Consider the following 110,220-nt stretch of genomic DNA (forward strand, 5'->3'; position numbering starts at 1 on the left):
GCGTCGACCTCCTACATCCAACGGCGCCTGCAGATCGGCTACAACCGCGCCGCCTCCCTGATGGAGCGCATGGAGCAGGAGGGCATCGTCGGACCCGCCAACCATGCCGGCAAGCGCGAGATCCTGCGCGGCCTGGGAGAGGATTAGAGCTGTTTCCGTCAGCGTGGAAACATCTCCCCTCTTTGGTTCACCGCATTCCGGAGCCCCGCTGAAGATCGCCCGAGAGGTCATCGCGCTCTCAATGATTTCGAGAGGAGACCCGCAGACGGGGTCTCCTCCCGCCACATCGGTCCCGGCGTCGCCCCGATCACCGGAGGCTCTTATCACTCCGCGGCCTCACCGGCTTGCAGATGGCTCTCCGCCATTCCGGCCTGTGAGGAAAAGTGCCTTCGCAGGTAACGGGCGGGACTGCCTTGAATGACACGGCATCCCCAGTGTTCAAGCCACGTTCATCTAAATGAATAGGCGCTTAACCTAAGACGTTTCTTCCCCGTTCTCTGAAACTACTGCTCATGCAGCACGTTTGACTTCGGACGGGCGGCACGCCCGAACGTTCATTTCAGGAGTGAAACCATGTCGAAGAAAATTCTTCTCGCGGGCGCCATTCTTGCCTCTCTCGCCCCTGCGGCCGCCTTGGCCCAGTCCGGCGGCGCGGCCGCCGGTGCAGCGACGGGCGCTGTCGGCGGAGCGATCGTGGGCGGCCCGGTTGGAGCGGCCGTGGGCGGCGTGACCGGCGCCATCGTCGGCGGCATCGCCGACCAGCAGCAGCCTGAATTCCGCCAGTATGTGACGACACAGAAGGTGCCTTCCTACACCTACAAGGAAGAGGTGCGCGTGGGTGCGGTTCTGCCCGAGTCCGGTGTGACCCTCTACGAGGTGCCGGCCCAGTACAAGGTGAAGGGCTACCGGTACACGGTCGTGAACGACACGCCGGTTCTCGTTGAGCCGAGCACACGCAAGATCGTGCAGGTCATCAACTGAGCGGCGGCTTCGGACTGCAAAGGAGGCGGCCGACAGGGCCGCCTCTTCTCCCATCGAGGGTCGGTGTGTGCCCTCATGCCAATCGAGCGGTTTCGATCCCGCTAAAGCGCTTTTCGGCCCTCGATGAAGGAGAATGAAGCCGTTGTCCTTGGCGGCCACGATCGCATCACGCGGGCACGCATAGACCTACGCATCCTTCGTCAGGAATGCCGGAACCGGTCTGTCCTCCGGAACGGCGCAGTACGGATCCGCCTTGCTCCTGTGCCGGAACAGATTGTCCGTGAGCGTCGTGCGCCTCGCGACTCTCGTGCTGTGAACCGTGAAGCAAGGCCCGCGAAGCCGGTGACCCCCTGATCCCGATCAGCGCTTATCGTGCACGGTTTCGGCCGGCATGTGACATGCTGCCCAGATCGCCGCCTGCGCCCGGTTGACGACCCCGATCTTCCTGAGAATTGCTTTCACGTGAACCTTCACGGTCGTCTCGGCCAAGTTGAGCTTGCGGGCGATGGTTTTATTCGGGGCGCCTTCTTTCAGCCAGGCCAGAACCTCGATTTCCCGGGCGGACAGGGACTTTTTCGGAGCAGGGCCGTCGAGCATCTCACCGAGAACCCCTTGCGGATGCTCGATGTCCCGAACACGATCTTCCATCAGTGTAAGGAGGTGCTCTGAGGGGACGACGATTTCCCCGAGAAGCACTAATTCGATGGAATGGACCAGAACATCGCGATCGCTGGTCGTGAGGCAAAATCCGTCGACGCCGGCATGCCGGGCCGACACGACGGCGCCGAGTTCGAATCGGTCCGCGAGAAGAACCACGCGCGCGGCCGAATTGCGGGCTTTCAGTTCGGCAGCAAACACGGGAATTGCAATCGGGCAGTACTTCTCATCCACGATGAAGAGTTCCGGCGCCGCATGATCGAGACCCGCCGGGGATGGAAGATCTCGAGTTGCAGAATCCGACAAGACAAAGCGCGGGCCACGGAAGATCTGCTCCATCCCCGTGCGAAACAGCGGGCTGGCGTAAATGTGAACCCTGATCGCGGGCGGTCCTTCCACGCTCACGGCAGGCTCTCGTTTCTGATAAGCATCATTCGGCGACATGGGCGTCTTTCAGTTCACAGGATGGGGATTGTTGCGTGCGTGATGCCACACGGGCCTCACCGGATGATGTAGACGATCTGGCGCGAGGCCGCGTCCACGATGAGCCGATGTCCTTGAACGATCGCATAGCGGTAGGATTCGTGCTGTGGAACCGGGTAAAGCTCGGCTCCTTCGGGGAGCACCTCGCCGACACCGAGCCGCGACATGTCCCGATCTTCCGGTGAAGGTTCCGACCAGGTCCGCGTGCTCTGGTCGGCAGACAAGTGCAACCGGATTTTTCGAACCGCTGCGACAGCACCGGTGAGGGTTCCGGCCTGTGCATAGGCCATGCGGGCGCTGGAGGTCTGCGGAGCCGTACCGGCTCCTTCAAAGGCCGCCACAGCGCCCAACAACGGCACGACAACGATCAGGACGAGTCGCATCCGCATCGTGGAACTCCTTCGGCTGTCTGAAAGCAGAACGGACGGCGTTCCGGATTATTCCGGCGGATCGGAAAAATTCCGCATCAGGAGCGTTCGCAGCTCTTCATCTCCGGCGCCGCGCTTCGTTCAGCGCCCGGGTTTCGGCATCGTCCACGAGCGGTTCACCGGCGCCCGAGTTCTGGAGGTAGCTTGCCATGAGATCCGATTCGCCGCTTGGGACATAGGCCGCGTCTGCCGCTGCCGATGCGAGCGCAAAGGTGATCGTCCAGTCCCCGTCGTGGCAGGCGACCGCGTCCGAGGTGGCGGAGCGCGCTTCGATCTTGAACTCTCGGCACAGGTTCCCGTTTGCCATGCGGAATGTGGAGATCATCCGCATTCGCCCGAAGGAAAGGCTCCGCTCCTGTCCCGACGGGCTCTCGCTCAGGACGCGGCGGACCTCCGGATCCGCGAGGTGCGCGATGGGGTCGGACGAGGGGGACGAAAGGCCTTGCCGCCCGGCAAGATAGGCGGCTGCCGCAATCGCCAATGCCGCGAGGCTCGCCGCCAGAGCGATCCCGAAGCGCCACCTGCCGTCGGGAGGTGCTCTCCGCAAGGCCTGGAGAGGGGATTGGGAAGGAGAGGGGAGGGGGGATGGCGGCCGCTGTCGGCTGGGTCCCTCGAACCGTTCGATCTGTGCCTGAACCGCAGCCAGCAGCTCAGGCGGAACGTCGGATGCGGCCTCCTTCGGGAACGCCGACCGGATCAGCCGTCGGCTGCGCAGGAACCCCGCGACCCTTCCGGCGATGGCCGGGTCTTCCGCGATGGCCTGCTCCACGGCGGCGGCAGTCGGCTCGTCGAGCTCTCCGTCCGCGAATGCCATGAGAACCTCATCGCTGAAATGTACGTGGGCCATCGGCATTTCCCCGCAATCGCTTCCCCAACCGTCAGGCCGCAGCCGTCATCTCAACGAGCCGCTTTCGGGCTCGTGCAAGGCGGCTCATCACCGTTCCGACCGGAACGCCGAGAATCTCGGCCGCCTCCCGATAGGCGAGCTCTTCGACGCAGACGAGGAGCAGCACCTCCCGCTGCTCACGCGGCATCCCGCCGATGATCTGCTGGACCTCCGCCAGCAGAAGCCTGTTCAGAATCGGTTCTTCGCCGGCATCGCCGACGATTTCCGTCCGGGTAGTTATATCATGGCTCATGCCCTCGGTCCTTGACCGCCTCAGGTGATCGATCCAGTTGTTGCGCATGATGCGGAAAACCCATGCGTCGAAGCGCGTCCCGGGCGTCCAACGATCCGCGTTGGCAAGCGCACGCTCGCAAGCGCTTTGCACGAGATCGTCTGCCTGGGATGACGAACGGCAAAGCACCAGGGCAAAGCGCCTCAGGCGCGGCAGAAGCGCCACGAGTTCCTGTCCGATGGCTGTTGGCATTGCTGCTCCGCACCGCCCTCCTGGTCACGAAAACGGATCCAAGCCCGATTTATTCCCAGATCATCCGCATAAACTGCGAATCGCCGCCTTTGATCAGACCTCCACCGGATACAAAGCCGGACTGCATCGTTATCGATCTGCCCTGGCACGACCTTACGACAAGTATATCGTTCTCTGCCGTCCGGGCGAGTGAACCATCCGACAGAGGCTGCAAACTTGGCCACAGAGTAACCCGACACTTCCGGTTCATGTGAATGCCTCAGCCGCGCATGCCGGAAAAGAGCCGTGAGGAGCCGTGATGGCGCGTTGGTGGCGATACCTGGCGATCCTGGCCGGAAGCATGGCCGTTGCAGCACCCGTTCAGGTGCACGTCGATTTCGGCTCACCGGCCGACCTCCAGCTTGCGCCATCCTCCGCCTCCGCCAAGGCCGGCGGCGGAGGCAATGGGAATGCTGGCGGCAACGGCAACTCCGGGAACGGGGGCGGGAACGGCAACGGCGACGGAGGCGCTAGCGGCAACGGAGGCGGCAACGGAGGCGGGAACGGCAACGGAAATGGCGGGAGCGGCAACGGAGGCGGGAACGGCAACGGAAATGGCGGGAGCGGCAACGGAGGCGGGAACAGCAACGGAAATGGCGGGAGCGGCACAGGCAATGCAGGAGGCAGTTCCGGCAATGGGAATTCCGGCGGCGGAAGTTCCGGTGCCAGCAATGGAGCCGGCGGCGCGAGTGGCGGTTCGGGTCCGTCTTCGGGCGGCGGTTCTGCCGGGCAGGGCGGCGGCGGAGGTCAGAATGCCGGCGGCCGTTCGGCAGGAAGCGCCTCCAGCAACGGCGCCAATGCCGCGCCGGGCAGGGCAGGACAAGCGCCCGGGCTGTCGGGCAGGGCGGCGTCGAAAGCCGGTGTCGTTCACGTTCGAGAGCGGACGCCCCGGAGCAAGTCGAAGGTGACGACAGCCCAGCCCGGAGCCGCCAAAGGCGCCAAGCCTGCGGTTCGCGGCAGGAGCGCGGCACCCGGCCAGAAGGGCAAGGCCCCTGCCGAGGCCCGCCGCAAATCGTCCAGCAAAGCCTCTGCGCCCCGCGGTGGCGGAGCGACAGTCTCCGGTGCGGCGGCCTCGGCGGCTCGGGGCAGGTCGGCTCCGGACAGGGGCCCCCGTGCGGCGCGAGCCGTTCAGTCGCCCTCTGAGGCCGCTGCCCTCCCGAAGGGCCCAGAGACCTCTCTGGAGCCGATTGGTTCGCCCTCGAAGCCGCGGCAGGCGGCCGGCTCGATCGTCGCGTCTGGCTTATCCGATCCGGATCTCGCCCGGCTAGCGGCATTGGGCCTGCAGGTCACGTCCCGAACGGGCGGAAGGATCGCTCCCCGTGTCGTTCGGCTGAGGCTACCCAAGGGCATGTCCGTCGTGGAAGCCCGACGCACCGTCCAGAGGCTCAACCGCAGGGCATCGGCCGATATGGATTCCTATTATTACACGGACGGAGAAACGTCCGAATGTGGTGATCCCGGCTGCAAAGCCTCGGTTATCGTCGGCTGGACCCCACCCGTCATCGATTCGTGCGGGGAACCGCCTCTGATCGGCCTCATCGATACCGGTATCGACCTCGATCACGAGGCGCTCAAAGGCCAATCGATCGAGCTGTTGAGCGTGTCCGGAGAGGCGGGGAGCACCTCTTCTCCCGACCACGGAACGGCCATCGCTGCGCTTCTCGTGGGGAAGCCCGGGAGCGTCGCCCCAGGATTGGTCCCGCAGGCGAAGCTCGTCGCCGTGGATGCCTTCTCCAGGAAAGACGGCATGGCGGACAGAGCGGATGTCGTCTCCCTTGTCGGCGCTCTCGAGACTCTTGCGGATCGCGGCGTGAGGATCGTCAATCTCAGCCTGTCAGGGCCGCCGAACGAGGTTCTCAGGATGGCGATCGAGGCCGCCCGCGCGCAGGGCATCGTTCTTGTCGCAGCCGTCGGGAACAATGGAGCCGGAGCGGAGCCCTCCTATCCGGCAGCCTATCCCGGCGTGGTGGCCGTGACCGCGGTGGATCGCCAGCTCAACATCTATCGACGTGCGAACCGTGGCTCGCATATTGCCTTTGCAGCCCCCGGCGTCGAGATCCGCACGGCTCGGGCCAAGGGAGGAACCGCGGCAAGGAGCGGCACCTCCTACGCCGTGCCCTTCGTGACAGCTGCCATGGCGATGATGCGGGCCACGGACCCTGAGACGAATGGCGAGGCGCTCCAGAAACGACTGCGAGACAGCGCTCAGGATCTAGGAGCTCCGGGGCGAGACACCACATTCGGGCATGGTCTCGTCAAGATGGCCGACCTGTGTCCAGCGCCCGAGACAATGCCCATTCCGATCGCCGGCGATGTCTCGTCCGTTGCCCCTCTCTCCCGCAAGGGCACTGAAGCGCCGTGATGCCACGCCCCTCCCTCACCAAGACGTTCGGCGGCATGCCCGTGCGATCGAACGGGAATGGCGAACCGGGTCGCTGGCGCATCGTACGGACCCGCAGGGCCGCGTCAGTGAAAAGTGGACTCGATTTTCCGCAAGGAGCGATGCGTTCTTCAAAGAGTGGAGCATCGGACCCGCTATTGGGTCCGATGCTCCGGGCTACCGGCCCGCGAGCAGCAGAGGATCGACGGAGGTGTCCCGTTTCAGCTCGCGGAGAGCGAATGTCGAGCGCGAATGGCGGATCCCCGGAATCCGGTAGAGGCTCTGGCGCAGAAATCGTTCGTAGTGCTCGGTATCGGCGACGGCCACCTTGACGAGGTAGTCGTAGTCTCCGGTCACGAGGTGCGCTTCGATCACTTCGGGAATTCTCGCCAAGGCCTCGCCGAACTGCTCCAGCATGTGCTCGTCGTGCTTGTCGAGCGTCACCTCCACGAAGACCACATTGGGCACCCCGATGACCTTGTGGTCGAGGACCGCCACATAGCCCTCGATAGCGCCGCTGGCCTCCAGGCGCCTGACACGCGTCCAGCAGGGCGACGGGGAGAGGCCCACCTTCTCGGCGAGTTCGGCCATTGTCAATCTGCCGTCGTCCCGGAGCGCCGAGAGGATCTTACGGTCCATCCGGTCGAGTGACGGCATGTTGCCGCCCATCCGCCTTTCAGAATTCCTGTTCCGTTCCATCCGCAAAACCATGCTTTTCATTCTGCAAACAGAGCATAGGCCAGCGACATCAGCAAGAATAACCCACCAGATCCGGATATGGTCTTCCCAGGTTGAACGAGCATTCGGGAGCGCAGGATGTCGGGAGAAGCGATGCGTGAGATCACCGTCGAGGCGGTGCTCGATGATGCCTTTGACGGGGCGGTCCGCCTTCTGGGCGATGCTCAGCGCTTCGGCTTCGAGCTCAAGAATCTGGAGCTCGCGGCCGGGGCGGAGGGCTTGGTTTCGGCCACCCTCATCCTCCGTGTTCCGATCTCCGTCGATGCGCGGCTCGTCGCGGCCCGCCTGGCGCGCCATCCCACGGTACGGCATGTCGATGCCGCCGCCAGCGCTCTTCTCGATCGCGAGCCGAGCATGGTAGCATGAATTCTTAAGGAATTGCGGAAGGTCATGTCTGAGCCCGAACCCCTTAGCCTTCATGTTCCCGAACCAGCCGTTCGCCCGGGCGGGAGTCCCGATTTCTCGAACGTGAAGATCCCGAGAGCGGGGGCAGTTCCCCGCCCGGAGGTGGACGTGGATCCCGAAGCGATCCGCGAACTCGCCTTTTCGATCATTCGCGTTCTCAACCGGAACGGCGAGGCGGTCGGCCCCTGGGCCGGCCTGCTCAGCGACGAGGAACTGATCGAGGGCATGCGGCACATGATGACGCTGCGCGCTTTCGACGCCCGCATGCTGATCGCCCAGCGCCAGGGCAAAACCTCCTTCTACATGCAGCATCTGGGCGAGGAAGCCATCAGCTGCGCCTTCCGCAGAGCGCTCTCGCCGGGCGACATGAACTTCCCGACCTACCGGCAGGCCGGACTGCTGATCGCAGGCGGCTATTCCATGGTCGACATGATGTGCCAGGTCTATTCGAACTCGCGCGATCCCCTCAAAGGCCGGCAGCTCCCAGTCATGTACGCGTCCAAGGAGCACGGCTTCTTCACGATCTCGGGCAATCTCGCGACGCAATACGTGCAGGCCGTCGGATGGGCGATGGCCTCGGCGATCAGCAAGGATACCAAGATCGCGGCAGCCTGGATCGGGGATGGCTCGACGGCGGAATCGGATTTTCACGCGGCCCTGGTCTTCGCCTCAACCTACAAGGCGCCGGTGGTTCTCAACATCGTTAACAACCAATGGGCGATCTCCACCTTTCAGGGCATCGCACGGGGAGGTTCGGGCACCTTCGCGGCTCGCGGTCTCGGCTTCGGCATTCCGTCCCTGCGGGTGGACGGCAATGATTATCTCGCCGTCTATGCGGTGGCGAAATGGGCTGTCGAGCGTGCCCGCCGCAATCTCGGCCCCACTCTGATCGAATACGTGACCTACCGGGTCGGTGCGCATTCGACCTCCGACGATCCGTCGGCCTACCGCCCGAAGGCGGAATCCGACGCCTGGCCCCTCGGCGATCCGGTCATACGCCTGAAGAACCACCTGATCGTGAAGGGGGTCTGGTCGGAGGAGCGCCACAAGCAGGCCGAGGCCGAGATCCTCGACACGGTGATCGCCGCCCAGAAGGAGGCGGAGAGCTACGGCACTCTTCATGCCGGCGGCAAGCCCTCCGCCCGGGACATGTTCGACGGCGTCTACGCCGAGATGCCGCCGCATCTGCGTCGCCAGCGTCAGCAGGCGGGGGTCTGAGCCATGGCGCGCATGACCATGATCGAGGCCATCCGCGATGCCATGGATGTGATGATGGCCCGTGACGAGAAGGTAGTCGTCTTCGGCGAGGATGTCGGCTATTTCGGCGGCGTCTTCCGCTGCACGGCAGGACTCCAGCAGAAATACGGCAGGACGCGCTGCTTCGATACGCCCATCAGCGAATCCGGCATCGTCGGAACCGCCATCGGAATGGCAACCTACGGCCTGCGGCCCTGTGTCGAGATCCAGTTCGCCGATTACATGTATCCGGCCTACGACCAGATCGTGTCCGAGGCTGCCCGCCTGCGATACCGCTCGAATGGCGAATTCACCTGTCCCCTCGTGATCCGCATGCCGACGGGCGGCGGCATCTTCGGCGGGCAGACCCACAGCCAGAGCCCCGAGGCGCTGTTCACGCACGTGGCGGGCCTGAAGACGGTGGTGCCGTCGAATCCTTACGACGCCAAGGGTCTCCTGATTGCCGCGATCGAGGACCCGGATCCCGTCATCTTCCTGGAGCCTAAGCGCCTCTATAACGGCCCCTTCGACGGCCATCACGATCGCCCCATCATCCCTTGGTCGAAGCACGAGCTGGGCGATGTCCCGAGCGGCCATTTCACGCTGCCGCTCGGAAAAGCCTCGGTCGTTCGCACGGGATCGGCCGTGACCGTGCTGGCCTACGGAACGATGGTCTATGTCGCGCAGGCGGCTGCAGCCGAGTCGGGCATCGACGCAGAGATCATCGATCTGCGCACGCTGATCCCCCTCGACCTGGAGACGATCGTCGCCTCGGTGAGGAAGACCGGCCGCTGCGTCGTCGTCCACGAGGCCACGCTCACCTCAGGGTACGGCGCCGAGCTCGCGGCCCTCGTCCAGGAATCCTGCTTCTTCCATCTGGAGGCTCCGATCACGAGAGTCACCGGATGGGACACGCCTTACCCGCATGCGCAGGAATGGGACTACTTCCCGGGCCCGGCCCGCGTCGGACGTGCTCTCGTCGAGGCTGTGGAGGCGTAATATGGCTGAGCACCTGATCAAGATGCCCGATGTGGGCGAAGGCATCGCCGAGGCCGAACTCGTCGAGTGGCACGTGAAGGTCGGCGACATCGTCCGCGAGGACACGGTGCTCGCAGCCGTCATGACCGACAAGGCGACGGTGGAGATTCCGTCTCCCGTCGACGGCGAGGTCGAATGGCTCGGCGCCGAGATCGGCGATGTGGTGGCCATCGGCTCGCCGCTGATCCGTCTGAAGGTGGCAGGCGACGGCAGCGTTTCCTCTGGAATCGACACGAAAGCGCAGGCGCCGGAACCGCCCGGGCGAGCCGGCCCGATCGAGGCGCAGGCGGACGGTGCCGTCAAGACCTCGGACGCGATCGTCGAGCAGCAGGCGAAGAGCGCTTCGCCGCCCTCGCCGGTCGAGGCGCCGCCGAGCGTCTCCATCAGGATGCACCGCCCGCCGGTTTCCCGCTCGGAAAGCGAGAAGCCCATCGCCTCGCCTGCCGTCCGGCTGAGGGCCCGGGAGGCCGGAATCGATCTGCGCCAGGTCCCGGGCACCGGCCCTGCCGGCCGGATCACTCACGAGGATCTGGACGCATTCCTCGCCCATGGTCCGCAGGTCGCGCGAGCACCAGGGCTTGTTCAGGATACCTCGGTGCAGCACGTCAAGGTCATCGGGCTGCGCCGCAGGATCGCCGAGAAGATGGCGCTTGCGAAATCGCGCATCCCGCACATCACCTATGTCGAGGAGATCGACGTGACGGCGCTCGAGGACCTGCGCGCCGCGCTCAACGCCAGCAGGCGGGCGGACCGGCCGAAGCTGACGCTTTTGCCGTTCCTGATGCGCGCCATGGTGAAGGCCATTGCCGAACAGCCGCACCTGAATGCGATCTATGACGACGAAGCCGGCGTTGTCCATCAGCATGGCGGGGTTCATATCGGCATCGCGACGCAGACCGAGGCAGGCCTCATGGTGCCGGTCGTCCGACACGCGGAGGCGCGCGACCTGTGGGGCTGCGCTGTGGAGCTGAATCGTGTTGCCGAAGCCGCCAAGGCCGGTCTTGCCGCGCGGGACGAACTGAGCGGCTCCACCATCACCATCACGTCCTTAGGCGCCATGGGCGGCATCGTCACGACACCAGTGATCAATCATCCAGAGGTCGCCATCGTCGGCGTCAACAAGATCATGGTGCGGCCAGTCTGGGACGGGTCGAACTTCATCCCCCGCAAGATGATGAACCTGTCGTCCAGCTTCGACCACCGCGTCATCGACGGCTGGGACGCGGCGGTGTTCGTGCAGCGCATCAAGACCCTGCTCGAAACACCTGCGATGATTTTCGTGGAGACCTGACCCGATGAAGGACATTTCCTGCAAGCTCCTCGTTATCGGGGCCGGGCCGGGCGGGTATGTCTGCGCCATCCGCGCAGGGCAGCTTGGCCTCGACACGGTCATCGTCGATGCGAAGAAAGCCGGCGGAACCTGCCTCAACGTCGGCTGCATCCCATCGAAGGCGCTCATCCACGCGGCGGAGGAATACGACAGGATCGCCCATCTCGCGTCCGGTCCGAATCCCTTCGGCATCACGGCAGCGAAGCCCGGAATCGATCTGTCTCAGACCGTCGCCTGGAAGGACACTATCGTCGGCCGTCTCAGCAACGGGGTCTCGCATCTGCTCAAGCGAGCCGGGGTCAAGATGGTCCAGGGGCAGGCGCGCTTCAAGGACGGCAAGACCGTCGAGGTGGAAACCGAAACGGGCCGCCAGATCATCCGCGCCGAGACGGTCGTGATCGCCACGGGATCGTCGACCGTCGAGCTTGTGGGCCTGCCCTTCGGCGGCATCGTCATCTCGTCCACGGAAGCCTTGTCCCTGACGGAGATTCCGGAACGGCTCGTCGTCGTCGGGGGCGGCTATATCGGCCTTGAGCTGGGCACGGCCTTCGCCAAGATGGGTGCGAAAGTCACCGTCGTGGAGGCGCAGGCCCGCATCCTGCCGCAATACGATGCGGAGCTGACCCGGCCGGTGTCCAGGAGGCTGCAGGCGCTCGGAATCGACGTCATGACACTTGCAAGGGCGAAAGGGCTGGCGAAAGCCGGCAGCACGCTGCTGGTCGAGACGGAGAGCGGAGCCGAGGTGCCACTCGCGGCCGACAGGATCCTCGTGACGGTCGGACGCAGACCTGTGACGCAGGGCTGGGGCATGGAGGAGCTCGTGCTCGACATGGACGGGCCCTTCATTCGTATCGACGAGACATGCCAGACCTCGATGCGCGGCATCTATGCCATCGGCGATGTGACGGGCGAGCCGATGCTGGCGCATCGCGCCATGGCACAGGGGGAGATGGTGGCCGAGATCGTCGCGGGACACAGGCGCGTCTGGGACAAGCGGGCCATTCCCGCAATCTGCTTCACCGATCCCGAGATCGTCGCGGTAGGCCTGACGCCGGAGGAGGCCAAGAAGTCCGGCGGCGATATCCGGATCGGCCATTTCCCTTTCTCGGCCAACGGCCGCGCCATGACGAAGTTCGGCGAGGAGGGCTTCGTGCGGATCGTCGCAAGGGCGGACAACCACCTGGTGCTCGGTATCCAGGCGGTCGGGCAGGGCGTGTCCGAACTCTCTACGGCCTTCGGCCTCGCCCTGGAGATGGGGGCGCGCCTGGAGGACATTGCCGGGACCATCCACGCGCATCCGACCCAGGGCGAAGCCTTCCAGGAGGCCGCTCTCGGCGCTCTCGGGCACACTCTTCACCTATAGGGCGATTGCCGAAGCCCCGGCCGAAGCCTGGGCAGGGGTCGCTCCGTCCCGCTCGGATCGAATGGGCGCCCGTCACGGTCTGCATCCCTAGGTTGATGTCGGATGCACTTGTGCAAACCGGCTCACCTGGTGGAAAAGGCGCATGGCGGTCCAAGGGGCCTTCCAGCGCATCGTGCCGAAACGTGGACCCGGTTTTCCGCGCCCCACGATGCGCGGTCTATAAGAGGCGGCATCGGATGAGTCCCAAACGTGCAAATGCACTTTTCACGTCCGATGCTCTTGCGGCAGGAGTAAATCAGACGTGCAGGACTACATCAGGAAGATCTTGACGGCCCGGGTCTACGACGTGGCGATCGAGAGCCCGCTCGATCCCATGCCGCGCCTGTCCCACAGGTTCGATACCCCGGTCCGCATCAAGCGCGAGGATCTCCAGCCGGTGTTCTCCTTCAAGCTGCGTGGCGCCTACAACAAGATGGCGGGCCTGCCGCGGGACGCCCTCGAGCGCGGGGTGATCTGCGCCTCGGCGGGCAACCACGCCCAAGGCGTCGCCCTGGCGGCCCGCAGGCTCGGCGCCAAGGCGACTATCGTGATGCCGCGCACCACGCCTGCCATCAAGACCCAGGCGGTCAGAGGGCAGGGCGGACGCGTGGTGCTCCATGGCGAGAGTTTCGACGAGGCCTATACTCATGCCCGGCAGCTGGAGGCGGAGAGGGGACTCACCTTCATTCATCCGTACGACGATCCCGATGTGATCGCCGGGCAGGGCACTGTCGGCATGGAGATCCTGCGCCAGCATCCCGATCCGCTCGAGGCGGTGTTCGTGCCGATCGGAGGAGGGGGCTTGGCTGCGGGAGTTGCCGTCTATACCAAGTTCCTCCGCCCCGAAGTGAAGATGATCGGCGTCGAACCGGAAGATGCCGCCAGCATGGCTGCGGCGCTGGCGGCCGGCGAGCGTGTCATCCTGAACCAGGTCGGTCTCTTTGCCGATGGCGTCGCCGTGCGGCAGGCGGGCGAAGAGACGTTCCGTCTCTGCCGCGAACTGCTCGACGAGGTGATCACCGTCAGCACCGATGAGATCTGCGCGGCGGTCAAGGACATCTTCGAGGATACCCGGGCCATCGCCGAACCATCCGGCGCCGTCAGCCTGGCCGGACTGAAGAAGTATGTGGAGCGAGAAGGGGCACGTCCATACGGGCTCGTCGCCGTCAACAGCGGCGCTAACATGAACTTCGACCGGCTCCGCCACATCACCGAGCGGGCCGAGATCGGCGAGCACCGCGAGGCCCTGCTGGCGGTGACCATCTCCGAACGGCCCGGCAGCTACCGGCGGTTCATCCAGCTTTTGGGGAAACGGTCGATCACCGAGTTCAACTACCGCTACTCCGATCCTCAGGAAGCCCAGATCTTCGTCGGCGTCCAGCTCGCCGAGGGCGAGCAGGAGAAACACCAGATCATCACGATGTTGCGGGAGCACGGCTATTCTGTGCTCGACATGAGCGACAACGAGATGGCCAAGCTCCACGTGCGCTACATGGTGGGCGGGAGAACGCCCAGTCTCGAGGACGAGCTGATCTTCCGGTTCCAGTTCCCGGAACGGCCCGGAGCCCTCCTCAAGTTCCTGAATGGTTTGTCCGGGCGCTGGAACATCTCGCTGTTCCATTACCGCAACCATGGCGCTGATTATGGGCGGGTGCTCGCGGGCATCCAGGTTCCGAGCGAGGAGCGACCGCAACTCAAACGCAGTCTGGATGAACTCGCCTATCCCTACTGGGACGAGAGCAACAACCCTGCCTACCAGCACTTCCTGGGCGGCCGCAGGCTTCCATAGAGCATCGGACCAAGCCCGATGCTCTATGGCTTTCCGACCTTGAAGCTGGCCGCAATGAAGAGCATTGCCCCCACCAGAAGAGCGAAGGCCATGCGCAGATCCGACAGGTGGGCAACGAAGCCGATCAATGCCGGTCCCGCCAGAATGCCGAGATAGCCGAGGGTGGTGACGGCGGTCACGGCCAAGCTCGGCGGCATCGCCCGGGTGCGTCCGGCTGCGGAGAACAGAACCGGCACGACATTGGATGCGCCGGCCCCGACGAGGAGGAACCCAATCAGGTTTGCGGTGGCAGACGGGATGAGGACGACCACGAGAAAGCCGGCAGCCGCCAGAACGCCGCCGGCGATCAGGATCCGCTGCTCGCCGAGAACGGTACGCAACCGGTCTCCTGTAAGACGCCCAAGCGTCATGGCGACCGCAAACGCAGCATATCCCAGACCTGCGAGACCGACGTCGCTGCCCCGCTCCGCGATGAGGAAGACGGCGCTCCAATCCAGCACGGCTCCCTCCACCAGGAAGCACAGGAAGCACAGCAGGCCGATGAACAGGACAATACCCTTGGGCCATACCAGGAGGGGGACGGTCGGACCGTCATCGCCATAGGGAAGAAGGCCCGGCACGGCGATCAGGAGCAGGACGAGGGATGCGGCACTGATCAGGCCCGCTGACAGGACAGGAACGATCACGCCGCTTCCGAGCATCAAGCTCACCAGGCCGGCGCCGGCGATCCCGCCGACGCTGAACAGGCCATGGAAGCCGGACATCATGGGTTTGCCGCTGCTGCGCTCGACGAGGATCGCCTGCAAATTCATGGCCACATCGACGGTTCCCAACGCCGCGCCGAATACCCCAATGGCCAGTGCCATGGCGACCCAGCCGTCGAGCACTGCGAGGAGCGGCAATGTCAGCAGGATGACCAAAACCGACGTACAGATGACGGCCCTGCAGCCGACCCGGGTCGTGAGAATCCCCGTCACTGGCATGGCCGTGATGGAGCCGAGCCCCAAGCACAGCAGGAGCAGGCCCAACGATCCTTCATCCAGTCCCAACCGCTCTCGCGCCAAAGGAACCAGCGGTGCCCATGCCGCCGTGGCGAAGCCGGCGATGAAGAACACGAGGCGGGTTGAGATCTGTTCGCGGACCCGCGCAGAATCGCGGGTCAGGGTCGGGGCAAGGGATGAAGGCATTCGGATAAAATACGGCCTAGGAAACAGGTTTGGGAGGATGGGCAGATGTACGACATATCGACTGGTGGCGCCATCGGTCATGTTCATGCGCTCGCCGTTCCGGCAAGAGGCGAAGACATGTTCCGGAAGCCCCGAATCTCGGGGCTTTGCCGGTGCGGGGCGGATGAAGGTTCGTTCTCATTCGGCTGCGAGGCGGGTGACGACGTCGAGCAGGACGTTGGCTCCCGCAACGAGGGCGGCATCCGGCGTGTGCTCGCGCGGGTTATGGCTGATGCCGCCCGTACTCGGCACGAAGATCATCGCAGAGGGCGCGATCCGGGCGATCATCTGGGCGTCATGTCCCGCCCCTGAGGTCATGCGCCTCGAGGCGAGCCCCCGATTCCGGGCGGCATCCTCCACCAGCTCCACGATCCTCCGGTCGAAGGTCACCGGCTCGAACCGTGCCAGCCGCTCGACCGAGATCGTCACATCCTCGGCGCCCGCCAGATGCCGCAGGTATGCGGCCAATGCCGCCTCCTCCGCCCGGAGACGTCCTTCGTCGGGATCGCGCAGGTCCACCGTGAAGGTGGCATGGGATGGAATGACGTTGATCGCATTCGGCTCGAAGCTCATGCACCCCACGGTCGCGACGGTGGGCGCGTTCGCGTTCTTGGCCCGGTCGCGCAGGAAGGTGACGACCCGCGCCGCCGCATGGCCGGCATCGCGGCGCATGGACATGGGCGTCGTGCCAGCGTGATTGGCGGCGCCGTCGATGACGACGCGTTGCCAGGAGATCCCCTGGAGGTTCTCCACCGCGCCGATAGAGACGCCCTCGCGCTCCAGCACAGGACCCTGCTCGATATGCAGCTCGACATAGACATGGGGCTTCAGGAAACCCGGCTCCTCGGGACCAGCATAGCCGATCCGTTCCAGCTCCGGTCCAAGAATGGTGCCGTCGGTGCCGATCGTCGCCAGCGCCTCCTCCACGGAGAGCCCGCCGGCATGGACGAGCGAGCCCATCATATCGGGGGCGTACCGCACCCCTTCCTCATTGGTGAAAGCGGCAACCGCGACGGGACGGGCAGGGGCGAACCCGGCCGCTTTCAGGGTCTCGATCACCTCGAGCCCGGAGAGCACGCCATAGCTGCCGTCATAGATGCCGGCATCGATGACGGTGTCGATGTGCGAGCCGAGCAGGACAGGTGCTTCGTCCGTGTTGACGCGGTCCCTCCAGATCCCGAAGATATTGCCGATGCGGTCCACGGCGACATCCAGACCGGCTTCGCGAAGCCATGCGACAAAGGCGTCGCGCCCGGCCCTATCCGCATCTGAGCCAGCGAGCCGGATCAGCCTGCCGTCCCCGGCTCGGCCGATCTGTCCGAGTTCCCGGAGCCGGCCAAGGAGGCGCTCCGCGTCGATGGAAAGCGTTGCCATGCATCTGCCCCTCTGGTGGCGTTTGTGACGGCGTCAGGCAGCATCCCGACCAGTTCTGAATAGCGCTCCGGATCGGTTGCACCTTCGGTGTTGATGACGAAGATTCGGGACGCTTCGTTGAGGTGAAGCGCTGTTCGGATCTTAGGATCCGCCGCGGCGCGAATGAGACCGGCAAGGCCTGCCCCGCCGCTCTCTCCCGCCACGATGGCCGGATCGTCCCCGGCGGGGCGGGCCAGGCGGTTCATCACCGCGACCGCATCCTCCTCGGCGACGGTCATGAAGGCATCGGCAACGCGGGACAGCACCCGCCAGGCGACCAGCGACGGCTCGTAGCATTCCAGCATCGCCATGACGGTGGGCTCGCCGTGCTCGATCTTAACCGGATGCCCCGCCCGTGCGGTCTCGAAGAGGCAGGCGGCGCGGGCGGGATCGACTACGACGAAGGTTGGCCGGTGGTCCCCAAGGGCAAGAGCGAGATGCCCTGCCACGGCAGCCGCGACGCCCCCGACCCCCGCCTGCACGAACACATGGGTTGGCGGCTCGGAAAGCTGGCGCAGGGCTTCACGCACCATGGCGGTGTAACCCTGCATGACCAGGCCGGGAATGCGCTCGTAGCCGGGCCACGAGGTGTCGGACACCACGATCCAGCCGTTCTCGGCTGCGACCCGTGCGGCCTCGGCGACCGAGTCGTCATAGGTGCCCTCGACCCGGATCATCCGGGCGCCGAAGCGGGCGATGGCCGCCACACGCTCGTCGCTGACACCGGAGTGCACGAAGATGGCAGCCCTGGCGCCGACGAGCTGCGCCCCCTGGGCCACCGAACGCCCGTGATTGCCATCGGTGGCACAAGCAACTGTCATCGCAACCGCTACGGCGTGAACCTCGGGTGTGTGCAGTTCGGCGATATCGATCGGGCGTCCGAGTTGGCGTTCCGCTTCCTCCAGCACAAGCCGGATGACGGCATAGGAGCCACCCAGGGCCTTGAAGCTGCCGAGGCCCAGCCGGAATCCCTCATCCTTGACATGAACCGCACCCACACCGAGTTCTGCGGCCAAGGCCGGCAGGGTGTGCAGGGGCGTCGGGGCATGGTTGTCCCGATAGGTAAGGTATCGCTCAACCTTTTCAGCCGCTGTCGCGCCCAGCGTCTCGGCATCAACCGGATCAAGTGGCTTGCGGTGGTCGGGGTGCTGATTGAGCAGGAACATCGCCATCCCTCATTGGTGAGATGGCGAGAGGATATTGCACCTGCCGCGAGAAGTGCGCTCTATTTAGGTCCGCTGAATGCAAGATTTTTTCGTGCTGATGGGTTCTCCGTGTCCAAGCCTTCGCCGTCAATCACCCTCGACAGCTTCGATCTCGGGATCCTGAATATTCTCCAGAGGGACAACACGACGCCGCAGCGGGTGATCGGTGAGGCCGTGGGTCTGTCAGCCCCGGCCGTGCAGCGCCGCATCCAGCGGATGAGGGATGCTGGGGTCATCCAGGCCAATGTCGCTATTATCGATCCGGCCCGGGTCGGGCAGCCGATCACCATCTTTGTGGAGGTCGAGGTGATCAGCGAGACGGCGGAGCTGATCGATGCCGCCAAGCGGGAATTCGCGTCCGCTCCGGAAGTGTAGCAATGCTACTACGTCACCGGAGAGGCTGATTTCGTTCTGATGGTCGTGGTGCCGACCATGACGGCCTACGAAGCGCTCACGCGACGGCTGTTCTTCGGGAACCACAACGTGAAGAGGTTCCGCACCTTCGTTGCCATGGACCGCGTCAAGGTCGGATTGATGGTTCCTCTGACAGGATGACTGGAGGCTGGACCGGGGGACATCCCCGGTGGGGGGCGGCGCGTCGAGGCTCGCCCTTCTCCCGCTCGATGATATCGATAGTGGAGTATGCGCCGGACGAATTTCTTCTTATAATGCTCTTCCGCCAGTTTTTCATAGCTCCAGGATGAATTCGAACGGAGACATGCCAAGCTCCCAGTTCTTTCGTTTCGATGGGTCCTCGGTCTCATCGGCGGAGGAGGCTTATTGGATCTGGCGTGACATCGTGTCGGTGCTGTTCGATGTCTCGTTGGCAGATGCGAAGGCCGTCGACAGTTTCCGTGTCGGGGTCGAAAGCTATCATCTCGGGCCGCTTCTCATTGGAAGCGCGGAATCGGCTGCTCAGCAGTTTCGCCGATCTCCCACGACGATCGCTCGAAGCGGAGTCGACCATTATGTCGTCCAGCTTTATCAGCAGGGCGGATACGTGGGAGAGGCAGAAGGGCGCACCGTGCGTGTCGAGCCGGGAGACATCAGCATTCTCGACCTCTCACGGACGCTGCAGACGCAGGCGGAGAGTTTTCGCAATCTGACCCTTGTGGTGCCACGGCCACTTCTGGAGCCGCTGCTGAAGAATCCAGATGGGCTGCATGGCATGGTGCTGCCGGGCCGCTCAGCCCTCGGCCATCTGCTCTCCAATTACCTGCGCACGGTTTACGAGACGGCTGGCTCCTTGAGCGCCGAGGACAGCGCCGCTCTGACGGCCGCGACCGCGAGCCTCATCGCAGGTTGCTTCGGCCCATCGGCAGATGCGCAAGAGCCCGTCATGGCTGCACGGCGAGGGGCGCTGCTCTTGGCCGTCAAGCGCTACATCGACGGCAACCTCGCAGACCCGGATCTTACGGTCGACCACCTTGCCCGCGAGTTCCGCCTGTCACGGGCCACGCTCGCGCGCCTGTTCGAAACGCTGGGGGGCGTAGCAGGCTACATCCGGGAACGCCGCCTGCTCCGCTGCCTTGCAGAGATTACGGCACCGGACCATGCTCATCGCTCCATCGGCGAACTGGCCTATGTCTGGGGCTTCGGTAACGAGGCCGCCTTCAGCCGTGCCTTCCGCCGGATGTTCGGCATATCCCCGCGAGAGGCGCGCGCGGAGGCGAGCCTGGCCCGGCGCGCGGCACAGCAGCGCCTGTCCGGCCTCCCTGACGACGGTGGACCCGTCCTGGCGCAATGGATCCGCAATCTCAAAGGCTAGAGCAATGACAGCCGAGCCTCCGGCCCCGCAGCATCGCGTCCCGTGGAAAGCAGATGACGGCGATTCTTCAACATTGGTGCACCGTTCTTGTCATACTCACCGCGGCGATTGCGCCAATCCGGGGCGCATTGGGGCAGGGCAGACATGATGACAGCCCGTTCGCCCCTGCCGAGATGATACCAGAGCGGCCCGCCCGCTGCCATGAGATCAAGGAGGCGGTCCGGGACGTTCCCACGCCGGCAGGGCTGGATCGCATCGATTTCAGCGCGGTCGGCGCTCTCAGCCTCGTGCACTTCGACGGTGTGCTCGCCTATATGGGCATCTGCAGCGAGCCGGACGCGAAGGTCCTCTGCGTGACGTACAGCACGAATGACCTGAAGGTGGGTGATGTTGTGATCGTAACCGGGAGCTACAGCAGGATGGCTCCGAACTATGTTGTTCTGGATCCGTGTCTTACGCGGCGCCTTGATCGCGGTGCAGAGTGAGTGACCGGGCATGCGTTCAGCGCGTGCATTTCGAGAGCCTATCTGATGCGGCTGCCGCATCGACTTTTGCAACCATTTTGAAACGTCTCATGTTTTAGCAAACTAGAACTGCGCTGATCTCGCGGCGTTTGCTCCCTCTTGGAGTGCGCGACGGCGTCATCCTCGCACGCGAGATGGGCGAGGATGATCCGGTTCTGGACCATGTTCGCGAGGCTCGGGCGGCGTCGAGGATTTGCTGGGCACGGGCTCTCCGGCCAAAACACCACCGTTCCGGCAACCCGGCAACCCGGCAACCCGGTGATCCAGGAGCTCGCACAGGAACTCCCAGGCCCACGGTTCGGTGGCATTGCCGATGCGGAGGCCCTCGACCTTGTCGATGAAAATGGCCCCGGTCTCGCGCTTGGCGACAAGCGCCTTCACCTGCTTGATGCCATCGAGAACGCTGCCAGGCCGCTGGCGCTTGGGCGGGTTGAGCGTCTTGATCACCGCAAGGGCCGGGTCGCGGCCACCCTTGAGGCCGACGAGTGGCGTCAGAGCTGCCGTCAAGGTGTTCCGCTGGGGCGACGAATTCTCAGCGAAGTGGCCGGCATATTGGTGCAGGAGCACGGTTCTGCCCATGCCGGCGGGTGCGGCGATGAGCATGCACTGGGTGCTGCCTTGTCCGATGGCGGGCTGCACGGAATGGTTCTTCTGATAGTAATGAGCCGCCTCGGACGGCCGTTCTTTTGGATCGCATACAATGAGGATCGCAGGATCGTTCTCAAACGCCTGAAGGCGTTCAGGCAGACCGAGATCGAAGTGTTGCTTGGGAATTTGTCATGAGCTATGGCAACGCTTCAGAGAGTGGCTGAAAGATCATCGTGGAGAGTGCATGGCCGGTCAGGATTCTCCGTCTGCCCGAATCGACGCAAGGATCGCGGGACTCGGCGATTGGCGCGGCGAAGTGTTGGCGCGGATGCGCAGCCTGATCCATGAGGCCGACCCTGAGGTGGTCGAGGCAGTGAAGTGGGTCAAGCCGACCAACCCCTCGGGCGTACCAACCTGGGAACATGCCGGGATCATCTGCACGGGGGAGGTCTATAAGGCCTACGTCAAGCTGAGTTTCGCGCAGGGCGCGGCGCTAGCGGATCCCGCAGGGTTGTTCAACGCCGGCTTCGGCGGCGGCACGCGCCGAGCGATTGACATCCGTGAGGGCGAGACGGTCGACGCCGCCGCGTTCAAGACGCTGATCAGATCGGCGGTGGCGTTCAACCTCACGAAGCCGAAGCCCAAACGGCCTTAGCCGCACTAGAATGCAGTGGTAGCTGAGCGCTTCGGCATATGGCCGCGGCGAGTAACCTCGGTTTAGGTGAGATCTGCGGCCATGCGCCTGCTGCCGCTACTTGAACCATTCCGTCCACGCCGCCTGACAGCTAAGCTCAGAGCTGATGTCAGCACTCATTAGACAAGTCACTGTTTGTGCTCGTTAGAGATGTCATTCCTGAGAAGCGGCTCTGAGAGTTCAGCCAACCTTGAACAAGCTCTTGGCCTGCCCGCGAGGGCGAGGAGCGCTTTTGCTGCGGCTCATGTCGAGATCCTTCTGCCGCTCGGCAATGTAGGTCAGCGCCGGCCCGAGCCGCTTGTTCTCCACAATCGGCCTTGGTTCACCTGCGGGCGGCGATCAAAGGTCCGGCAGGGCAACTCACGACCCTGGTGCTTGATGGCAAACCGGCCATCCGGATAGTCGTAGATCATCACCCGCTGACGAGCGAGAGAACGGGTGCGTGCATTCGGCTCCAGAAGGAACAGCATCTGGTCGTATTGCAGCGTCAGGTCTTTAATGACCGTGCACTCCTCCTGCCAGGCGAAGATGTCGCCGAGATCATCGTGCTTGTCCGAGTAGAACGCGACCGGCTTACCATAGCGCTCCAGAGGACCCGCGCCGCTGCAAAATAGTCGAAGGTGGCCTCCGTCTCGACAAACCGCAGGTGCATCAGCCGGCTGGTAGCGTCATCGATGACGATCAGCAGGGTGCACGTGGGACCACGCTCCTCGAACCACCAGCGCTGCGAGCCATCAATCTGGACGAGCTCGCCCGGGCCGATCCCGTGCCGCTCGGCCAGCTTCTCGCAGGCGAGCGTCGGACCGAAATCGGGGTCATCGCAGAATCTTCCCGGCATCCTACGCTAAGAGTTTGGGAGCGTCACAGACTGCATAGGACATTCAGCACGCATCCAGCAGTCTGAGCAGATGTGTGACTGGCGGAGTCCATTCCACACATCTGTAACTTTGGAACACATGACCCGTGTGAAAGCCTCTTGCCTGCTCTCGTCTTGTTGGAAGCGGTTTGGCAACAGGAATATGCAACACGGCGAGGCCTTGTCACCCGACTGGCCTGCCATGAAGAAGCACGAAATCCTCTCTCCGCAATCCCGCGCCACTCTGTTCGACCCACCGTCAGATGTCGCCTCAATCGTTCGCCATTACACGTTCTCAATGGAAGATCTGGCGCTGATCCGGCAAAGACGCCGGGATGCAAACAGGCTCGGCTTTGCCGTCCATCTCGCCTACCTGCGCTACCCTGGCCGCGTACTCAGTCCGTCGGAAGTGCCGCCCAAGGACATGCTGGCTTTCATTGCCCATCAACTCCAGGTTAACCCATCGGCCTTCCTGGATTACGGGCAGCGTGAAGCAACTCGCTGGGAACATCTCAACGAACTCTATACCTATCTCGGCTTGCGGCCCTTCCGGCACGATGACGAGCCGAGTATCGCGGATTGCCCGCGAAGAGGCTATCGGGACCGATCGCGGCGACGCCATTGTTGGCGCCATGGTCTCACACCTGCGCAAAAACCTTGTTGTCTTACCTGCTGCCACAGAACTCGAGCGGATTGCCCTCACAGCTCGCGCGCAAGTCCGTAAGCGAGCCTACCGATCATTGGTTGATGGTCTGACCTCCACTGTCAGAGTGCGACTGAGTGACCTGATCGAGGTGGCTGAGGACCAAAGGAGGACGCCTCTGGCCTGGCTCCGGGACTGGCCAGAGGCGCCAACTCAGAAGAATCTCGCCGCGATTGTGGAGCGACTCGGGGTCGTGCGCTCGTTGGGCGTCGAGCCGGATCGCGAGCGGCGCGTTCACCGGGCCCGCTACGCGGTGATCGCCCGGGAGACCGCCATCCTCAGTGCTCAGCATCTGTCTCGTCTGGAAAGTGAGCGGCGGCTTGCATCTCTGATTGTCTTCGCCCGCGAGATGGAGGCCGAACTGACCGATGCTGCAATCACGATGTTCGACAAGATGATTGGCAGCGTGTTCCGCAAGGCCGATCGCCAGCACAAGGAACAGGTGGTTAGCCGAGCGAAGACAATCGACAGTGCCGCCCGGGCGCTGATCGACATGGCCAAGGCCATGCTGGAGGCTCGGACGAGAGGAGCCGATCCGCTTATGGCAGTCGAGCAAACCATCGGCTGGCGCGGGCTTGAGACGTTGGTGGGTGAGATTGATCAGACGATAGGGGACACCCGACAGGATAGCCTGGCGGAGGTCATTGACCACTATCCCGGCATTCACCGGGTTGGCAAAATGATTCTTCGGACCTTCACGTTCCATTCATGGAGGGCATCCGATCCCCTGCTCACTGCAGTCGAACTCCTGCGGACCCTTTACGCCTCCGGCCAGCGCAAGCTCCCGGCTCTCGTCCCGACCGCCTTTATGACACCTGCTTGGCGAAAGCTCGTTGGGAAAGGCGCCTCTGTCGACCGCCGGACCTGGGAGATCGGGGTCATCGTCGCCCTTCGGGACCGGCTGCGGGCTGGCGACGTCTGGGTGGAGGGGAGCCGGTCCTACCGGGCATTCGACGACTTCCTGCTGCCCCTAACGGCATTCGCCACCCGTCGTCAGAGTGGTGAACTTGGTCTTGCGATCCCTGACAGCTTCCAGGCTTGGCGTGAGGGGCGCTGTGCCACGCTGGATCGGCGGCTTCGCGAGGTCGGGGCGCAGGCCGAGGCCGGCGAACTCTCCGAGGCGGTCATCTCATCGACCGGGCTTTCGATCAGCCCGATCCGCCAGCACGATAGTGGGGCTGATGATATCGCCCGGCGGCTCTACAGCATGCTTCCCCGCCTGCGGATCACAGACCTTCTCGCCGAGGTCCACGGCTGGACGAACTTTGCGGACCGGTTCAGCCATCTTCGATCCGGGGCGCCTCCGGAGAATCCAGTCGCGCTCATGACGGCCATTCTGGCGGATGCGACCAATCTGGGACTGGCGCGGATGGCGCGAAGCTCCGGCCTCTTCAGCCATTCTCATCTGCTCTGGACGGCGGAGTGGCATATCCGGGACGAGACGTATCAAGCCGGCCTGGCTGCCCTGGTCGATGCCATCCATGCTCAGCCCTTCACTGTGGTCTGGGGTGATGGTGCCACTTCATCCTCGGATGGGCAGTTCTTCCGGGCCGGTGGGCATGGGCAAGGCCGTGCCGATCACAACGCCCGCTACGGCTCGGAGCCGGGAGCGAAGTTCTACACGTTCATCTCTGATCGGTTTGCGCCGTTCCACACTCAGGTGATTGCCGCCAACGCCAGCGAAGCGCTCCATGTTCTGGACGGTCTGCTGCATCACGAAAGCACGCTCGCGATCCGGGAGCACTTACCGATACCGGAGGCGTTACCGAGCACGTGTTTGGCCTGTGCCATCTTCTCGGCTTCCGGTTTGCTCCACGGATCCGGGATCTTGCCGATCGCCGCCTCTATGTCGCCGGCGACCGGGCTGATTACGGCAGCCTCGGCGCGATGATTGGAGGTTCAATCAACCTCCACTGCATCAAGGAGAATTGGGACGAAGTCCTGCGAATGGCGGTCTCAATCCGGGCAGGCACGGTTGCACCCTCGACGCTGATGCGTCGGCTCGCCGCCTATCCACGCCAGAACGCTCTCGCGAAAGCTCTCCGCGAGAGCGGTCGTTTGGAACGCACACTGTTTACGTTGGACTGGATCTCGGACCCGGCCCTGCGCCGGCGCACCAATGCTGGTCTCAACAAGGGCGAGGCTCGTAACACTTTGGCTCGAGCTCTGTTCTTCCATCGCCATGGCGAACTCCGGGACCGAACCTTTGAGAACCAGCGCTACCGCGCCTCTGGGCTCAACCTGACGATCGCGGCCATCATCCTCTGGAACACGGTTTATCTCAGCCGAGCCGTTGACGAGCGCCGCGCCGGTGGCGCGCACCTGCCGGATGAGCTCCTGGCCCATATCGCACCGCTCGGCTGGGAGCACATCAGCTTCAATGGAGACTATGTCTGGCCGACCGAGCCTCTCACCGGGCACTTCCGTCCGCTGCGGAATCCACGCTCACCTTTCCTCGAAGCGGCTTAGCGTAGGATTCCGGGAAAATTCTGCGATGACCCCGTATTTCGCCTGTCCCTTTCTCATCATGTGCACCATCTCGATGCCGCCCAGCACAGCGCGAGCGCTATTCATGGATTTGAAACCCATCATCGGATGGATCCGCCGCTTGATGGCCCGATGATCCTGCTCGATACGATTATTGAGGTAGGCGCTTTGCCGAATGCGGATCGGCTTAAGCTGACATCTCGATCTGTCCTGCAGCCGGTCCGTTGTGTCACAGCACAGGATTGCTTCCCGGTTAGTCTGGCTGCCGTCGATTACAATCCGCTCTGGCCGACCATGCCGGGTGAGAGCCTTGCGCAGGAACCGTTTCGCGGCGGTCAGATTGCGCCGCTCGCTGAACCAGAATTTCACCGTGTCGCCGTTGCTGTCGATGGCCCGGTAGAGATACATCCATCGCCCGCGGACCTTGATATATGTCTCATCGACATGCCATTTCCGGCTGACGGGTCGCTTGTGGCGATTGAATCGCTCAAGCAGCTCGGGCGAGTAACGGACAACCCAGCGGCCGACCGTGGCGTGGTCAACGGAAATGCCTCGCTCGGCCATCATTTCCTCAAAATCGCGTAGGCTGAGGCTGTAAGCGAGATACCACCGGACGCAGAGCAGGATCATGGATCGATCAAATTGCCTGCCCTTGAACACGCCACCCTTCGCCACTGAGACCTCCACCCCAGTAGCTGAAACCCTGAAACAAATTCTTGCGACAGATCCGTCGATGATGGCGCGTCAGGTCGGATCTCCTTGAACTCGCTGCAGAATTCCCGGGGACGCCATCGCCGGGATCCTTGACGCCGTTCCAAGGCGAGCTCATGAACTCCGTCCAACTTGTGGAGGTCCCTCATGACAATGCACCCGAATGCGTTTGCCGGAATGCTGGCTTATGGGATGACCGACATGCTTATGAGCGCCGGGCGCGTCGTTGCTGAGACCCGGCAGGCGCGCATCCAGTATGCCTGGGCTACGGCACTGGCCTCCGCTCGTGGGGACGCTCACCAGATGTCCCAAATTGCCGTAGCCGCGATCGACCGTGTCGGGGAACTCGAGGAAGAGGTCGCACGCCTGCGCAGGACCCTCAGGCAGCGGACGGACGCTCTGGAGGCCGTCGCACGGTAAACCAGGGCCCGGAAGTCAGAAGGCCCAGACATCGCTGGGCCTTCTGACGCATCGAAGATGAAGTCCGCCTTAATGCATCGGAACGCGTCCGTGGACGCCCTTCGCTTTCGCAATACGGGCAAAGAGTTCATCCACATCGAGCCTTCTCACCACAGGTTCTGGGGACATCGGCTGATCAGGGTCTGGAGGCTCGATGCCGACAATGCCGGACCGTTTGCCAGCGGCAACGAGGCCGCATTTTACCGGACCGGCTGCGGCGAGCTTTTTCAGATCGGCGTCCTTGCGCGTCAGAAGCCAGACCCGCACATGGTCCGGTAACGCATCCAGATCCATGTCCAGTCGCCCATCCTCCGATGCGGACGCATAGGCATGGATGGTTTCACCGACTGGATCGGAGCGTCGCATCATCTGGTCATGCATGTCGATCTTCCGGCGCCGTTCGCCGAGAGTGTCGAGCGCGCTCCTGACAGCATCAACATGATCGGAGTTCGATTCAGGGGCAGGGGGCATTTGCCCGCCGCCAAAAAAGCTACCAAGAAAGGCTCCTGGGATTGACGCTGTTGCCTGGGCTATGTTGGCAACCCACCGCCCGGAAGTGGCACACCAACGCCATGTGAACGATGCCGTCTGAGCGACAGCTCGGAAAATTGCGGCAAGAACGGCTGCGAGTCTCATGTGGCTCTCCCTCCCCTGTCCTGAGAGGAGGGTGCTTACAGACGTTGCATGCCACGAGCCGAAATTCCGATCGCGTTCAGTTCGATTGTGCTGATCGTCGCTTCTTCTTGGGGCTGATCGTGACCCATCCATCCTCATCGGGCGGATCGCCATTATCTTCGGGGATGTCATAGTGTTGGGTTTCGAATGGCGGCAGCCCGCGCTTGATCAGATCAAACACACATTCGTCGTACAGACGCAGGGCCTTTTTCAGGTTTGATTTACGCTGGGGCGATGCCGAAGCAACGGCAGGAATGCGGTCGAGAAGGGCGATTGCAGTCTCCAGAGGTGCCTGTGTGGCCGGGCCAAGATACTGTTGGACAGTCCGGTATGCCGCCTTCGTGTCATAGATCCTCTGCGTCGGAAATCCTTGCTCCTGCAGCCATTCCTCGAAGTGGAATGGGATCTCGCGCTTGATTGCAGGGCGCTCACCTCTTGAATGGGCCATGACGCATTGCCCGACGGCTCTGGCCAGCGGCGGCGGAACAGAATTAGCCAGCATTCGAGCGAACTTCGTCTTGCCACCGCATGGATCCCAGTCCCATGTCTCCGGGAAACCCTGCAACCTTGCGAACTGCGTCCTTGTGGGAACCGGGAGCCTCCAGACATCGTCAACGTCGCCACGTCTGGGCAGATAATTCTTTCCCGGAGCCCAGGGGGTGGACCGTAAGATGGTCGGGGAAGGCCAGTCGACCCGGCGGGTTCCAGGGCTGCTTTTGCCGCCAGGCCCCGACCAGTACAGCTTTCCTCGCCCGTCCCCGAAGTCCACCCCAAAGTCAGCCCCCAGAACATCACCGACTGTCATCGGGCGAGGTGACTTCAGGTCATTGAGGTGCTCGTCCAGAAAACCGTCGACTTCCCCCATGCACCCAACGACAATAAGGCGCGTTCTTGCCTGGCCGACCTGATAGAAGCTGGCTTTTAGAACGGATTCTGTCAGGCCGTAGCCTGCAAATTTGAAGATGGATCGTGCGCGGGAATACGCATCGGACTTTTGCGCATCAACCACGTTTTCCATGACGAAGTACCGGGGACGTGTCACTCCGATAATGACAGCGAACGCCGCCGTGAGATCGGCAAGCTTGCCCTCTTTCCGGTTGCGCTTGGCCCGCGAGAACTCCACACAAGGAGGACCGCCTGCGATCATCTCGGGCTTGAGGTCAGCGATATCAGGAGCAGCTCGTGTGAGGTCGCCGAGGTCGCTGACGCGGACATGAGAATCGCCGGTCAGTGGAGCCAGCCAAGGCGAGAGGTTCGCCCGGTGGACATCCAGCGCCGGTTGCCAGTTGTCGTAGGCCTTTTGAATCTTAAACCCCGCCTGGGTCAGTCCGAGCCCCATTCCTCCGGCGCCACAAAACAGCTCGATGACGCGCACGTGGTTTTCCTCATCTCGTGAAAGTTCTTCACGGCCATCTCTATCCGGAGGCAATGGTCGACAGGTAGTGAGATCTGTTCTGCTCCATGAAGATCGTCAGACAGGGTAAACGCTTCATTTGCGCCGAGCGCCTTGGCCCGCTGGCGAGATGCTCCAGCTCTACTCGGGCGACCGATGCTTTCGAAGGTATGCTGGACCGGCTGGAGGTCTCCTGCCGTATGGCAGATGGGTCTACTGCGGACCTATGTGCCAAAGCTGTCACAAACGACACTCGAGGCCGAATGCGTATTCCGGCTTTGGCTTGGTCGTGAAATATCTTCACGATATTCGGTCATTCATGTTCCCTGCGTTGAGCCATCATTCCAGGTCGTGAATTCACTTCACGACAGATGGTTCTCTGGTTGTAGTCGGAGCGGGCAGAGAGAACTCCGGATTGCGCGAGAGACGGCAGCTAAGCCGGATGGTGCCCAGAGGATTGGGGCCGCGAGGCGTTTTGGAGCGGCCAAGAAGGAAATACGGCTTACGGTGTCCAGCCGGTTCCAAGTCCGAATGGGGCAGGTCGCCCAATAGAAAGGATCGGAATTCATCTCCAATCTTGGGGTGTCTGCGGCTGGGACCGATCAGGCAATCTCGGCCACTACAAGGCTGTAACTGCCTTCGGATTTGCCCCATCGGTAGACGAGATCGGCGTCCTCTGGGTCGAAATCAATTCCTTCAGGGACGCGATAGGCAGTCAGGATTGCACGACCAAGGCTCAGATCGGGAGGATTCGCTATCCTGAGTTCTGGATGTGCCACCCCTTGCGTCAAATCGTGGACGGCTCTTGCGACATCCATGCCTCTCCCGCAGACAAACCCGGAAGCTCTGTCGATGAGGACGATCTCGGCTCGGCTGAACAAAGATTTCAGTTCTTGGTCCCAATCGCTCACGGTGTCTCTTACGAAGTCAGAAATCGAGGTGACGAGGGACTCACGAACCTCGTACTGGTCCGAAAGCCTCCACTCTTCCTCTGAAATGCCTGTGTCGACAGCCATTTGGATGTGATCCGGAAGCCTGTCCCAGACCTCTTGCAGCCGGTCACACTCGGGAGCGGAGCCATCCTCTTCGATCTCCTCTTTGATATCTTCGATTTCAGCAGCGAAACCAGGATCGAGGTCGTCCTTGCCGTATGGATTCAGCACCCAATCCAAACGGTGCCGTTGGAGTAACTCGGCCCAATCTCCCCATGAACATCCAACTTTGACTTTGACCTCGAGGCTATGCACGTCGAGCTCAAACTCAGGGGTGTCGTGGTACCTGTCCCCGCTGCCATGAGGTTGGACGAATGGATCGCAGTTCGTGATCTCCTCTAGGGCCTCGTCAACGAGTTCTTTGATGAGGTCCGCTGTTCGCTGGTCTTCGAACAACTCAAGGCACTCGATAAGCCCTTTCACCTCCCAGCAGACGTTTGGTTTCAGTTCTACGAGATGCTCCTGATAGTGCCTGCAGCCGCCTGTTGGCCGCTTCAATGAAAGCCTTATCAAAAGGATTCCCCGAACGTTTCATGCCTCCAAGTGATTTAATATCAGTTTGACAGCTGTGCGCATCCGTTAAATCTGGTCGTGCCGAGATTGCGGTGTACCCATTCCAGATGCTCGGGCAGCGCTTCCTACGGTCTCAACCGAGCGAGAAGGGAAAAGACTGACCTTGCGTCCGTCGAGTGAAGGAGAAGGCACCTATTAGACTGATGGATGCGTGTTGCTCGGACCCACATCGATAGCCTTTGTATTTGTCCGATAAGGTCACGGGCAGCATGTTCTGCGTGCAGGAAGCGTTCTGGCGGGAATGCCGCCTTCGCTATCCACACGGACCCGATCGCGAGTTCTGTGTTGAGGGCGGTCGATTGTACAAAGAGCCTCTCAGTGGTGATCTGATCACCCCAACGCATGAGTGCTGATAGATAGAGTGAGGGACTGAGGCAGCATGGTTCTCATCGATGTATAACCATCCGAATGGCGCGATGCGAACCCCGGAGCTCGGCGCAGGAATGTCAGATGGTCCAAGCACCGGGAATCGGCGGTCTGGATCAGAATTTGTTTCTGATCCAGACCGCCGGCGCATTGTGTATCGGATCAAGCGGCCTCGGCCTTTACAACGGTGTAACTGCCCTCGTACACGCCCCAGCGCTTGACCAGATGAGCATCCCTGCGGTTGAAATATAGGCACGCCGGAACGTGAAAGGCGTGGTAGACCCAGTCACCTTCGGTTTCGTGCGGAGTGGATTCAAGCCTGTATATCGGCTCCCCAAAAAGCAGAAGATTATCGGCGGCCTCGGACAGGTCAGTGCCTTGTGCAATGATGGATCCGGTGCCCTGCTCGATCAGGACGACATGCTTCCGTTCATAGGCCCTGATACGATCGTCAATGCGCTTGCGATAATCCCGGGTCAGGCCGGTGAGAAGGCAGATAAGACCTTCACGGATCTGAGCATGCTCGGGGGACATGACCTTGTCCTTGGATGCCTTCATGCCGATGGCCTGCCGTGTCTCAAACGACAGCTCCTTCCAAAGGGTAATCATGAAGTTGTCTTCCAGGATGGCGCCGTTGGCCTGGAGAGCTACCGTGGCGAGGTTCACTTCAGTGACAGCGTCTGTCTCAAGCCTGTCCAGGTTCAGCGGGTTTGACAGCCATTGAAGGCAGATCGGCTCGAGACGTGCGTTCCAATGCTCCCACGTATCGTCGTGGAGCACCGTGTCGAATCCGATGCTGTAGGAATCTCTGTCTGGCGTGTCGAAGACTGTGCTTTGAGCATACTCGCGGCGCCACGGAGCATCGCTCGTGAAGAGGTTAAGCCAGTCATCGACGATAGTTTCAATATCGATGTTATCGATCTCTTCAATGACGTCGAGATGCTCGGCTAAGTCGCAGCTGATGGTTCCTTCGCGCCACATCATCCTTCTCCCATGGCTAGAGCTTTCAGGGCTGAGAAAATGGTTTGCGCCGCCGCGTGGGCTGGCAAGCTGCGTTCGACGGTGGCGGCAATGCTGTCCCGTTGGAGTGACATTTTCGTCACGCCGGACTGAGAGCTGAATCGGAAAGCTTGAGCTTTGAATCGCATGCTCATGCCTTTGAATCGATTGTCCGCAAATTGTTTCAACTCGAGGCAAGTTGGCTACACGTCAGGACAGAGCGGACGCAACTTGTCATCAATTCAAGAGACGCCCTAGAGTGTGGTTAGCAGCAATCATCTCCTTGACGGTCTTGAACAACGTGTCGCGATTGTCATATTTCGATGCCTTGCTACGGTTCCGGGATTTTTGTGGGCATCACCGGGTGACACGCCGGTGAGATAGGGGACAATACCGACAGATCATCGCGGCATTACGCTGTTTCTGGGGGTCTTAATCCTGTCTGGCCTTGGCCGTGGCAGTATTCATCCCAGGCCATGATTAGGCCTGAACGGATAAGCCCGAGTCCTTTGCTGCATGGCTGCCGGGTTGGGCGCAGTCCCCGGCTCCAGCGATGCGGCGTATGTAAGTTCGTTGGGGAAGGGCCATAGCCGAGTTCAATCATGCTCGGTAGATGTCGGACGACGCGTCAGAGGACAGCATAGGCTCGTCCACTCCGGGACAGGATCACAAACCGGGCCGTGAACACGGGGTCGAAGCCCGGCCTTAATGTGAAAGTTGAATCCCGGAAGGGATTGTAACCGATCTCGGTCCTAACGGTATCGGCGACGTCCTCGCACAGGTCTCCTTCAATCCATGCGTGGACGTTGCGCTGCCCTTCGCGAAGGGCGCGCTGCCTGCCGCCCTCGCGGACGCGCATCGTGCAGGTTCGGAGCATCACCTCGTGACGATGGCCGATGACGCGCCCTCCGCTGCGCACGCTCCAGCACTGCCGCGTCAGGTTCCTGTAGACCTCGACCTTCACTGGCGAACTGGGGGGGCGCCCTCGAGGGCAAGGAGCGACGTCTGCCCAGTGGCATAAGCGGAGTCGCAGCCCTCCTCCCAAGGGAACACGCCCGCGGCGTCAGGGAGGAAGAGCTGCACGCCGTCAAAGGCGCGGCCGAGGATCGCCCGGCCCGCGCTGGAGTGCCGGACACAGGATTTGCGCGTGACCGGCCGGAAGGCAGCCGGACAGCCCTCGATGATCTGGTCCGAAAGCATGGGGTGGTCGAAGCGCAGCCCGGCTTTCACGTGTCCGCCCGTCACGTTGATCAGGGACCGGGCCACGTCGGGATGAAAGCCGACGAGGAAGATTTCGGGGTGGCGTGAGTGCTTCGAAAGGCCGACGGAATAGGAGTAGGACGGCTGGCCCTCGTTGGGGAGGACCCCTTGGACCATCCATCCATATTGCCTGACGATGGCCCGCGCCTTCCGGACGTAGTCGTCAATCCTGTCTGCCATGACGTTGCTTCCTCAGGACCGCATGTCCCGGGATTGTATGCATCAGTCGAAGGATTCGCGGAGCCCGTCCGAAAGTCCAGGGCTCCCGGTCTTGTGGTATGGCCCTTGGCGGGACGGACATTGCCGATGATGCTATTCGACAGGGTGCAGGAGAATGGGCACAAGCCCTGAAAAAAGCTGCGCGGGAGGCCATCGAGCAGGCTCACAGCACTGGCGTTCCCGCCTACGCCGAGCCAGCCAATCCGGCCGGCATCAACCGCGAGATCTCTGACGGCTCCCACCAGCGGATTGAGATCGGCCCCGGCCGGCAGGAAGCCGCCCAGACCGACTAAGCGGTTAGGACGCCAGGATGGCTTTGAGGCTTCCCGCGTCACCTCATAGAAGCGGCTGGTGCATAGGACAGCGAATGAGAGCATCTCTGCGAGGCACTGGAGGAGAGGTCAGCGTACTCCTGCGGGCAGGTGATGCGCTCGTGAAGTCCGTTCACGAGAATTTCCGAGGGTCGCAGTTGCTGCCGATGAGCTGCCATGAGTGACAGATCGTGCATGAGGACTGCTCGAGTCCAATCCTTTGTTTGGTCCGGGTGGTCTCCTGCGTCGTCAAGACCGCGATCCTTCAGCGCAGCATAGCGAACGGCGGGCGCGCATCGCGGATGCAATCCATGACCCACTCATCATAGAGCCTCAGGACCCCCGTAAGGATCCCGCGCCGCTTCTGCACTGCCCGGAACAGGCTCTTCGCGTCGTACAGGGGGTTCCCGACATGGCAATCACGCAGCCAGGCATCGAAGTGGGCGGGGACCTCGCAGGGAATTTCCGACCGCACACCACGGGAGTGGGCCGGCTGAGATCGTCCGATGACCTCTGCCAACATTGGCGATACCGAGCTCGCACTCATCTGGGATTGTGCATTCAGTCCCGCTGCGGGTTTCCAAATCCAATTCTACGGAAATCCCCGAAGCAGGGGAAACTGCTCCGGGTTTGGCTGGACCGGAACCTTTCAATACCCGATACCAACACAATGCAGGCGGCTCTTCGGGTTGCCTAAAGCACGATCTCCCAACCGTGGAGGCTCCAATGCCGGAGCAGGTCCGGCGGTACGACGAGCTACACGGCAAAAACTCTTGAATTCGGAAAACCCCTCTGCGCCCCGAGCAGATCTGCCGTGGCGATAGTTCGCCCTTAGACGTCATTCAAGAAAGCACTTCGAAGGGCGTTCACATCCTCGATGAGAACCGGCAGTGCATGGCCTGCGTAGACATGCTTGGATCGCTGAAACGATCATTTCGGGATTGATAACAGGATTGCGCAATTTGTCCCAAATCTAAATGCAGTGCCGCCACTTTGCCCTAATGCGTCCGAAACTTGGCAGCGCTCAGCGTAGTCCGGGGAGGAGAGGGGGCCGGTGTCACTCGGTGATGGGTCAGAAGCACCAAGTGAAAAACAGAGTAATGCGGGCCAGTCCTCCAAAGCAGGCGTCATTCCGTGAGTGCGTCGACGTTGCCCGGATAGGGAGGCTTCAATGCCCGAGCCAGCCTCCTCTTGGCCTTCCGGCGGCTGAATCCGTTCCGGCAAAGCCGATCCAAGGATTCCTCGTAGAGTGCCAGCAGGAAGGCCCGGACGGACGCCCGGTACTGTCCGCTGCCCTCAAGATGATCGGTGCGGGCTTGGAAGGTCTTGTCGCGCAGCGCGGCGAAGACAGCGCGCTGGACGTCGTCGGCCTCGGGATCACGGGTTTCCCGCAGGCGCTCGCGATATCTGCGCTGCCTCTCGCGGTGCGCCGCCGCCGATTTTTTCCCTGGACTGTCCGCCATCATCGCTTCCCTCCACCCGTCACTCGGTGAATCCTTCTCGAAGGATTCACCCTTGCGCCGCAAGACACGCACCGCCGACGAAAATCCCGGTCAGGCGGTGCCCCTCAGTCGCTCCGGAGTGAGAAGCTTCGGCTTGAGTTTGCCGGAGCGGGCCTTCGCGGTCACGGACCCCGCGACGCCTGCGCGACCGGGAAATGCCTTGAAGAGGATGTTGCGGACCTGGGCGCCTCCCGGCGCATCGGTCGCAAGGATCAGGATCGCGGCGTCGGCGAGGGCCTCGCGGATCATGGCCGCCGTAGGTTCAGGGCGTCCGCTCTCGGCGGCTTCCTTCTCGCGCTGCCTGGACTTGCGCTTCGCGGCCCTCATGTACGCCGCCCGGTCATCGGGTGACATGTCCCGAACGGCCGTCGGCCTGCCCGCCGCTGCAGATTCGAGGGCCCGGTAAAGCGAAGTAATTTGAGCTGAGTTACCCATGACGCGACTTCCCTGTTCCTGACCTGCTCTACGGAAAGGGTCGGTCACCCGCGGCCATACGACAAGTCATGCTTGACGTGTCAAACGCGAAAATGATCGGCTTTCAAACGGGGCCTTCGGCTTTCCCTCGTCGGCTTCACCCTGCTGTTGGACACGAGAACCCGCAGGTCGGCCCCGGAACCTGCACGGGTTGACTGAACGCCTACGGTGCGAGTCTTCCTGAAGGCTGCGCACTGGCTTCCGGGAGGACGTCGATAATCCTCTTCCACGGTGCAAGGATTGGCTCCGCCGTCGGGAAGGGCTGGGCAGAAGGACCCGCGCGAAGCGCCCCAGCCCGGTTCTTCTCACCTTCCGGTCGGCACGATCAACGTCCAGGATACAATCTCGCAGTCCCTGGCCCCACGCGTGCGCGAGCCAACAGGAATCCCAGCCCCTCTTAATTCCGAAAGAGTATCCCCCCTGAAATCTGTTGACGCGGCTGGCTCGCGCATGGCCAGAACCGCGTTATTTTGGTGAATCCACATCCCCGGACTCACTAATAACGCAGCTCCCGACACATCATCCATGGTGCTGGAGGAATCCATCACTGCCCGGATGTCGTTGTCCCCTTAGGGGATCCCGTATTAAACCCGGAAGAATATCCCCCAGGGAATCCGTTGACAGAGTAAGACCTCACATAGCGCGGCGCGGGGTATTTTGGTGAATCGACCCTCCGGCGCCGCGGGGAAACGGTTGCGTCGTTCGCCGCCGGCCAGCACCCTTCCATTTAGGTGAGCGATTTGGAGAGCCGCTCACCTAAAGCGGGAGGGGGCAATGCCAGTCATCGACAACGGGGCACAGGTCATCATCGTCAAAAGTAAGGCGCGGAGCTACGCGCCGGGCGTGCAGGCCGAAAACCTGTTGAATGCGCTTCGGAGTAAGGAGGAGATGGATCGGCAGAACCCCCGGCATCCGAAGCCAAGGACGATGATCGAGAAGGTCCAGATCGTCGGTAAAGACGATCTCACAGCGACCGATGCGGCGCTCTACGAACTCTTCATCGCCTGGGCGCGCGATGAAGATCACAAGCGGGCGCGCGGTCGCGAAAGGGCCGAGAAGGCATCGGCGAGCAAGGCCGAGCGAAAGCGCGACGATCTCGATTTCCCGCGTGACGCGTCCGTTGTCGGCGGCACAGGCGACGGCGCGGTCACGGATATCTATGCGATCCCATACGATGCGGTGCGGGCCTACGCGAACCTGCACGGCGCTGTGGACACACCGGAGCAACTCCTCTCGTGCCTCAACCGGCTGAGCCGGACCACCGTCAGGTACAACGTCCGGGATGAGACGTTCCGGAACCGAGGCGTAGTGAACCTCTTGAATAGCGGGTTGAAGACGAACGAGGCGACCGGGAAGACGGTCGTGGAGTTCTCGTTGCCTCCGTACGTCCATGGCCTGCTGTCCAAGCCGGGGAGCTGGGGCTATCTCGAGCTCCGTGCTTTCGGCAGGTTCAGAAACAAGTACACAGGACGGCTTTATCAACGGCTCGCGCTGATCGCGGGCTACGACAACCATGTCCGTAAGCCACTTGAGATCGAGCCGAGAAAGCTCGCCGAGGAAATCGGGTTCAAATGGACCCGTTACGTCGACTTCAAGCGCAACTGCCTGAATCCCGCACTTGAAGAGATTGAGAAGTGGGTTGAGCGGTTCTTGGTTGACTTCAAAGAAGAGAAAGGAGCCGCGTCCGGGCGTGGCCGTCCGGGCGTCGCGCTACTTCGGTTCACGATGACTCCCCGCGGGGATCGAAAGATTGTCGAATTGTCCGCGCCTTCGATGACGTGGAGCGATGCCAATGCCGCCAAGGCGGGGGATAAGGTCCTCACCCCAGACCAGCTACCGTCGGCTGGTGCCGTTGCCCGCGCGCTCAAGCACATCCGCTTCCCTCACGCCTTGACGGGCGCCGATCTGTCCGAATTCTGGAGGGCCGCCGTTGATGAGGTGCTGGAAGGATTCACGCCATCTCATGCCCCGGCTCCAGGCATGGTGGACGTCCATGGCGAGAGACTGCTGGCATCGATCGAGATGGACGGTGCCGACCAGGCATTTTTCGCATGGGCCGAGGCGTCAGCCCTGACGGGCCGCTTCTTCAGGCGCACCGAGGATCTCTCCATTCCCCGCGATATCTGCCACCTGATGCATCCGAAGTCCCTTGAGCCGACAGAAGGCGAGACACCGGATCAGCGTCGTCTGAGGTATGCCAAGGATACGGCTGCGACAATCGTGTGGGGACTTGCCGGGCTGCTGAAGCGCCGGATGCCGGGTGAACGCACGGTACTCCCAGAGGATGTCATCGACACTTATTGTGACATCGACACACTGCCCTGGTCCCTCGTGTCGGAGCACCTTCCGGACAAGGGGGCCATGCTGCGGCGGGCATTGACGATGATGCTCAAGACCAGGATCGAGCGGCATCCCAAGACGGGCAGGAACCGGGCCGTTCCGGCGATGGGGATTGAGCGACGCCGGGCGACACTGCGGAATCTAGTGTCGGCGACGAGAAAGGAAAATTGGTCTGCGGTCCATCGGATCGCCTGTGCCGTCGTCCACGCACCTGGCGACAACTGTCCCTTCTAGCTGTGGGATCTTTTTCCAGGACCCATTGACGCCGAGTCGCGGGCCCTCTATCTCTCGCGGCCTCAAGGGAGAGCCACAACCGATGAAAGTCCTCTGCATACGCACGGTTTGACACGTCAACCACCGCCCGTCCCGCGGGCGATCTCGTATGCAAGGAAGGATTTCATCATGCCTCCAAGCGGCAACACGCGGCCCCGGCGGCGGCCCCTCGACCTCGGCGAGCTGCGCGAGGAGAGCCTCATCGCCGATCTCATCGCCACACACGACGTTGAACCCGACCTGATCGAGATCTGCCTCGCCCCCGTCCTCAGCCATTGGTCGGTTGCTGAAGGCCCGCGCCTCATCGGCATCGATGAGTGGGGGGCCGTCATCGCGATCGAAGTCTGGGCAATCGCACCTGATCGCCTCTGGGCGACCACGCCCGGCGGCCTCATGCGGCTCTCGCGCAGGTCGCTGATTCCGCTCGAGCGCACGTGATGCTGCCGGTCCGGATTTGGGACATCGTAAAACAGGGGAGGGGACTTCATGATCATCGTTAGAGACGACGGCAGTTTCAACGACACCTTGCTCGACATTGAGATCGCGAGGCTCGAGAGCCTCGTGTCTGATCTCGAGCGGCTCCGCGACGGCGGCGTGCCGGCCGCGGAAGAGATCGCGGCGGCGCCGATCATTGATCAGTGGGAAGTCGCGATGCGCTCGGAGGCAGCTCTCATTGGATTGATCCAAGGGCACCCCAGGGGGCTGTCGATGCTCCGGCCGTCCGTGACGTCTGGCCTCTGGATCATCGATCCGGTGCGTGGGTATGCCCGGACCCTGAGCCGGATTTATGCCCTGGGGCTGCGCCGGGGAGAGCACGCGGGGAGCATCCAGTGACCCTCATACGAGTAAGCAAAGCTATTACCTAACCGCTGGGCGCCTGTGTCCGGCGGATTCCCCGGACTTGAGGTGACCTATGGACGAAACAAGCGAAATCCCGCCCCCCGATTTCGAACCCCTGGAGACTCTTCGCGGATGCCGCACGCCGGCCATGACGCTTGAGGATGCTGTCAAAGGGGTCTCCAACGATCGGCATCGCGAGTTCCTGAAGCAGCTCCGCCAAGTGCTGTCCGATGGTGATGTCGACGCCGCGATCTCGATGCGCGACTTCCTTCTCTCTGAAATCCCCGCATACCGGGACCACGTTCGCATGGCGTGCGCGGTTTCGGGCGTGCCGGGCGAGGCTGCCATCGTCGCTGCGGGCTACGCGGCGATTTGCCAGGACCTCGCCCACTGGCTCAGGAACGATGCGAAGAAGATCCCGCACGACATCCCGGGCGAAACACCAGAGGAAGTCCTTCGCGTCGAGGATCGGCTGCGCGGCGCCGTCGCTGCGGTTGTCGGCTGGGCGGCCGTCGCGGACGGACGGACGGCCGAGGACTGCGCGTCGGATAGGCCCGCTGACAGCGCTTACATGATCGGCGCGATCGTCGAGCGGACGCTGTGGGATGCGGGCGAAGCCGCCGCAGTGCAGAACGCGTTCGAGCGTGGACGGAATCACGAGCGCCGTCTCATCAAGCAAGCCGAGAAAGCGAAGGCGGAAGCGGAAGCGTTGACCGAGCCGGACTGGGCGGTGAACTCTGATGATAACGGTGTCGTTGTTATCCGTTCCGTCGGGTCACCGACGACGGCCGGCGGAGCCGAGGCGATGAAGACCGTCAAGTCAATCTTCCGCAAGCCCCTTCCGCTCGCGACGGCTGACATCGCGGAGCTCGCGGCCGCCCGCGAGACCCTTGTCTGCGAGTTTCCCCACGGCACCTCCGTCATCGACGCGCTACTGTTGGACGTCCAGCCGGGCAGGCCGATCTCGCTGCGGTCGACGGTGCTCCTGGGAGAGCCAGGCGGCGGGAAGAGCCGCCTGGCTCGGCGCTTCCTCGAGGTTCTCAAGATCCCGTACGGCACGGCCGACGCGAGCACGTCCTCCGACCATGGGATCACAGGAACCCGTCGTGGGTGGCACGGGGCGCATCCGTCCCTGCCTGTAACCATCATCGAGCGGACCGGCACGGCCAATCCCGCCATCGTGGTCGATGAGCTCGAGAAAGCGGGTAGGTCATCCGCGGGTTCGATGCACGACGCCCTCCTGTCTCTCGTCGAGCGGAGTACCGCGAAGGCATGGCGCGACCAGTTCCTTGATGCCGACGTCGACGTCTCGCACCTGTCGTGGGTTTTCACGGCAAACGCGCTAGAGGGCATCCCGATGCCTCTCCGGAACCGTCTCCGCATCCTGCGCCTCCCACGTCCTGGCAGCGAGCACATCCCCGCGCTCGCTGCTCTCGTGCTCCGTGACCTGCTCCAGGAAAGGGGTGTCGACCCGGCGTGGGAGCCGCCTCTGGACGGAGAAGAGATCGCCGCGCTGGTCGAATCCTGCGGCGAGAATGTCTCCATCCGCAACCTCAGGCGCTTCGTCGAAGGAATCCTTGATGCCCGCAGGCGCATGGCAACACGGAACTGACAAGGAGGGCCACATTGCTGACTGAGAACCAGATCAAGTCAAACGACTGGACGGCCGAGATCAACGACAGGTTCGGCTGGATGTTCGGCCGCGGGGGCTTCCACGCCGAGTGTCAGGGCGGCTGGCGGCACATTCTCCACGGCCTCTTCGCCAAGATCGACCGGCACGTGCAGGGCGAGGAGCGCGAGGATTTCCAGATCACGCAAGTGAAGGAGAAGTACGGCACCCTGCGGGTGCACGTGTGCGGCGGGGATGACGAAGTCTACGCGTGGATTGACGATGCCGAGATGGAGTCGGGGATGACGTGCGAAATCTGCGCGGCGCCCGGGACGACGGTCAACGACGGATGGATGATGACGCGCTGCCGGCGGCACACACGCAAGAGCGGAGATCAATGAGCATGCGGTTGTGGATCTTCTCGGACCTGCACCTTGAGGCCCAGCCCTCGGTCGACCTCCCCATTCCCGACGCAGACGTCGCGGTCGTGGCGGGCGATGTCTGCAAGCCGATTTGGAAGTCCGTGGAATGGCTCGCGGGCACCATCGCTCCGTACATGCCAGTGGTCTTCGTGGCGGGGAATCATGAGTTCTACGGAGGCTCGGTCGATGGCTGCACGAAGCGCGGCCTCGCGGCGGCGGGGCGTAAGGGCGTCTGTATGCTCCACGACTCGGACGTCGTCGTGGGCGACACCCGTTTCGTCGGCGGCACGTTGTGGACTGACTACGCCCTCGGCGCCGTGAGCCATAGCGGCGGGCGGCGGGACATGGACATCGCCCACGCGATGAACACTTGCGGAAGCCTGCTGGCAGACCACACGGCCATTCACACGGACGACTCGATGCTGGAGCGGTGGCAACCGGAACACGCCCGTGCGGCGCACGTCCGGACCAAGGCCCGGATCGAGGGCGCGCTGCGCGACGGTTCGACGATGCCCACGGTGGTGGTCACTCACCACGCCCCGCATCCCGGCTCCGGCGACAGGCAGTACTGGGGCAGCTCCCTCAACCCGGCCTTCGCCTCGGATCTCTCCGAGATGATCTGGGACTACCAGCCCTGCATGTGGATCCACGGGCACGTGCACAACTCGGCCCTGTACACCGTCGGCGAGACGGTGGTCGTCTGCAACCCACGCGGCTACGGCGACGAGAACCCGGCGTTCGATCCCGGCCTCGTGTTGGCGGTCCCGAAGAGGTGACGATGGCTCTTAGCGATTGGCAGAAGGAGCTCGATGGCTGCGTGCAGGAGGCCCACGGCACCGGGGGCTACGCGATCATCGGCGCGGCAGAGATCCTGTGGAGTGGATGGGAGGGAGACACCGACGCGGTGCTCTTCCGTCTCGTCGACGGAAGAAAAGTCTGGGCAGCCCTCCAGGCGGTGCATGTGGCGCCCGATGACGTGCCGACGGTGCTCCGCCAGCGGGTTACGGCCTACCGCCAGGCGATCGCGGAAACCGAGTCGTTGCTCATAATTGCGGGGAGATGTGACGTGCTGGAGTGATAACCCGACGAGCACGTGCGCGAGCTCCATGGCAGGTCAAGTGTAATTGGTTTCGGATGGGAGCCGGTTCCGTGAGGGAGCGTTCGATCGCACGATCTGGTCGCCGTCTCCATCCGCTACAGAGGCCACACCAGTGGGTGATATGTTAGAAAACAAAGCCTGGAGGCTGCTCGCAGAGGTAGACTGGGGGGATCCTCCCACGTATGCAGCAGTTGACGGGCATCTCCAAGCCCGATCCCCCTAACATGGCTGCGGAGTGCTCTTTCCATGCGGCAGCGCCTGCTGCCAGCCCATCGCCGCATATGCAAGATGATGACGAATTGCTGCGGCGATACGTGAAGCACGAGATCGGCGCTATAATGGTGAAGTGGATCCGGAGCTGGGATCACTGGCAGCTCATTGGCGAGTGCCTCACTTAAAGCCTGCCGGCGATGCATATGGGGAGGACTGGACTGGCTCCCAGAGCTCCATCCGCCTCGGGTGGTGCCAAACTGCTGGTCTGGATGAAGCCTGTGAGGCTGGCTTGGTAGCGAAGGCTCTGCCTTTACTCTTCGTCACCATCCTCGAATTCATCTTCGTCAGCCTCGCACATGGGTTGGCCGTAAACGAGCTCATAGACGCTCGCGAAGTCAGCATTCCAGAATTTGGAGGCGGGACCTTTGACGGATCCTTCCAGCGCCCAATCCGCATTTGGATCTAGTGAAGCGATCTGCATTTCGAGCTCGGGGAACATGAGGCCTAACTTGCGGAAGATCGGCAGGGGCGCACTCCATTCAGTATCGAAATTTACCTCCAGGTCCTCTGGCCACTCCGCTGCGATCTCGGTGTAGATCGCATTGCCCCTTGCACCCCAATTCCTCATCGCCCAATCGGCCGGGCTGTAACATCCGGTGGCCCTCACACACTCAAGGATTTGCAAGGCGGCCTCTAAACAGGAGGGATTGAGACCATCCCGTTTCTGCAAGAGGAGGATGTCCCGGAGCTCCCTGGGTGTCATGAGCTCGAGTTGCTCGATATTGGAGAAGCGCGGACTCAATGTGCGCTGGGAGACATCAATACCGGCTCTTTGAAGCAAGAGTTTTGCCTCGGCCCATTCCGTGAAGGAAAGCGCCTCAATTGAGGATATGATTGATGGTGATGGCGTAATTCTCTCAAAGTCCAGGCAGACTTCTCCAGGACGATCTGGGTCGGTACTGAAGCAGCTCGCCTGGAAGCGCGCGATCTCGTGTGCGCTACCTGACATAGTGAGGATGGATCCAACATGGTTCGACATGATTAGGCCCTTGATTGATGTGTTGAGATGGTAGATTGGCTGATGTTGCTACCTGCTAAATCGAGATAGGCCCGAGAATGCGCATCTTCATTCTGCATAACGCCCAAGGTGAGAGGTTCGGGGTAGGCTGATTGGTGCGTCCAGGCGGGGACTACATCACATTCGTATTCGCCAAGTCGAGTGAAGCAGGCCGGCATTCCTCTACGCGTCAGAGCCATTCCTCGTCTGTCCCAGAATCTGGCGGCGGTTCCCCGTAGATGAGTTCGTAGACCGTATAGAAGTCAACGTCATCAAAGACGGCGTCCTTGCCCGTAACCCGGATAATCACAGCCCGTCCATTCCCCGGATCGGCCGCCATGATGTGAAACTGAAGAGACGGATAGAGCTCACCGAGCTTCAGATATACAGGGTCGGGCGTGCTGGAGGCCGTTCTCAGCCAGAGGACGAGGGAGTCCGGCCACTTCTTCATGATGACCGTTTCGAGTGCGTTCTTACGTGTACCCCAATACGGGAGAGCACACTCGCCTTCACCCTGCAGCGGGATAATGCGTTCGAAATCGAGCTCGGGATCGCCGTCAGGTTCCCAAGCCGTAAAGCAGTGATAGAGGAGGTGTGCGATGTCCATTCTGGAGCCGGTGATGGTCATGATGTTGTCGACAAGACTTGGCATCGGTCAATCCATTCCAGTGAGGAGGGCTTCATGAAGTGAAGTCCGTAAATTCACCGTTGAAAAGCCCCTGTAGGTGCGCATCCGGGATTGGGGTCTAGGTTGAGTGCTGCCACAGGGATGAAGGATTCGCGCAGCCCTGGAACGGGGAACGCTGCCGCGCAACTTGATCTCGGGTCCATAGATGGAGGCGACCAGAGTTGCTCATGATGTCCAACGACTTGGATGGAGATCGACGATTGATTTGCCGTAGATCGATCCCAGCTCGTGTCCCGGATTAAACCACTCACCTTCGCCTGAAGCAGAAGGTCACTACGAGAATCACGGTCATGTAGGGAGGTTGTGAAGTGAGCGATGAGTGCTACCGGAGGCAAGTTTCGGATCGCGCGACCTGCTTGGCTGCATCGAGGAACCTGTATTCGGGGTGATCGTCATGGATGAGACTAGGCTGGTCAGGAGTCCTCTTGTGTCATTTCTGTCACGAGACGTAGCTCGAGCTTAATCCAGGTGTTGCCCCGTTCTGCCAGTCCTACAAGACAGACCCGACTGTATGATTAGGCGCGGATAGCTGTTGTCATCCAAAGCAACTGATGCGTACCATTCCAGAACCGATATTCTTGAGAGGCTGATATGGGATGCGACATCCACTGCTACGCGGAGCGCAGGGTTGGAGATGGTTGGGAGATGATCCAAGGCCTGTATCCGTTTCAGGATCGCAACTACACGATCTTTGCGTTCCTAGCCGACGTCCATAACGAAGTGGGAGTTCAGTCGATTGCTCAGCCGCGTGAGTTGCCAGCTGACATCAGTGACGGCGTGGTTGTCAACTTCTGGCACTGCCGTGATGACGCCCATTCACTCTCATGGCTGAGCATGTCGGAGCTCAATGATTACGATTATGACCGCACGATCAAAGTGGAAAAGCGCTGTGGCCTGATGGCAGCTTATTGCGGCGGCGGGGATGGCGGGGTCAACGATGATGAGGTCGAAGTCACAACGATCCGCGCGCTGCTTGGCGACGCCTTTTTCGATGATCTCCAAGAGCTGAAAGCGCGTAACGCCGAACGTATTGTGTTCTGGTTCGATAACTGATTGTAGGCGACCGTCGTCTCTTGAGCTATCTGTTATCTCGCTCCGAGGAAATGTTGGCCGAAGTAAGAAGGGGAATTGCGTTGTTCGATGTGGGCTCCGACACCTCCCGACAATGACTGATCTTATGCGGGTCATGACTGCAGAGGATCGCTCCTTGGCGACGGCTCGTCCGCACCGAGTATGAGCGCCTCGCCTCCTTGCTGCGAAGCCTGTTGGTTTCGCCGTGATGTTGTGCCCTGACTCCGATCCGGAAGACCGCAACGCTCTGGTTTCGAGCTGATTCCCGCATCCTGCGGTGCGACAGGTCTAGCGGCCCGTGTTGATGGCACTCCTGCCTTGACAGGCTCTGGCATAGGGGGAGGAACGCGAAATAGACTGAACGGCACTGACAGAATCTCGCAGGCCACCGGAAATCTTTTCGGCCGACTGCACCACCAGAGGCGCCAGAAGCGGGGGCCTTGATCTGTTGGCTTCCAAGAGCCACCAGCTTGCTCATCTGCGCGGCCATGAGTTCCAGGGCGGAGTGGAGGCTTTTCAGCTCCGCGGCCCTTCCCGTCATGGCTTGTCCACCTCAGGCGGTAGGGCAGGGGCTGACCCGGCTGGCCGGCACCCGTCCGGAGTAGATAGGTGAGGGGACAGCACGGGCTTGGGGCGGAAGGATTCCGCAGCAAGCGCTTCGGGCTTGCCAAAGTGCGCGCCAGGATATCAGCGGAGTCGCGGGATGGTTTCTCCACCGGGATTGCCAGGCGATCTGAATAGTTCCCCGCCGCTGACGACCTGTGAAGTCAAACGGCGGTGAACGAGCGTGGCTCAGCAACCTCGTGGGATTTGCCAGGGGCAAAGATCGTAAGCCTGATTGCGTCCGAGAAGCCCTTTCTGAATCTGTCTCGCGGACCGGATGGCGTCACCTCACTTACTTTTCGAGGTGGTACGCTGGCGGGAAAATCGCTGCCTGTCTGCTCCCCAGGAGCCATTGCTCTCATCAGTCTGGGCGTCGGTTGCGCCTGCCCTGCCAGCAACATGCCCGTTGCCGCACCGGTCGACAGGTCGATTGTAGCCTAAGCCAGCCCGAAGGTTTCGGCGATCATCTCGGTGGCCGGGCTGCTGACCGGATCCACGGAGTGCCGGCGGCAGTCTGCGGTCGTCGAGAGTTGTGGCATCCGCTCTCAGGGCCTGGATGAAGATCTCGCTTCCCTCACCGGATGGTGATCATCCTCTCAAGGGAGGTCACCCAGTTCTGGGCGCCTGAAGCGTTGCTCCGGGGCAGCGTGAAGCCGTGCCACTGGCTTGATCACACCCTTGGAGGTGCCGATCGCTTTGGGCTGTGCCTGCTTGCTCACTGTTGGGGAGGCCTCTGATCAATCACGCAATCGGGCAGGGGACTGTTCCGCTGACTTGCGGCTGGTTCGCGATCCTGTGTTTCAATCCTTCTTTCTGGCAATCATGGCTAGGCGTCCCTCTTGCTCATGCAGTTATCTGCGCCCGGATCAGGGGCGAAGGATTCAGTCCTGCCCAGATTTGAGGGTGTGCTCCCGGGCAGTGTCCCAGGAGCAATGGCTCGGAATGGCAACCGACCATGTCATGGGGCAGCCGGTTCGGACACGACATCCTCGGTGCCATACAAGCTGCGGAGTGCGGCTTCGGGATCCTGACTGGCCATGGCCGCAGTGAGGTCCTCGACGGACGGAAGAGGCATGGCTTCGATCTCCGCTGCCGATATGGCGACTGAGCCACTGATGCAGCGCATCACGCGGTCGGCTATATCGGTGGCAAAGAAGGCTGCAAGTGTTTGGAGCGGCACCTTCGCGCCGGTTCGGGGTTTGACCATGTTGAGGTGGTTTTCAACCGCCACGGCGCCATGAGCCCTGAGGAAGCTCTCCGGCAGGACTGCTCCGACAAGCCTTCGAGCCTGTTCCTTCGCAGTTGTCCTCTTGAGCAGCAGACAGGGATCGGTGACGAGACCGGCAGTCTTGCCCGGCTCAGGCTCGTAGAAGCTCTTGTCCGCCCGCTGCTCGTATGATGGGCAAAACCGCCCGGCTCTGCCCACAGCTTCCGCCCACATGACGGGAATGCGGCCGGCGCCTGCGATGCTGTGCAACCGGCCAGCCTTCTTAGCGCGGTCCCAGACCAGTGGCCCGGTGCTGACCGAGTAGCCCCAGTCCGCGAGCCGGGTCGGCATGGCACGCATGGACGATACCAGGCGAACATTCTCGGGTGACCGGGCAATCAACCACGGGTCTGTGGGGGAGGTGGGCAGTTGCATCGTGCCGGCATCCGAAATCTGTAAGCCGTCGGGCATCACCTGCACGATCGAACAGGCCGTCGTTCTCCCGGGAGCGCCTCGAACGAAGATGGAGAGCGCCACCTCCTGGAGGACGTCCGGGAAGACGTCCCGGCGGCTTTCCACGAGGTCGATAGCGACCGGCGGCGCCAACTCTGCCACTGTCCTACGGAGCGCTTTGAAGTACTGACCCCCGAGATAAGAGGTTGGCGTTACAAGAGCGATGATCCCGCCGTTCGGCTTTGCCAGGTGAGCCCCCAAATCCATGAACATCCCGTAGACGTTCGGGTGTCCGTGGAGGCTCCGGCCGAAGAGGCGCCTGAACTCAGGGGTGTCCTTGACCTTGCCAAAGGGTGGGTTCTCATTGACCAGGTCGTAAGTGCCCGCATGATCCGACCAGTCCTCCAGAAGGCTGTTGCGGCACTCTGTGATGCGGGCCAAGCGTTTTCCCGATGCGATCACCTGCGGGAGAAGGCAGGCCTCGACTGCAAGCTGCGACAGCCAGCATGCGAACGGATCGCTGTCCCATCCACGCAACCGGGCTCCAATCGAGGCGATGACGATTGCCGGATCGGCATCATTCATGGCAGCGATCATGCGCCTGGCGTCCTCGACGAGGAACTGGCCGCCTCCGCAGGCCGGAGAGATGACCTTGCCGCGGAGCCAGTCCATCCCGGCCGCTGAGACCCGGTCCGCTAGATGCTGCACGAGCGGGACAGGAGTGTAGAAGATCCCGTTGCTCGAACGATGCTGCTTCGGCAGCAGCCGGGTATAGAGCTGCCCGAGACGCGCAACGGCGTCGTCGAGCCGCAGCTTCGCCAACTCCGCTCCGAATGCGCGGGCCCCCTCCTGAGCATCCTCGCTGATGCCGCAGTCGACCGGAGTCTTGGCCGGCCGGATCGTTGCGGATGGAAGGGAATATTTCAGCAGAAGGGCATCCCACCATCCGACGGCCGCCGCATGGGCAGCACCGCGTGCGGCCTCGACAGTGGCTTCACCCGTGGTGAGCCTGAGGCGTTTGAAATCGAAGTTCAGATCACTTGCGGGATGACCGGCAGAGAAGCCTTGAGGGTGGACGCATGTGATGTCGAGGGTAGGTCCGGCGTTGACGATGACGTTGGTGGCTAGGCTCGGCATGAGAATGACCTTGTGCTGTGCCCGCAGGGCACTCGATGGGGTTTGGCTGTGAGGCTTGGAAAAGGCCGGCTGGAGTTCAGGAGACCGGGCCAGCCAGGAGGGGTCACCTTGGGAACCAGTAGGTGCTGCTGTCATCGGCGCGCTCGAGGCGGCTCAGATCCGGGTTTTCGGCAAAGGAAGAGAGATTGGAGTAGCTCTCCGGCCAGTCCCAATGACGCATGGCAAGGCAGATGCCCGACGGCATCTCGACCCACAGATACATGTCGTCACGTGACACCGAGGCGTTCAGCCGCTTGGCGAGGCGAGCGAATGCCACCCGATAATTGGACACCTTGGTCTTCTGCGCGAGTCGTCCCGCTTGCAAATCAAGAACCTCTACGCGCGGGGGAACGCGGCCAGAGATCAGAAGGGCGCCTTTGACACGGGAGCGGCGGCACCGCGCGTCCTCGGCATCAATGACTTCGCCGTTGCTGAACGTGTCACAAACCGTGCAGCCGCTGAATGCAATCCAGTGGCCTGTCACCATCACGATGCCGGGGTGAGTCCGCATCGCACCGGTGCGACGCTCGAACCATGCGCGTAGAGTTGGATTGTCCTCGACGGTGTGCCAGTGGCTCGCATAGCCGAAGATCCGGAGGACCTGCTGGACATTGTGAGTGCTCGTGCCTTTGACGGCAGGGGCTCGCTCCCAAGCCGGCCAGTCACTGCCAAAGCGCACTGTCCGGAACACGTCGCGAACGCGAGAGAGAGGCTCGCGTGTGATGGCAGCTACTGCCGTAGGGCCGCAATAGGCGCGCGAGCGCATGTCATTGTTTACATCGCGCAGCGTGTGCCCAGCAACGCTCACGGACAGCGATGGCGCTGAACCATGGGCTGGATCAGAACTGGTTCTTGGAAGAGTGGTCCGTTCGGCCAGCCGGGAGCCAAGGTTGTTTTGCTGATCTTCGCAGGTAGGCATGAGTAGATGTCTCCATCACCGCGAGCAAAAACGCATCGCGTATGCCTATAGTAACAAATCAAAGAATCGCCTTTTGAGCGTGGAAACAACTAATTCTTTAATAAATACCTAAATATACTCAGGTAACCAGCGCCGGTATCTTGGAAAAGCTAAAAATGCTTTTTGTTTCAATGGCAGATAATTTTTTCTGGTACCCTATTGTGCTTTGTGAATACTTTGAGCGAGGACTTGCCGAATTTGAGCCTGTTGTTGGCCTCCTGCGGTGACGAGCGCCAGGGCTTGATAGAGGCAGTTAAACGTGGCTCAAGTGCCTTAGGTCAGCCCCTCCCGCTGAAGCGCCGAGACGGATCAGCATCATCGTCGCGTAGACCGTGAGACTTCCGCTCCTGAATGCTCGAGATCCACGGATGCGTAATCCATCTCCAGCAAACCGCGCTCGGGTGGACGGGCGTCACCAATGGTCTCGATCGGTGTCCGGCATCCTGCCCGCGGTGGACTGGGACACGCTGATGCTTAGGGCACAGGAGTGGATCGAGTCTCGCCTAAAGGCGAGTCAGCAGGGCCGATGACGGAACGCTGGATGTAAGTCGGGCTGAGCGCCAGACGGCGCCGCACACGCAGAACTGGCATGAGTTGCAGACGCAGTGATGGCACTCAAGTGGGAGTGGGGCAGGGGGCTTCTTCATTACGCGTCTGTCGGCAATGGAAGCCACTCACTAAGGCTGTAGTCGAAGTAGCGCGTCACGGATTGGCCACTCCATTCGTACTGAAGATGACGCTCTTGGCGCGGGATCCCAACCACGTCCGGCCAGAAAGCAACCACGCAGTGGCCTTGCTGATATCGCACGCTTCGATAAAGCAAACCATTGCTTTGCTGCTCGCGTAGGGAGCGGGCAAGGGCTTGGCTGGCTCCATAAGATCTTGGATCCATTACCGCAGCACGGTGCGCCTGCGGCAAGAGGGTTTCAACGTCATGAAAGCTGCTTGAGATGGTGCCGACCAGCACCCTCATGTCTTCTCGTCGTGGCGGATCATTTGCATCCCGTGCAAACGCTGCGAAGTGATGCACCGTCTCGGCGATTGCCGTCTGAAGGCTGTCTGCTGCGTAATACACCCCATACGTACCATCGGAGAAGCGCGAACCCTTTGGGTTCACATGGGTGAAGGACGCCATCACCCATGAGGCATTGACGCCACTGATGCGCCGCTCCGGTGGCACCAGGCTGATCTGACCAACCTGATCCCGCACGCGAGGATTCGTGAGCTCCTCGAGTTCGATCAGTGCCTCCCATACTGCGGGATTGGGCGAAACGCGCTCGAACAGATGGATTGGTGGAAAGCGCGAGGCAATGATGCGCCACGCCTGTGCCCAATCGACGTGGGCCTCGGCGATCTCAAGACCAGGGAGCACGGGCAGCATCGATGTAGGTGCGGACGGCGGCAAGATCGGTCACATCACCGGCGGCCATGCGCTCGAGCGGGGTCTGGCCTCCGAAGAAGGCATTCGGCCGCTTGACCCAGCTGTCTGCGAGATCAGGTTGCGAGTACACGATCTGAAGGGCCTTCCAGATACCAGCGATGTAGCCGATCCGGCGCAGTGTATCTTCGGGCAAGCGCCCGACCTTGCCTCTTTTCCACTCATAGAAGGTTCGTTCGGCAGGTGAGCCGAGAAGCCTACGAGCGATGGTGTTGTCGACACCCCAATGCTCCATGATGCTGAAGAAGCCCTCAAGCGCCAGCCGCTGTCTGTCAACGGGCATCCTCTCGGCAACAGCCTGAACAGCTCCGCTCATGCTACTCTCCCTGCAATACTGCATAAACTAAGGTGTAAACTGCAAGTCCGCAAGTACGTTCCAGTGCCTTGCGGAACTCGCTAAGTTGGATGCGGCCGAGAAATTTCTCAGGCTCGGATGATGAGCGACGGGGGGGGTAGGTTAGCTTGCTCCTGTTGCTAAGGTCTCTAAAACAAGCTGGTTTTGTCTGTTATAATGTTTCGCATAACAAAGATTATGGAACCTTAAGGTCGAAGCGTGAGGTGGCTTCAACTGTAAATTAGTACGTCGCGGCCACCTATGGAATGCGGTTGTTTTTAGGCTCCGTTGGCTCTCAGCGTGTTCCAGGGGGCCTCGCCGGACACATCGACGATCTCAACCCCAAGTCGCCGACGGACCAAGGATCGGCAGAACCCTGGCCTCGTCTTTACCCGTATTGAAGGCGCCATGCACCACCCTGGGCGGCACGAAAACGCCGGCCCCGGGGCCCAGGATCCGCTTTTCGCGCTCCACCCACGCCTCGACCGTTCCAGCTAATGGTTAAAATCTAACACTTGGTACCCGACCCGCGATGCCCAACTCCAAGCCATAACGGAAGTTGGACGAACGGCAGCCTCATGCCACTTGCGGACGTTCCGGGGACATAAAGCGAATTTCGGAAAGTTGCCTTTACGGAACCTGAGTAGCCTTGTTGAGTAGGATGGTCCAATGGTGGACGGTTGAACCAGCCATCTCGCCAGTGATGCTTCTGAAAACTGCCTATTTTGCTACGCTCGGCGCTCTGATATGTTCCGGGATAGCGTTTGTTCTCAGCTTTCCCAGCGCCAGCCCGTAACGTGAAGTATCGTGATTTCGGAGTTACAAGTGGATTAAAATGGGTGACTTTGAACGAACATTCGGAGCAGGGGCAGACGCTGTCTCGATTATTGAAGGGTTCTCACGCGCAGCCGCAAGGGAGCGCAGTAGCTCGCGGCAAACAGATAAAGCGTCCGCCAATCCAAGCCCCACCGGTAGACCGGAATTGGAGCAAGATACCTGCTCCAGATGTAACGGTGCCGGAATCCTACGCCACTATAAGCACATAGAGGGTGGTAGGTGCTTCTCTTGCAACGGAGCGGGGGTAATCCGGGTCGAAAAGCAGCGCAATTTCCAGCCTGCACCGTTGTATGTCACCTTACGGGAGGTCCAAGACCTCGCGCCGAAGCACGACTCCTTTGGCGACCTCACCAGGAGCTTCAGGAAGAACTACGCCGAGCTGACTTCCGGGTTTATGGGTCCCGATGAGTATTCAACACAGGTTAGCATAGGAGGCGTGGCAAAGGCATTCGATCCTTGCAAAGCGATTGAGCTTGCCCTGCGAATACCAAGAGCAGACCGGAAAACAATACTCCGGATAGCGCTGTTTGCGGCGGAACGGGCGGCGGAAATAGCGAATGAACCCAGCTTCACTCAGGCAGTCTCAGACGTTCAGAAAAAAATCAACCTGCCGGACGATGGATCAATTATTCAGATGGGCCCTCTCGTGTCTGCAACCGACTCTCGTCCAGCGAGAGACGCTAAGAATTGTAGGGATGTTCTTATTAGAATGGCAAATAAGAAGGATGCCGTTGATCCGTATATCGTGTCACACTTCGCTTCTCTGACGATGGCGCAGGCCCGCTACGTCTTTCAAGCTATTGCACGAGCCCAAGGCATGGATGGGCAAGAGGCTTTTGTGGCAGAGAAAAAGCGGCAAGTTGACGACGTCATCGCTGTTTCCCCGCTTTCAGCAATGCGTAGTTAGACCGCCACCGTCGTATGATTTCCGACAAGCCAACTCGGTCATTTGCCAGCTCTGTCAATTCGTCAGGCTGACAATCTGATTACCTGCGCTGTCGACACGCATCTCAAGGGCACGGGACCTCGATAGGAGGTATGGGGTCGAGCTTCCAAGCACGAAGGGGTAAATGATGGGGTTTGAATCAAGACTCGCTACGGGAAGAGTGCGGTCAGCATATCTCAAGCATGCTTCGGCCAGCCATGCAGCAACTGACGATCCGTGCAGATCAATCGCCCTCTTACGGACTATCCGCTTGCCCTTGTCCACTCGATCGATGGCGCCCCAATTGGCCTGAGACTGGAGAATCATGTTCGTCATACGACGAGCTCCCTCACGTTCCCCGTAGATCTCGGCCATCCGTCTGTGAACCTCCGCAGATGTGCAGTCGCCCTGTAGCGCTGTTAGCCTACCGACAATCTCGGCCACCTTCCCGAAGAAGGGATAGGTAGCGAGCGCCATGCCCCATGTGAGGGCGGAGATGGAAGTTTCCGGCGCCTCTCGGTAGATTTGCACACCGCGATCTGCGAACTCGACCAAGTCCGGACGTGGTTCCAGCCACAGTCGATTTAGCACTGTTCGGGTCTTTTTGGGGCTGGAACAAGAATTGCTCCCAAACACACGGTAACGCAGTACGTAGCAAGAACATGGGCTGGTAAATTGACGGAACAGTCCCCGCAATGGCTGCATACAGCTTGGATCTTGGTGCTTGAACCGTCAATCAGGGCCGAGCACCTAATGGGAGAGCATACTGCTCCCCGAAACGTCGTCCGTGAGGGAGCGCCACTATCAGGATTGGCTCGAGAAAGTGGGGACATGCAACAGGTTCAATTTGGTACCGGATTGGCGTGAGTAGCATCTTGCTTCACGTTGAATGGGCAGTCCGGAAGCCTGATCGGAAAGGTTGCCGTTCCGTTTTATCTAATCGTGTCAATGGGAACAACTCTTGTTCTGATCCCTATGCGGAAGCGTGGAAACGTGGTGCGTCTTGGCAGGAGGCTATCGCCAGTATAGCCGTTCCCAAACGCTTCCGTTAGCCAGCGCTAATCGGGAGACGCGCTCCCTCTCCTCCCCATCGGAAGGTTTTAACGGCAGCCGTCACCGGGCAGGCCATTCGAATCCGGATTGCCAATTTCGGGTGAGTCGAACACCGCCGCGGGCCCGCTATGTCTGTATTCGTGCGCCGGGACAATGGGAAGCGATGTATATACCAGAGAACGACCTACAGCGTAGGGTGGTCGCGGGGCTTCATGGAAAGCAGTTCCGTGATATCTTTGGGACGATCGTGAGTGTCGATCCTTGGCCCGACTGGCGGACATACTTCAGGCCCGATTTCTACCTTCAGGACATCCCGGACATCGTGGCGACGACGCGATCCACGATCTACGTGCTGGAACTCAAGAAGAAGGGCATCACCTGGAAAGCCCTCCAGCAGATGGACAGATACCTGAGAACCCACGCCGCCATCTTCCCGTCGTGCAAGAAGCGCGTTCGCGGCGTTCTGATAGGCCATCATCTGGCGAGAACGGCAGACAACCAAACGATCCAGGCAATCAGCGACGCCCACGGCCCGATCAGGATACTGACATACGCTCCCACAGATAACGGTCACGTCCAGTTGTCGGACATGGCTCCAATTTGGGTCAGCGGCACTTGGCGGAAGCCAACCCGGAGGACGTGGCTACTCGCCAAGGAGACGCATGAGTGAACGGGCTGGCTGTCGCGGGTTGGTAGGGGCAGCGCGGGTCTCTACCAGCGACACAGTTTAGAAATCGGACTTCGCTTTGGACCTGGGAGCTAATTTTGCGAACTAGGCCATCCAGCCTAGCTAGGCAGCTCTGCCTCTAAATTGTAATTTTGCTCATTCAACTGGAATCGAGCAGTTTGCAGGGCCCATCACCATGGCTGCGTCACAGAAAATAGATCATCAGCTCATACTTGATGGGCCGTATCGCGCCTCCCCAGGCGGCCTGTTGTCTGATGCGGGCAGAGACGAAATGTACAAGCGCTTCGCAGCTGGGGAAACGGATTCAGCAATTGCAAAGGCAATGGGCTTCTCCACTAAGTCGGTTGGCAATCGGCGTAGAATTTAGCTCGAGAAGGGTCGCTGAAGTGGCGGTAAGCTGCTGAGCCGGAGAGACCATGACAGTTTGGATGATCATTGGCCTTATTGTTGCCATTCGTTTTGTTGCTGCAGGCTGAAACCAGCAGGCAGGGCCACAACGGTACTGGTGTGGGTGCCCCTACCCGAGGCCAACGACGGTATATCCGTCGCATGGCGCGAAAGAAGGGGATCAGCCCAGACGAAGCTTATGCTGTGGCAGGGTCCTTTCACAGGAGGATCTCATGAGGACCAACCATCGGCTGGCCCAGCTGTGGCTCGATGCCCTTGCGACAGAACTCGGTGCCGCAGCCGGCACCATCGACACCTACACCGACGATCTCAACTGCTACCTTGTCTGGCTCGAGGAAAAGAGCCTTGGCCTAGACGAGGTCGGCCTGGAGCAGGTCCGGGACTACATCGCTGATCTCGATCAGCGCGGATATGCCGGATCGACCATCGCCCGACGGATCACGGTCGTGCGCGGTCTGCACCGCTTCCTGATCGCCGAGGAACTTGGATCCCGCGACCCGACCTCCACCATGTCCGCCATGCGGCGGCCGAGGAAGCTTCCGTTCGTCCTCTCGGTTGCCGAGACCGAAGCTCTCCTGGAGAGTGCCCACAAGCTCGCGACGGATCCCTCGGTCGGTCTCTACCGCCAGGCCGGCTATGCCCGCCGCGCCGCCCTGTTCGAGACGCTCTATGCCTCGGGCATGCGCATCAGCGAGGCTCTGGCGCTTCCCTCCGATGCGGCGCCTGCTGGCACCCGCATGCTGCTGGTCCGCGGTAAGGGTGACAAACAGCGTCTGGTGCCGCTGCATGACCGGGCCAGCGAGGCCATCGCCCACTGGCAGAAGCTGGCCGCCGCTTATTCGGGCGGATCGCCCTCCCCTTGGCTGTTCCACTCGGTCCGAAACGGCACCAAGGCTTTGGCCCGGCAGGCCGCCCTGCTGGAGATCAAGGAGGCCGCTGTCGTGGCAGGACTTCCCAGCCCCGAGCGGGTGTCACCGCACGTGTTGCGGCATGCCTTTGCCACCCACATGCATTCAGGAGGCGTTGATCTGAGAGTGTTGCAAGAGCTTCTCGGCCATGCCGGCATCGAGACCACCCAGATCTACACCCATCTCGATACCTCCCGCCTGCACCAGATGGTGCGAGACCTCCATCCGTTGAATGAGGAGTAGAAAGCTGAGGAGCGGGATAGGGACTTTCGTGTGGGAGGAGCTGGAGCTTGGAAGGTCATCCTGATACGACCCGCTATCAACACTCCAGCTGCGGCAAATTTAATCGGATCAGTCTGATCCTTCCTGATACTCTGGTTTCTGCTCACTGCAAAATCTTCAACTGAGGCGATCTTGCTCTTCTCCGACCACATCATCTTCGTTGACGAGAGTGGTGATCACTCGCTCAAGTCGATCGATCCTCAGTATCCGATCTTTGCCCTCGCCTTCTGCATCATTCGCAAAGACGATTACATTCACTGGCTTGTTCCTGCCGTTCAGGAGTTCAAGTTCCGGTGGTTCGGGCATGACTGCGCAATCCTACACGAGCACGAGATCCGGCGAGCTGAAGCCCCGTTCGTGTTTCTCGGGAACAAGGACAAGAAATGGCGCTTCATGAGGGAGCTGACGCAGATCATCGAGGAATGCCCGATGGTCGTTGTCGCGTCCGTGATCCAGAAGGACGAACTGGCCCGGCGCTATACCGACCCCAAGAGTCCCTACGAATTGGCGCTCCTGTTTTGCATGGAACGGGCACGGGAGTACCTGGATGACATCGCAAAGGATACAGACGGGCTGACCCACATCGTCTGCGAAGCAAGGGGCGGCAGTGGGGGCAAGGAGGATCGAGAGCTTGAACTTGAGTTCCGCCGTATTGCGACAGGTGCAAACCCACTCAGCCGTGGCCCGATCGAAGGCTTTGAGATCCTCTTCGCCGACAAGAAGGCGAATTCGGTTGGGCTACAGATCGCAGATCTCATTGCGCGGCCAATCGGCCTGAAGACGCTCCGTCCGGATCAGGATAACCGGGCCTATGACACCATCCTGCCGAAGGTGTGGGACCGAAAGGTTTTCCCTCAGAAAAGCGAAAGGCCCCGGTAAACCGAGGCCCAGCGCCGACCGGGGACAACCCCCAATCCACTTAACTGACATATTGGGGCAAGTTGCGGCAATGTCAAGTTGTGCCCGTCGCCTCCAAGCTTGGCTTTAAGGATGGCCGTGAGCTCCAACAATCCGAGCCGGATCATCCCCTTGCTACCACCTGCCATCAGGTCCAGGATCTCGGCCGATGGACGACACGCTGCACCCAGGCCCGACGAAAACGCTTCTGATCGTGTACCATTCGATGACCGGAGGCACCCGTCAGATCGTCGAGGCCGCTGCCCGTGGAGCCGCTTTGGAGCCGACCGTGCGGGTTCGCCTGCTTCCCGCGCCGGATGCTCAGGCCGCCGATCTCCTCGAAGCAGACGGCTATCTCTTTGGCACGCCCGAGAACTTGGCGGCCATGGCTGGGCTGATGAAGGACTTCTTCGACCGCACCTACTATCCGGCTCTCGATCACCTCAGCGGGCGCCCTTACGCGACGTTGATCTGCGCCGGCAGCGACGGTCACAACGCGGCCCGTCAGGTCGAGCGCATCGCGACGGGATGGCGGCTCAAAGCCATGGCGGATCCGCTGATCGTCTGCACCCATGCCCAGACTCCGGAAGCGATCCTGGCCCCTAAGGTCATCGGCCCAGACGATCTGAAGCGCTGCGAAGAGCTTGGGGCCGCCCTCGCGGCAGGGATGAGTATCGGGATGTTCTAACGAGCCCGGAGTAGGAGCCAATCGGAGCAAACATGCCCTGTTTTGAGGAACTGGGCTGGGCTGAACCGGGAGGAGACGGTCTGCTGATCTTTAGTGTGTGGCGTTGGAGCCGCCGTCGAGCGCGCCTCCCTTTTCCAGGACGATCTGCCCGAAGGCTGAGAGTGCACGTGCTATCAGATTAGACCGGTCGCTTTCAGGCGCGAGCAGGATCAGGTCGGCAAGGCTCTCGACCATCAAGGAGGCCATCGCAACCAGGTCGGTGTCGCCGCGCTCAAAGCGCTCTTGCACCAGCTGATTGATGTCACAGTGCAAACAGTCGGACATTTCATTCCCCTCTCCGGCAGCGGGGCGGATCCGGCCTGCGCGCAGCGCCCCTCTGAACCAAGGCTTCCAGGAGCTGCTAACAGGGTTCAGGGTGCAAAGCACCCGTGACAAGGAGGCTGTACCTCCGTCCTGTCGGCAGTGCCAAGATCATCGATCTCCCGATCCGCCCTGGTCTCCGGCACAGGGCTATCCGCGGGTAGCGGGACTCCGGCCGCCGGTGCATCCGGCTCCTCGGCTTGCTGCGGCAATGATCCCGTCGTCACCCTGTCCTCCAAAAGATCGAGCAGGCTGTTGAGAGCCGCATCCGTAAGCTCAATCTCCGGAGCGTCCGGGCAGCCATCGAGAGCCATGCGCCGGCGGCCGTATGCGGGATCGGCGCTGACCTCCGAGCCGAACCAGGGCGGCGGCTGAAAATCCTGCTCGTCTTCGGGCGCACTGGCCACTGCAACCAGATCCAGAGCACCGGGCCGGACGAAGTGAAGGGCCTGGATCTCGTGCGAGCCCAGGGTGAGTCTGGTCCACACATACTCAACCTGGCCTTGGCTGATCGCGAGCAGCGCCTGCGCATGAGCCGGAGGCAGGTCCGCCCAGTCCTCGGATGCCTCGTCAGCCCCGGCCTCGAGGATCAGGCTGCTGCGGGTCTCCTCGATCTGCACCAAGGCATTGCGCTGCGGCTGGTCCGGGAAGTAGCCCTCCAGCACCCGCTCGCCTCCCCTCTCCTGCTGGATCAGGCGAGCCAGAGATGGAGCAATCCTGAACAGGCGATGGCCAGACATGCGGTTGGGTCTCTCTCATTAGCAGTGTAACAGGCTTCCGCCCTGCCCTGAACCTAGGGCACAGCTTTAAGAGACAAAGCGACCAGGGCGAAGGCCTGTCCTTTGAGAGCATGAGGTTCTGTGGGGCAATCAGGCAGCTACCCGCTTGTGGCCTCTGTTATTGTCGTTCGCCATACTCGGGTACCAGTGCTCGAATGCGGCACGCAGCGAGCCATCCAGGGTCCTGGTGCGCGTCTGCAACAGCAGATGAGCCCCACGTCGGCTCCACTGCATCTGCTGCTTCTTGGCAAAACGCTTGCTGATCACGGCATTCACCGTCGCCTCAACAAAAGCCGAGGAGATCCGCTCACCGGACCGGTAGCGCTCGCCATAGTTGATCAGGCTCGCTTCATTGCTGGTGATATAGAGCTGGAACTTCCGTATAGTGGTCCTGAGCTTGCGCAGGTTGGGATAGCAACTGTCGAGAGCTTCGAGATCGAGCACCAGATCATCGATGGCCTCGCGGGCTCGATAGGTGTTGCCGTGCCAGAGAAACCACTTGGTCCGGCGCAATTCAGCGAGAACTTCAGTCCCGGCGTCCTTGTCATGGTGCACCAGACCCTGAGCAAACTGGCGCAGGACCGTGATCCGCATGGTGATATGGAACCAGTCGAGGACGTGCTCGCTGCACGGGCTGATCCGCTCGGCAAGCGAGCGGACCTCGTCCCCGCCATCTGTGATAAAGGTCAGATCCTGATCGGCCTGGAAGCCTTGGCGCCTGAGATGATCGATGATGCGACGCTGCGGCTTGCGATCATAGCCGTGGACAAAGCCGATGTACCGGGCGTCTCCCTCTTCGGACATGGACCGACCGACGATGAGCTCGAAATTCTTCTTTCTGTCGCGCCAGTCGCGGATGTAGCCGCAGTCGAGGCCAATGACCATTCGTCCATCAGGAATTGGCAGATCCTCCCAATCGCGAGGGTCCGTTCCCTCCATGAATGAGACCCGCTGCTCAGCGAGATCACTCTCCATCCGCTCGGCGGCGCGGAGCACATGCTGACGGACCGTCGTTGCGTTGACGCCGCTATCCACAGGCAAGACATCGGCCAGGAGACCGGCGGCTGCCGCATAGGGCACGAGCGAGGCCCAGCGGGTCTCAAGGTACAGGCGCTCCGGCGCTACATGGTCGGGGATCAACTGCGTCAGAGGCGAGATGGTGGCCGGACCGTTGGTCTGCCGCTCTTTGGGAACGTAGAAGCGTGGGCTCTTCAACTGGACGTCGCCAAATAGGGTCCGGAAGGTGATTGGGTAACTACCTTTGCTCCGAAGCCGCTGGCCAGTGATCTCGCAGTGACGGTGTTTCTCAAGCCAGTCATTGACTTGAGCCTCGACGATCAGCTGTTGAGCGGCTGCCAATAAGGTCTTGCTCTCGGCCAAGGACAAGCCCAGATCCTCGGCTCCCTCGGTGATCTTCGTCAGGGATGCGACCTCCTCCGCGTCTCCAACGGTGCCGTCGTCTCCAACGATCTGAAGCATGATCCTGACCTGCATGGAACCTCCCGTGCGCTCGCGGAGAGCCAGGCGCCTTCACTGGCCATTGGAGCGCACGGCTTCACCACTGTTGATGCATGAGGTCGAGATACTCGGTCTTGCTTAGCCGCTCGTTGACTTCTTTTCGGGAGAACGGCTTGCCCACCCACCCTTGGCGTACCTCAAGGCATTCCAGAGCCTCCCGGATCTGATCTATTTCCTCGGCGTCGATGGAGGCGCCTGTGCTCCGCTTCAAAGCGAGCTTATCAGCGAAATCGGCCAAGACGGCGAAGTCATGACTGGTCTCCAGAGTGATACAGGCCTGACGCTGGTCCAGAAAACCCGGCACCCCGCCGCAGTCCTCCGGCGGGCAGGATCCGTCCCCGCCCAGACAAATGGGATACATCGTCCCCTGATCAGCCTCATGCCGGCTCTCCAGGCGCACCTCGTGCTCCCAGGGACCATTGAGGTCGTACTCGTAGCGGAAGCGGGCTCCTTTGCGAAAGCGAAGCTCCGAGAGCGGGACATCTGGAGACTGGGCCGCCAGTTCCAGGGAGCCGAACCGCTTGGCCCGGAGCGTGAACTGGAACAGGTGGATGCCCTCCCAACCCATCACTACTTGAAAGACGCCATGCAACTCCCGCAGCGTTAGGCTGGCCGGGACCTGAACCCGCCGCCAGATCATGGGACTGATCCCGAGCAGCCAAAACTTGAACTGCAGAATCTCCGGCGCTGGAGAAGGATCAGGCGGCTCTGGTTTGGATGGGGTGCGCTTTGGCAAATGAAAGTGTCTCGCAGCCTTGTTGCATATAGCCGGAAACTATGTAGCGCCGACCCGTTACCAGTCTGCCCCACAAAACCTCATGCTCTCCTGGTTCGCGTGGCCGCAGGTCCTGTTCACGGCCCAGGTGCCGCTGCTCGTCGGCCTCTGCTCCGGCGCGCTGCTGGTGAGCCTGGTGCGCCGCTGGGAGTACTGGCCCTTCCTGCTGACGCTGGGGCTGTTCGGCCTGTGTCTGCTCGGGTTGAGCGTCAGCATGTTTCCGCACGTGGTGCCGAACGCCGTCACCATCCACGAGGCCGCGGCTCCCCATGCCAGCCTAGCCTTCATGCTGGTCGGTGCGAGCGTGCTGATCCCGATCATCCTCGCCTACACCGGGTACTCGTACTGGGTGTTCCGCGGCAAGACCGGACACGAGGGCTATCACTGATGGACACCATGACTGAACCAAACTCTGCCCTGCGCCGCTGGCTGTGGTTCGTCGGCCTCTGGGCCGCCGGCGTCGGCACGACCGGAGTGATCAGTCTCGTCATCAGGTTCTGGCTGAAATCGTAATCGGGCAGTTCCCGGGGCGCGCCATCACAACGCGCAGACGCATAGACATGAAGGATCAGACATGACCACGAAAGTTGGCGCGAAAGACGCCATCCTCAAGTACGGCTTGAAATGTCGCTGCCCCAGATGCGGCAAGGGCCGCCTGTTCAACGGTTTCCTCACCCTTGCACCCCGCTGCGAGGCGTGCGGCCTCGACTACTCCTTCGCCGATCCAGCGGACGGACCCGCCTTTTTCGTCATGATGACAATGGCCATCCCCGCGACGGCATTCGGCGTGTGGATCGAACTGGCCTACGAGCCGTCCGCGTGGGTGCATCTGCTCACGACCTTGCCGTTCATGCTGCTGAGCTGCATACCACCGATCCGTCCCTTCAAGGGCATGCTGGTCGCAAGCCAGTACTTCCACAAGGCCGAGGAAGGCCGCTTCGTCGTTCCCCACCAGACCTCGGCTTAGGCGGATTGCTGCCGATGAGGGCTGTCACCGCTTAGGGAGAGCCATCTGTCGACCGAGCAACGCAGTTGGCTGCGGATCAGGTTTGAAATTCCTGGACCCTCGATTTACTGTGGATAAGGGCCGCTATGGGCGGCCCATTTTCGCCCGCAAGGCTCAGAATGAGAGCGATCCAAGGGTGAGGATGCTAGGCGTCACTCGCTGACAGTGTCCCTGGGTGAGTCAAACCTTTAGGGACTTGGCATAGATCGGCTATTCGTGCGTAAACCTTTCGGCAGCCTCAACGACAGCTTCGCGGTTGAGCTCAAATCCGAGTCCAGGTTTGGCTGGAAGTGACAGTTTTCCCTGGCGCGGAGTCAGGTCTGGCTCTGCGATAATGTTGTCTCGCATCAGCTGCCACATGATTTGATTTCCATAATCCAGATTTGGCAGGATCCGCCCTATCTGATGTTCCGCGCAAGTTGTGATGCCGGTTGTAAAGGAACTGTGAATGCAAACCTTCATGCCGGCCGCTTCCGCAACTGCGGCAGCTTTTACCATTGGTTGTATCCCGCCAATTTCCCGTGGCCCGAGAACAATGATGTCCGCTGCCTGGGTGCGACAAACCTCATAGACGTCGTTGAGCGTGAATACCGCTTGATCTGCTGCGATTGGTACGCCCACCGCCATTCTTACCTGCGCGAGCGCAGGAATAGATCCGCTGCCGGTTGGCTGCTCGACGAAGTCAGGATCAAACCGCTCTAGCTTCTTGATCATACGGATTGCAGTTGCAACATCCCAGGCTTCGTTGGCATCGAGGCGGAGCGACGCGTTACCGATGATCGAGCGTACCGCGGCAGTGGCTTGTATATCGAAGTCTTCTCCGAGCCCGACTTTCATATAGATGACCGGCTCGCCAAGATTAACAGCGCGTTCTGCATCAGCAGCCAGCTCCTCGACCGTGCTCCCCTGCAGAAAGTAGAAATACCCGACTTCGTCGCGGTGGGATCCGCCGAATAGATCATAGACGGGGCGCCCGGCCGATTTGCCCATGAGATCCCAAAGCGCCATCTCCAGGCCTGCAAGAAGCTGGTTGGCGAAACGTGGGTTGTTGGCCCCGTAGGCCTTGAACTCTGTCTGGAAGATGGTGCGACAAAGTGCGGTGCACTCGAAGGCTGAACGACCGATGAGACGCTTGCCGAGATGCCGAAGAACCTCTGCAAGAGCTCTTGGATCGGGGGCGGTTGTGCATTCACCAATCCCGCAGTGCCCACTGTCGTCCTCAATCTCTACAAGATTGACAGTGAAATGTTCCGTCACCCCCTGCGCCCAAACGTATGGCTTGCGCAGCGGCATTTTCAGCGGCGTGACTCGAATATTGGTAATCTTCATTGTTTGTACCTCCCGCTATACTGATTATTATGTTGCGATCTCGGGCATCGCTCATGGCCATCATTGCCTGACGATTTCAATCTCGTGACTTGGAGCCGAAAGAGACGGAAACGGCCGAGGCACTCTTCAGCATTCTTCCGGCCGCGCTTTGTCAAACATTCGCAGCCGCAGTTATGAGAATTTCGATTTTACCCTGCGGCCGGACCAGCCCAGCTTGGCAGGTAGCCCGAGCCGGCGGATTTTCCTGATCTACCCACGCATCCCAGACTGTGTTCATGCCCTGGAAGTCCGAGATGTCTGCAAGCCATATTTGAGCGGAGAGTACAGCCGATTTGCTTATGCCGATCTCGGCCAGTAGGAGATCAATCTTCCTGAGGACCTGCTGCGTCTGGTCCCCTATATCTCCTGAGCAATCATCGGGGACTTGACCTGCGAGATATGCCGTGCCTCCGTGGACGACAACCTGGCTCATACGGGCGGATCGATGCAGTCGGGTGATGCTCATGATGTTCTTCATTGCAGGAGATTTCGTTTCTAGCGATGCGCAGTGCCTTGATGGGTAAGCATTTCAAAGTTCGCTTCGGCTTACCCATGCTTCATACTTCATTCGTGTACGAACACCGACGCCGAGGAAAGGCTCTGGTGGGTTAGCCGCCGGCATGCCGGAAACAGCAATCATATCTGAGAGAAGCTGTGAGTCCTGGCCAGTCGCGAGTTCCGCAAGAAGTTGCCCCGAGATCGTACCCCGTGCGGCGCCGACGCTCTGATGACAGGCGGAAGTATAGATCCCGTCATCAACCTTGCCGAAAAAGGCGGTATAGTTCCGCGAAAGGCCGCAAACCCCGCCCCACGTGTACTCGAATTCTACGTCTCTCAAATGCGGATAGCGGTTGGTGAGGCCTTCGCGGTGCTTTTGGCGGACAGCGGCTCGGCGACTTTCTGAGCTCGCGTAATCCGGGGCAAAGCGGTACTGGTTCCGTATCAGCAAGCGTCGATCGCTGGTAAACCGTAATGTGGTTCCGGCATGATCTGCCGGTGTAAGGCCCCAATTCTCTTTACCACCATCCGCATCGAACTCCCGGAGGGTTAGAGGCCGTGTGATGCTCGCGAAAGTCATCACTGGCAGCATGCGTGACTTGAGGAAACCGAATTCCGCCGAATAGACGTTGGTTCCCAGTAGAAGTTTCGGGCAGACAATTGATCCCTGAGGAGTTTTGAGTTCGAACTTTCCAGCACTGCGATCGAAGCTGACAATCGGTGAAGATTCGTAAACCTCAACGTTCGGCGGCAATGTTTGCCCTAAGCCACGCACCAGCGCTGCCGGCTGCATAAGAATACCGGTTGGTATGAAGATACCAGCCTCATAGTAGGAAGTTCCCAGCACCCGGGCTAGCGCTGCTCGATCGAGCCAGGTGTGAGGGTGGCTAATATTCTTTAGCAGCAACTTATATTTATTGAGGTATTCGATTCCCCGCGCACCTACGGCGGCTTGGTAGCGCCCGGCTCGCGACCACTGGCAGTCGATGCTATAGCGGGTCACCACTTCCTCAAGGGATTGGATCGCCGCTTCGTTCAAACCGATGATTTTGCGCTTGAAATTGATATCAGGATTTTCAAGATCTCGTTTATGCGGAAGATCGATGACAAATCCAGAGTTTCGGCCCGAAGAACCCTGCCCGATGCGGAGCGCCTCAACAAGGATGATCCGGTCGTTGGGGCGCAGCTCTGCCAGCCGTCGTGCGGACGCTAGCCCCACAAAGCCTCCCCCGACCACGACCCAATCTGCTTTTTGGTGGCCAGCCAGTACACGCGGCGGCTGCGGCTCAGGCAAGATTTGGTACCAACCGCAGGACTGATCATCAACTGGCACGGTTTTGATACGCATATGAAGATCCTCTCGGAACATATTCGTCAAGACAAAGGCTCTCCTGCAGGCGAGTGTGATTCACGCCTGTTAAGTAGAGGCCGAAAATTGAAGAGGTGAACGCTCTCTGGCGCACTCACCAGAGAGCGATCTTTTCAGCTATGACTAGGCAGCAGCTTCGATACTGCGCACGACCTCTGCTTGAACCGCGTGCCAAATATGACGCTTGAGTTCCAAGTAGCGCTCTGAAAGTTGGACATCGGCGTTGCGAGGATGGGGTAGATCGTTGTTGATATCTTGCACAACCTGACCAGGACGAGCCGACATTACGATGATGCGAGAGGAAAGCAGAAGCGCCTCATCGATAGAGTGTGTAATGAAAACGATCGTTTTTCTTTGCTGCTCATAGATACGCACAAGTTGTTCTTGGAGTACCTGACGTGTCATCGCATCGAGTGCAGCGAACGGCTCATCGAAAAGCATGACCTTCGGATTGTTGGCAAGGACACGTGCAATCGCCACACGCTGCCGCATGCCTCCTGAAAGCGCTTTTGGATAGGATTTCTCGAAGCCGCGCAGGCCAACCATGTCAATGTACTCTTGGGCACGGTTACGGCGTTCGGCTTTGCTCATCCGCTTCATCTTCAAGCCGAAGGCGATGTTGTCCTCAACAGTCATCCACGGGAACAGGGCGTACTGCTGAAACACCATCCCACACTCGGGGTTGACGCCAGTGTTTTCGCGCCCCTGCACCTGGATCCGACCGCTTGTTGGACGATCAAATCCAGCAATCATATTGAGCATCGTGCTTTTGCCGCAACCGGAAGCACCAACGATGACGACGAATTCACCCTCTTGAACAGCGAGTGATACGTCCTTGAGTGCCTGCATAGATCCGTAATGCTTGGAAACATGTGACAGCTCAATGGCAGGAGCAGATGTCAGGCTTTCCATGGCAGGATTCTCCGTTCGAAGAAGCGGAACACGAGGTCGGTTGCCATCACTGTTACGCTGATCAGCACCATTCCGAGAACGACCGTATCGGTTTGGAAGTACTCTTTGCCGTTCATAATCATGAAGCCGAGACCCTCTCGTGCAGCGACCAATTCTGCAGAGATGACGCAGGTCCAGGCTATTCCCAACATCACTTTCAAGCCGCTGAGAATCTGCGGCAAGCTGCCAGGGAGAATGACCTCGATCATCACGTCTCTGGGGCGAGCACCAAGGTTTTGCGCAGCCTTGACGAGAAGGGGATCGACGCTCTTCGTTGCTTCGATGACGTAGAGAAGCGACGGAGCAAAGGCGCCCATGAAGACAATCGAGTATTTTTGTGACTCACCGATACCGAACCAAAGAAGTGAAAGCGGGATCCAACTCATGGACGGCAGCGGGCGCAGAAATGATAGGATTGGGTCGAAGATGGCCCTGGATGTCTGCGAAAACCCAAGGATGATACCCAGTGGGATAGCCACGAGGGAGGCAATCAGAAAGCCGACAGTGACGCGCCAAGTGGATGCTACGATGTGGCCCAGGAGTGTTCCCTGTTCCGCCATCTGAATGGCGCGTTGAGCGATTTGGGATGGAGCAGGAAGGAAGAGCGGCTCAATCAGGCCAAGGCCCGTAGCCCCCTCCCAGATCAAAAGAAGAGCCCCGAAAGAAACCAAACTGATTAGCGGGTTCTTGAGCCGCCGCCAGCGAGGTTGCCGTTCAACGCTCACCATTGGGGGGGCGTATTTTGCCGTCATTGCGCCTGCTTTCATGGCAACACCTGCGTCTTGATCCAGCTGTCTACCTTCGGGGCTTTGTCGATCTGCTTGTGACGGACCAGGAAGTCGGCAAGAGCTTGAAGGCCTTTAGGGAAATCTCCTTCCCGTGCCATAATCTTCTGTTGCTCAGCGCGCCCAGTCCACTCAATGTCCTTCAGAACGTTGGCTTGCTCTTCCGGGGGCAACTGCGTCAGATCCTGCAGGAGAGACGCGGCCTCAGCAGGCTCCTTGGTGATAAATTCTGACGCTTCAAAGAATGCATCAAGGAATGCCGCAGTTGCCTTCGGGTTCTTGTCCGCAAAAGTACGGCTCACGGTTAGAACATCGGGCCCAGGGCCGAATTGATACTGCTTGTAGAGGCTGAACTCTCGATCATCGAGAAGCACACGTGCATTTTCCTGGGCCCGCAAGACGTTGAACGCGGGTGTCCAGGTGGCCACAGCATCAACCTGTTTCGCCTTGAATGCGCTTGGTGTGTCACCTGCCGGAAGGTTGATCAATGTAACATCTTTATTCGGGTTCAGACCTGCCTGTTCAAGAACATCAAGCACAAGCACGTGAGAGCTCGAAGCAAATGTAACGCCGAGCTTTTTCCCCTTGAGGTCCTTGACCGTCTTGATTTCAGGAGTGGCGATGATCCCTTCTACTGTCGCATAAGACTCAGGTGCAGCGACGACGTAGAATGCTTTAGACCCTGCCGCCATAAGGGCCAGGGCAGAGATCGAACCAGTGCCGGCAAAATCAATATCGCCTGCGGCCAGCGCACCCATTCGGGCCGAAGATGTTCCGAAGAGCTTCCAGTCGACTGAGAGTCCACGCTTCTCGAAAAAGCCTTTCTTGATACCGATCCAAACCGGATAATGGCCAAGCCAGCTCGATCCGCCATATGATACTTTGCTCGTTTCAACCTCGGCTGCCAGGGTCGCTCCTAGGGGAGCGGTCGCAAGGACAGAGATCAGTGCGGATGCAAGAATTTGTCTTCGTGACATCGTGGCGCGCATATTGCCCTCCCTTAGAGCTATTTGGCTGCAGGAAAGCGGAATCGGCCGAGAACTGATGGATCTTCACGTTCTTGGTTGGCGTATTTTGCGTTCCGCTCTCTGCTGTTGTTTTTGAATTTCGAAGGCTTGGCGGTCAACCCGAGTGCCGCGGAAAACGTCTATTATTAATATTTCTAATGGTGCATTCATGCATCCGTTAATATTATCAGTGACTGATCAGTTAGATCTATCTCCGAAGGAGAGCCTTGTTTATACACTCCGCTATGGGGAACATGCCTGTCCCGCCGTGGATAGGCCTGGGAGAAAGCTTCAATCGATCAACAAGGCTCATATGCGGAGCTTATAAGGCCAACAGCACTCCGTGAGAGGCAGCAGATGACTCAAAGCGATGGGCAACAGGATCGTGAGCAATTCGTGGAGTTTTCGGCGCTTGCTGTATTTGTCTCAATAACAGAAGCAGGGACATTAACAGCAGCGGCTAAAAAGCTTGGCCTTACGCAGTCAGCAGTTTCACAAGTTCTCAAGCAGATCGAAACAACCCTTGGCGTTGTGCTGATAGATAGGTCTACACGGCCGTTTCGGGTGACTCCAGCAGGCCTCCGCTTCAAGGCGTATGCTATCAATATGTTATTGGAGGCACGTAAGATCTCCGCCGTAGTTCGCGAGAGTGCCCAAACGGCGCTGCCTAAGATACGCCTTGGCCTCATTGACAGCTTCGCTTCGACCTTTGGCCCGCAAATCGTAAAGCGTCTTCATAGTCGGGCTGAGCACCTTACTATTTGGGCCGGTTATAATGCAGCGCTGCGGGATGCTCTCTTGGGGCGCCGGCTCGATCTCATTGTTACAACTGATCCCCTGGCATCCGAAGAAGGCTTGGAGTGTCACGAGCTGTTTAGAGATCCTTTCATCCTGATCATCCCGGCAGAGTATGAGGACCTTACCGTAGATGGCCTTAGGGGGCTTTCAGATCGCTTGCCGTTGATACGCTACAGCCGTCGCTCGTCACTTGGCGTCCAGGTTGATGTTCATCTCCGTCGGCTCGGGCTTGAGCCTCCGGATCGTTTCGAGTTCGACTCCTCGGATACTCTGCTGAGCATGGTGTCCGCTGGCTTTGGATGGGCGCTGACCACGACATTGTGTCTTCTGCAGGCCCGTCATGCTCTTGGCCGATCGCAGATTGTTCCGCTGCCTGGGGCTGGCGTCTCCCGTCGGTTCAACGTGATCGCCCGGAGAGGCGAACATGGCGATATGCCTCGCCAGGTTGCCGAAATATGCCGCGAGGTTTTCCGAGAAACGGTGCTCTCTGAGATGCAGCTCATAGCTCCCTGGATAGGGAAGGATACTTACACCGTCGACTCGGTAACTCAGGCTCCACTTTCGTCACGAGGTCCACTGCCAGTGGATGGAATCTAATACCTGGTCCCATCGTTTGATGATCTCACCGAGGTCGACCGTCCAGGTGAAAGGCTTCGAATGCGCATTGGCTTCAGCGACGGAGCGGTTGAGGGCTTTTTGAAGATCGACTACCGAACGGAAGGCGCCGCATTTGAGCCTGTAGCGGGTGAGTTTGGCGAGGAAGCCTTCAATGGCGGTGTGCCACCCGCTTGAGAGAGCCGACCTCCAGAACAATGACAAGCCCTGGACGCTTACGGCGTCCAGGGCGTTTCATGGATTGCCGCAGGGCCCGTGGAGATTCCTCCCCAAGTCAAACCGCGACCCCTGCGTCTGAAAGGAAGGCGGCGCGACTGGTGCCGTGCCGCTGTCCGACCTTTGTGGAGGCCCGTCCGACGATCTGCCGACTGATTATTTGGCTGCAACGTCTTCAGGGTGGATGAGGGATTTCCTGTATGTCTCGGGGATCCGCGAGACCACCAAAAGAACTGCCACCGAAAGGACGGCCATGTAGATCGCAGGTGCAATCTTGCTTCCCGACTGGAGGATAAGCCAGGTTCCAAGAAACGGTGCCGTGCCACCGAAGATGGTATAGGCAAGGTTGTAGCTGATCGCGGACGCGCTGAAGCGGGTCCGGGTCGGGAAGAGCTCCAGGAGAGCAATGCCAACAGGGCCCCAGAACAGGCCACAGCCAATAGCAAGTAAGCTTTGACCAATGATTGCTGTGAGAAGGCTTCCGCTGGCGGCCAGCAGATAGGCAGGGATACAGACTGCTGCATTGATGATCAGGCCGATCAACAGGATCGGTTTGCGCCCGAACCTGTCAGAGAGGTGACCGCCGACGATCATCATCACGAACGCGGTAAAGAGGGCAATGCTGTTTGAGACCAAGGCCGCATTGCTGTTGAGACCAACTGTGGCCGTCAGATAGCTCACGAAGTATCCCGCTAGCGTGTAGAAGCCCAGGCTGGAGAAGGCTGCAAGAGCAAAACTGAAGCCCATCTGCTGCTTCTGGTCCCGGACGGCCTCAAGCATGGGGTTGGCCGCAACACGCTTGGCCGCCTGGGTCGCCTTGAACGCGGGCGATTCCTCCACTTTGTCCCGGATATAGAGCCCAACCAGGGCCAGCGGACCGCCAATCAGGAAGGGAATGCGCCATCCCCAGGAGGCGTAGGCCTCGCCGCTCAGGACGTTCGTCAGGAACAGCACGAGCAAGGCGGCAACAATCGGCGGCAGGTTGGCGAACGAATAGGTGAAGGCCACATACAACCCGCGCCTGTCGGACGGTGCATGCTCGGCGACGAAGGAGTTTGATCCAACGGTCTCGCCGGCGGCCGAGATGCCCTGGATCAAACGACAGATCACCAGAAGGATCGGCGCGAGGATGCCGATCTGGGAGTATGTGGGCAACAGACCGATGCAGACCGTTGCCGCGCCCATCATAAGGATGACAAGCGATAGGACGCGCCGTCGGCCGATCCGATCGCCGAGGGGGCCGAACACGAAGCCGCCGAGCGGCCGCATCACGAAGCCCACGGCGTAGATTGCAAAGGTCGAAAGGAGGGCGGCCGTCGGATCGGAGTTCGGGAAGAACAGCTTCGCAATGATGGCAGCCGAATAGGCATAGACGACGAAGTCGTACCACTCGACGAACTGGCCGATGGCCGCAGAGCTCAAGACACGCCGTAGGACAGTCCTCTCATCCGTATGTGACGCGGCTCGGCCGCTAATCGAGCTTGCTTGAAGTGTCATGATCTTCCTCCGTGGGTTGGGCCGGTTTCCTACCGGCGCTTATTCTGCGGGAACCGATTGGGATCACTCGCCAGCAGTCACGACATACCGGCGGTGGGTCAGGCAGGGCAGGACGCGTCGCACATCGGCCAAACGCTCCTTACTGAGCCTTGCGATGGCCAGTCCTTCGCCACCGGCGACCGTTGCGGTAGCGACCCCGTTCGGATCAATCACCATGCTGAGGCCGACCGATGCGGGAGCGGGCTGGCAGGAAGCCGCGACGAAGCATGTGTTCTCGATCGCACGCGCCTTCAGGAGCGTTTCCCAGTGAAACTCCTTGAGCGGTCCCGCGACCCAGCCCGACGCGACGAGCAGCACATCCGCGCCCTTATCGACAAGCAGGCGGGACATCTCTGGGAAGCGGATATCGTAGCAGTTCAGGAGGCCAAACCGGAAACCCTGAAGATCGAAGGTGACCAACTCGCCGAAATCCGGCTGGAGGCGGGCGCGCTCGTTCTTATCCGACTCGCGATAGTGAAACGCGTCATACAGGTGGAGCTTTTGGTAGAGGCCGAGAACGGCACCGTCAGGCCCAGAGGCGATCATGACATTGCGAGCCAAGGAGCCCTCACCCCGGCCATACATTCCCGCGACCACTGCAATGCCGAGTCGCCCGGCAAGTGCCTTGACACCGGCTTCGAAGGCGTCCGCATGCTGATGGGCAGCATCGGCAATCTCTTCGGCGGAAGCGGTAAAATCGTACATGACCGCCTCGGGGAACACGACGATCGCTGCACCCTCAGCCGCGGCTCGAGCGCTGAGCCGTTCCATGGCCTGAAGGTTGAACGCGACGTCCTTAGTGCCGGCAAGCTGAGCCACAGCTACGGTGAGTTCCACGCGCTTTTCACCTGGTCCTGACACGAATGGCGATCCTTCAACGGTTTGGATTGAGTTCTGACGCGACCGCGGTGAGATACCGAATCTCACGACTACGGTGTTCCGCGATTTGACAGTAGCTTCTCTCCGGAGTCTAAGATTAATTGGGCACCAACTAATGCCGAGGAGGCATCAATTGAACCGCACGCCTGACCTTGTGCGCCTGCGCTACTTCCTTGCTGTGGCAAACGCGTCGAGCTTTCGGGGAGCATCGGAAGCGCTCAACATTGCGCAACCCGCAGTCAGTCGGGCCGTCCAAATGCTCGAGGGCGAGTTGGGGTTCAAGTTGTTGGAGCGAACGACGCGGCGGGTCACCTTGACAGAGGCAGGCGCTATCCTGGCGCGGGATGTCGAGGATGCGATGCAATTAATCAGCCAGTCGGTCCGGACGGCCCGGCAAGTCGCATCGGGCGAAGCCGGCGAATTGGTCATAGCCTACTCGGCCCAGGCCGCCCATGGACCCATGGCGGACCTTATTGTCCGCTTTCGGACAAAGTTCCCTCAAGCAAGGGTCAGTCTGTACCAGATGTCCTCGCAAGAGCAGATTCAGGCCATCGAAAGCGGCCGGATCGATGTCGGATTCCTTCTGTCAGCAGCCTGCAAGGGATCCGTTGCTCACATGGCCTTCGCGCAAGAGCGCTTCGTGCTTCTCGTCTCGAAGCGTCATCCCATAGCCCAGCGGTCCGAGATCTCGTTGAACGATCTTGTCGATGTCCCGTTTGTCGTGGGCACCCGGAAGCGGTGGGATACATTTCGATCTCTTATCAGCAGTGCTTGTCTCAGCGCCGGCTTTCTTCCGGCCATCGTCGAAGAGGCCGACGACGTGCCTGTCCTTCTCCAACTCATTGCTCTGGAGAGAGGAGTGACGCTCTACGGCTCGGCCATTATCCCCACGCTTCCACCCGACATCACAGCCCTCCCCTTGTGCGATACCGATGCATGTTTCGGGGTGAGTATCGCATGGAGCAATCGATCACAAACTCCCCTCATCCGTGAATTTGTTTCATTTGTTGAGCAGTCTCGACCACAACGTCCCACAGAGCCAAAGGAAAGTTCTGCCGAACGGTGATACTCCCAGATGGCCTCTGGGTGTTCACCAGTCGGCAGCTCGCCCCAATCTGTGCTTCCTCTCAAGCCACGGCACTGGCCGCTGCCGCACCTTGCGTCCGCCGGGTGGTAACAGCAGCAATGCCGACGATGGCTGCAATCAGCAGCATTCCGGTTTCGGCGAGGAAAGCCGCCGTGTAGCCGTGGGTCAACGCCTCCCCGACCCTCGCCACAACGCTTGCGTCGTTGCCGGCGGGACCTTCTTGCAGGATTGTTGCGGCTCCGGGCCGCCGCGTATTGGCCGCCGAGAGCGAGATGGTTGTCAGCACCACCAGTCCGAGCGTGGCTCCGATCTACTGCGCCATGTTGACGAGCGCCGACGCCACGCCGGCCCGCTCTTCGGCAATGCCGTGAACAGCCGTGAGCGTCATCGTCACGGCAGCCATTCTCAGGCCGAATGAGGTGACGAAAGGCGCGGGCAGGACGTGCGCGGCATACGAGGATTCCACCGAGAGCGTCGCGAGCCGCTCGACCAGCTCGGAGCTAATGCCCGCCCCGAGGGTGATGCCGGCGCTGAAGGGCAGCGAGGCCACGCCCGTCCCAAGCGGGCTGAACAGCAGGACCTGCCCGAGGTAGAGCGTCAACAGGGTGTTGTCACGTTAACCGCCGCCAAGCGCATTAAGGCCGATTGGGTCGCCGGACGGGCTCAAGCAGCAATGTTAGCCGCAGACATCCATTCCGCCATGGCAATGAGGCGGTGCAGACGCGTGGCAGGGGCGGAGCGGCTGGAGTGGGATGGAACGAAGAGATTGCGGACGGCCGAGAAGACAATGACGAACCGTTGCAGGTATCTGGGCGATCGAAAGCCTTGCATCGCCCGCTCGCGTCGACGGAACGGCAGATGTGAATCCTCCGCCCGATTGTTGAGCCCCTTGTGCGAGCGGTGCTCGACGTCTGGCATGACCTGACGCCGGGCGGCCGCATAGGAGCCGAGCTTGTCGGTGATCATCCGTCGTGGAAGGCAGCCCTGCTTCTTCAACAGGCGCCTTAGCAAGCGCTTGGCTGCCGCGGTGTTGCGGCGCGTCTGCACGACCTCATCAAGGACGTATCCGTCCTGGTCAACAGCTCGCCACAGCCAGTGTTTCTGGCCGGCAATGGTGACCACGACCTCGTCGAGATGCCAAATGTCGCGGCGGCTCGGCGTCTTACGCCTGAGGCGGCGGGCGTAAGCTGGCCCGAACTTCAGCGCCCACCGGCGGACCGTCTCGTAAGAAACGACAATGCCGCGCTCCAGCAACATTTCCTCCACGAGCCGCAGGCTCAGTGGGAACCGGAAGTACAGCCAAACTGCATGAGCAATAATCTCAGATGGGAAGCGATGGCGTTTGTAGCTGACGGGTTTGCTCATGCCGGACCATCTACACCGCTCGATCTCATCTCCGGGTTAACGTGACAACGCCGGCGGCCGGGCTGATGATCTGTCCCGAACAGCAGTCGCATCTCGAGTTTGAGGATTTCTGGCATGCGCTCGGAGCGCTCGCACCGCTGCATCGCGAGGCCTTGATCCTGGTCGGTGCCCAGGGGCTTTCCTATGAGGAAGCGGCCGGCGTGTGTGGCGTCGCCATCGGAACGATCAAGAGTCGGGTCAACTGGGCTCGCACCCACCTCATGGCATTGCTGCAGATCGAAGCCAGCCACGAGTTCGGGCCGGACGACATCCTCAAGGCTGTGGTCGGCCTCGACCGACCTAATGCCGGGAGCGATTAGCTCGGGCGCCGCAGGCGAGGTGATACCTCAGGTCGGGACTGGCTTCCGATGGGAGAAATCTGGGCCATCGTCCCTGCAGGTTGTATAACTCCCTCGCGAATGCGTGCTGTTGTCGAGAGACCCATCTGACAGTTGATGGAGCATTGTGCATGAAGAGAGCCCGTACGCTTTACAGCAGCCCGAACGGCGACCGCTGGTATCTCATCCGCGACACCTCGGGGGAGATCTTCATCCGGCACGAGGCCAACGTGGCCTCCGGAGGTCACGTGGCGCATATCGATCTCGGCACGTTTCTCAGCTCCGGGAAGGGGCCCGAGCATCAGGAACTGCTCCGATTGATCGGAACACTGGTCGATGAGCATCCCGTTCGCTCGTGAATGCGCATTGGGAGCGGGCAGGCTCGAGCCAAGCGCGGTTCCGAAGGCATGGAACTGGCGCTCCAGAGGCCTGGTGGCCTGCATGGATGTCCTGGTAACGCCTCACGCGCGTGCGAGGATTTCTCCGTTCTCCTGAGAGGCAGTTGGCGCGCACCGAGGACGCCTTCGGACTCAGCTGCCGATCTGGGCACTGCCAGTGACCTTCTTCAAGGTGAAACAACCAGGCGAAGGCTACCATGGCCCGAGGAGCCGGACCATGATCCTCCAGCCGCGAATTGATCACGGAAGGTGTTGCGTGATCAGCGTTGCGCCTGCTCGCGGCCGCGGGTGGTGATCGCTACGATGCGCTCGCGCACGGGGCCCTGATGACGGGTGGAGCGCACGAGCCCCTTCCGCTCCAGGTCGGCCACGACGGCATAGGTGGTTCCGATGGGCAGACGCAGGCGGGACGAGACATCCTGGACTGACGTGCGCGTGCGCTGCGCGACGTCCTTCAACACCTCGGCCCCGTACTGCCTCCGTCTCCGTCCAGTGCGGCTCATGAGGCCTCCGAGACGGCCGAGCACCGGGGCTCGGGACAGGAGAAGTTGCGTCGGGGTCCGGTCCGTGAGCCCTCTCAATGCGCCACCGCGCCAGGCCGCAAAGGCGAGCGCGCCCGCCGCGGCTCCAACGAGGGCTCCCAGGAGCAGGCCCGACGAGGGCACATCCCAGCCGCCCTGCCGCGCCCGCAGCGCCTCGATGTTCTCCTCCACGTATTCGTGGCGGAGTTCGCGGAACTCCTCCTCGTCCAGGATCTCACGTGCGAGCGGCAGAAGCTCGTGCTCCTCGCGATGGAAATGCCCCTCGATCAAAGCCGCCAGATCGCGGAACCGTTGGGTCCAATCCTGGGTGCCTTTGTCGCGCACACGGGCGAGCTCGCCAAGCCGGCGTTCGATCTCCTCATGCTCATGTTCCAGTTCGTCGACAAGGTGTTCGGCGCGGTCATGGTCCTCCAGCGCGTCGTAGAGGCTTTCTTCCTCGGCCTCGAAGTGACGCCGGAGCTCGGTGTCGAGATCTCTGAACAGGCGTTCCCGGCTTCGGACGCCGCCGTCCGGAAAGGCCCGGGGGATCTCCCCGCACAGGTCGGCGATGTTGGCGTGGTCATTCGCAATCAGCTGCCAAAGGTCCATAGCGTCACTCCTTTGATCGAAAGCACGTAGTAACGGGAGCGAAACAGGAGCAGTTCCGGTCGGTCGCCACGCCCAGGGGCCGGTCTCGGAGTTGTTTTGCACGTCCCACTTCTCCGAGATGGCCCTCTCTTCACCCGCCGTCGCAACGGCTTTGACACGGCGTGCTGCACCCTCCTCCATCGATAAACCGAGAAGGGCCTGCGAAGTTTATGGGTCAGTCCACCGTTGCGTTCTTCATGGCTGAAGGATGACCGACGATGGGAGGTGACATCTGGTTATGGGTGGCATTCGCAGTTCTCGTGGTGGGGCTCCTCGTGCTCGACCTCGGTGTCCTGCACCGGGAGGCGCGTGCCATTGGTGTCGGGGAGGCCCTGTGGCTGAGCCTGGGCTACATCATCCTCGCTCCCCTATTCGCCGCCGGGGTGTACTGGTTCCTCGGCCGGCAGGCTGGCGTCGAGTTCCTCACCGGCTACTTCATCGAGAAGTCCCTCTCCATCGACAACATCTTCGTCTTCGTCCTGATTTTCTCCAACTTCGGCGTTCCAGCCGCCTACCAGCAACGGGTTCTTTTCTGGGGCGTGCTCGGCGCGCTGGCGTTGCGCGCCGTCCTGGTCTTCGCCGGCGTTCAACTCCTGCATGCGTTCGCCTGGATGACGCTGGTCTTCGGCGCGTTCCTGATCATCACCGGGATCCGGATGCTGTTCGCGGCAGAGGGCAAGCCCGATCTCCAGAACAACGCGGTCCTCAAGCTTCTTCGCCGCCGGTTGCCGGTCACGGAGGACTACGAAGGGACGCACTTTCTGGTCCGGCGCGACGGCGCGCTGTACGTGACGCCGCTGTTCCTGGTGCTGGTGATGGTCGAGTTCACCGACCTGGTGTTCGCCGTCGACTCCATCCCGGCGATCCTGGCGATCACGCAGGACCCGTTCATCGTCTACACGTCCAATGTGATGGCCATCCTCGGGCTGCGGGCGCTTTACTTCGCGCTCGCTGGAATCGCGAAGCGGTTCGTCTACCTCAAATATGCGCTGTCGCTGATCCTCGTGCTGGTCGGCGTCAAGATGACGGTCAACCATCTCTATGGCGGCAAGATCATTCCCACCGAGGTGACGCTGCTGGCCACCGCCGTCCTGATCGTCGGGGCGATCGGGTTATCGTTGCTCCGGACACGCACGCCAAAGCCGGGAGAGGAGGTCAGGATGCCCACCGGCTGGGTGCCGGGCAGCCGCTCACAACCGAACCGGGCACAAACACTCTATCTGGCATCGAACGGTACTGCAGGGTCGAAGGGTCAGGTTACGGAACACCGATGAGCTATCTCTCCCGGAGCGGCCGTTCATCCAGAGCTTAATTGGATAGCGCTCCTGGTGACTTCGAGCCACAGGACAGGTAGGGCCGCTGGTCAGGGAGCGGCATGCTCCTCTGACACAGCCAGCGGAGAGGCGCTGCCAGGCACTGCTGACTTCCACCTTGCCTTAGGCAGCAAGAGCCGTCTCATCCCAGTGGTAAGGGACGATGAAGGCCGCAGGCGCCGCCGGGTCGGGGCTCCGCCCCATGCCGACCAGCCGCAGGGCCGCCTTGACCTCGTCCAGCCTAGAGGGCTCGCCTTCCGGCATGCCCTCGGTATGGGCGAGATCAAGCAGATGCTCGTCCCAGGCCCAGCGCCCCAGGATCTCGCGCTTGCAATCGATCGTCAGAAGTGGATGGCGCACGACATCATGAGGGGAACCGAACACGCAGGCCGGATTGACGAAGGCTCGGTCGAGATCCGGCAGGAGTGGCGGATCGTGTCGGCTGGAGCGGTCGCGCAGCCATGATGCCCATGGCACGACCTCCGCAGGGCCTGTGCCTGCCGCCTGCTTGGCGATCTGTGGAGGCGCGGTATCGGCCAGGCTGTCGGAATCCCCATTCCTACCCGTCTTGGTCCAAGGCTGGCCAGCGATCAGGAAAGCGGGGGACAGTTGGCTGTATGCGGTTTCAATCGTCTGATGCTCCATGGCACTCCTCTAGGTGCACGTCAGGTGGTGATCATTTCTCGATGGCATTCAGTTGGCAGGGAACGGCCCGAGCCAGAGACGCAGCCCGAGGCTTACGGTGAACAAGAGGGCCCCCTCGTCCCAGGCAGTCAGGTGCGATGCCAACGGATGATCCCCCCGCAAGGCCGCAAGGCCGATCGAGGCGATCCCGGCCAGGAACAGCAGACCGGCGAACGCGAAGGGCATCAGGTGGAGTGGCGCGAGGGCGGCAAAGCACAGGCAGAACGCCACCGCCATGCAGCAGCGTTCCAGCCCCTCCCGGTTGATCTCCTGCGGGCGGCGGCGATCCTCGTGAGGATCAAGCCAGTCCGGCAGGCGCGGCCAGCCGCGTGGGTCGAGCGTGGTCATGGCACCCTCCCTCCCTAGTGGAGCGCGCCTCTGTCGAGCGCCTGCAGGGCGTCGAGGATGTCGTCTAGCGCCACGAGGGCGCCGGTTTCAGGCAGCCTGCGCCAGTTCGGCAGGTTCTCCACGGCGCAGGCATCCGAGGCCCAGCCGGCGAGGATCGCCCGCTTGTCGCTGATGTCCAAGGCAGGATGCGCCAGAACCTCCTGTGGGTCTCTGAACGAAACGGCTCTTGGGGCAAGGGCGCCGTCGCGTTCACGGGCGTTCAATGCAAGGGACGATGCGGACGGATCACGGGCAGGTTTCAAGTCAACGGTCGCTTGGTCCATGGTTTCCTTCCTCTACTGAGCAAAGGGCTGGCTTGGGCAGCCGCCGGCCCCGCCCAAGCCCGACTGCACTGCTTGCGGGTTCACGCCGCTTTTTCGTGCTCAATGGTCTTCGCGCCGCCGGTCGCGATCTTGATGCGGTGCGGCTTGAACTCCTCCGGCACCTCGCGCACAAGGTCGATCGTCAGCAGGCCATTTTCCAAGGCCGCCCCCTTCACCTTCACGTAGTCCGCCAGGCTGAAGGTCTGCTTGAAGTTGCGGGTGGCGATGCCGCGATGCAGGAACTGGACATTCACCTGCTCCGGATGCTTCTGCCCGGCCACCAGCAGCGTGTTTTCCTTTTGGGTGATCTCGATGTCATCGGGCGAGAAGCCCGCCACCGCCATGGTGATGCGGTACTGCTCGTCGCCCGTCTTCTCGACGTTGTAAGGCGGCCAATGGGACGAGGCGTCCTGCCGGGCCGTCTGGTCGATCAGATCGAACAACCGGTCGAAGCCGACCGTCGAACGGTATAGGGGCGAAAGGTCGAAAGCCGTTCTCATAGCTACATCCTCCCAGGAGCAACGTAACCACAAGAGCGCCGGACACCCGCCGGCGCCCGAGATACCAAGCCCATCAAGAGCCTTGGGTGATGTGATGTAGGGAGAGGCCTTTCCGGTTTTCAAGGGCGCTCAGTTTGCCATCTGAGCGGATTGAGCACTGCCGTCCTGAGCGAGCCTCCACGACGGCCCATCCGCGCTGTCCGAACGCAATCCCGGAATCGGACTGAACGCCGTGAACAGATAGAAGCCGTTGAGGCGAACCCCGATCCGGGCCGCCTCCCGGTCGAAGCCCAGGGGCATCGGGCCGGCCTCATCCATCTCACCGGCAGCCTGCCACCGGTCCGACCGCAGGAAAGCTGGTGCAGGCTGGCCCTTGGGCACGGCGCAGTAAAGCCCCGGCTCGTGCCGTCTCCGGAACAGGTTGTAGCGGGTCCGGGAGGCGGCTAAAGCCGTTGACCCGCTTCGGGACTCAGCGTGCGGATTGGCTTGGTCGACCTGGATCGGGCAGGTATGCGTCAAAACCTCATCAGGGACAAAGGTGCCATGCATCTTGGTCTCCGTGACTCCTATCCATCTTCCATCTGGGTTGAACCGGAAAATGACACTCCGGTCTGTGGCCGATCCGGCGATCCGGGCCCGTCAGGTCCAGCCCGCCGATCGCCTGATCCGCGCGGCGGCCTCTTCGGCTGGGATGCCATCCGTGTACCAGTCGAGCAGCGTCAGGTTCAGATCCCCCTGAACCAGTTGGGCCGCCTCATCGGGCAAATGCGCTGCGACCTGTTGCAGATAGTGCGAGAAGCCCTGCGCCACCCACAATCTCCTGACGATCCTGATTGTCGCGACGGGAGGACCCGGTGCAGGTCTGCTCCCGTCGGGCTAATTCAATCGAACTGGCTACTTGGTTGTTTGGACTACTCCGCAGCCACGCGATAGGCGCTGCCGTGATCGGTCCTCACCGGCATGCCCGGAGCGCCCCGCTCCAGGCGACGGCGAGACCGCGTCGATCCAAGCCAATCCAGATGCTTGTCGACCCGCTTGGCCTTGTCCTCGCGCAACTCGCGCTTGGCCCGCCGCAGTTGCTTGGCGACCTTCTCAAGGGCGAGCCTGAACGCGGCATAGATATCGGTGCTCTGGGCCTCGCCGCTCATCATCTTGAGCGCGCCCATCTGGACGTTGACCGTGCACCGGTACATCGGGCCCTCGCGGTTGAAGTACACGGTCGCGGTGTTCAGACGCCCGAAATATTTGCCCGCCATCTGCAGGATGCAGGTCCGGGCGTAGTCGGGCAACACGTCCCCCAGATCAATGTTTGAGCTTTGTACCAGGATGGTTCGATCCACACCTTGCAGCTTCATTCAGTCCTCCATCGGGTGAAGGTTCGAGTGCGAGACGATTTGGATATGAGAAGGGTTCAGCGGGCCCGCAAGCCTCCGGCGCCGCCATGCAGAGAGCGCCTCATGTTCCTAGCTGCGCCTTGTGGATGGGGCCCTCAGTGGATGTCCTGAGCGTCCGTCGAGGCAGAGCGGGGAAGAAGCCATTGGTGAGATCTTTGCCGCTCTGCCACACGGTGGGGCGCTGCTTGGTCGCCCCACCGCACCGGCTTACTTCTTCAAGCCGGAGCGATTGCTTGCCGCAGACGACGGGCCCCCCTGCCCTTCCTTGCGAAACGGCAGCTTGCCGGCCACACGCTTGAGTGCATCCGAGAGGTCGTATTTCAGCTTGTTGGTGATCTCCGACATGGTCATGGCAAAACCTCATGCGGTTCAGCACACTCTCCGTGCCGCCCTCATAACGCAGAGCCCGGCTCTCCGTTTCAAGGATAAGGTTCCTTTCAGCGCATATCGTCGAGCCAGGGCTGGAGAACGTCCATGAAACACTGAGCCACGAGATCTTCGCACGCCATGGCGGAAGCCTTCTGAGACGGTCGAACATGATATGTGCCGAGACGGTTCAGAATGTGAGGCCGATCTTGCCGAAGTGGGCTCCTGATTCCTCATACCGGAACGCATCGGCAATCTCAGGCAGTCCAAAGCTGCGGTCGATCACCGGGCGCAGGCCTGTGGCTTCGATCGCCCGCACGAAGTCAATCTGCTGGCGCCGGTTGCCGACGATCAGCCCCTCGAGCCGGGCCTGCCTGGCCATCAGGGCGCCGGTCGGCACCTCGCCGGCTCGGCCGGTCAGCACGCCGATCAGCGCGATGTGCCCGCCGACCCGCACCGCCGCAATCGACTGCCCCAGCGTGCCCGGTCCGCCCACCTCAATGACGTGATCCACACCGCGCCCGCCGGTCCAGTCCCGCGCCCGGACGCCCCAGTCCTCATGCTGGCGGTAGTTGATGGTGTGGTCGGCTCCCAAGGCTCGAACCCGCTCCAGCTTCTCGTCCGAGGACGAGGTGGCAATGACTGTTGCGCCCATCGCCTTCGCAAGCTGGAGGGCGAAGATCGACACCCCGCCGGTGCCGAGCACCAGCACCACATCGCCAGCCTTGAGCCCGCCATTGACCACCAAGGCGCGCCAGGCGGTCAGTCCGGCTGTCGTGAGCGTGGCCGCCTCGGCATGGCTGAACCCTTTCGGTGCCCGGGTGAACCAGGTCGCCGGCCGTACGACCACCTCACGGGCATAGCCGTCGACCCCGTCGCCCGGCGTGGTCGAGAAGTCGGAGACCGTTGGCGGCCCCTCGAGCCAGCCCGGAAAGAAGCAGGAAACCACCTGATCGCCGGCGTGGAACTCGGTCACGCCCTCGCCCACTGCTTCGACCACGCCGGCACCATCGGACATCGGGATGCGCCCATTTTCTGTCGGCATGCGTCCGCTCACCACGCCGTAGTCGTGGTAGTTGAGCGAGCTCGCATGAACCCGGACCCGGATCTCGCCGGGTCCGGGCGCACCAGGATCCGGCATCTCGATCAGTTCCAGCCGATCGAGGCCGCCGGGGGCATGCAGGACGATTTCTTTCATTGTTCGTCTCCTGATCCTTGTCCGTATGCTCGTCCCGAGCAAAGGAGTGCCGTCTGGATGAGCGGGGCGGCGCCACCTCTTGCTCCACCGTCTGGGATTCCAACTTGCCCGGCTTTCCGTGACGCAGCAACGAGGCGCCAGCGCCTTCCGCGTCAAGTCGCGCAACTTAACGCCTTGAGTCAGGCTGGGGTCCTTGCTGAGACGCCTCAAATCCCCACAAGCTCCATGGGGCGGCTCTCCGAGATTGAGCTTTTCGCCCGAACCCGTACCGAGCGTCTGACGTTGACGGCGTAACGTCTTCATCCCGGAAAAAGACATGCCCGCTCCCAAAGTGCTCGTTGTCGCCACCTCACATGACCAGATGGGCTCCACCGGCCACCGCACCGGCGTCTGGCTCGAAGAGCTTGCCACACCCTACTACGCCCTGCTCGACGGCGGCGCGGAGGTCACGCTCGTCTCGATCAAGGGAGGGGCGATCCCGTGGGATCCCCGCAGCCTTCCAGCGCAAGCCGGTGAAGGACCGGGCGAGAAGCCCGAGGAGCAGCAGGAGGTCCCGGCCTCGGTTCACCGCTTCCTCTCCGACGAGAGGGCCATGGCAACGGCCCGGAACTCCCCTGCCCTCGGCAGCATGGACCCAGGGTCCTTCGACGCGGTGTTTCTGCCGGGCGGGCACGGCCCGATGTGGGATGCGGCCAACGACGAGACGCTGGCCCGCATTGTTGGATCGATGTTCGACCAGGGCAAGGTTGTCGCCGCCGTGTGCCACGGTCCGGCCGGGCTCGTGAAGGCGACGCGACAGGATGGACAACCCATCGTCGATGGCCGCCGGGTGAGCGCCTTCACCAACACCGAGGAGGAGGCGGTGGGACTGACAGCGGTGGTGCCCTTCCTGCTGGAGGACCGACTCAAGGAACTGGGTGGTCGGTTTGAGCGAGGACCGGACTGGCAGCCCTTTGCCGTGCAGGATGGAAACCTAATCACCGGCCAGAACCCGCAATCCTCCGAGCTTGTCGCGCGGCATGTCTTGAGCGCTCTTGAGCAGGCAGGCTGAAGCAGCCGCGCCCAACAAGACGAGCGGCTCGCCATGACAACCCTCATGCTGGTCGGGGCAACAGGCCTGGTCGGCGGGGCGGTCCTGCGGCAGGCGCTGGCAGATGCACGCGTGACCCGGATCGTTGCACCAACCAGACGGGAACTGCCGCCTCACCCGAAGCTCAAAAACCCGCTGGTTGACTTCGAGCACCTGCCGGCTGATGCCGCTTGGTGGGCTGTCGATGGCGTGATCTGCACCTTGGGCACCACAATCCGCAAGGCAGGCTCGCAGGAGACGTTCCGCCGGGTCGATCACGACCATTCGCTGGCTCTGGCGAGGCTCGCCCGGCAACATGGCGCCCGTGCTTTCGCGCTGAACTCAGCGACGGGCGCTGACCCGCGCTCGCGCTTCTTCTACAACCGTGTCAAAGGCGAGGTGGAGGAGGCAATCCGTGGTGTCGGATTCCCGTCCCTGACCCTCGTGCGCCCTGCCCTGATCGGCGGTGAGCGCGGCGAGTTCCGGCCTGCGGAGTTTATGGTTATGCCGCTTCTGCGGCTTGTGGAGCGGCTTCTGCCCCGCCGTTATCGCGTCGTGCCACACCAGCGCCTCGCCACGGCCTTGCTGGAGGCGGCGATCACTGCCCCACCCGGCGAGCGCATCATCGAGTCCGAGGCCATCGTCTGAGGAGGCGCCTGGAAGCAGACCACATGCCCTCACCAGGAGCGGGGCGCCAGACAATGACAGAGGCCTCATCAAGCCTGCGGTGGCCAAGCCAGGTGCGATCACCCCACCTGCCACGGCCGGTTCCTGACAACCTGATCCCGCTGGATTCTGCTGCCGTGTTTAACTTGGATCATGGCCTGCACTCTGCGGATCCAGTATTCCGAAGAGGCTTCAGAGTTGTTCCTCCCTCTGAATCCTTCTCCCTCCCCGTGCTGCGGGCGAGGGATTTTTTTTGTTATGGACGGAGTTCACGCAAGCGCTCTGGCGTAGCGCCAGCTGTCCTTTGGGATGGGGCAGCGTGTGGCAGGTCAGCCGCGGATCGGCTCGTCAGCCACGCATCCGCGGCTCCGCGCCCTTGATCCCGGAGGTGCTGCAAATGCGCCCAGTCGGTGTTCATGAAGCTGAACTCGCTCAGGCCATCGATATGATCTTCGGCAACAACCCGGTGCAGCTTGAGACGCCGCAACTTGCGCCCAAGTCGCGAGTTCTGCATGTCGCCCTCGCGGCAGAGCTGGCTCATCATCGCCAAGGCTTCAATATCCCGCTGCAGCGAGCTGTTGAAGGTGATCTGGTTCAGCCGCTTATGGATCTGCGGCGAGGTGGTCGGCAGTTCAGCATGGCTTGCTGGAATGATCTGCACCACCAAGACCTCCGAGGCCCTTGTGGCGGTCACGAGGGGCATCAGGGGAGGGTTCGCCGCATAGCCGCCGTCCCAATGCGGCTCGCCATCGATCAGCACCGCCTGATGGAGCTGCGGCAGGCAGGCAGAGGCCAGGACGACATCGTGGCTCAGGTCCTTGTTGCGGAAGATCCGCAGAGCTCCGTCCCGGACCCGCGTCGTGCCGAGCAGCAGCCGGACGGGCGGGCCAACACGCACAGCCTCGATGTCAACCTCCGCAGTGAGGATGTCGCGCAAGGGGTTCAGATCGAACGGGTTGAACTGGTACGGAGAGAGGTGCGAGGTCACGTGCGACAGGACGGGGTTGGCCGAGAGGAGACGGCTCTGGCGGCCCGCCTCGCTGATCCTGCGCCAGAACCGCTCAAGGGTAGCGCGCGCTTCGCCCGCACCCCCTTTCGCCAGTCCGGAGGCGAGCAGGACGGCGTTCATGGCGCCAGCACTGGCCCCACTGACGGCATCGAACGTCACGCCTTCCTCAAGGAGCCGGTCGAGCACGCCCCAGGTAAAGGCACCAAAGGCTCCTCCACCCTGCAGCGCGAGCGAGATCCGCTTTGGCTTGGAAACTGCGCTCCTGACGGCGCGTCCTCGAACAACCTGGGGCTTGCCTGTGGGACCGGAGATACCCTGGCCGGCGATGGGATCGAGAAAGTTCATGGTCTGCCTCCATCTCGCCGCAGGTTTTGTTGGTGTTGATCGTCGCGCGGCGGGGCCGTTCGGAATTGTGTGTCCGAACGCAGGAAGGCGAACGTCTGAGACGGCTGGTTGTTGCTGCGATGCAGCATAGGGCTAAGCCGTTGCCGCCATGCGTCCAAGGCATGGAACCACAAAGGACATCCGAGATTGCGTTCAGGATCCTGCCTATTACACCTTGAGTTTCATGCCGGGTCATGCCTGCAGCGGCTGAACCTCGATGGCCGAATGCGACAGCTTGGGCAGGTGGGGCCATCGCTCACCGGGCCCCGACCGGTAGGCGAGATTCGGCCGCCTGACCGCCATCTGGGCCATCATGGTGCAGGCACCGTAGACGGGACTCGGCCGGCCCGCCCCGATCCGCCCATAACCGTGGCCGCGCGATCAAGCGCCTGCTGAACGGTGGCATAGCGCTCCTCGATCCTCTGGCGGTCGAATTCATCCCTGACGCGGGAGCGGGCCGCCTCCATGATCACTCGCGCTTGTTCCGCCAGCGCCTCGTGCTGCACCGGCAGCCGGACATGCTCGCCAACCCGCTCGATGGCCTCCAGCAGGTGCAGGACGATGATGGGCATGCCGGCGCCATTCTGCCGGATCTGGTTGAATCCCGCCTCGATCAGTCCGCCATAGGTCGGCTGGGTGCAGGCGAGACGCAGAGCCCCGTCCCGGCCCCGGAACACGCCCGCCGGCAGGGCCCGGCTCATGAGCTTGCACAGGGAGGCCGAGAGCCGGTCAATGACGGCCACCGCCGTATAGGGATCGTTGACCGCTGCCGACAACGCCCGATCGGCGATCTCGTCGAGATGGCGGAGCGAGAAGTCCGGGTCCTGCACCGGGGTTCTGTGGACCCCGGTGAGGATGGCGTCCTGGATCTCGGCCCTAAGCTCCTTGTTGAGGCGCTCCCCCGGGTACACGGCAAACTCGCGCGAGCCCGGCACGACGTAGTGGCCGGCCCGGAAGTACAGCACGATCAGCGCCTCGGCCTTTTCGGCAATGGCCACGAGCCGCTCGAACTGGATCGCCTGGACATACCCTGGCTCCTGGGAGCCGAAGAACGCCGCCCGTTGCTCGAAGTCGGCGGGAAGCAGCTGCTGGGTGGGCACCTCGGTCGGCCCGGTCGCGTCGAGGGGAGCGAGCTCATCCAGGAGTTCGTCCAGTTCATTCCCTACGCGCTCGATCACGGTCTCCGACACGATGGAGCGTGCCAGAATGTGGAGAAACAGGACCAAGAGCCCAATGCTGAGGATCGTTAGGGCCAGGGCGATGCTGACGCTGGCGTAGGGCAGTTTGCCCGAACCTTCGCGAGAGCCGACGACGGGAAGGACCAGCAGGCAGTACACAATCGTCATCACAAAGGTGCCGAGCACGACCTGCGTCTGAGGATTGGCCATGAAGCTGCGGATCAGGCGCGGCCCGAACTGGCTGGCTGCCAGGGTCAGCACCACCATGGTGATCGAGAACACCAGGGTGGCCATGGTGATCATCGAGGACAGGATCGTCGACAGCACGGTCTCGGCATCGGCCGGTTCCCCGACATAGAGGAACCAGGGTATGCTGGGGCTGGCCGCGGTCATTGACCGCTCGACCCATATCGTGAGCGCCACCAATCCGACAGCGCCGGCCGCCATAAGGCTGGGCACGAACCAGAAGCTGGTGCGCAGAAACTCCCAGAGGGTTCGCAGGCGTTCCATGGCCACCTCTTCGCACCACAACGGTGCTCGACAGAAAGTCTTTGCCGGCCGTTCCGTCTTCAAAAGTCAGGCTCTGTCGATCAGTCCAGATCCCAGGGAGAACGCCATCATGGAGAAGAGGTGTCGGGTTGCGTCCAAACGCCTGCCCACCTCGGCCTTGGTTGAATCCCAGGGGTCCAGCTCCATGTGTTTGGGATCATGTTTGAATCATTGTCGCAGAAACGGTACCTGACCCGCGCCGGGAGCCTGCAAACGGGCTCTTAACCCGGCTGGGGAGGCGGGCCTCATAGGCCCTCCCGGCCGGGCGGAACTGCTCTCCCCCCACACTATGATCGATCCGGTGCCTGTCCGCAGGCCGCGGCTCCTTGCCATTCTTGGCGGGCTCGCCGCTCGGCCTCTATGCGGAAGGCCATGTGAGGTCAGATGGACGACATACGACATGATGAACTGGCCATCACAGCCAGCGACAACCCGCGTGCAAACGCCTCCGACAGCAGCCCGAAGCCGCAGAAGGCCCGCTCGGTCGAGGTCGACGAGGACATGGCCTGGCAACGCCGGACGTGGGCGGTTCAACGGCTCGGCTGGCTGGTCATGGGCGGCCTCGTCCTGATCGCACTCACCGGCGTCTTCGGCCATGGCCCCGTGAGCTGGCAGCAGGCGAGTGACCCGGCGGGCCTGGTTCGCGTGGAGTACGAGCGCTTCGAGCGTCAGTTTTCCGAGCGCACCTTACGGGTCGATATCGCGCCTCAAGCAACCGTTGGCGACGCCCTTATCCTGCGCCTGAACGAGGCATTCCTCGATGCGGCCGAGGTGAAGGGGATCGTGCCCGAGCCACGCGAGGCGAGAAGCGTCGGATCAGATGTCGAGTACGTCTTCCCGGTGGCGCAGCCGGGCCAGCCGGCCACGATCAGGTTCGCGCTGAAGCTGCGGGAGACCGGCTCCCACACGGCCGAGATCGGCCTCGTCGGACGCGAGCCGGCCCGCTTCACTCAGTTCGTCTATCCTTAAGCCCTGGAGCCACAGATCATGGATTCGGTGCTCAGAGCCGCCTTCATCTATTTCTTCCTGCTGATCGTGTTCCGCATCGCCGGACGGCGCACGCTGTCGGAGATGACGACGTTCGACTTCGTCCTCCTGCTGATCATCGGCGAAGCGACCGAGCCGGTGCTGCTCGGCGACGATCCGTCGGTCGTCCATGCAGCCCTCGTGATCATCACGCTGCTGTTCATCAACATCGCGATGTCGCTGATCAAGAGCCGCTCCAAGACCATGGAGAAGCTCATGGACGGCGTGCCGACAATCATCGTCGAGCATGGTCGCCTCATGCAGGAGCGCATGAACACGGCCCGCGTAAGCCGGGACGACGTGATGGAGGCCGCGCGCCGCATGCACGGCATCGAGCGGCTGGAGCAGATCAAGTACGCCATCGTCGAGGTCAGCGGCGGCATCACCATCGTTCCGCAAGCGAGCGCCTAGGTCTGGCACGGCCGGCCTGCCCCCTCTCGACCCTCTGGAAACCTGCCATGAAACCGATGTACCGGATCCTCTACCGGCCACTCCCCCGAGCTTTGCGACGACGACCCCGGAGGCTCATGCCGCACCGCTCTGCAACTCGTCGGCGCTGTTGAGCACGCTGGCGGCGCCGAAATGGTGCTTCCACAGCTTCGCGCCCAGGTTGGCCGATCGGTCCAGGGACGAACCAACGGTCAGCCACTTCAGCATCGTTGGATAAAGTCCGGCATCGAACAGCATGAAGCCAGCCGCAAGGCAGCAGGTCTCGGCCTGGATGCCGCAGACCAGGACGCGCTCGAACTTCATGGATTTGAGATAGCCGATGAGCTCGGGTGGCGGGAGATAGCCATGCTTGACGAACACCTTGTGGGTTTGGACCATCGGGTCGTCGGCGGGTGCGGGCTTCCATCCAAGCTGCCGCTCGAACGGCGTCACCGACTCGTCGTGCCTCTCGACCGTCGCCACCGAGTGCATGGTTCGAACGAGCCGGGCAATCCCTTCCACCTGCCACTCGGGCGGATGGAAGCAGGGTTGGACGTCGATCACGAGGAGTGCTTGTCTCATGAGGTGTGTTAGCGGGTATTTCGCTCCCGCGCCACCCAAAGCCTTTCGACGAGTCCGTTCCCATGACGATATGCCCGGCAACCGACAATGCCGGTTGCCGGGCATATCACGCCTTGGCCGGGTGGCGTTTCGGCTGTCAGGAAACCAGGACGTTCCGGAACTGCCACGGATCGGAGGCGTCGATGTCCTCCGGGAAGAAGCCCGGACGGTCGGTAAGCGGGGTCCAATCCGTGTAGACCCCGACGACCGGGCCGAGATAGGGCATCTGCACCTCAAGGCAGCGGCGGAAGTCGATGTCATCGGCTTCCACGATGCCTGCGTTCGGGTTCTCCAGCGCCCAGACCATGCCGGCGAGCACGGCCGAGGTGACTTGAAGGCCAGTGGCGTTTTGGTAGGGGGCAAGCTTGCGGGTCTCCTCAATGGAGAGCTGCGAGCCGTACCAGTAGGCGTTCTTGCCATGGCCGTAGAGCAGCACGCCGAGTTCGTCGATGCCGTCGACAATCTCGTCTTCCGTCAGAATGTGGAACGTATCCTGCGCCTTGCCGGCCTTGCCGAACATCTCGTGCAGCGACAGCACGGCGTCGTTCGCCGGGTGATAGGCGTAGTGACAGGTCGGCCGGTAGGCCACCTTGTCGCCCTCCCGTACCGTGAAGTAGTCGGCAATCGAGATCGCCTCGTTATGTGTCACCAGGAAGGCGTGTTGAGCCTGGGACGTCGGCGTCCAGGAGCGGACGCGGGTGTTGGCGCCGGGCTGCAGCAGATAGATCGCGGCGCCGCAGCCCTTGTCGTGCGTGCGGCCGTTCTCCGGCATCCATTTCTCGTGCGTGCCCCAGCCGAGTTCCGCCGGCTGCAGGCCCTCCGACACGAAGCCCTCCACGGACCAAGTGTTGACGAACACGCCCATGGGCTTGGGCTTCTCGGCACGCTGGGTGTCACGCTCGGCGATGTGAATCCCCTTGACACCGACGCGGCTCATCAGGCGAGCCCAGTCCTCGCGGGATTTTGGCACCTCGTGCTCGACCTTCATGTCCTTGGCGAGATTGAGAAGCGCCTGCTTCACGAGCCAGGACACCATGCCGGGATTGGCGCCGCAGCAGTTCACCGCCGTGGGACCGCCAGGGCTCCGGCGCCGGGCGTCCAGGATGATCTCGCGCAGGGCGTAATTGGTGCGGGCCTCCGGGCCAGCGTTTTTGTCGAAATAGAAGCCCGCCCAGGGCTCGGCCACAGTGTCGATGTAGAGGGCACCGATCTCGCGGCACAGCTCCATGATGTCTCGCGAGGAGGTGTCCACCGACAGGTTGACGCAGAAGCCCTGCCCTCCGCCCTTCGTCAGGAGCGGCGTGAGAATGTCACGGTAGTTCTCGGGAGTGAGCGCCTTGTTGACGAAGGTAATACCACGCACGTCGAGCATGCTGCGATCCTTGTCGTTGGGATCGATGACCGTGAAGCGGTTCTTGTCGAACTCGAAATGGCGCTCGATCAGGGGCAGCATGCCTTTGCCGATCGAGCCAAAGCCGATCATCACGATCGGGCCAGTGATGCGGCCGTGAACGGGCAAGGTGTCATTCTTCATTTCAGATGGATCCATTCGCAATGAGCCGAGCCTCGTTGGAGGCGGCAAGAGGATTTCACCCGGGAGAACTGTGTCTGGACATCCGGGCATGGTTTGTTGGGATTGCCGTTTCGGCAGACGCCACCGGATCTATCGTTTGAGGCTGCTACGCCAACGAGCGCTCTTGGATCGTCAATCAGCTCGGCCCGCGAGACGCAAGGTTCATCGCCAGACGCGAGGGTGTTGATGGGATCAAGGAGCCGCCGATCGTCGCGGCAAGCTGGATGCTCGGCGACCAAGGGTGCTGGGCAGACGGGAGGATCAGGTTATCTTTGGCCCCGAGCTCGGGATGCAACGGCGTGTTGAGCTCGGGGCTAATTGCCCGCGATCAGATTCCCTGCTCGGTGCAGGCCACGACGGAAGGTTGCAAAGCTCAGCATGATGGCCGGTTCATGATTCACTTCAGCCCAAATGTCAAATGGCTGAGCCTGGTTGGCGATCAATCCACCGATTGCAGGAAATCGAGACCTCGATGACGGGCCTCCCCGGCGGCTAGTCAATTCCGTCCAGGGAAAGCGATCTCGACGGACGTTCTCGGTCTGGAACAACACAGGAGAAGCTCTCCCGGCGCTGGGGGAATTAACGGTTCCTCGAAGTACTCCACCTCACCGCTGATAAGGCGGCTCGTGCACGTACTGCAGACGCCCGCGCGGCAACTGAAAGGCGGCTCAAGCCCCACGGATTCCGCAAGGTCCAGGAGGGAGCGTGCGGCGTCCGGCCAGGGTATGGGTGCGGCAGAACCGTTGAATCTGACGGTCACGCCCGCACCTTCGTCCAGCTCAGTCGGCTCAGGCCTCGGAATAGGCGGAGCCTCGCGGTTGATAGTCTGAGCTGGGCCCGGACGATCATCGTCGGTGGCTAGAACCGTGGCGGGCCCGAAGAACTCATAGTGAATACGGTGCTTCGGAACGCCGAGACCCCGCAGCAGGGCGTAGTTCGCCTGCATGAACCCGGTTGGGCCGCACAGGTAGACATCGTAGTCGTCCAGCGGTAGGAGCGCCTGGAGCGTTTCCCTCGTAATCAGCCCCTTGCTGTCGTAGGCCCGAGCGTCCTCATCCGCATCCGTCGGCAAACGATAGCAGAAGTGGGTTGTGATCCCGGAGCGGCCCGATGCCGAGGCCAGCACCTCGTCACGAAGGGCGTGAACTCTGCCGTTCTCGCAGGCGTGAACGAAGAACACGCGTCTCTCGGTGCCGAGTGCAAGCTCGTGCAGCATGCTGACCAACGGCGTCAGGCCGACGCCACCGCTCAACAGGAGCACCGGCCGAGGGCTCGTGCGATCGAGGCAGAATTCGCCACGGGGGCCATGGACCGACAGGATGGTTCCGACTTCTGCCTTGTGAAGATAGCTGGATCCTGCCCCCTCAGGGGCATCCGGCAGGTGCGGCGGCGGCATCTCACGCTTGACGCTGATCCGGAGGCTTTGCGTGAGGCTGGAGCTGCTGGAGATGCTGTAGTGACGAAGCAGGTTCCCGGCGCCGCCTGGGTCGGGTAGGCGAATGATGATGAACTGCCCGGGGATGAAGGGCCTGATCGCCGACCCGCACGCAGGCGCGAGTTCAAGCGACATGATCGTGTCGCTTTCGCGGCGCTTGGCGACGATCGTGTAGTTGGAGAAGGACTTCTCTGCCGGGTCAGGAATCATCGGATCAGTCAGGTGCGGAGGAACGATCAGGTGCCGAGTGACCACAGAAGGCGCGGGAGCGCCCGCCGTGACCAGGATGCTGGCGGATCTACTCAGCCGCCATGGGTTGCTCCGCCTCAGCGCTGATGAGCTGATCGAGGCGCTTGCGGAAGCGCAGCGGCCCGGCATCGATTTTGAGATCGAGGTTGGGCGTGCGTTTGTTCGCCATCCCCTCGTGAACGGCGGTCAGCACGGCCCGATCCTCCTCGAAGGCGCCACGCACCGACTCGGCAAACGCCCGTGACGTTTCCTCATTGTCGGCGTCGAAGTTACGCATCTGGAACCAGAAGTACCGCGTCCGATTCTCGTCGACGGGCGTCATGAAGTTGTACGAGTCCATCAGGAACACGTCGTCGTGCAGCGGCCCATCAGGGCCGCCCGTGCCTGCGGGCGTGAAGATCGCCTTGATGATGGCGTTGCTCGGGTGTCTGACCTCGTAATGTTGCTTGCGGTCGCAGTTCCCTTTGAACTTCACGAACCTGGCGTAGAAGGGGGCGACCTCCACGTCCATCATCCAACGGGAGACGATCACGCCATCCTCCGTCACGTCCGTCTGGAGCGGCGTCTCCTCGCAGGCGGAGCTTCCGAACGACGACTGGTGGACCCAGGCGACGTGGGACGGATCCAGAAGATTGTCGGTCATGTAGAGGTAGTGGCAGTTGATGACCATGGAGTCGCCGCGGTTCACGCCCCAGGCGGGATCGCCCCAATGGTCGACCTGGAAGATCGTCGCCGGATCGGCGAGTTCCGGCCGGCCCATCCAGACCCAGAGCAATCCGTAGCGCTCGACGATCGGGTAGCTGCGGACCCGGGCGACATGGGGGACACGCTCAGCGCCTGGCACCCGTGTGCAGGTGCCGGTGCCATCGAAGGTGAGCCCGTGATACCCGCACTCGACCTGATCGCCTTTCAGGCGCCCCATCGAGAGCGGAAGTTTTCGGTGGGGGCAGGCGTCCTCAAGCGCGACCGGCTCCCCGTTCTCCTTGCGATAGAGAACGATCTTCTCGCCGAGCATCTCGACCTGCTGCAAAGAGCGGGTGACCTCATGATCCCAGGCGGCTACGTACCAGGAATTCTTAAGAAACATGCCGGTCATCCCTTTGTGCTGAACCCTTGCTGCCCCGCCGAGAATGGACGTGGGAGGACCGGCCAGCAATCGGGTGCCGCCTGCGTTTGTTTTTAGAAAAACTAAACACTATGATGGAGCGGATTGTGCCGGGCGGCACTCTGATCGGGTTGTGGAATGGCTGAATTGCCCCCTCTTCGTGCGCTCCAGGCTTTCGAAGCTGTTGGCCGTTGCGGGAGCATGACCAAAGCGTCACGCGAGTTGAGCGTTTCCCCCGGCGCGATTAGCCAGCAGATCCGTCTGCTGGAGGATAGGCTCGGTCTCCAGCTAATCGTCCGGAGCACCACCAGTCTGGCGCTGACCGAGATTGGGAGGCGGTACTATAATACTATAACGAAAGGTTTTGAGGAGTTCCGCCGGGCCCAAGCCGAGATCGAACGGGCCCGCTGGTCGAGCGGGCTGGTCATCAGTGCACTGCCTTCGCTGGCCAGCAAGTGGTTGGCGACTCTTATCTTCGAGTGGCAGCATGATCACCCGGACTTGAGCATTCACCTCGAGGGGACCCACCTCGAACCGCGGCTGGAGGAGGATTGTACGGACTTTCGCATCACCTATGGGGATCGGGTGAGGAATTACGACAGCTCGGTCATGCTGTTCACCGACAGCGTCATTCCCGTCTGTAGCCCGAAACTGTTGGAGTCCGGCCCGCCGCTGAAGGCGCCGGCGGATCTCCTGGCCTATCCTCTGTTGAGCATTGATTGGCAGCCTCAGTTCCCATCGCCGCCGACGTGGCGCGACTGGCTGGAGCAGTTCGGCGTCGACTGCGGCAGCCTGCGCCATTCGTTCGTGTTCTCCCTGTCCAGCGTCGCCATTGAGGCGGCTGTTGAGGGGCGTGGCTTCACCTTGGGTCAGTGTGCCATGGTCGCCGAGGATCTCCGCGTCGGACGTCTGGTCGCTCCCTTCTCCTATAAGCTCCGGCTGTCCTCCCCGTACTTCCTTGCCTGGAACGGCCCGGTGTTCAGCAAGAATGGGGCACGGGAATTTCACCGTTGGATCGTCGGACGGGCGCGGCGTCAGGACCTGCTGAATGAACTCGTTGGCCAGTCGGATCCATGATCTCTCGCATGCGAGGTGCCCCTCGCAGGGCCTGACACAACCAGCCAATGCCAGGCACCGACCCACACGATCACCTTGGCCGAGGCGTGCCAGCCCATGGGGGCGAGCCGCAAGCAGACCGTCATCATCCGATCTGGTCGATGACAATCTTCCGAATTTCCGCAGGGGTCAGCGGGTTTGGTTGGGGTGCCCACGCCGGCACCGCGACCATCTTCGACTCCGTCGGCTCGAGCTCCTTTGATTTCTTAGATGAGAGGATTTTTCTTTCAGCCTTCATTTTAGTCTCCGTTCCTGTTTTCAGCGTGCTTCGGTGGTTGTTGCGGATCTCAGGCGCTCAGGCCGGCCATGCGCTCGGGCTGGAAGTGCACCCGCCGCACGGTCAGCCCACGCCATCCGCCCATTGGACCCTGCCACTCGATCGACTGTCCCTCCCGCAGGCCGATGAGCGCCGCACCGATGTAGGTCAGGACCGAAACCCGGTCCGCATCCAGATCCTCCTCATCCGGATACACCAGGGTCATGCGGCGGATCTGGCCGGTCACGTCGTCCTGGTATTCGACGTCCGAATGCATGGTGACGACGTCCGGCCGGATGGCCTCGGGGGCACGATTTCAGCGCGCCCGAGTTCGTCCGTCAGCATCCCGGCAGCCTTGTAGCGTTGGCTTTGAACGCCTGCGTTCGCGATCCATGACAGCCGGTCGTAATCGATCGCAGAGATGGCGATGGGAGGTCGGTTTACCTGTTCCATTGTCTCCTCCAAGAGGTCACTGCGTCCAGCCGCAAGAACGCGTCGATTGTGTTGGTTCTTCGTGTCAGGACCGCCGGCAGATGATGACCGAGACCGGGTCGCTGGCCGGAAACGTCTCCATCAGGGCATCGTCAAGCCGGCGCTCCAAGTCGTCCCGCGAGTTGTCGTGCTCATCGCCTGATTGGTCGGCTGTCGTTCGGGTAGGCTCCTCTTCATCAGGCAGAAGCCTGAACTGAACATCCTCTACCACGACCTCGTGCACGGGCCCGTTCGGGCCCGTCCGGAACGGCATGCGGTCGCCCACGCGCAGACCGAGGAGGGCTGTGCCCAAGGGCGTCAAGACAGACAGTTCGGCGCCCGGCCAGAGCAGGTCCTCTGGATAGACCAGAACGTGTGACATCGGCGTCCCGCGGCCGTTGATCCGGTACGTGATCTTCGCGTTGGTCGAGACCACGTCGTCAGGCAAAGCGTCGGGATGGCAGAGCGAAGCCCGCCGCAACTCCGACATCAGGAAGTCGTGGTGCGGTCCGCGGTGGCGGCGCTTCAGGGCGGTCGCCGAGATGAGGCGGTTATAGTCGTCCGTTGCGATGGTGATCTGCGGCAACTGCATGTGCTCGTGCATAAGTTCCTCCTATGCAACGCCGATCAGGGCCTGAGAGCGGGCCGAATGGGAGCAAACGGCGGCGCTCGCCCGTGATCAGGCGGGTTGAATGTGAATGTTGGTAACGTCTGTCATGACCCGAACGACGGCGGCGCAAGGCGCCCGGCCGAGCTCGGGATCAGTGGCCTGCGAAGAGGCAGCCTCCGTAGAGGAGAGAAATATGACGCAACGTAATCATGACAGTTTCAATATAAATATAAAAAACTATCAGTCAATACCTTCTATACGCGGTCATCTATATTAATAGAAGTTTGTGCCATATCTCGGCCACCGAACATAAAAATATGCCTGAGTAGGTGCTATCACAGCAACTGGTAACTATCGCTCAACTGTCGTTCTGATCGATGTTTTCTTGTCTATCGCACCCTTTAATGTCGTTAATGCGCCTGATCTTTCTAGCGCGTCCTTGATTTCTTGACGATCATTTGGCCCATTTTCGACCAGCTGACGCTATGGTCAGGTTCCCTGCCAGGTCGCGACTGTGGCGGTTCCGTTCTTGCTCTCCCCTTCTCGTCCCTGCCCCGTTCATCACCGGGTGGGCAGGACGGTGAGGATATCGACGTCGAGCGATCGCAACACTTCTTCGGCCACGCTCCCTAGGAACATTTTGGCGATACCGGATCGCCCATGCGTCCCAATCACAAGGAGATCGGGGCCCAACTGCTTCACTGTGCTGGAAATCACCTCGAACGGAGCGCCTTCCTCGATGTGTTTCGACTGCCCGTAATCGCCAAGGCCATTCGCGTCCAGAAACGTGATCAGATCCTAGGTCGCTCGGAGCCGTTCGCCCGCAACGTACTCATCGATGTTGTCCTGGCTGACCCCAGCATAGGTCAGTTTTCCCTTTGCCAGTGGGAAGAACGCATGGACCAGCGTGAGCCTGAGGGTCCCGAGTAATCCCAGAGTCATGCTGGTCTTGATGGCGTTTGCGGACGGCTCCGACAGGTCGACGGCCGCCAGGGCCGTTTGGTAGGGCCTCTCCACCTCGTCGTTGACCATCAGAGCCGGGTGAGGTCCGTTTCGGATCACGCGCTCGATTGTCGTCCCGATGAGGACATCCTGCAGAAGCTGTTTGCGGTGCGCCCCCTGACGATCAGGTCTGCCTGAACCGCCGTCGCCGTTCGCAGGATCCCGTCGAAGGGATCGCCGACAATCACCATCGGACGGGATCGGAGGCTCTGAAGCTCGGCCATTGCAGCGATCTGCTCGGCGAGAATGCGTTCGGCCTCGCGCGTCTCGATCGCGACCAGATCCGGCGGCTGGTCGTCGTCGACGACATGGACGAGGGAGAGCTCGGCGCCGCAAGCCCTTGCCAGCAAGCCGGCTCGCCGCAACGCCCGGTATGATCGGGTCGAGAAATCGGTCGCTGCGAGAATTTGCATCCGCTCATCTCCTGGTCTGGAAGCGCCCGGGGGAGCCTGTGGCCGGAAGAGCCGACCTCTCAAGGGAAATATTGCTCGCGGCGGCCCGCAGGCACATCGGCACGATGTCCCGGTTACAAAAGGCCGAACGCCGGGAGAGCCTCAGTGCCGGAGTTTGACTTCCCTGCCAGTGGGCATATCCTCGCCACATCATGTTGAGCTTGCCGACCTTCAGACGCGGCTTGCATCGCGCAGGTAACCTGATCGCGGGCACTTAGCCCCGGGCTCATTCGGCCGCAGCCGCAGCCGAGCTCGGGGCCCCTCCAAGCCACCGGAGTTTCTCCGGACGTCCCAGCCGTTACAACGGCTGGTGCCTGCGGCAATTGCCCCCTTACCAATCCCGTGCGTCTCCAGGCCCGTAAAGGATGCCACCATGGACATCGAACTCGCCCGCACCTTCCTGGCCATTATCGAGGCTGGAAGCTTCGTCCGCGCCGCGGAGCGGCTGAACGTGACGCAAACCACCGTCAGCGCCCGGGTCCGCTCCCTGGAGGACCAGCTCCGGCGCCCGGTCTTCGTTCGTAACAAGACGGGCGTGGCTCTGACGGCAGCCGGGGAGCAGTTTCTGCGGTTCGCGCCGACCCTGGTGCAGGTCTGGGAACGGGCCCGTCACCAGGTCGCGGTTCCGGCCGGGCGCCGGGCGGTCCTCGCCATGGGAGGCGAGCTGACCCTCTGGAACCCGCTTCTTCTGAACTGGATGGTGTGGATGAAGCACAGCGCTCCCGACATCGCTCTCCAGACCCAGGTCGGCCTCTCGGACGGCCTGTTGCGCCAGGTCGCCGACGGGGTGCTCGACCTGGCCGTGGTATATTCACCGAGACAATGGCCAGGGCTGCAGGTCGAGATGCTCACGGAGGAGACGCTCGTCCTGGTCACCACGGATCCGTCAACCTCCGGTGTGTCGGATCCGGACTACGTGTACGTCGATTGGGGCGCGGAATTCGCGGCCCATCATGGCCTGAACTTCCCGCAATTCTCCAACCCTGGCTTGTCGATCGGCCTGGGTCCGCTCGGGTTGGACTACATCGTGCAGGTCGGTGGGACCGGCTATTTCCGCAAACGCGTGGCCCAGCCGTATCTCGCAAGCGGTCGCCTTCACCTGGTGCCGCATGCCCCGGAGTTCCCGCACCCGGCCTATGCCGTGTACCCGGAGGATGCTGAGAACGAGGATCTGGAGACCGCGTTGCAGGGGCTGCGTGAGGTCGCCCGCGCCGATGAAGTGCCGAGCCAATCCTCACAGGTACAGGCGGAACCAGAAGCGGCAAGCTCCAGCCCCTTTCCGGAAGTCCGTGCCACCACGGGATGAATGCGGATCGCCGCATCTCATTGGGCTGCATGGGCGGCTCCGTGCCTGCTCAATGATGGGTGTCAACGATCCGCGGCAGCGTGTTGAACTGATGGAACGGCGGCGGGGAGGACAGCGTCCATTCCAGCGTCGTCGCACCCTCGCCCCAGGGGTTATCCGCCGCCCGTTCCTTGCGCCGGAAGGCGTCGATCAAGCCGTACAGGAACACGAACAGGCCTATGAAGAAGATGTAGGCACCGATCGACGACACGAGGTTCCAGCCGGCGAAGGCATCCGGATAGTCGGCGTAGCGGCGCGGCATGCCCGACAGGCCGAGGAAATGCTGCGGGAAGAACAGCACATTGGCACCGATGAAGGCGATCCAGAAGTGCAGCTTGCCGATCTGCTCCGAATACACATAGCCGGTGATCTTCGGGAACCAGTAGTAGATGCCGGCAAAGATGCCGAACACGGCACCCAATGACAGCACGTAGTGGAAGTGGGCCACCACGTAGTAGGTGTCGTGCATGTAGCGGTCGACGGGAGCGTTCGCCAGCACCACGCCCGTGACGCCGCCGACCGTGAACACGAAGATGAAGCCGATGGCCCAATACATGGCGGCCGTGAAGCGGATCGAGCCGCCCCACATGGTGGCGATCCAGGAGAACACCTTCACGCCTGTCGGCACCGCGATCACCATCGTGGCGAACACGAAATAGGCCTGGGTCTGCAGTGAGAGGCCAACCGTGTACATGTGGTGCGCCCAGACTACACTCCCAACGACCCCGATGGCCGCCATGGCGTAGGCCATGCCGAGATAACCGAAGATCGGCTTCTTCGAGAACGTCGAGACGATGTGGCTGATGATGCCGAAGGCCGGCAGGACCATGATGTATACTTCGGGGTGGCCGAAGAACCAGAACAGGTGCTGGTACAGGACCGGATCACCACCGCCCGACGGCTCGAAGAAGGTGGTGCCGAAGTTACGGTCGGTGAGCAGCATGGTGATCGCACCCGCGAGCACGGGAAGGGTGATCAGGAGCAGGAAGGCCGTCACCAGCATGGCCCAGGCGAACAGCGGCATCTTGTGCAGCGTCATACCCGGAGCCCGCATGTTGAGGATCGTGGTGATGAAGTTGATCGCGCCCAGGATCGAGGAGGCGCCGGCCAAGTGCAGGGCCAGGATGCCGAAATCAAAGGCCGGGCCGGGATGGCCGATGGTCGAGAGCGGCGGATAGGCGGTCCAGCCGCCGCCGAAGCCAAGCGAGCCAGGGGCCCCCTCGGAGAACAGGGACAGGATCATCAGGGCGAACGCCGCGACGATGAGCCAGAACGAGATGTTGTTCATCCGCGGGAAGGCCATGTCGGGCGCGCCGATCATCAGCGGCACGAACCAGTTGCCGAAGCCGCCGATGAGGGTTGGCATGATCACGAAGAACACCATGATCAGGCCGTGGCCGGTCACGAAGACGTTGTAGGCCTGCGGATTCGAGAAGTACTGAAGGCCGGGTTCCTGCAGCTCCAGGCGCATGCCGATGGAGAGCAGGCCACCGATGATGCCGGCTGTGAAGCCGAACATCAGGTAGAGGGAGCCGATGTCCTTATGGTTCGTGGAGTAGAACCACCGGCGCCAGAAGGTCGGGTGCCCGTCATGGGCTGCGGCATCCAGTTCCCGCCCGTGAGCTCGTTCAGGCATATCATCGCTCTCCAGACCCCTGACAAGGGTTGGCCAACGGTGGAACCCTGGCAAATGAATTTCATTGCTGGATATCGGCAAGCATTCTGCATCCTGCTCCGCCAGGCGCCTGCGCGCCATCGCCGACAGGGTACCGGCTCGAACTCCAATTATTTTGCTTGAACAGACCAAAGAATTTCGTTTGCCGGGCTCTCAAGCCAGGGGGAGGATTGTTGCGCTCCCCGGCCGGACCGCCTCCTCCGGGACGGTGGCGGATCCGGGCAGCCCGCAGCACGATGGAGGTGATGATGCAGCATGCCAGGTCCGCTCAAACCATGGCCGTCTCCGACAACCACACCGGTGAGCGATGGCTGGCCATCAGCCTTCTCGCCAGCTCGCTGGCCGTGGTCGCCTGGTGCGTCGTCGCCCTCTAGGCCGAACTTAGCCACAGGAATGACCAGGATATGTGCTATTATAACTTGTTCCGCCACACCGACCGCACGGAGCTCATTTGCGCGGTTCCAGAAGTGCGGCCTGTGCCTGCCTTCGTCACAGGGCCGCCATGGAGCTTCGCTGGGCGCGTAGGAGACTATCCCAGCGGCTCATCGAGTTTCGATCATCAGTCGGCTGAGATAAGCGTCCACTTCAACGGTTTCTACCTGTTCCAGCTGATCAACGCGTCGGATATTGAGACTTGGGTTGGTCAGAGCCGCAAGCAGCACTCCAACCGCGATGCTTCCATCTGCGGCAAGGAACGGTCAAAGGAGACTCAACCGCTTGGGATGGCTGCCGGGTGAACCGAGGCAGAGCGGTGACCAAGTGCCGGACCCCTACGGTGCTAAGGCTCATTGGCCGCGTGTCTTATGGCAAGGCACTGAGGTCTGGAAGGAGGCCGACATGGCTGGACAGCTATATCCGGAACCATCGCCCGAGCTGGCGCACAAGCGCCGGTAGCTCGCGCCTGACACCCAGGCGGCATTCGATGCGTTCAGTCGCCAGGTATTCGGTGATGGCGCTCTCGATGCCAAGACGAAGCAATTGATTGCCGTCGCCGTCGCTCATGTCACCCAATGCCCCTATTGCATCCAAGGACATACCAAAGCCGCTCAGCGGGCAGGCGCTACGGCGCAGGAACTGATGGAAGCGGTCTGGGTGGCTGCCGAGATGCGGGCTGGCGGAGCCTTTGCCCACGCCAGCCTCATGATCGCTTCCTTGTACGATGATCGGGATTTGGAGCATTCCGATGAGCGTAAGGGTTCCGGGAAACAACGTGCAACTGAAGCGGGCTTATGAGCCGCCGTCGCCCGATGACGGTGCCCGCATTCTGGTCGATCGACTCTGGCCGCGTGCGATCTCCAAAGAGACCCTTGCTCTCGACGATTGGATGAAGGACATCGCGCCCAGCGCCCAGTTACGCCGCTGGTTTGGGCATGATCCTGAACGTTGGCAGGAATTCTGCCGGCGCTATGCTGCCGAGTTGCGTGAACACGAGGATGTGTTGAGCGAGTTGCGGCTCCGTGCCCGCAAGGGCAGGATCACGCTTGTGTTCTCCGCCCGCGATGAGACGCACAACGACGCCGTTGCCCTCCGGAGCTTTATTCTGCACGGCCTGATGCATTGAGAAGCAGTTCAAGTGCAATGAAAGTGATTTGAACCTGCAAATCTATTCGTTTGTTACATACTCGGGGCGAGCATACCCTTCTTCTGTCACCAATGGCGCCGATGACCGGCATCCCTACACAAGCCTCTCGTCAGCGCATACTCAGAGGAGGCAGCGATGCTCACCGCCGCGGATGTCATGACGACTGCCGTCATCACAGTCAGGCCCGAGACGTCAATCCACGAGATCGCGAAGTTGCTCTGCGACCATCACATCAGCGGTGTTCCGGTGATCGATGACGAGGAGCGGCCTCTCGGCATCGTCAGCGAAGGCGATCTGATCGGGCATGCCCGATTGGTCGGTGAGCAGCGCCAATCCTGGTGGCAGACTTTCCTCAACGGCCCCAAGGTTCTGGCTCAGCACTACGCCAAATCACACGCACGAAAAGCCAGTGACGTCATGACAAAAGACGTGGTCACAGTGCTGGAGACCACATCGGTTGCCGACACAGCCCGCGCGTTGGAGCAACATCGGATCAAGCGTGTTCCGGTGCTGCGGCACGGGAGGCTCGTCGGCATCGTGACCAGAAGCAACCTGCTTCAGGTCCTGGCGACCACCGACCTATCGAAGCCGATGAACGTTGCGGACCGCCTTATCCGGGAGCGGCTGAACGAGGAACTCGAAGACCAGCCCTGGGCATACCTCCTGTCGAAAAACATTGTCGTCGAGAATGGTGTCGTTCATCTGTTCGGCATTGTTCAATCGGACGAGGAGCGACACGCCATCCGCCTTGCCGCGGAGAACCAGGCTGGCGTGAAGGCCGTGGAGGATCATCTCTCGATCGTACCGCCCGTCTCCTATGTCTTCTGAGCGCCGTGCAAAGACACCCTGCCCAGCTGCTCGATACCCACGGCGGGAACCTTTTGGCCTGCCTTCCATCCAATGAGTTGCGTAACCCGCATCATCAGCCGACCCGTGGAGGATCTCATGCTTGCCCGCTTTGCCGCCGTCGCTCTTACCGCTGCACTTGCCATGCCGGCCATAGCCGCCGATCAGGTCGAGAAGGCTCCGCCGACAGGTGCCTACAAGAAAGTCAGCGAGCTCGTGAAGATACCCGACTTTCTGCCGGGACTTGGTCAGCTCTATGTTGATCCCAAGACCCTGCCCGCCGGCCCTTTTCTCGCCTATGACCGGGACGGGCGACTTGTGAGCACGGTCTATATGCTGCCCATCGAGGATCTCTCGAACAAGGACAAGCGCTTCGACGATCTCGCCGCACCCGGCGGGAAGGTCGATCATGTCGACGTCTACTTCAACGCCGGCCATCCCGGGGTCGAGAAGCCCCATGCCCACGTCGTGCTCTGGCACGTTCCCAAGGCCGACGAGACGCGGGTGGCCGCGAAGTGACGATCTCGCGCAGACAGGTCCTGCGGATCGGCGGGGGCCTCCTCGCCGGTCTCGCATGGCTCCGGCTCCCGCTCGCCGCTGAGGCAGTCGAGATCCGGATGCAGGGCAATGCGGACGGCTCGCAGGTCTGGTTTAACCCGATTGGCCTTCGCATCGAGCCGGGTCAGACGATCCGCTGGATCAACCTGGACCCGGGGAATTCCCATACCGCGACCGCCTACCATCCGAAGAACTTCGAGCGCCCGTTGCGTATCCCTGAGGGTGCCGAGCCCTGGAACTCGGACTACCTGCTGCCGAACGAGAGCTTCTCGGTCACGCTCAAGGATGAAGGCGTCTACGATTTCTTCTGTGTTCCGCACGAGCATGCCGGCATGGTTGGCCGGATCATCGTCGGTCAACCGGACAGGTCTCCCGCTGCCGACCCGTCGGGGCAAGCGGCCGGCGGGGAGCCTATCCCCGAGATAGCCCTCCGGGCCTTCCCGTCCGTCGCCGAAATCATGCGCCACGGCATCGTCCGGCCTGCATAGGGGCCGGCCTCGACAACGGCGGGAACCTTACGGGCTCCCGTCCATCCAATAATCAGCCACCGGGGCCCTGCCGGACGTAGATGAGGGCGCCATGATCCGCTCGGTTGCCTACATGAAGGCGGTTCTCGCCGGCATGGCGGGAGCCATCGCTTGGGAGATCGTTGCCCGGCTGCTGATTTGGGCCGGCGTGCCGTTCTTTGACCTTGTCATGACGCTCGGGACTTTGGTCCTCCCCCATGCGCCGGTATGGGAAGCCTGGCTGGCCGGGATGACGGTTCACCTTCTCGTCGGCGCGATCTGGGCTGTCTTCTACGCCTACTTCTTCTGGTCCGTTCTGCCGCTGCGTCCAGCCGTGCAGGGTCTGGTGTTCGCCTTCGTGCCCATGCCGCTGGCGATCTTCATCATGCATCCGCAGTTCGACCTGATGCACCCGCTGGTCCAAAGCGGCGAAATGTCCTCGTCGGGCCTATTTGGCTTAGGCGGCGGGGTGCACGAGCCGCTCTCCATCGCTGTGGGCCATCTGATCTGGGGCACCGTGCTGGGCCTGCTTTACACCCGGCCTGTCGGCTTGCCGGCGAACCGTCCCCCACGCCTGACCCGCCAGCCTGTCAGATCACATCCATCCTCCAATTTGGCTCCCGATCCGGCCGAACACAGGTTCATGTTTGCGACCGGCATCGAGTGCAGCTATCCCACCCTTGAGGGCGGCCGCTGGCGCATGGACCAGATGGCGGCCTGCGGCCATTACCGCCACTGGCGTACCGATCTTCAGCTCGTGCGGGATCTCGGCCTACGCTACCTGCGTTACGGCCCTCCCCTGCATCTGATCCATCGGGGTCCCAGCCAATACGATTGGGCCTTCCTGGACGAGGTCGCCGCCGAGATGCAGCGGCTCGGCATCGTGCCGATCATGGACCTGTGCCATTTCGGCCTGCCCGACTGGCTGCAGAACTTCCAGAACCCGGAGGTGCCGCAAGCGCTCGCCGACTATGCCCGAGCGTTCGCACAGCGCTATCCGTGGGTGCAGTTCTACACGCCCGTGAACGAGATGTATGTGTGCGCCAAGCTCAGTGCCCTCGAAGGTCTCTGGAACGAGCAATGCCGGGACGAGCGCGCCTTCGTCACGGCTGTGCGCCACCTCGCCAAAGCCAACGTGCTGATGATGCAGGCAATTGCGGGCGAGCGCCCGGATGCCGTGTTCGTCAACAGCGAGAGCGGCGAGTTCTACCAGCCCTGTTGCCCTGATCCCGAGATCCGCCGCATCGCCGCCTTCGAGAACGAGCGGCGCTTCCTGCCGCTAGACCTGCTCTACGCCCGCCCAGTTCAAGACGACACGCGAGCATATCTTCTCCAGCACGGCATGCCGGTGGAGGAGTATGCCTGGTTCATGCAGCAGGACGTGCGCCGGCGGGCTATCCTCGGTGTCGACTACTACGAGTGGAACGAAAAGCTCATCGACAGCACCGGCCATGCCCAAGCGCTGGGTGAGCTGTTCGGGTGGTACGCCGTCGCTGGCCAGTACTATGAACGTTACCGGCGGCCGATGATGCACACCGAGACTAACCGCATGGATGCCCGCGACGGGCCACGCTGGCTCTGGCGGCAGTGGCACAATGTGCAGCTGATCCGTCAGGCCGGCGTGCCGGTGGTTGGCTTCACCTGGTACTCGCTCACGGATCAGGTCGACTGGGACATCGCCCTGCGGGAGCCGCTCGGCAATGTCAATCCGGTCGGCCTGTTCGACCTCAATCGCGACCTGCGGGTGGTCGGCCTCGCCTACCAGCATCTCGTGCGCCTCTTCGGGGCTGACCTCAGTGAGGCGCCACCCATCGAGGCAGTGCTGGACGAAGCGTCAAAGGTCGCACCACAAAAGATGAGGAGGCTCCATGCTTAGGATGCTGCAGGCGCACGGCCTCGAAGCCGGTCCAACCCAACGGCCGCTTCTCGCAGGGGCCATCGCAGGCGTGTCGGCAGCCATCCCGGCCCTGTCGATCCTAGCCGGCTTTCAGTCCCTGGATGCACCTGCCCGAGCTATCGGCACGTCCGCGGTGGCTACCGGTCTCGTCTATGCCGGACTGATGCTTCTCGGCGGGATCCTGCACGGCTGGCTGTTCCAGCGGGCGGCCAACGACATGCGGGGCGGCTGGCTCTTTGGGATGGCGTTCGGTTTCGTCCTGTGGATGCTCGGGCCCGTCCCGCTGCTGCAATGGCTTCCGCACCAGCCCACCCTGCACGGCTATCCCGCCGCTGGGCTGCTGTTGGCTCAATTGCTCTGGGGTTTGGCGATGGGCGTGGCGTTCCCCCTCATGCACCGTCATCTCCATGTCAGTCTGGAGAATGGATCAGGCTCCACATTCCAGTCCACCGGTCCGGAGGCGGTCGCCCAGACGCAGATGCTTCGGCCACTCCCACCTTCCGGGCGCCGGCGGCGCTGAAACGAGGTGCCCTTCCCATCCTCGGTCCGGGAACCTTTGTCCGGATGTCCCATCTAATAGGCAGCAACAGGAGCTTGGCCATGCAGACGGCAACGGTCGCAGCAACACGGTTGGACGGGCTTGATGATGGGGCGCTGGTGGCGTTGGCCCGAAGCCGGGACGGGGCTGCGGTCCGGCTCATCATGCAGAGGCACAACCGTCGGCTCTTCCGGGTTGCCCGCGGCGTCCTCAATGACGATGCCGAGGCGGAGGACGTGGTGCAGGAGACCTATGTTCGCGCCTTCACCCATCTCGACGGCTTCCGCGGCGAGGCTCAGCTCTCGACCTGGCTCACACGCATTGCGCTCAATGAGGCCCTCGGACGACTCCGACGTCGGCGCATCACCGTTGGATTGAAGGACATTGATGCCATCAACGACCAAGGAGAGGACCGCGTGATCTACCTGCCGTCGGCCCGCCAGGACAGCGACCCGGAAGCCGCCGCCGCTCGGGCTGAGGTGCGGCGCCTGCTCGAACGCGCCGTGGACGAACTGCCCGAGTCCTTCCGCATCGTCTTTGTCCTCCGGGACATCGAGGAGATGAGCATTGAGGAGACCGCCGCCCAACTGGCCCTGCGCCCGGAGACCGTCAAGACGAGGCTTCACCGAGCCCGGCGTCTCCTGCGGCAGTCCCTCGACCGGACCCTGTCCTCCGCCGTGAGTGACGTCTTTCCATGCGCCGGCGCCCGCTGCGCCCGGATCACGCAGACCGTGTTGGAACGGCTCGGCTTGTCCGAGCCCCCTGAAGGATGACCGTGCCGAGGGCAGAAAGATCACGGGCGTCGGACGTCGCGCCGGTCGTTGTCGGCCCAAAGCCATCAAGGGGTCGAGGCCCTTTGGAGGATGAGGGGCAAAATCACTGCGGAGCTTCCTGCTGAACGAGGAGAATGCCATGCGAGCTGAGAACCCTGTACGAGACCGCAATCCCCAGAGCACCGCACAGATCGCCGGACATCCGCTGCACCCGATGCTGATCCCGTTCCCGGTTGCTTTTCTCGTGGCCACCCTCGTGTGTGACCTGCTCTTCTGGAACACGGGCAACAGCGCCTGGAGCACGGCGTCGCTGTATCTCCTGGGCGCCGCGCTCGTCATGGCGGCCCTCGCAGCCGTTGCCGGCCTGACCGAATTCCTGGGCGACCGGCGCATCCGCGATCTGTCGGCGGCCTGGCATCACATGCTCGGCAACGTTGTTGTTGTGCTTCTCTCGCTGTGGAATTGGTACCGTCGCTACGAGGCTGGAGACGCCGCCGTACTGCCGACAGGCCTCATGATCTCGCTCGTTGTCGTTCTCCTGCTGCTCTACACCGGCTGGCGTGGGTGGGAGATGGTCTATCGCCACCGCGTCGCCGTCTCGGACCGGTGAACCTGATCCGAACGCTCCATGCGGGAGAAATTTGAAGGGAGGCGGAGATGGACCTGACCCGACTTGTTGCCGAAGCCATCCTTTCCGCTTCCGCTGACGCCGTAGTAGCAACAGACCATGATGGGATCATCCGCGTGTGGAACCCCGGGGCCGAGCGGATCTTCGGCCATCCCGCCGACGAGGCCTTGGGGCAGTCGCTCGACCTCATCATCCCGGAGCGCCTGCGCCCGCGCCACTGGGAAGGCTTCCGCCGGGTCATGGCGACGGGCGCGAGCCATTACGGCGAAGGCGATCTGCTGTCGGTGCCGGGTCTCCGCAAGGACGGCCAACGCATCTCGCTGGAGTTCACCATCGTGCCGCTCAAGGACGAGCAGGGACAGATGCAGGGCCTCGCCGCGGTCATGCGGGACGTGACCAGCCGGTTCGAGGAGATCAGAGGCCTGAAGAACAAGTTGGCGGAGGCAACCGCACCCCCGAGCCCCCACTGACCGGCATGGCGAATCCGTTCTACACCATCGGGCATTCCACCCGCACCATTCCGGACTTCGTCGATCTCCTCCGCGAGGCGAACGTCCATCTTGTGGTGGATGTCCGAACGGTGCCGCGCTCCCGGACGAACCCGCAGTTCAACCGCGATGCCCTGCCCGACAGCCTGGCGGCGTACCAGATCGGATACGAGCACATCGCCGAACTCGGTGGGCTGCGTGGCAGGCAGCGCCAAGCCGAGCCGTCCCCCAACGGATTCTGGCAGAACACGAGTTTCCGGAACTATGCCGACTATGCCCTGACGGACCGGTTCCGGGGCGGGCTCGACCGCCTGTCCGACCTCGGCGACCGGAGCGTCGCGGCGATCATGTGCGCCGAAGCGGTGTGGTGGCGCTGCCACCGCCGGATCATCGCCGATTACCTGCTCGCCTCCGGCCATGCGGTGTTCCACATCCTCGGCCCCGGCAAGATTGAGCCCGCATCGATGACACCAGCGGCCCGGTTGACGGCGGATGGGATTATCTACGCGGGACTGCCGGAGCCGTCGTGTGCCGTCTGAGCAGTGTCCCGCCACATCTCGTAGAGATCGTCCTCCTCCGGACGGAGGGGCACATAGGCAATCCTGAGCGATTGCCGGTCCAGCGGTTTTGCCAATTCGGCATAAATGGCCGCCGTCGACAGGCCGTACGGCTCGCCGTCATCATTGGAGTAGGCGTAGGTCACTTCGCGAATGCCCGTGAGATGCATGGCCGACAGGCACATCGGACAGGGATGACCGCTGGCGTAGATCACACAGCCATCGAGGCGCGGGCTGCCGAGCGCCCGGCTTGCGGCGCGGATCGCCTGGAGTTCGGCATGGGTGGTCGGGTCCTGCGTCGTGTGAATCTCGTTGACGCCCGTGGCGATCACGATGTCGTCCTTGACGAGGACGGCCCCAAAGGGACGGCCGCCCTTGCGCACGTTCTCGCGCGCCAGATCAATGGCTTCACAGAGGAAGCGCTCGGCTGGGGACATGTCGTTTCTCCTCGTCTCTTGGTTCAGC

The 110,220-nt window shown here is 61.7% G+C and carries 116 protein-coding genes and 8 pseudogenes (1 of these 124 only partly in view); 55 read left to right on the forward strand and 69 right to left on the reverse strand.

Features of this window, described 5'->3' with window-relative positions; translation table 11 throughout:
• On the forward strand, positions 1–147 hold a 147-nt coding region (locus GR328_RS27920; RefSeq protein WP_160883031.1), incomplete at its 5' end, for a DNA translocase FtsK.
• 426 nt (positions 148–573) lie between these two features.
• Positions 574–981, forward strand: coding sequence for a DUF1236 domain-containing protein (locus GR328_RS02855; protein ID WP_160883032.1), 408 nt, complete (start codon positions 574–576; stop codon positions 979–981).
• A gap of 360 nt (positions 982–1,341) precedes the next feature.
• Here GR328_RS02855 and GR328_RS28155 read toward each other — a convergent pair whose 3' ends face one another.
• The 4 genes from GR328_RS28155 to GR328_RS02875 form a co-directional block, all read right to left on the reverse strand.
• Complete coding sequence (locus GR328_RS28155; RefSeq protein WP_160883033.1) at positions 1,342–2,043, reverse strand: LuxR C-terminal-related transcriptional regulator; 702 nt, start codon at positions 2,041–2,043, stop codon at positions 1,342–1,344.
• A gap of 95 nt (positions 2,044–2,138) precedes the next feature.
• Positions 2,139–2,510, reverse strand: coding sequence for a DUF1236 domain-containing protein (locus GR328_RS02865; RefSeq protein ID WP_160883034.1), 372 nt, complete (start codon positions 2,508–2,510; stop codon positions 2,139–2,141).
• A gap of 97 nt (positions 2,511–2,607) precedes the next feature.
• Positions 2,608–3,396, reverse strand: coding sequence for an anti-sigma factor family protein (locus GR328_RS02870; protein WP_160883035.1), 789 nt, complete (start codon positions 3,394–3,396; stop codon positions 2,608–2,610).
• 31 nt (positions 3,397–3,427) lie between these two features.
• A complete protein-coding gene (locus GR328_RS02875) occupies positions 3,428–3,919 on the reverse strand; it encodes an RNA polymerase sigma factor (protein ID WP_160883036.1) in 492 nt (163 codons plus the stop codon).
• A 298-nt stretch (positions 3,920–4,217) separates the two neighbouring features.
• Between GR328_RS02875 and GR328_RS02880 the strand changes: the two genes are divergently transcribed.
• Positions 4,218–6,320: a S8 family serine peptidase gene (locus GR328_RS02880; protein ID WP_160883037.1), complete on the forward strand. Its 2,103-nt coding sequence runs from the start codon at positions 4,218–4,220 to the stop codon at positions 6,318–6,320.
• Positions 6,321–6,515: 195 nt separating this feature from the next.
• On the opposite strand, the gene GR328_RS02885 is transcribed toward GR328_RS02880, so the two are convergent.
• Complete coding sequence (locus GR328_RS02885) at positions 6,516–6,995, reverse strand: Lrp/AsnC family transcriptional regulator (RefSeq protein WP_205789704.1); 480 nt, start codon at positions 6,993–6,995, stop codon at positions 6,516–6,518.
• A gap of 174 nt (positions 6,996–7,169) precedes the next feature.
• On the opposite strand from GR328_RS02885, the gene GR328_RS02890 reads away from it, so the two are divergent.
• The 6 genes and pseudogenes from GR328_RS02890 to ilvA form a co-directional block, all read left to right on the forward strand.
• On the forward strand, positions 7,170–7,442 hold the full coding sequence (locus GR328_RS02890) for a hypothetical protein (RefSeq protein ID WP_160883039.1): 273 nt from the start codon (positions 7,170–7,172) through the stop codon (positions 7,440–7,442).
• A 24-nt stretch (positions 7,443–7,466) separates the two neighbouring features.
• Positions 7,467–8,699 (forward strand): 3-methyl-2-oxobutanoate dehydrogenase (2-methylpropanoyl-transferring) subunit alpha, encoded by a 1,233-nt coding sequence (locus GR328_RS02895; protein ID WP_160883040.1) that lies wholly within the window; start codon positions 7,467–7,469, stop codon positions 8,697–8,699.
• Between the two features lie 3 nt (positions 8,700–8,702).
• A complete protein-coding gene (locus GR328_RS02900; RefSeq protein ID WP_160883041.1) occupies positions 8,703–9,716 on the forward strand; it encodes an alpha-ketoacid dehydrogenase subunit beta in 1,014 nt (337 codons plus the stop codon).
• Between the two features lies 1 nt (position 9,717).
• Positions 9,718–11,046, forward strand: coding sequence for a dihydrolipoamide acetyltransferase family protein (locus GR328_RS02905; RefSeq protein ID WP_160883042.1), 1,329 nt, complete (start codon positions 9,718–9,720; stop codon positions 11,044–11,046).
• A gap of 4 nt (positions 11,047–11,050) precedes the next feature.
• The gene (lpdA, locus tag GR328_RS02910; RefSeq protein WP_160883043.1) at positions 11,051–12,448 is read left to right on the forward strand and encodes a dihydrolipoyl dehydrogenase; all 1,398 of its coding nucleotides are present in this window, start codon (positions 11,051–11,053) and stop codon (positions 12,446–12,448) included.
• A gap of 295 nt (positions 12,449–12,743) precedes the next feature.
• Positions 12,744–14,276 (forward strand): annotated as a pseudogene (gene ilvA, locus GR328_RS02915) (threonine ammonia-lyase, biosynthetic); the annotation flags it as partial.
• Positions 14,277–14,299: 23 nt separating this feature from the next.
• On the opposite strand, the gene GR328_RS02920 reads toward ilvA, so the two are convergent.
• The 3 genes from GR328_RS02920 to GR328_RS02930 all read right to left on the reverse strand — a co-directional run bounded on the left by GR328_RS02920 (position 14,300) and on the right by GR328_RS02930 (position 18,081).
• The gene (locus GR328_RS02920) at positions 14,300–15,463 is read right to left on the reverse strand and encodes an MFS transporter (RefSeq protein WP_160883045.1); all 1,164 of its coding nucleotides are present in this window, start codon (positions 15,461–15,463) and stop codon (positions 14,300–14,302) included.
• 177 nt (positions 15,464–15,640) lie between these two features.
• Positions 15,641–16,876, reverse strand: coding sequence for a Zn-dependent hydrolase (locus tag GR328_RS02925; RefSeq protein WP_160883046.1), 1,236 nt, complete (start codon positions 16,874–16,876; stop codon positions 15,641–15,643).
• Entirely contained in the window at positions 16,789–18,081 is a 1,293-nt protein-coding gene (locus tag GR328_RS02930; protein WP_160883047.1) for a diaminopropionate ammonia-lyase, read from the reverse strand. Before GR328_RS02930 ends, GR328_RS02925 begins: the two co-directional genes overlap by 88 nt.
• Before the next feature lie 108 nt (positions 18,082–18,189).
• On the opposite strand from GR328_RS02930, the pseudogene GR328_RS02935 reads away from it, so the two are divergent.
• The 3 genes and pseudogenes from GR328_RS02935 to GR328_RS02945 all read left to right on the forward strand — a co-directional run bounded on the left by GR328_RS02935 (position 18,190) and on the right by GR328_RS02945 (position 20,373).
• Positions 18,190–18,675, forward strand: a pseudogene (locus GR328_RS02935) (Lrp/AsnC family transcriptional regulator).
• Positions 18,676–18,838: 163 nt separating this feature from the next.
• The gene (locus GR328_RS02940; protein WP_160883048.1) at positions 18,839–19,888 is read left to right on the forward strand and encodes a helix-turn-helix domain-containing protein; all 1,050 of its coding nucleotides are present in this window, start codon (positions 18,839–18,841) and stop codon (positions 19,886–19,888) included.
• A 53-nt stretch (positions 19,889–19,941) separates the two neighbouring features.
• A complete protein-coding gene (locus GR328_RS02945; RefSeq protein ID WP_160883049.1) occupies positions 19,942–20,373 on the forward strand; it encodes a hypothetical protein in 432 nt (143 codons plus the stop codon).
• 156 nt (positions 20,374–20,529) lie between these two features.
• On the opposite strand, the gene GR328_RS02950 is transcribed toward GR328_RS02945, so the two are convergent.
• On the reverse strand, positions 20,530–21,051 hold the full coding sequence (locus tag GR328_RS02950; protein ID WP_160883050.1) for a hypothetical protein: 522 nt from the start codon (positions 21,049–21,051) through the stop codon (positions 20,530–20,532).
• A gap of 193 nt (positions 21,052–21,244) precedes the next feature.
• Between GR328_RS02950 and GR328_RS02955 the strand changes: the two genes are divergently transcribed.
• Positions 21,245–21,655: a DUF1801 domain-containing protein gene (locus GR328_RS02955; protein ID WP_160883051.1), complete on the forward strand. Its 411-nt coding sequence runs from the start codon at positions 21,245–21,247 to the stop codon at positions 21,653–21,655.
• Positions 21,656–22,239: 584 nt separating this feature from the next.
• On the opposite strand, the pseudogene GR328_RS28480 reads toward GR328_RS02955, so the two are convergent.
• Positions 22,240–22,439: pseudogene (locus GR328_RS28480) on the reverse strand (ISNCY family transposase); the annotation flags it as partial.
• 313 nt (positions 22,440–22,752) lie between these two features.
• Here GR328_RS28480 and GR328_RS02960 point away from each other — a divergent pair.
• Positions 22,753–25,722, forward strand: a pseudogene (locus GR328_RS02960) (Tn3 family transposase).
• Here GR328_RS02960 and GR328_RS02970 read toward each other — a convergent pair.
• Complete coding sequence (locus tag GR328_RS02970) at positions 25,699–26,400, reverse strand: IS6 family transposase (RefSeq protein ID WP_160883384.1); 702 nt, start codon at positions 26,398–26,400, stop codon at positions 25,699–25,701. The pseudogene GR328_RS02960 and the gene GR328_RS02970 overlap by 24 nt on opposite strands.
• Before the next feature lie 198 nt (positions 26,401–26,598).
• Here GR328_RS02970 and GR328_RS02975 point away from each other — a divergent pair, with 198 nt between their 5' ends.
• A complete protein-coding gene (locus GR328_RS02975) occupies positions 26,599–26,871 on the forward strand; it encodes a hypothetical protein (RefSeq protein ID WP_160883054.1) in 273 nt (90 codons plus the stop codon).
• Between the two features lie 69 nt (positions 26,872–26,940).
• Here GR328_RS02975 and GR328_RS02980 read toward each other — a convergent pair whose 3' ends face one another.
• From GR328_RS02980 to GR328_RS03005, 6 genes are all read right to left on the reverse strand, one after another.
• Entirely contained in the window at positions 26,941–27,291 is a 351-nt protein-coding gene (locus tag GR328_RS02980; protein WP_160883055.1) for a hypothetical protein, read from the reverse strand.
• Positions 27,292–27,622: 331 nt separating this feature from the next.
• Positions 27,623–28,960: a DNA cytosine methyltransferase gene (locus GR328_RS02985; protein WP_160883056.1), complete on the reverse strand. Its 1,338-nt coding sequence runs from the start codon at positions 28,958–28,960 to the stop codon at positions 27,623–27,625.
• Between the two features lie 620 nt (positions 28,961–29,580).
• Positions 29,581–30,468: a hypothetical protein gene (locus tag GR328_RS02990; protein WP_160883057.1), complete on the reverse strand. Its 888-nt coding sequence runs from the start codon at positions 30,466–30,468 to the stop codon at positions 29,581–29,583.
• 603 nt (positions 30,469–31,071) lie between these two features.
• On the reverse strand, positions 31,072–31,893 hold the full coding sequence (locus GR328_RS02995) for a hypothetical protein (RefSeq protein ID WP_205789706.1): 822 nt from the start codon (positions 31,891–31,893) through the stop codon (positions 31,072–31,074).
• Positions 31,894–32,536: 643 nt separating this feature from the next.
• Positions 32,537–32,872 carry a hypothetical protein gene (locus GR328_RS03000; protein ID WP_160883059.1) on the reverse strand — a complete coding sequence of 112 codons (336 nt, stop codon included), beginning with the start codon at positions 32,870–32,872 and terminating at the stop codon, positions 32,537–32,539.
• Positions 32,869–33,348, reverse strand: a complete 480-nt coding sequence (locus GR328_RS03005; RefSeq protein WP_160883060.1) for a DUF4262 domain-containing protein — start codon at positions 33,346–33,348, stop codon at positions 32,869–32,871. The genes GR328_RS03000 and GR328_RS03005 overlap by 4 nt, the downstream gene beginning before the upstream one ends.
• Positions 33,349–33,446: 98 nt before the next feature.
• Between GR328_RS03005 and GR328_RS03010 the strand changes: the two genes are divergently transcribed.
• A complete protein-coding gene (locus GR328_RS03010; protein WP_160883061.1) occupies positions 33,447–33,680 on the forward strand; it encodes a hypothetical protein in 234 nt (77 codons plus the stop codon).
• A gap of 283 nt (positions 33,681–33,963) precedes the next feature.
• On the opposite strand, the gene GR328_RS26795 is transcribed toward GR328_RS03010, so the two are convergent.
• From GR328_RS26795 to GR328_RS03020, 3 genes are all read right to left on the reverse strand, one after another.
• Positions 33,964–34,221 (reverse strand): hypothetical protein, encoded by a 258-nt coding sequence (locus GR328_RS26795; protein WP_205789708.1) that lies wholly within the window; start codon positions 34,219–34,221, stop codon positions 33,964–33,966.
• 604 nt (positions 34,222–34,825) lie between these two features.
• On the reverse strand, positions 34,826–35,161 hold the full coding sequence (locus GR328_RS03015) for a hypothetical protein (RefSeq protein ID WP_160883062.1): 336 nt from the start codon (positions 35,159–35,161) through the stop codon (positions 34,826–34,828).
• A 90-nt stretch (positions 35,162–35,251) separates the two neighbouring features.
• Positions 35,252–35,635 (reverse strand): hypothetical protein, encoded by a 384-nt coding sequence (locus GR328_RS03020; RefSeq protein WP_160883063.1) that lies wholly within the window; start codon positions 35,633–35,635, stop codon positions 35,252–35,254.
• An 813-nt stretch (positions 35,636–36,448) separates the two neighbouring features.
• Between GR328_RS03020 and GR328_RS03025 the strand changes: the two genes are divergently transcribed.
• The 7 genes from GR328_RS03025 (at position 36,449) to GR328_RS03055 (ending at position 42,236) form a co-directional block, all read left to right on the forward strand.
• Positions 36,449–38,248, forward strand: a complete 1,800-nt coding sequence (locus tag GR328_RS03025) for a replication initiation protein (protein WP_160883064.1) — start codon at positions 36,449–36,451, stop codon at positions 38,246–38,248.
• Positions 38,249–38,416: 168 nt separating this feature from the next.
• Positions 38,417–38,725: a hypothetical protein gene (locus tag GR328_RS03030; protein ID WP_160883065.1), complete on the forward strand. Its 309-nt coding sequence runs from the start codon at positions 38,417–38,419 to the stop codon at positions 38,723–38,725.
• A gap of 48 nt (positions 38,726–38,773) precedes the next feature.
• Complete coding sequence (locus tag GR328_RS03035; protein ID WP_160883066.1) at positions 38,774–39,121, forward strand: hypothetical protein; 348 nt, start codon at positions 38,774–38,776, stop codon at positions 39,119–39,121.
• A 79-nt stretch (positions 39,122–39,200) separates the two neighbouring features.
• Positions 39,201–40,739 carry an AAA family ATPase gene (locus GR328_RS03040; RefSeq protein ID WP_160883067.1) on the forward strand — a complete coding sequence of 513 codons (1,539 nt, stop codon included), beginning with the start codon at positions 39,201–39,203 and terminating at the stop codon, positions 40,737–40,739.
• A gap of 14 nt (positions 40,740–40,753) precedes the next feature.
• A complete protein-coding gene (locus GR328_RS03045; protein WP_160883068.1) occupies positions 40,754–41,137 on the forward strand; it encodes a hypothetical protein in 384 nt (127 codons plus the stop codon).
• Positions 41,134–41,934, forward strand: coding sequence for a metallophosphoesterase (locus GR328_RS03050; RefSeq protein WP_246215652.1), 801 nt, complete (start codon positions 41,134–41,136; stop codon positions 41,932–41,934). Before GR328_RS03045 ends, GR328_RS03050 begins: the two co-directional genes overlap by 4 nt.
• Positions 41,935–41,936: 2 nt before the next feature.
• Positions 41,937–42,236, forward strand: coding sequence for a hypothetical protein (locus GR328_RS03055; RefSeq protein WP_160883069.1), 300 nt, complete (start codon positions 41,937–41,939; stop codon positions 42,234–42,236).
• 544 nt (positions 42,237–42,780) lie between these two features.
• Here the strand turns inward: GR328_RS03055 and GR328_RS03060 are convergent.
• A complete protein-coding gene (locus GR328_RS03060; protein ID WP_160883070.1) occupies positions 42,781–43,509 on the reverse strand; it encodes a hypothetical protein in 729 nt (242 codons plus the stop codon).
• A 208-nt stretch (positions 43,510–43,717) separates the two neighbouring features.
• Positions 43,718–44,179 carry a hypothetical protein gene (locus GR328_RS03065; protein ID WP_160883071.1) on the reverse strand — a complete coding sequence of 154 codons (462 nt, stop codon included), beginning with the start codon at positions 44,177–44,179 and terminating at the stop codon, positions 43,718–43,720.
• 627 nt (positions 44,180–44,806) lie between these two features.
• On the opposite strand from GR328_RS03065, the gene GR328_RS03070 reads away from it, so the two are divergent.
• Positions 44,807–45,268, forward strand: coding sequence for a hypothetical protein (locus GR328_RS03070; protein WP_205789709.1), 462 nt, complete (start codon positions 44,807–44,809; stop codon positions 45,266–45,268).
• A gap of 1,579 nt (positions 45,269–46,847) precedes the next feature.
• On the opposite strand, the gene GR328_RS03075 is transcribed toward GR328_RS03070, so the two are convergent.
• From GR328_RS03075 to GR328_RS28485, 5 genes and pseudogenes are all read right to left on the reverse strand, one after another.
• Positions 46,848–48,686, reverse strand: coding sequence for an Eco57I restriction-modification methylase domain-containing protein (locus tag GR328_RS03075; protein ID WP_205789710.1), 1,839 nt, complete (start codon positions 48,684–48,686; stop codon positions 46,848–46,850).
• Positions 48,687–48,789: 103 nt separating this feature from the next.
• On the reverse strand, positions 48,790–49,491 hold the full coding sequence (locus GR328_RS03080) for a hypothetical protein (RefSeq protein ID WP_160883074.1): 702 nt from the start codon (positions 49,489–49,491) through the stop codon (positions 48,790–48,792).
• A gap of 838 nt (positions 49,492–50,329) precedes the next feature.
• Entirely contained in the window at positions 50,330–51,055 is a 726-nt protein-coding gene (locus GR328_RS03085) for an RES family NAD+ phosphorylase (protein ID WP_343039262.1), read from the reverse strand.
• A complete protein-coding gene (locus GR328_RS03090; RefSeq protein ID WP_160883076.1) occupies positions 51,039–51,437 on the reverse strand; it encodes an MbcA/ParS/Xre antitoxin family protein in 399 nt (132 codons plus the stop codon). The genes GR328_RS03085 and GR328_RS03090 overlap by 17 nt, the downstream gene beginning before the upstream one ends.
• A gap of 354 nt (positions 51,438–51,791) precedes the next feature.
• Positions 51,792–51,941: pseudogene (locus GR328_RS28485) on the reverse strand (cupin domain-containing protein); the annotation flags it as partial.
• Between the two features lie 787 nt (positions 51,942–52,728).
• On the opposite strand from GR328_RS28485, the gene GR328_RS03100 reads away from it, so the two are divergent.
• The 5 genes from GR328_RS03100 to GR328_RS03120 all read left to right on the forward strand — a co-directional run bounded on the left by GR328_RS03100 (position 52,729) and on the right by GR328_RS03120 (position 58,141).
• A complete protein-coding gene (locus GR328_RS03100; protein ID WP_160883078.1) occupies positions 52,729–53,199 on the forward strand; it encodes a hypothetical protein in 471 nt (156 codons plus the stop codon).
• 1,318 nt (positions 53,200–54,517) lie between these two features.
• The gene (locus tag GR328_RS03105; protein ID WP_160883079.1) at positions 54,518–54,940 is read left to right on the forward strand and encodes a hypothetical protein; all 423 of its coding nucleotides are present in this window, start codon (positions 54,518–54,520) and stop codon (positions 54,938–54,940) included.
• Positions 54,941–55,578: 638 nt separating this feature from the next.
• Positions 55,579–56,517, forward strand: a complete 939-nt coding sequence (locus GR328_RS03110) for a tyrosine recombinase (RefSeq protein ID WP_160883080.1) — start codon at positions 55,579–55,581, stop codon at positions 56,515–56,517.
• A 171-nt stretch (positions 56,518–56,688) separates the two neighbouring features.
• Entirely contained in the window at positions 56,689–57,435 is a 747-nt protein-coding gene (locus GR328_RS03115) for a DUF3800 domain-containing protein (RefSeq protein WP_160883081.1), read from the forward strand.
• 187 nt (positions 57,436–57,622) lie between these two features.
• A complete protein-coding gene (locus GR328_RS03120) occupies positions 57,623–58,141 on the forward strand; it encodes a flavodoxin family protein (RefSeq protein ID WP_160883082.1) in 519 nt (172 codons plus the stop codon).
• Between the two features lie 90 nt (positions 58,142–58,231).
• Here the strand turns inward: GR328_RS03120 and GR328_RS03125 are convergent, their stop codons facing one another.
• From GR328_RS03125 to GR328_RS03140, 4 genes are all read right to left on the reverse strand, one after another.
• Positions 58,232–58,465: a hypothetical protein gene (locus GR328_RS03125; RefSeq protein ID WP_160883083.1), complete on the reverse strand. Its 234-nt coding sequence runs from the start codon at positions 58,463–58,465 to the stop codon at positions 58,232–58,234.
• Between the two features lie 86 nt (positions 58,466–58,551).
• Entirely contained in the window at positions 58,552–59,241 is a 690-nt protein-coding gene (locus GR328_RS03130) for a CYTH domain-containing protein (protein ID WP_160883084.1), read from the reverse strand.
• A 129-nt stretch (positions 59,242–59,370) separates the two neighbouring features.
• On the reverse strand, positions 59,371–60,774 hold the full coding sequence (locus tag GR328_RS03135) for an ISKra4 family transposase (protein WP_160883085.1): 1,404 nt from the start codon (positions 60,772–60,774) through the stop codon (positions 59,371–59,373).
• A gap of 61 nt (positions 60,775–60,835) precedes the next feature.
• Entirely contained in the window at positions 60,836–61,534 is a 699-nt protein-coding gene (locus tag GR328_RS03140; protein WP_281351898.1) for a plasmid pRiA4b ORF-3 family protein, read from the reverse strand.
• A 19-nt stretch (positions 61,535–61,553) separates the two neighbouring features.
• Between GR328_RS03140 and GR328_RS03145 the strand changes: the two genes are divergently transcribed.
• A complete protein-coding gene (locus GR328_RS03145; RefSeq protein WP_343039263.1) occupies positions 61,554–61,961 on the forward strand; it encodes a cytochrome d ubiquinol oxidase subunit II in 408 nt (135 codons plus the stop codon).
• A gap of 186 nt (positions 61,962–62,147) precedes the next feature.
• On the forward strand, positions 62,148–62,540 hold the full coding sequence (locus GR328_RS03150) for a DUF983 domain-containing protein (protein ID WP_160883087.1): 393 nt from the start codon (positions 62,148–62,150) through the stop codon (positions 62,538–62,540).
• Positions 62,541–62,789: 249 nt separating this feature from the next.
• Here the strand turns inward: GR328_RS03150 and GR328_RS03155 are convergent, their stop codons facing one another.
• The 6 genes from GR328_RS03155 to GR328_RS03180 form a co-directional block, all read right to left on the reverse strand.
• A complete protein-coding gene (locus GR328_RS03155; RefSeq protein WP_160883088.1) occupies positions 62,790–63,908 on the reverse strand; it encodes a mandelate racemase/muconate lactonizing enzyme family protein in 1,119 nt (372 codons plus the stop codon).
• A gap of 151 nt (positions 63,909–64,059) precedes the next feature.
• Positions 64,060–64,413, reverse strand: coding sequence for a RidA family protein (locus tag GR328_RS03160; RefSeq protein ID WP_160883386.1), 354 nt, complete (start codon positions 64,411–64,413; stop codon positions 64,060–64,062).
• A 63-nt stretch (positions 64,414–64,476) separates the two neighbouring features.
• Positions 64,477–65,793 carry an NAD(P)/FAD-dependent oxidoreductase gene (locus tag GR328_RS03165; RefSeq protein ID WP_205789711.1) on the reverse strand — a complete coding sequence of 439 codons (1,317 nt, stop codon included), beginning with the start codon at positions 65,791–65,793 and terminating at the stop codon, positions 64,477–64,479.
• 144 nt (positions 65,794–65,937) lie between these two features.
• A complete protein-coding gene (locus GR328_RS03170; RefSeq protein ID WP_160883089.1) occupies positions 65,938–66,726 on the reverse strand; it encodes an ABC transporter ATP-binding protein in 789 nt (262 codons plus the stop codon).
• On the reverse strand, positions 66,714–67,532 hold the full coding sequence (locus GR328_RS03175) for an ABC transporter permease (RefSeq protein WP_246215653.1): 819 nt from the start codon (positions 67,530–67,532) through the stop codon (positions 66,714–66,716). The genes GR328_RS03170 and GR328_RS03175 overlap by 13 nt, the downstream gene beginning before the upstream one ends.
• Positions 67,529–68,539 carry an ABC transporter substrate-binding protein gene (locus GR328_RS03180; protein WP_160883090.1) on the reverse strand — a complete coding sequence of 337 codons (1,011 nt, stop codon included), beginning with the start codon at positions 68,537–68,539 and terminating at the stop codon, positions 67,529–67,531. The genes GR328_RS03175 and GR328_RS03180 overlap by 4 nt, the downstream gene beginning before the upstream one ends.
• A gap of 375 nt (positions 68,540–68,914) precedes the next feature.
• On the opposite strand from GR328_RS03180, the gene GR328_RS03185 reads away from it, so the two are divergent.
• Positions 68,915–69,952, forward strand: coding sequence for a LysR family transcriptional regulator (locus GR328_RS03185; protein WP_160883091.1), 1,038 nt, complete (start codon positions 68,915–68,917; stop codon positions 69,950–69,952).
• Here the strand turns inward: GR328_RS03185 and GR328_RS27110 are convergent.
• The 3 genes and pseudogenes from GR328_RS27110 to GR328_RS03195 form a co-directional block, all read right to left on the reverse strand.
• Positions 69,920–70,129, reverse strand: a pseudogene (locus tag GR328_RS27110) (IS630 family transposase); the annotation flags it as partial. The gene GR328_RS03185 and the pseudogene GR328_RS27110 overlap by 33 nt on opposite strands.
• 213 nt (positions 70,130–70,342) lie before the next feature.
• Positions 70,343–71,608, reverse strand: a complete 1,266-nt coding sequence (locus GR328_RS03190) for an MFS transporter (protein ID WP_205789712.1) — start codon at positions 71,606–71,608, stop codon at positions 70,343–70,345.
• A gap of 138 nt (positions 71,609–71,746) precedes the next feature.
• Positions 71,747–72,583 (reverse strand): nitrilase-related carbon-nitrogen hydrolase, encoded by an 837-nt coding sequence (locus GR328_RS03195; protein WP_205789713.1) that lies wholly within the window; start codon positions 72,581–72,583, stop codon positions 71,747–71,749.
• A gap of 151 nt (positions 72,584–72,734) precedes the next feature.
• On the opposite strand from GR328_RS03195, the gene GR328_RS03200 reads away from it, so the two are divergent.
• On the forward strand, positions 72,735–73,667 hold the full coding sequence (locus GR328_RS03200) for a LysR family transcriptional regulator (protein ID WP_160883093.1): 933 nt from the start codon (positions 72,735–72,737) through the stop codon (positions 73,665–73,667).
• A 61-nt stretch (positions 73,668–73,728) separates the two neighbouring features.
• On the opposite strand, the gene GR328_RS03205 is transcribed toward GR328_RS03200, so the two are convergent.
• The 3 genes from GR328_RS03205 to GR328_RS03215 form a co-directional block, all read right to left on the reverse strand.
• Positions 73,729–73,974, reverse strand: a complete 246-nt coding sequence (locus GR328_RS03205) for a hypothetical protein (protein WP_160883094.1) — start codon at positions 73,972–73,974, stop codon at positions 73,729–73,731.
• A 24-nt stretch (positions 73,975–73,998) separates the two neighbouring features.
• Positions 73,999–74,289, reverse strand: coding sequence for an MFS transporter (locus tag GR328_RS03210; protein ID WP_160883095.1), 291 nt, complete (start codon positions 74,287–74,289; stop codon positions 73,999–74,001).
• A 62-nt stretch (positions 74,290–74,351) separates the two neighbouring features.
• Entirely contained in the window at positions 74,352–75,053 is a 702-nt protein-coding gene (locus GR328_RS03215; RefSeq protein WP_160883096.1) for an IS6 family transposase, read from the reverse strand.
• A 74-nt stretch (positions 75,054–75,127) separates the two neighbouring features.
• Between GR328_RS03215 and GR328_RS03220 the strand changes: the two are divergent.
• Positions 75,128–75,412 (forward strand): annotated as a pseudogene (locus GR328_RS03220) (sigma factor-like helix-turn-helix DNA-binding protein); the annotation flags it as partial.
• A 149-nt stretch (positions 75,413–75,561) separates the two neighbouring features.
• Entirely contained in the window at positions 75,562–75,789 is a 228-nt protein-coding gene (locus GR328_RS03225) for a hypothetical protein (protein WP_160883098.1), read from the forward strand.
• Positions 75,790–76,088: 299 nt separating this feature from the next.
• Here the strand turns inward: GR328_RS03225 and GR328_RS03230 are convergent, their stop codons facing one another.
• On the reverse strand, positions 76,089–76,958 hold the full coding sequence (locus GR328_RS03230) for a hemerythrin domain-containing protein (protein ID WP_160883099.1): 870 nt from the start codon (positions 76,956–76,958) through the stop codon (positions 76,089–76,091).
• 257 nt (positions 76,959–77,215) lie between these two features.
• On the opposite strand from GR328_RS03230, the gene GR328_RS03235 reads away from it, so the two are divergent.
• Positions 77,216–78,271, forward strand: a complete 1,056-nt coding sequence (locus tag GR328_RS03235) for a TerC family protein (RefSeq protein ID WP_160883100.1) — start codon at positions 77,216–77,218, stop codon at positions 78,269–78,271.
• A 162-nt stretch (positions 78,272–78,433) separates the two neighbouring features.
• Here the strand turns inward: GR328_RS03235 and GR328_RS26620 are convergent, their stop codons facing one another.
• From GR328_RS26620 to GR328_RS03275, 9 genes are all read right to left on the reverse strand, one after another.
• On the reverse strand, positions 78,434–78,955 hold the full coding sequence (locus GR328_RS26620; RefSeq protein ID WP_170304102.1) for a hypothetical protein: 522 nt from the start codon (positions 78,953–78,955) through the stop codon (positions 78,434–78,436).
• Positions 78,956–79,003: 48 nt separating this feature from the next.
• The gene (locus GR328_RS03240) at positions 79,004–79,342 is read right to left on the reverse strand and encodes a hypothetical protein (RefSeq protein ID WP_160883101.1); all 339 of its coding nucleotides are present in this window, start codon (positions 79,340–79,342) and stop codon (positions 79,004–79,006) included.
• Positions 79,343–79,356: 14 nt separating this feature from the next.
• Entirely contained in the window at positions 79,357–79,665 is a 309-nt protein-coding gene (locus tag GR328_RS03245) for a hypothetical protein (RefSeq protein WP_160883102.1), read from the reverse strand.
• An 80-nt stretch (positions 79,666–79,745) separates the two neighbouring features.
• A complete protein-coding gene (locus GR328_RS03250; RefSeq protein ID WP_160883103.1) occupies positions 79,746–80,204 on the reverse strand; it encodes an Hsp20 family protein in 459 nt (152 codons plus the stop codon).
• 129 nt (positions 80,205–80,333) lie between these two features.
• The gene (locus GR328_RS28160; RefSeq protein WP_343039266.1) at positions 80,334–80,753 is read right to left on the reverse strand and encodes a hypothetical protein; all 420 of its coding nucleotides are present in this window, start codon (positions 80,751–80,753) and stop codon (positions 80,334–80,336) included.
• Between the two features lie 90 nt (positions 80,754–80,843).
• Entirely contained in the window at positions 80,844–81,014 is a 171-nt protein-coding gene (locus tag GR328_RS03260) for a hypothetical protein (protein WP_160883104.1), read from the reverse strand.
• Positions 81,015–81,115: 101 nt separating this feature from the next.
• The gene (gene hpf, locus GR328_RS03265; protein WP_160883105.1) at positions 81,116–81,559 is read right to left on the reverse strand and encodes a ribosome hibernation-promoting factor, HPF/YfiA family; all 444 of its coding nucleotides are present in this window, start codon (positions 81,557–81,559) and stop codon (positions 81,116–81,118) included.
• 246 nt (positions 81,560–81,805) lie between these two features.
• Entirely contained in the window at positions 81,806–81,949 is a 144-nt protein-coding gene (locus GR328_RS03270) for a hypothetical protein (RefSeq protein ID WP_160883106.1), read from the reverse strand.
• Positions 81,950–82,154: 205 nt separating this feature from the next.
• Complete coding sequence (locus GR328_RS03275) at positions 82,155–83,162, reverse strand: zinc-dependent alcohol dehydrogenase family protein (RefSeq protein WP_160883107.1); 1,008 nt, start codon at positions 83,160–83,162, stop codon at positions 82,155–82,157.
• A 316-nt stretch (positions 83,163–83,478) separates the two neighbouring features.
• Here GR328_RS03275 and GR328_RS03280 point away from each other — a divergent pair, with 316 nt between their 5' ends.
• Together GR328_RS03280 and GR328_RS03285 are read left to right on the forward strand one after the other, a co-directional pair.
• Complete coding sequence (locus tag GR328_RS03280; protein WP_160883108.1) at positions 83,479–84,213, forward strand: type 1 glutamine amidotransferase domain-containing protein; 735 nt, start codon at positions 83,479–83,481, stop codon at positions 84,211–84,213.
• A 33-nt stretch (positions 84,214–84,246) separates the two neighbouring features.
• Positions 84,247–84,879 carry a Rossmann-fold NAD(P)-binding domain-containing protein gene (locus tag GR328_RS03285; protein WP_160883109.1) on the forward strand — a complete coding sequence of 211 codons (633 nt, stop codon included), beginning with the start codon at positions 84,247–84,249 and terminating at the stop codon, positions 84,877–84,879.
• A 274-nt stretch (positions 84,880–85,153) separates the two neighbouring features.
• Here the strand turns inward: GR328_RS03285 and GR328_RS03290 are convergent, their stop codons facing one another.
• On the reverse strand, positions 85,154–86,251 hold the full coding sequence (locus GR328_RS03290; protein WP_160883110.1) for a patatin-like phospholipase family protein: 1,098 nt from the start codon (positions 86,249–86,251) through the stop codon (positions 85,154–85,156).
• A 350-nt stretch (positions 86,252–86,601) separates the two neighbouring features.
• A complete protein-coding gene (locus GR328_RS03295) occupies positions 86,602–87,978 on the reverse strand; it encodes a DUF2254 domain-containing protein (protein ID WP_160883111.1) in 1,377 nt (458 codons plus the stop codon).
• 423 nt (positions 87,979–88,401) lie between these two features.
• Here GR328_RS03295 and GR328_RS03300 point away from each other — a divergent pair, with 423 nt between their 5' ends.
• Positions 88,402–88,986, forward strand: a complete 585-nt coding sequence (locus GR328_RS03300) for a hypothetical protein (protein ID WP_160883112.1) — start codon at positions 88,402–88,404, stop codon at positions 88,984–88,986.
• A gap of 18 nt (positions 88,987–89,004) precedes the next feature.
• Positions 89,005–89,454, forward strand: a complete 450-nt coding sequence (locus tag GR328_RS03305) for a DUF421 domain-containing protein (RefSeq protein ID WP_160883113.1) — start codon at positions 89,005–89,007, stop codon at positions 89,452–89,454.
• A gap of 114 nt (positions 89,455–89,568) precedes the next feature.
• Here the strand turns inward: GR328_RS03305 and GR328_RS03310 are convergent, their stop codons facing one another.
• The 4 genes from GR328_RS03310 to GR328_RS03325 all read right to left on the reverse strand — a co-directional run bounded on the left by GR328_RS03310 (position 89,569) and on the right by GR328_RS03325 (position 94,437).
• Positions 89,569–90,054: an isochorismatase family protein gene (locus GR328_RS03310; RefSeq protein ID WP_160883114.1), complete on the reverse strand. Its 486-nt coding sequence runs from the start codon at positions 90,052–90,054 to the stop codon at positions 89,569–89,571.
• A 136-nt stretch (positions 90,055–90,190) separates the two neighbouring features.
• Complete coding sequence (locus GR328_RS03315) at positions 90,191–91,627, reverse strand: homospermidine synthase (RefSeq protein WP_160883115.1); 1,437 nt, start codon at positions 91,625–91,627, stop codon at positions 90,191–90,193.
• 535 nt (positions 91,628–92,162) lie between these two features.
• Complete coding sequence (locus GR328_RS03320; RefSeq protein WP_160883116.1) at positions 92,163–93,311, reverse strand: 2Fe-2S iron-sulfur cluster-binding protein; 1,149 nt, start codon at positions 93,309–93,311, stop codon at positions 92,163–92,165.
• A gap of 88 nt (positions 93,312–93,399) precedes the next feature.
• Positions 93,400–94,437 (reverse strand): aromatic ring-hydroxylating dioxygenase subunit alpha, encoded by a 1,038-nt coding sequence (locus GR328_RS03325; RefSeq protein WP_160883117.1) that lies wholly within the window; start codon positions 94,435–94,437, stop codon positions 93,400–93,402.
• A 156-nt stretch (positions 94,438–94,593) separates the two neighbouring features.
• Here GR328_RS03325 and GR328_RS03330 point away from each other — a divergent pair, with 156 nt between their 5' ends.
• A complete protein-coding gene (locus GR328_RS03330; protein WP_160883118.1) occupies positions 94,594–95,532 on the forward strand; it encodes a LysR substrate-binding domain-containing protein in 939 nt (312 codons plus the stop codon).
• A gap of 124 nt (positions 95,533–95,656) precedes the next feature.
• On the opposite strand, the gene GR328_RS03335 is transcribed toward GR328_RS03330, so the two are convergent.
• The 7 genes from GR328_RS03335 to GR328_RS27125 form a co-directional block, all read right to left on the reverse strand.
• Complete coding sequence (locus tag GR328_RS03335; protein ID WP_160883119.1) at positions 95,657–95,809, reverse strand: hypothetical protein; 153 nt, start codon at positions 95,807–95,809, stop codon at positions 95,657–95,659.
• Between the two features lie 49 nt (positions 95,810–95,858).
• Complete coding sequence (locus GR328_RS28165) at positions 95,859–96,104, reverse strand: GreA/GreB family elongation factor (RefSeq protein WP_343039267.1); 246 nt, start codon at positions 96,102–96,104, stop codon at positions 95,859–95,861.
• Complete coding sequence (locus tag GR328_RS28170) at positions 96,071–96,280, reverse strand: hypothetical protein (protein ID WP_343039268.1); 210 nt, start codon at positions 96,278–96,280, stop codon at positions 96,071–96,073. Before GR328_RS28170 ends, GR328_RS28165 begins: the two co-directional genes overlap by 34 nt.
• 64 nt (positions 96,281–96,344) lie before the next feature.
• Entirely contained in the window at positions 96,345–96,902 is a 558-nt protein-coding gene (locus GR328_RS03345; protein WP_160883120.1) for a GreA/GreB family elongation factor, read from the reverse strand.
• 567 nt (positions 96,903–97,469) lie between these two features.
• Positions 97,470–97,625 carry a universal stress protein gene (locus GR328_RS27115; protein WP_343039269.1) on the reverse strand — a complete coding sequence of 52 codons (156 nt, stop codon included), beginning with the start codon at positions 97,623–97,625 and terminating at the stop codon, positions 97,470–97,472.
• Between the two features lie 81 nt (positions 97,626–97,706).
• Positions 97,707–97,970 (reverse strand): hypothetical protein, encoded by a 264-nt coding sequence (locus GR328_RS27120; RefSeq protein ID WP_246215655.1) that lies wholly within the window; start codon positions 97,968–97,970, stop codon positions 97,707–97,709.
• On the reverse strand, positions 97,967–98,323 hold the full coding sequence (locus tag GR328_RS27125; protein WP_246215656.1) for a universal stress protein: 357 nt from the start codon (positions 98,321–98,323) through the stop codon (positions 97,967–97,969). The genes GR328_RS27120 and GR328_RS27125 overlap by 4 nt, the downstream gene beginning before the upstream one ends.
• Positions 98,324–98,735: 412 nt before the next feature.
• Between GR328_RS27125 and GR328_RS03355 the strand changes: the two genes are divergently transcribed.
• Entirely contained in the window at positions 98,736–99,668 is a 933-nt protein-coding gene (locus GR328_RS03355; protein ID WP_246215657.1) for a LysR family transcriptional regulator, read from the forward strand.
• A gap of 49 nt (positions 99,669–99,717) precedes the next feature.
• Here GR328_RS03355 and ctaD read toward each other — a convergent pair whose 3' ends face one another.
• A complete protein-coding gene (gene ctaD, locus GR328_RS03360) occupies positions 99,718–101,343 on the reverse strand; it encodes a cytochrome c oxidase subunit I (RefSeq protein WP_160883121.1) in 1,626 nt (541 codons plus the stop codon).
• A gap of 287 nt (positions 101,344–101,630) precedes the next feature.
• On the opposite strand from ctaD, the gene GR328_RS27925 reads away from it, so the two are divergent.
• The 13 genes and pseudogenes from GR328_RS27925 to GR328_RS03420 all read left to right on the forward strand — a co-directional run bounded on the left by GR328_RS27925 (position 101,631) and on the right by GR328_RS03420 (position 109,737).
• Positions 101,631–101,756, forward strand: coding sequence for a hypothetical protein (locus GR328_RS27925; RefSeq protein ID WP_281351899.1), 126 nt, complete (start codon positions 101,631–101,633; stop codon positions 101,754–101,756).
• Positions 101,757–101,786: 30 nt separating this feature from the next.
• Positions 101,787–102,119, forward strand: a complete 333-nt coding sequence (locus GR328_RS26800) for a hypothetical protein (protein ID WP_205789716.1) — start codon at positions 101,787–101,789, stop codon at positions 102,117–102,119.
• A 223-nt stretch (positions 102,120–102,342) separates the two neighbouring features.
• Positions 102,343–102,615: pseudogene (locus GR328_RS03370) on the forward strand (carboxymuconolactone decarboxylase family protein); the annotation flags it as partial.
• A complete protein-coding gene (locus tag GR328_RS03375; RefSeq protein WP_246215658.1) occupies positions 102,542–102,943 on the forward strand; it encodes a DUF488 domain-containing protein in 402 nt (133 codons plus the stop codon). The pseudogene GR328_RS03370 and the gene GR328_RS03375, both read left to right, overlap by 74 nt.
• A gap of 156 nt (positions 102,944–103,099) precedes the next feature.
• A complete protein-coding gene (locus GR328_RS03380; protein WP_160883122.1) occupies positions 103,100–103,792 on the forward strand; it encodes a CBS domain-containing protein in 693 nt (230 codons plus the stop codon).
• A 117-nt stretch (positions 103,793–103,909) separates the two neighbouring features.
• Entirely contained in the window at positions 103,910–104,329 is a 420-nt protein-coding gene (locus tag GR328_RS03385) for a DUF5602 domain-containing protein (RefSeq protein WP_160883123.1), read from the forward strand.
• On the forward strand, positions 104,326–104,856 hold the full coding sequence (locus GR328_RS03390; protein ID WP_160883124.1) for a plastocyanin/azurin family copper-binding protein: 531 nt from the start codon (positions 104,326–104,328) through the stop codon (positions 104,854–104,856). The genes GR328_RS03385 and GR328_RS03390 overlap by 4 nt, the downstream gene beginning before the upstream one ends.
• 91 nt (positions 104,857–104,947) lie before the next feature.
• Positions 104,948–106,750, forward strand: a complete 1,803-nt coding sequence (locus tag GR328_RS03395) for a family 1 glycosylhydrolase (protein ID WP_246215659.1) — start codon at positions 104,948–104,950, stop codon at positions 106,748–106,750.
• On the forward strand, positions 106,743–107,291 hold the full coding sequence (locus tag GR328_RS03400; RefSeq protein WP_160883125.1) for a hypothetical protein: 549 nt from the start codon (positions 106,743–106,745) through the stop codon (positions 107,289–107,291). The genes GR328_RS03395 and GR328_RS03400 overlap by 8 nt, the downstream gene beginning before the upstream one ends.
• A gap of 80 nt (positions 107,292–107,371) precedes the next feature.
• Entirely contained in the window at positions 107,372–108,082 is a 711-nt protein-coding gene (locus tag GR328_RS03405; protein WP_160883126.1) for an RNA polymerase sigma factor, read from the forward strand.
• Positions 108,083–108,221: 139 nt separating this feature from the next.
• Positions 108,222–108,692 (forward strand): DUF2231 domain-containing protein, encoded by a 471-nt coding sequence (locus GR328_RS03410; RefSeq protein WP_160883127.1) that lies wholly within the window; start codon positions 108,222–108,224, stop codon positions 108,690–108,692.
• Between the two features lie 47 nt (positions 108,693–108,739).
• The gene (locus GR328_RS03415; protein ID WP_160883128.1) at positions 108,740–109,180 is read left to right on the forward strand and encodes a PAS domain-containing protein; all 441 of its coding nucleotides are present in this window, start codon (positions 108,740–108,742) and stop codon (positions 109,178–109,180) included.
• Positions 109,181–109,185: 5 nt separating this feature from the next.
• Positions 109,186–109,737, forward strand: coding sequence for a DUF488 domain-containing protein (locus GR328_RS03420; protein ID WP_160883129.1), 552 nt, complete (start codon positions 109,186–109,188; stop codon positions 109,735–109,737).
• Here GR328_RS03420 and GR328_RS03425 read toward each other — a convergent pair.
• Together GR328_RS03425 and GR328_RS03430 are read right to left on the reverse strand one after the other, a co-directional pair.
• Positions 109,701–110,192, reverse strand: a complete 492-nt coding sequence (locus GR328_RS03425) for a nucleoside deaminase (protein ID WP_160883130.1) — start codon at positions 110,190–110,192, stop codon at positions 109,701–109,703. The genes GR328_RS03420 and GR328_RS03425 overlap by 37 nt on opposite strands.
• Positions 110,193–110,215: 23 nt before the next feature.
• Positions 110,216–110,220 carry the final stretch of an ankyrin repeat domain-containing protein gene (locus GR328_RS03430; protein ID WP_205789717.1) on the reverse strand. Its footprint extends 676 nt past the window's final position, so the window shows 5 of its 681 coding nt (coding positions 677–681); its start codon lies beyond the right edge, outside the window; the stop codon is at positions 110,216–110,218.

The sequence above is a fragment of the Microvirga makkahensis genome (genome assembly GCF_009830105.1).
In the GTDB taxonomy this organism is placed as follows: Bacteria; Pseudomonadota; Alphaproteobacteria; order Rhizobiales; family Beijerinckiaceae; genus Microvirga; species Microvirga makkahensis.

What these genes read in the sequence shown, in the direction of transcription:
- GR328_RS02855 (WP_160883032.1), top strand. Translation starts at nt 574, where the DNA reads ATGTCGAAGAAAATTCTTCTCGCGGGCGCCATTCTTGCCTCTCTCGCC.
- GR328_RS02865 (WP_160883034.1), bottom strand. Translation starts at nt 2,510, where the DNA reads ATGCGGATGCGACTCGTCCTGATCGTTGTCGTGCCGTTGTTGGGCGCT.
- GR328_RS02870 (WP_160883035.1), bottom strand. Translation starts at nt 3,396, where the DNA reads ATGGCCCACGTACATTTCAGCGATGAGGTTCTCATGGCATTCGCGGAC.
- GR328_RS02875 (WP_160883036.1), bottom strand. Translation starts at nt 3,919, where the DNA reads ATGCCAACAGCCATCGGACAGGAACTCGTGGCGCTTCTGCCGCGCCTG.
- GR328_RS02880 (WP_160883037.1), top strand. Translation starts at nt 4,218, where the DNA reads ATGGCGCGTTGGTGGCGATACCTGGCGATCCTGGCCGGAAGCATGGCC.
- GR328_RS02885 (WP_205789704.1), bottom strand. Translation starts at nt 6,995, where the DNA reads ATGCCGTCACTCGACCGGATGGACCGTAAGATCCTCTCGGCGCTCCGG.
- GR328_RS02890 (WP_160883039.1), top strand. Translation starts at nt 7,170, where the DNA reads ATGCGTGAGATCACCGTCGAGGCGGTGCTCGATGATGCCTTTGACGGG.
- GR328_RS02895 (WP_160883040.1), top strand. Translation starts at nt 7,467, where the DNA reads ATGTCTGAGCCCGAACCCCTTAGCCTTCATGTTCCCGAACCAGCCGTT.
- GR328_RS02900 (WP_160883041.1), top strand. Translation starts at nt 8,703, where the DNA reads ATGGCGCGCATGACCATGATCGAGGCCATCCGCGATGCCATGGATGTG.
- GR328_RS02905 (WP_160883042.1), top strand. Translation starts at nt 9,718, where the DNA reads ATGGCTGAGCACCTGATCAAGATGCCCGATGTGGGCGAAGGCATCGCC.
- lpdA (WP_160883043.1), top strand. Translation starts at nt 11,051, where the DNA reads ATGAAGGACATTTCCTGCAAGCTCCTCGTTATCGGGGCCGGGCCGGGC.
- GR328_RS02920 (WP_160883045.1), bottom strand. Translation starts at nt 15,463, where the DNA reads ATGCCTTCATCCCTTGCCCCGACCCTGACCCGCGATTCTGCGCGGGTC.
- GR328_RS02925 (WP_160883046.1), bottom strand. Translation starts at nt 16,876, where the DNA reads ATGGCAACGCTTTCCATCGACGCGGAGCGCCTCCTTGGCCGGCTCCGG.
- GR328_RS02930 (WP_160883047.1), bottom strand. Translation starts at nt 18,081, where the DNA reads ATGTTCCTGCTCAATCAGCACCCCGACCACCGCAAGCCACTTGATCCG.
- GR328_RS02940 (WP_160883048.1), top strand. Translation starts at nt 18,839, where the DNA reads ATGCCAAGCTCCCAGTTCTTTCGTTTCGATGGGTCCTCGGTCTCATCG.
- GR328_RS02945 (WP_160883049.1), top strand. Translation starts at nt 19,942, where the DNA reads ATGACGGCGATTCTTCAACATTGGTGCACCGTTCTTGTCATACTCACC.
- GR328_RS02955 (WP_160883051.1), top strand. Translation starts at nt 21,245, where the DNA reads ATGGCCGGTCAGGATTCTCCGTCTGCCCGAATCGACGCAAGGATCGCG.
- GR328_RS02975 (WP_160883054.1), top strand. Translation starts at nt 26,599, where the DNA reads ATGACAATGCACCCGAATGCGTTTGCCGGAATGCTGGCTTATGGGATG.
- GR328_RS02980 (WP_160883055.1), bottom strand. Translation starts at nt 27,291, where the DNA reads ATGCATGACCAGATGATGCGACGCTCCGATCCAGTCGGTGAAACCATC.
- GR328_RS02995 (WP_205789706.1), bottom strand. Translation starts at nt 31,893, where the DNA reads ATGATGTGGCGCGAAGGAACCATCAGCTGCGACTTAGCCGAGCATCTC.
- GR328_RS03005 (WP_160883060.1), bottom strand. Translation starts at nt 33,348, where the DNA reads ATGGCAGACAGGATTGACGACTACGTCCGGAAGGCGCGGGCCATCGTC.
- GR328_RS03010 (WP_160883061.1), top strand. Translation starts at nt 33,447, where the DNA reads ATGGCCCTTGGCGGGACGGACATTGCCGATGATGCTATTCGACAGGGT.
- GR328_RS26795 (WP_205789708.1), bottom strand. Translation starts at nt 34,221, where the DNA reads ATGTTGGCAGAGGTCATCGGACGATCTCAGCCGGCCCACTCCCGTGGT.
- GR328_RS03015 (WP_160883062.1), bottom strand. Translation starts at nt 35,161, where the DNA reads ATGGCGGACAGTCCAGGGAAAAAATCGGCGGCGGCGCACCGCGAGAGG.
- GR328_RS03020 (WP_160883063.1), bottom strand. Translation starts at nt 35,635, where the DNA reads ATGGGTAACTCAGCTCAAATTACTTCGCTTTACCGGGCCCTCGAATCT.
- GR328_RS03025 (WP_160883064.1), top strand. Translation starts at nt 36,449, where the DNA reads ATGCCAGTCATCGACAACGGGGCACAGGTCATCATCGTCAAAAGTAAG.
- GR328_RS03030 (WP_160883065.1), top strand. Translation starts at nt 38,417, where the DNA reads ATGCCTCCAAGCGGCAACACGCGGCCCCGGCGGCGGCCCCTCGACCTC.
- GR328_RS03035 (WP_160883066.1), top strand. Translation starts at nt 38,774, where the DNA reads ATGATCATCGTTAGAGACGACGGCAGTTTCAACGACACCTTGCTCGAC.
- GR328_RS03040 (WP_160883067.1), top strand. Translation starts at nt 39,201, where the DNA reads ATGGACGAAACAAGCGAAATCCCGCCCCCCGATTTCGAACCCCTGGAG.
- GR328_RS03050 (WP_246215652.1), top strand. Translation starts at nt 41,134, where the DNA reads ATGAGCATGCGGTTGTGGATCTTCTCGGACCTGCACCTTGAGGCCCAG.
- GR328_RS03055 (WP_160883069.1), top strand. Translation starts at nt 41,937, where the DNA reads ATGGCTCTTAGCGATTGGCAGAAGGAGCTCGATGGCTGCGTGCAGGAG.
- GR328_RS03060 (WP_160883070.1), bottom strand. Translation starts at nt 43,509, where the DNA reads ATGTCGAACCATGTTGGATCCATCCTCACTATGTCAGGTAGCGCACAC.
- GR328_RS03065 (WP_160883071.1), bottom strand. Translation starts at nt 44,179, where the DNA reads ATGCCAAGTCTTGTCGACAACATCATGACCATCACCGGCTCCAGAATG.
- GR328_RS03070 (WP_205789709.1), top strand. Translation starts at nt 44,807, where the DNA reads ATGGGATGCGACATCCACTGCTACGCGGAGCGCAGGGTTGGAGATGGT.
- GR328_RS03075 (WP_205789710.1), bottom strand. Translation starts at nt 48,686, where the DNA reads ATGCCGAGCCTAGCCACCAACGTCATCGTCAACGCCGGACCTACCCTC.
- GR328_RS03080 (WP_160883074.1), bottom strand. Translation starts at nt 49,491, where the DNA reads ATGCGCTCGCGCGCCTATTGCGGCCCTACGGCAGTAGCTGCCATCACA.
- GR328_RS03090 (WP_160883076.1), bottom strand. Translation starts at nt 51,437, where the DNA reads ATGAGCGGAGCTGTTCAGGCTGTTGCCGAGAGGATGCCCGTTGACAGA.
- GR328_RS03110 (WP_160883080.1), top strand. Translation starts at nt 55,579, where the DNA reads ATGAGGACCAACCATCGGCTGGCCCAGCTGTGGCTCGATGCCCTTGCG.
- GR328_RS03120 (WP_160883082.1), top strand. Translation starts at nt 57,623, where the DNA reads ATGGACGACACGCTGCACCCAGGCCCGACGAAAACGCTTCTGATCGTG.
- GR328_RS03125 (WP_160883083.1), bottom strand. Translation starts at nt 58,465, where the DNA reads ATGTCCGACTGTTTGCACTGTGACATCAATCAGCTGGTGCAAGAGCGC.
- GR328_RS03130 (WP_160883084.1), bottom strand. Translation starts at nt 59,241, where the DNA reads ATGTCTGGCCATCGCCTGTTCAGGATTGCTCCATCTCTGGCTCGCCTG.
- GR328_RS03135 (WP_160883085.1), bottom strand. Translation starts at nt 60,774, where the DNA reads ATGCAGGTCAGGATCATGCTTCAGATCGTTGGAGACGACGGCACCGTT.
- GR328_RS03150 (WP_160883087.1), top strand. Translation starts at nt 62,148, where the DNA reads ATGACCACGAAAGTTGGCGCGAAAGACGCCATCCTCAAGTACGGCTTG.
- GR328_RS03155 (WP_160883088.1), bottom strand. Translation starts at nt 63,908, where the DNA reads ATGAAGATTACCAATATTCGAGTCACGCCGCTGAAAATGCCGCTGCGC.
- GR328_RS03160 (WP_160883386.1), bottom strand. Translation starts at nt 64,413, where the DNA reads ATGAGCATCACCCGACTGCATCGATCCGCCCGTATGAGCCAGGTTGTC.
- GR328_RS03165 (WP_205789711.1), bottom strand. Translation starts at nt 65,793, where the DNA reads ATGCGTATCAAAACCGTGCCAGTTGATGATCAGTCCTGCGGTTGGTAC.
- GR328_RS03170 (WP_160883089.1), bottom strand. Translation starts at nt 66,726, where the DNA reads ATGGAAAGCCTGACATCTGCTCCTGCCATTGAGCTGTCACATGTTTCC.
- GR328_RS03175 (WP_246215653.1), bottom strand. Translation starts at nt 67,532, where the DNA reads ATGAAAGCAGGCGCAATGACGGCAAAATACGCCCCCCCAATGGTGAGC.
- GR328_RS03180 (WP_160883090.1), bottom strand. Translation starts at nt 68,539, where the DNA reads ATGCGCGCCACGATGTCACGAAGACAAATTCTTGCATCCGCACTGATC.
- GR328_RS03185 (WP_160883091.1), top strand. Translation starts at nt 68,915, where the DNA reads ATGACTCAAAGCGATGGGCAACAGGATCGTGAGCAATTCGTGGAGTTT.
- GR328_RS03215 (WP_160883096.1), bottom strand. Translation starts at nt 75,053, where the DNA reads ATGAGCAAACCCGTCAGCTACAAACGCCATCGCTTCCCATCTGAGATT.
- GR328_RS03225 (WP_160883098.1), top strand. Translation starts at nt 75,562, where the DNA reads ATGAAGAGAGCCCGTACGCTTTACAGCAGCCCGAACGGCGACCGCTGG.
- GR328_RS03230 (WP_160883099.1), bottom strand. Translation starts at nt 76,958, where the DNA reads ATGGACCTTTGGCAGCTGATTGCGAATGACCACGCCAACATCGCCGAC.
- GR328_RS03235 (WP_160883100.1), top strand. Translation starts at nt 77,216, where the DNA reads ATGGGAGGTGACATCTGGTTATGGGTGGCATTCGCAGTTCTCGTGGTG.
- GR328_RS26620 (WP_170304102.1), bottom strand. Translation starts at nt 78,955, where the DNA reads ATGGAGCATCAGACGATTGAAACCGCATACAGCCAACTGTCCCCCGCT.
- GR328_RS03240 (WP_160883101.1), bottom strand. Translation starts at nt 79,342, where the DNA reads ATGACCACGCTCGACCCACGCGGCTGGCCGCGCCTGCCGGACTGGCTT.
- GR328_RS03245 (WP_160883102.1), bottom strand. Translation starts at nt 79,665, where the DNA reads ATGGACCAAGCGACCGTTGACTTGAAACCTGCCCGTGATCCGTCCGCA.
- GR328_RS03250 (WP_160883103.1), bottom strand. Translation starts at nt 80,204, where the DNA reads ATGAGAACGGCTTTCGACCTTTCGCCCCTATACCGTTCGACGGTCGGC.
- GR328_RS28160 (WP_343039266.1), bottom strand. Translation starts at nt 80,753, where the DNA reads ATGCATGGCACCTTTGTCCCTGATGAGGTTTTGACGCATACCTGCCCG.
- hpf (WP_160883105.1), bottom strand. Translation starts at nt 81,559, where the DNA reads ATGAAGCTGCAAGGTGTGGATCGAACCATCCTGGTACAAAGCTCAAAC.
- GR328_RS03270 (WP_160883106.1), bottom strand. Translation starts at nt 81,949, where the DNA reads ATGACCATGTCGGAGATCACCAACAAGCTGAAATACGACCTCTCGGAT.
- GR328_RS03275 (WP_160883107.1), bottom strand. Translation starts at nt 83,162, where the DNA reads ATGAAAGAAATCGTCCTGCATGCCCCCGGCGGCCTCGATCGGCTGGAA.
- GR328_RS03280 (WP_160883108.1), top strand. Translation starts at nt 83,479, where the DNA reads ATGCCCGCTCCCAAAGTGCTCGTTGTCGCCACCTCACATGACCAGATG.
- GR328_RS03285 (WP_160883109.1), top strand. Translation starts at nt 84,247, where the DNA reads ATGACAACCCTCATGCTGGTCGGGGCAACAGGCCTGGTCGGCGGGGCG.
- GR328_RS03290 (WP_160883110.1), bottom strand. Translation starts at nt 86,251, where the DNA reads ATGAACTTTCTCGATCCCATCGCCGGCCAGGGTATCTCCGGTCCCACA.
- GR328_RS03295 (WP_160883111.1), bottom strand. Translation starts at nt 87,978, where the DNA reads ATGGAACGCCTGCGAACCCTCTGGGAGTTTCTGCGCACCAGCTTCTGG.
- GR328_RS03300 (WP_160883112.1), top strand. Translation starts at nt 88,402, where the DNA reads ATGGACGACATACGACATGATGAACTGGCCATCACAGCCAGCGACAAC.
- GR328_RS03305 (WP_160883113.1), top strand. Translation starts at nt 89,005, where the DNA reads ATGGATTCGGTGCTCAGAGCCGCCTTCATCTATTTCTTCCTGCTGATC.
- GR328_RS03310 (WP_160883114.1), bottom strand. Translation starts at nt 90,054, where the DNA reads ATGAGACAAGCACTCCTCGTGATCGACGTCCAACCCTGCTTCCATCCG.
- GR328_RS03315 (WP_160883115.1), bottom strand. Translation starts at nt 91,627, where the DNA reads ATGAAGAATGACACCTTGCCCGTTCACGGCCGCATCACTGGCCCGATC.
- GR328_RS03320 (WP_160883116.1), bottom strand. Translation starts at nt 93,311, where the DNA reads ATGATTCCTGACCCGGCAGAGAAGTCCTTCTCCAACTACACGATCGTC.
- GR328_RS03325 (WP_160883117.1), bottom strand. Translation starts at nt 94,437, where the DNA reads ATGTTTCTTAAGAATTCCTGGTACGTAGCCGCCTGGGATCATGAGGTC.
- GR328_RS03330 (WP_160883118.1), top strand. Translation starts at nt 94,594, where the DNA reads ATGGCTGAATTGCCCCCTCTTCGTGCGCTCCAGGCTTTCGAAGCTGTT.
- GR328_RS03335 (WP_160883119.1), bottom strand. Translation starts at nt 95,809, where the DNA reads ATGAAGGCTGAAAGAAAAATCCTCTCATCTAAGAAATCAAAGGAGCTC.
- GR328_RS28165 (WP_343039267.1), bottom strand. Translation starts at nt 96,104, where the DNA reads ATGCATTCGGACGTCGAATACCAGGACGACGTGACCGGCCAGATCCGC.
- GR328_RS28170 (WP_343039268.1), bottom strand. Translation starts at nt 96,280, where the DNA reads ATGGAACAGGTAAACCGACCTCCCATCGCCATCTCTGCGATCGATTAC.
- GR328_RS03345 (WP_160883120.1), bottom strand. Translation starts at nt 96,902, where the DNA reads ATGCACGAGCACATGCAGTTGCCGCAGATCACCATCGCAACGGACGAC.
- GR328_RS27125 (WP_246215656.1), bottom strand. Translation starts at nt 98,323, where the DNA reads ATGCAAATTCTCGCAGCGACCGATTTCTCGACCCGATCATACCGGGCG.
- GR328_RS03355 (WP_246215657.1), top strand. Translation starts at nt 98,736, where the DNA reads ATGGACATCGAACTCGCCCGCACCTTCCTGGCCATTATCGAGGCTGGA.
- ctaD (WP_160883121.1), bottom strand. Translation starts at nt 101,343, where the DNA reads ATGCCTGAACGAGCTCACGGGCGGGAACTGGATGCCGCAGCCCATGAC.
- GR328_RS27925 (WP_281351899.1), top strand. Translation starts at nt 101,631, where the DNA reads ATGCAGCATGCCAGGTCCGCTCAAACCATGGCCGTCTCCGACAACCAC.
- GR328_RS26800 (WP_205789716.1), top strand. Translation starts at nt 101,787, where the DNA reads ATGTGCTATTATAACTTGTTCCGCCACACCGACCGCACGGAGCTCATT.
- GR328_RS03375 (WP_246215658.1), top strand. Translation starts at nt 102,542, where the DNA reads ATGATCGGGATTTGGAGCATTCCGATGAGCGTAAGGGTTCCGGGAAAC.
- GR328_RS03380 (WP_160883122.1), top strand. Translation starts at nt 103,100, where the DNA reads ATGCTCACCGCCGCGGATGTCATGACGACTGCCGTCATCACAGTCAGG.
- GR328_RS03385 (WP_160883123.1), top strand. Translation starts at nt 103,910, where the DNA reads ATGCTTGCCCGCTTTGCCGCCGTCGCTCTTACCGCTGCACTTGCCATG.
- GR328_RS03395 (WP_246215659.1), top strand. Translation starts at nt 104,948, where the DNA reads ATGATCCGCTCGGTTGCCTACATGAAGGCGGTTCTCGCCGGCATGGCG.
- GR328_RS03400 (WP_160883125.1), top strand. Translation starts at nt 106,743, where the DNA reads ATGCTTAGGATGCTGCAGGCGCACGGCCTCGAAGCCGGTCCAACCCAA.
- GR328_RS03405 (WP_160883126.1), top strand. Translation starts at nt 107,372, where the DNA reads ATGCAGACGGCAACGGTCGCAGCAACACGGTTGGACGGGCTTGATGAT.
- GR328_RS03410 (WP_160883127.1), top strand. Translation starts at nt 108,222, where the DNA reads ATGCGAGCTGAGAACCCTGTACGAGACCGCAATCCCCAGAGCACCGCA.
- GR328_RS03415 (WP_160883128.1), top strand. Translation starts at nt 108,740, where the DNA reads ATGGACCTGACCCGACTTGTTGCCGAAGCCATCCTTTCCGCTTCCGCT.
- GR328_RS03420 (WP_160883129.1), top strand. Translation starts at nt 109,186, where the DNA reads ATGGCGAATCCGTTCTACACCATCGGGCATTCCACCCGCACCATTCCG.
- GR328_RS03425 (WP_160883130.1), bottom strand. Translation starts at nt 110,192, where the DNA reads ATGTCCCCAGCCGAGCGCTTCCTCTGTGAAGCCATTGATCTGGCGCGC.